At 70.2% G+C, this 114930-nt stretch carries 98 protein-coding genes, 1 tRNA gene and 6 pseudogenes (1 of these 105 only partly in view); 44 read left to right on the forward strand and 61 right to left on the reverse strand.

Annotated elements, in window-relative coordinates; all coding sequences use genetic code 11:
• A pseudogene (locus IPJ59_RS33520) lies at positions 1–654 on the forward strand (hypothetical protein); the annotation flags it as partial.
• Complete coding sequence (locus IPJ59_RS33525; protein WP_293275384.1) at positions 651–4097, forward strand: serine/threonine-protein kinase; 3447 nt, start codon at positions 651–653, stop codon at positions 4095–4097. The pseudogene IPJ59_RS33520 and the gene IPJ59_RS33525, both read left to right, overlap by 4 nt.
• Here IPJ59_RS33525 and IPJ59_RS33530 read toward each other — a convergent pair.
• The 9 genes and pseudogenes from IPJ59_RS33530 to IPJ59_RS33570 form a co-directional block, all read right to left on the reverse strand.
• Positions 4053–4544: a hypothetical protein gene (locus IPJ59_RS33530; RefSeq protein WP_293246226.1), complete on the reverse strand. Its 492-nt coding sequence runs from the start codon at positions 4542–4544 to the stop codon at positions 4053–4055. The genes IPJ59_RS33525 and IPJ59_RS33530 overlap by 45 nt on opposite strands.
• Positions 4545–4575: 31 nt before the next feature.
• Positions 4576–5367, reverse strand: a complete 792-nt coding sequence (locus tag IPJ59_RS33535; RefSeq protein ID WP_293275385.1) for a hypothetical protein — start codon at positions 5365–5367, stop codon at positions 4576–4578.
• A gap of 2219 nt (positions 5368–7586) precedes the next feature.
• Positions 7587–7685 (reverse strand): annotated as a pseudogene (locus tag IPJ59_RS38470) (FAD-dependent oxidoreductase); the annotation flags it as partial.
• Positions 7682–8095 (reverse strand): hypothetical protein, encoded by a 414-nt coding sequence (locus IPJ59_RS33545; RefSeq protein ID WP_293246230.1) that lies wholly within the window; start codon positions 8093–8095, stop codon positions 7682–7684. The pseudogene IPJ59_RS38470 and the gene IPJ59_RS33545, both read right to left, overlap by 4 nt.
• A 2-nt stretch (positions 8096–8097) precedes the next feature.
• Positions 8098–9144 carry a hypothetical protein gene (locus IPJ59_RS33550; protein WP_293246232.1) on the reverse strand — a complete coding sequence of 349 codons (1047 nt, stop codon included), beginning with the start codon at positions 9142–9144 and terminating at the stop codon, positions 8098–8100.
• Positions 9141–9440 (reverse strand): hypothetical protein, encoded by a 300-nt coding sequence (locus IPJ59_RS33555; RefSeq protein ID WP_293246234.1) that lies wholly within the window; start codon positions 9438–9440, stop codon positions 9141–9143. Before IPJ59_RS33555 ends, IPJ59_RS33550 begins: the two co-directional genes overlap by 4 nt.
• A complete protein-coding gene (locus IPJ59_RS33560) occupies positions 9437–9793 on the reverse strand; it encodes a hypothetical protein (RefSeq protein WP_293275388.1) in 357 nt (118 codons plus the stop codon). The genes IPJ59_RS33555 and IPJ59_RS33560 overlap by 4 nt, the downstream gene beginning before the upstream one ends.
• Before the next feature lie 14 nt (positions 9794–9807).
• Positions 9808–10671 (reverse strand): hypothetical protein, encoded by an 864-nt coding sequence (locus IPJ59_RS33565; RefSeq protein ID WP_293246238.1) that lies wholly within the window; start codon positions 10669–10671, stop codon positions 9808–9810.
• 29 nt (positions 10672–10700) lie between these two features.
• On the reverse strand, positions 10701–11768 hold the full coding sequence (locus IPJ59_RS33570; protein WP_293246241.1) for a polyprenyl synthetase family protein: 1068 nt from the start codon (positions 11766–11768) through the stop codon (positions 10701–10703).
• Between the two features lie 376 nt (positions 11769–12144).
• Here IPJ59_RS33570 and IPJ59_RS33575 point away from each other — a divergent pair, with 376 nt between their 5' ends.
• The 6 genes from IPJ59_RS33575 to IPJ59_RS33600 all read left to right on the forward strand — a co-directional run bounded on the left by IPJ59_RS33575 (position 12145) and on the right by IPJ59_RS33600 (position 16913).
• Positions 12145–12879, forward strand: a complete 735-nt coding sequence (locus tag IPJ59_RS33575; protein WP_293246244.1) for a hypothetical protein — start codon at positions 12145–12147, stop codon at positions 12877–12879.
• A gap of 255 nt (positions 12880–13134) precedes the next feature.
• Positions 13135–13647: a hypothetical protein gene (locus IPJ59_RS33580; RefSeq protein ID WP_293246247.1), complete on the forward strand. Its 513-nt coding sequence runs from the start codon at positions 13135–13137 to the stop codon at positions 13645–13647.
• A 22-nt stretch (positions 13648–13669) separates the two neighbouring features.
• Entirely contained in the window at positions 13670–14215 is a 546-nt protein-coding gene (locus IPJ59_RS33585; protein ID WP_293246250.1) for a hypothetical protein, read from the forward strand.
• A 68-nt stretch (positions 14216–14283) separates the two neighbouring features.
• Entirely contained in the window at positions 14284–15504 is a 1221-nt protein-coding gene (locus tag IPJ59_RS33590) for a hypothetical protein (protein WP_293275389.1), read from the forward strand.
• A 63-nt stretch (positions 15505–15567) separates the two neighbouring features.
• Entirely contained in the window at positions 15568–16491 is a 924-nt protein-coding gene (locus IPJ59_RS33595; RefSeq protein ID WP_293246256.1) for a hypothetical protein, read from the forward strand.
• Positions 16488–16913: a hypothetical protein gene (locus tag IPJ59_RS33600; RefSeq protein WP_293246259.1), complete on the forward strand. Its 426-nt coding sequence runs from the start codon at positions 16488–16490 to the stop codon at positions 16911–16913. The genes IPJ59_RS33595 and IPJ59_RS33600 overlap by 4 nt, the downstream gene beginning before the upstream one ends.
• A 184-nt stretch (positions 16914–17097) precedes the next feature.
• On the opposite strand, the pseudogene IPJ59_RS38475 reads toward IPJ59_RS33600, so the two are convergent.
• Positions 17098–17221, reverse strand: a pseudogene (locus IPJ59_RS38475) (tyrosine-type recombinase/integrase); the annotation flags it as partial.
• A 624-nt stretch (positions 17222–17845) separates the two neighbouring features.
• On the opposite strand from IPJ59_RS38475, the gene IPJ59_RS33605 reads away from it, so the two are divergent.
• Entirely contained in the window at positions 17846–21358 is a 3513-nt protein-coding gene (locus tag IPJ59_RS33605) for a WD40 repeat domain-containing serine/threonine protein kinase (protein WP_293275391.1), read from the forward strand.
• 100 nt (positions 21359–21458) lie between these two features.
• Here the strand turns inward: IPJ59_RS33605 and IPJ59_RS33610 are convergent, their stop codons facing one another.
• The 10 genes from IPJ59_RS33610 to IPJ59_RS33655 form a co-directional block, all read right to left on the reverse strand.
• The gene (locus tag IPJ59_RS33610; protein ID WP_293275393.1) at positions 21459–22238 is read right to left on the reverse strand and encodes a hypothetical protein; all 780 of its coding nucleotides are present in this window, start codon (positions 22236–22238) and stop codon (positions 21459–21461) included.
• Positions 22239–22575: 337 nt separating this feature from the next.
• Entirely contained in the window at positions 22576–23250 is a 675-nt protein-coding gene (locus IPJ59_RS33615; RefSeq protein ID WP_293275394.1) for an RNA polymerase sigma factor, read from the reverse strand.
• A 182-nt stretch (positions 23251–23432) separates the two neighbouring features.
• Complete coding sequence (locus IPJ59_RS33620) at positions 23433–23663, reverse strand: hypothetical protein (protein WP_293275396.1); 231 nt, start codon at positions 23661–23663, stop codon at positions 23433–23435.
• A gap of 26 nt (positions 23664–23689) precedes the next feature.
• Positions 23690–23893: a hypothetical protein gene (locus tag IPJ59_RS33625; RefSeq protein ID WP_293275398.1), complete on the reverse strand. Its 204-nt coding sequence runs from the start codon at positions 23891–23893 to the stop codon at positions 23690–23692.
• A gap of 3 nt (positions 23894–23896) precedes the next feature.
• Positions 23897–24022, reverse strand: a complete 126-nt coding sequence (locus IPJ59_RS33630; protein ID WP_293275400.1) for a hypothetical protein — start codon at positions 24020–24022, stop codon at positions 23897–23899.
• Positions 24019–24333 (reverse strand): hypothetical protein, encoded by a 315-nt coding sequence (locus IPJ59_RS33635; protein WP_293275402.1) that lies wholly within the window; start codon positions 24331–24333, stop codon positions 24019–24021. Before IPJ59_RS33635 ends, IPJ59_RS33630 begins: the two co-directional genes overlap by 4 nt.
• A gap of 64 nt (positions 24334–24397) precedes the next feature.
• Entirely contained in the window at positions 24398–24583 is a 186-nt protein-coding gene (locus IPJ59_RS33640; RefSeq protein WP_293275403.1) for a hypothetical protein, read from the reverse strand.
• A gap of 33 nt (positions 24584–24616) precedes the next feature.
• A complete protein-coding gene (locus IPJ59_RS33645) occupies positions 24617–25381 on the reverse strand; it encodes a hypothetical protein (protein WP_293275405.1) in 765 nt (254 codons plus the stop codon).
• A complete protein-coding gene (locus IPJ59_RS33650) occupies positions 25378–26013 on the reverse strand; it encodes a DUF1788 domain-containing protein (RefSeq protein WP_293275407.1) in 636 nt (211 codons plus the stop codon). Before IPJ59_RS33650 ends, IPJ59_RS33645 begins: the two co-directional genes overlap by 4 nt.
• Before the next feature lie 46 nt (positions 26014–26059).
• Positions 26060–26188, reverse strand: coding sequence for a hypothetical protein (locus tag IPJ59_RS33655; protein WP_293246286.1), 129 nt, complete (start codon positions 26186–26188; stop codon positions 26060–26062).
• 648 nt (positions 26189–26836) lie between these two features.
• On the opposite strand from IPJ59_RS33655, the gene IPJ59_RS33660 reads away from it, so the two are divergent.
• The 5 genes from IPJ59_RS33660 to IPJ59_RS33680 all read left to right on the forward strand — a co-directional run bounded on the left by IPJ59_RS33660 (position 26837) and on the right by IPJ59_RS33680 (position 38578).
• Positions 26837–32128: a trifunctional serine/threonine-protein kinase/ATP-binding protein/sensor histidine kinase gene (locus IPJ59_RS33660; RefSeq protein ID WP_293275409.1), complete on the forward strand. Its 5292-nt coding sequence runs from the start codon at positions 26837–26839 to the stop codon at positions 32126–32128.
• Positions 32125–33477, forward strand: coding sequence for an adenylate/guanylate cyclase domain-containing protein (locus tag IPJ59_RS33665; RefSeq protein WP_293275410.1), 1353 nt, complete (start codon positions 32125–32127; stop codon positions 33475–33477). Before IPJ59_RS33660 ends, IPJ59_RS33665 begins: the two co-directional genes overlap by 4 nt.
• Positions 33478–33714: 237 nt before the next feature.
• Positions 33715–34101, forward strand: a complete 387-nt coding sequence (locus IPJ59_RS33670) for a DoxX family protein (protein ID WP_293275412.1) — start codon at positions 33715–33717, stop codon at positions 34099–34101.
• A 402-nt stretch (positions 34102–34503) separates the two neighbouring features.
• Positions 34504–37515, forward strand: coding sequence for a serine/threonine-protein kinase (locus IPJ59_RS33675; protein ID WP_293275413.1), 3012 nt, complete (start codon positions 34504–34506; stop codon positions 37513–37515).
• Entirely contained in the window at positions 37496–38578 is a 1083-nt protein-coding gene (locus IPJ59_RS33680; RefSeq protein ID WP_293275415.1) for a hypothetical protein, read from the forward strand. Before IPJ59_RS33675 ends, IPJ59_RS33680 begins: the two co-directional genes overlap by 20 nt.
• A 66-nt stretch (positions 38579–38644) precedes the next feature.
• On the opposite strand, the gene IPJ59_RS33685 is transcribed toward IPJ59_RS33680, so the two are convergent.
• The 6 genes and pseudogenes from IPJ59_RS33685 to IPJ59_RS33700 all read right to left on the reverse strand — a co-directional run bounded on the left by IPJ59_RS33685 (position 38645) and on the right by IPJ59_RS33700 (position 43231).
• Positions 38645–39874 carry a hypothetical protein gene (locus IPJ59_RS33685; RefSeq protein WP_293275417.1) on the reverse strand — a complete coding sequence of 410 codons (1230 nt, stop codon included), beginning with the start codon at positions 39872–39874 and terminating at the stop codon, positions 38645–38647.
• Positions 39875–39991: 117 nt separating this feature from the next.
• Positions 39992–40345: a hypothetical protein gene (locus tag IPJ59_RS33690; RefSeq protein WP_293246309.1), complete on the reverse strand. Its 354-nt coding sequence runs from the start codon at positions 40343–40345 to the stop codon at positions 39992–39994.
• A 469-nt stretch (positions 40346–40814) separates the two neighbouring features.
• A pseudogene (locus tag IPJ59_RS38480) lies at positions 40815–41042 on the reverse strand (transposase); the annotation flags it as partial.
• 37 nt (positions 41043–41079) lie between these two features.
• Positions 41080–41235: pseudogene (locus IPJ59_RS38485) on the reverse strand (tyrosine-type recombinase/integrase); the annotation flags it as partial.
• Between the two features lie 213 nt (positions 41236–41448).
• Positions 41449–41745: a fibro-slime domain-containing protein gene (locus IPJ59_RS33695; RefSeq protein ID WP_293275418.1), complete on the reverse strand. Its 297-nt coding sequence runs from the start codon at positions 41743–41745 to the stop codon at positions 41449–41451.
• A gap of 781 nt (positions 41746–42526) precedes the next feature.
• Positions 42527–43231, reverse strand: coding sequence for a hypothetical protein (locus tag IPJ59_RS33700; protein WP_293246313.1), 705 nt, complete (start codon positions 43229–43231; stop codon positions 42527–42529).
• Between the two features lie 165 nt (positions 43232–43396).
• Between IPJ59_RS33700 and IPJ59_RS33705 the strand changes: the two genes are divergently transcribed.
• Both IPJ59_RS33705 and IPJ59_RS33710 read left to right on the forward strand, forming a co-directional pair.
• Positions 43397–44812: a hypothetical protein gene (locus tag IPJ59_RS33705; protein ID WP_293246316.1), complete on the forward strand. Its 1416-nt coding sequence runs from the start codon at positions 43397–43399 to the stop codon at positions 44810–44812.
• A 4-nt stretch (positions 44813–44816) separates the two neighbouring features.
• Positions 44817–45185 (forward strand): hypothetical protein, encoded by a 369-nt coding sequence (locus IPJ59_RS33710; protein ID WP_293275419.1) that lies wholly within the window; start codon positions 44817–44819, stop codon positions 45183–45185.
• Between the two features lie 209 nt (positions 45186–45394).
• On the opposite strand, the gene IPJ59_RS33715 is transcribed toward IPJ59_RS33710, so the two are convergent.
• From IPJ59_RS33715 to IPJ59_RS33730, 4 genes are all read right to left on the reverse strand, one after another.
• A complete protein-coding gene (locus IPJ59_RS33715; protein WP_293275420.1) occupies positions 45395–46459 on the reverse strand; it encodes a virulence RhuM family protein in 1065 nt (354 codons plus the stop codon).
• On the reverse strand, positions 46456–46644 hold the full coding sequence (locus tag IPJ59_RS33720; RefSeq protein ID WP_293246322.1) for a hypothetical protein: 189 nt from the start codon (positions 46642–46644) through the stop codon (positions 46456–46458). Before IPJ59_RS33720 ends, IPJ59_RS33715 begins: the two co-directional genes overlap by 4 nt.
• A 46-nt stretch (positions 46645–46690) precedes the next feature.
• A complete protein-coding gene (locus IPJ59_RS33725) occupies positions 46691–46894 on the reverse strand; it encodes a hypothetical protein (protein ID WP_293246325.1) in 204 nt (67 codons plus the stop codon).
• 131 nt (positions 46895–47025) lie between these two features.
• Positions 47026–47160: a hypothetical protein gene (locus tag IPJ59_RS33730; protein ID WP_293246327.1), complete on the reverse strand. Its 135-nt coding sequence runs from the start codon at positions 47158–47160 to the stop codon at positions 47026–47028.
• A gap of 430 nt (positions 47161–47590) precedes the next feature.
• On the opposite strand from IPJ59_RS33730, the gene IPJ59_RS33735 reads away from it, so the two are divergent.
• From IPJ59_RS33735 to IPJ59_RS33745, 3 genes are all read left to right on the forward strand, one after another.
• Complete coding sequence (locus IPJ59_RS33735) at positions 47591–49015, forward strand: hypothetical protein (RefSeq protein ID WP_293246329.1); 1425 nt, start codon at positions 47591–47593, stop codon at positions 49013–49015.
• Between the two features lie 61 nt (positions 49016–49076).
• A complete protein-coding gene (locus IPJ59_RS33740) occupies positions 49077–50363 on the forward strand; it encodes a receptor L domain-containing protein (RefSeq protein WP_293246332.1) in 1287 nt (428 codons plus the stop codon).
• A 19-nt stretch (positions 50364–50382) separates the two neighbouring features.
• On the forward strand, positions 50383–51396 hold the full coding sequence (locus IPJ59_RS33745; RefSeq protein ID WP_293246335.1) for a hypothetical protein: 1014 nt from the start codon (positions 50383–50385) through the stop codon (positions 51394–51396).
• 113 nt (positions 51397–51509) lie between these two features.
• On the opposite strand, the gene IPJ59_RS33750 is transcribed toward IPJ59_RS33745, so the two are convergent.
• The 5 genes from IPJ59_RS33750 to IPJ59_RS33770 all read right to left on the reverse strand — a co-directional run bounded on the left by IPJ59_RS33750 (position 51510) and on the right by IPJ59_RS33770 (position 57285).
• A complete protein-coding gene (locus IPJ59_RS33750) occupies positions 51510–52487 on the reverse strand; it encodes a hypothetical protein (protein WP_293275421.1) in 978 nt (325 codons plus the stop codon).
• 147 nt (positions 52488–52634) lie between these two features.
• Complete coding sequence (locus IPJ59_RS33755) at positions 52635–53594, reverse strand: site-specific integrase (RefSeq protein ID WP_293275422.1); 960 nt, start codon at positions 53592–53594, stop codon at positions 52635–52637.
• Positions 53595–53756: 162 nt separating this feature from the next.
• A complete protein-coding gene (locus tag IPJ59_RS33760; RefSeq protein WP_293275423.1) occupies positions 53757–54830 on the reverse strand; it encodes a fibro-slime domain-containing protein in 1074 nt (357 codons plus the stop codon).
• 185 nt (positions 54831–55015) lie between these two features.
• Entirely contained in the window at positions 55016–56293 is a 1278-nt protein-coding gene (locus tag IPJ59_RS33765) for a DUF4785 domain-containing protein (protein WP_293275424.1), read from the reverse strand.
• A gap of 119 nt (positions 56294–56412) precedes the next feature.
• Positions 56413–57285 (reverse strand): hypothetical protein, encoded by an 873-nt coding sequence (locus tag IPJ59_RS33770; protein ID WP_293275425.1) that lies wholly within the window; start codon positions 57283–57285, stop codon positions 56413–56415.
• 146 nt (positions 57286–57431) lie between these two features.
• Here IPJ59_RS33770 and rnhA point away from each other — a divergent pair, with 146 nt between their 5' ends.
• Positions 57432–57908 carry a ribonuclease HI gene (rnhA, locus tag IPJ59_RS33775; RefSeq protein ID WP_293246353.1) on the forward strand — a complete coding sequence of 159 codons (477 nt, stop codon included), beginning with the start codon at positions 57432–57434 and terminating at the stop codon, positions 57906–57908.
• 33 nt (positions 57909–57941) lie between these two features.
• On the opposite strand, the gene IPJ59_RS33780 is transcribed toward rnhA, so the two are convergent.
• From IPJ59_RS33780 to IPJ59_RS33795, 4 genes are all read right to left on the reverse strand, one after another.
• Complete coding sequence (locus tag IPJ59_RS33780; protein WP_293275426.1) at positions 57942–58865, reverse strand: hypothetical protein; 924 nt, start codon at positions 58863–58865, stop codon at positions 57942–57944.
• Positions 58862–59479 carry a hypothetical protein gene (locus IPJ59_RS33785; protein WP_293275427.1) on the reverse strand — a complete coding sequence of 206 codons (618 nt, stop codon included), beginning with the start codon at positions 59477–59479 and terminating at the stop codon, positions 58862–58864. Before IPJ59_RS33785 ends, IPJ59_RS33780 begins: the two co-directional genes overlap by 4 nt.
• Positions 59476–60918, reverse strand: a complete 1443-nt coding sequence (locus tag IPJ59_RS33790; protein ID WP_293246362.1) for a sigma 54-interacting transcriptional regulator — start codon at positions 60916–60918, stop codon at positions 59476–59478. Before IPJ59_RS33790 ends, IPJ59_RS33785 begins: the two co-directional genes overlap by 4 nt.
• Positions 60919–61020: 102 nt before the next feature.
• Positions 61021–61719 carry a hypothetical protein gene (locus IPJ59_RS33795; RefSeq protein WP_293246364.1) on the reverse strand — a complete coding sequence of 233 codons (699 nt, stop codon included), beginning with the start codon at positions 61717–61719 and terminating at the stop codon, positions 61021–61023.
• Between the two features lie 231 nt (positions 61720–61950).
• On the opposite strand from IPJ59_RS33795, the gene IPJ59_RS33800 reads away from it, so the two are divergent.
• Positions 61951–62265 carry a hypothetical protein gene (locus IPJ59_RS33800; RefSeq protein ID WP_293246366.1) on the forward strand — a complete coding sequence of 105 codons (315 nt, stop codon included), beginning with the start codon at positions 61951–61953 and terminating at the stop codon, positions 62263–62265.
• Between the two features lie 163 nt (positions 62266–62428).
• On the opposite strand, the gene IPJ59_RS33805 is transcribed toward IPJ59_RS33800, so the two are convergent.
• From IPJ59_RS33805 to IPJ59_RS33840, 8 genes are all read right to left on the reverse strand, one after another.
• Positions 62429–63436 (reverse strand): hypothetical protein, encoded by a 1008-nt coding sequence (locus tag IPJ59_RS33805; RefSeq protein ID WP_293275428.1) that lies wholly within the window; start codon positions 63434–63436, stop codon positions 62429–62431.
• Between the two features lie 123 nt (positions 63437–63559).
• Positions 63560–64462, reverse strand: coding sequence for a twin-arginine translocase subunit TatC (gene tatC / locus IPJ59_RS33810; protein WP_293246370.1), 903 nt, complete (start codon positions 64460–64462; stop codon positions 63560–63562).
• On the reverse strand, positions 64459–65013 hold the full coding sequence (locus IPJ59_RS33815) for a hypothetical protein (RefSeq protein ID WP_293246372.1): 555 nt from the start codon (positions 65011–65013) through the stop codon (positions 64459–64461). Before IPJ59_RS33815 ends, tatC begins: the two co-directional genes overlap by 4 nt.
• A gap of 125 nt (positions 65014–65138) precedes the next feature.
• The gene (locus IPJ59_RS33820) at positions 65139–67142 is read right to left on the reverse strand and encodes a methyl-accepting chemotaxis protein (protein WP_293275429.1); all 2004 of its coding nucleotides are present in this window, start codon (positions 67140–67142) and stop codon (positions 65139–65141) included.
• Between the two features lie 117 nt (positions 67143–67259).
• Positions 67260–68303 carry a hypothetical protein gene (locus tag IPJ59_RS33825; RefSeq protein ID WP_293246377.1) on the reverse strand — a complete coding sequence of 348 codons (1044 nt, stop codon included), beginning with the start codon at positions 68301–68303 and terminating at the stop codon, positions 67260–67262.
• Entirely contained in the window at positions 68300–68815 is a 516-nt protein-coding gene (gene tadA, locus IPJ59_RS33830; RefSeq protein ID WP_293275430.1) for a tRNA adenosine(34) deaminase TadA, read from the reverse strand. Before tadA ends, IPJ59_RS33825 begins: the two co-directional genes overlap by 4 nt.
• Positions 68816–68908: 93 nt before the next feature.
• The gene (locus IPJ59_RS33835) at positions 68909–70033 is read right to left on the reverse strand and encodes an NAD-dependent epimerase/dehydratase family protein (RefSeq protein ID WP_293246383.1); all 1125 of its coding nucleotides are present in this window, start codon (positions 70031–70033) and stop codon (positions 68909–68911) included.
• A 92-nt stretch (positions 70034–70125) separates the two neighbouring features.
• Positions 70126–70878, reverse strand: a complete 753-nt coding sequence (locus IPJ59_RS33840) for an SDR family NAD(P)-dependent oxidoreductase (protein WP_293275431.1) — start codon at positions 70876–70878, stop codon at positions 70126–70128.
• A 148-nt stretch (positions 70879–71026) separates the two neighbouring features.
• Between IPJ59_RS33840 and IPJ59_RS33845 the strand changes: the two genes are divergently transcribed.
• Positions 71027–72937 carry a mucoidy inhibitor MuiA family protein gene (locus IPJ59_RS33845; protein ID WP_293275432.1) on the forward strand — a complete coding sequence of 637 codons (1911 nt, stop codon included), beginning with the start codon at positions 71027–71029 and terminating at the stop codon, positions 72935–72937.
• 30 nt (positions 72938–72967) lie between these two features.
• Here IPJ59_RS33845 and IPJ59_RS33850 read toward each other — a convergent pair whose 3' ends face one another.
• Together IPJ59_RS33850 and IPJ59_RS33855 are read right to left on the reverse strand one after the other, a co-directional pair.
• Positions 72968–73693, reverse strand: a complete 726-nt coding sequence (locus IPJ59_RS33850) for a hypothetical protein (RefSeq protein ID WP_293275433.1) — start codon at positions 73691–73693, stop codon at positions 72968–72970.
• A 132-nt stretch (positions 73694–73825) separates the two neighbouring features.
• Entirely contained in the window at positions 73826–75418 is a 1593-nt protein-coding gene (locus tag IPJ59_RS33855; protein WP_293246395.1) for an FAD-binding oxidoreductase, read from the reverse strand.
• Between the two features lie 159 nt (positions 75419–75577).
• Between IPJ59_RS33855 and IPJ59_RS33860 the strand changes: the two genes are divergently transcribed.
• From IPJ59_RS33860 to IPJ59_RS33870, 3 genes are all read left to right on the forward strand, one after another.
• On the forward strand, positions 75578–76033 hold the full coding sequence (locus IPJ59_RS33860) for a MarR family winged helix-turn-helix transcriptional regulator (protein WP_293246398.1): 456 nt from the start codon (positions 75578–75580) through the stop codon (positions 76031–76033).
• On the forward strand, positions 76026–78659 hold the full coding sequence (locus IPJ59_RS33865; protein WP_293275434.1) for a PEP/pyruvate-binding domain-containing protein: 2634 nt from the start codon (positions 76026–76028) through the stop codon (positions 78657–78659). Before IPJ59_RS33860 ends, IPJ59_RS33865 begins: the two co-directional genes overlap by 8 nt.
• A 113-nt stretch (positions 78660–78772) precedes the next feature.
• Complete coding sequence (locus IPJ59_RS33870; RefSeq protein WP_293246404.1) at positions 78773–79660, forward strand: hypothetical protein; 888 nt, start codon at positions 78773–78775, stop codon at positions 79658–79660.
• Between the two features lie 18 nt (positions 79661–79678).
• Here the strand turns inward: IPJ59_RS33870 and IPJ59_RS33875 are convergent, their stop codons facing one another.
• Complete coding sequence (locus IPJ59_RS33875) at positions 79679–80353, reverse strand: peptidoglycan recognition protein family protein (protein ID WP_293246406.1); 675 nt, start codon at positions 80351–80353, stop codon at positions 79679–79681.
• Between the two features lie 119 nt (positions 80354–80472).
• On the opposite strand from IPJ59_RS33875, the gene IPJ59_RS33880 reads away from it, so the two are divergent.
• From IPJ59_RS33880 to IPJ59_RS33900, 5 genes are all read left to right on the forward strand, one after another.
• Positions 80473–81921: a M16 family metallopeptidase gene (locus IPJ59_RS33880; RefSeq protein WP_293275435.1), complete on the forward strand. Its 1449-nt coding sequence runs from the start codon at positions 80473–80475 to the stop codon at positions 81919–81921.
• A gap of 8 nt (positions 81922–81929) precedes the next feature.
• Positions 81930–83447 carry a M16 family metallopeptidase gene (locus IPJ59_RS33885; protein WP_293275436.1) on the forward strand — a complete coding sequence of 506 codons (1518 nt, stop codon included), beginning with the start codon at positions 81930–81932 and terminating at the stop codon, positions 83445–83447.
• 132 nt (positions 83448–83579) lie between these two features.
• The gene (locus IPJ59_RS33890; protein ID WP_293275437.1) at positions 83580–84455 is read left to right on the forward strand and encodes a DMT family transporter; all 876 of its coding nucleotides are present in this window, start codon (positions 83580–83582) and stop codon (positions 84453–84455) included.
• Positions 84456–84629: 174 nt separating this feature from the next.
• Positions 84630–86768 carry a hypothetical protein gene (locus tag IPJ59_RS33895; protein WP_293275438.1) on the forward strand — a complete coding sequence of 713 codons (2139 nt, stop codon included), beginning with the start codon at positions 84630–84632 and terminating at the stop codon, positions 86766–86768.
• Between the two features lie 13 nt (positions 86769–86781).
• Complete coding sequence (locus IPJ59_RS33900) at positions 86782–87645, forward strand: bile acid:sodium symporter (protein WP_293246416.1); 864 nt, start codon at positions 86782–86784, stop codon at positions 87643–87645.
• 41 nt (positions 87646–87686) lie between these two features.
• Here the strand turns inward: IPJ59_RS33900 and IPJ59_RS33905 are convergent, their stop codons facing one another.
• From IPJ59_RS33905 to IPJ59_RS33915, 3 genes are all read right to left on the reverse strand, one after another.
• Positions 87687–88304, reverse strand: coding sequence for a glutathione S-transferase family protein (locus tag IPJ59_RS33905; RefSeq protein ID WP_293275439.1), 618 nt, complete (start codon positions 88302–88304; stop codon positions 87687–87689).
• A 103-nt stretch (positions 88305–88407) separates the two neighbouring features.
• Complete coding sequence (locus tag IPJ59_RS33910; RefSeq protein WP_293246422.1) at positions 88408–88836, reverse strand: ExbD/TolR family protein; 429 nt, start codon at positions 88834–88836, stop codon at positions 88408–88410.
• Positions 88833–89501: a MotA/TolQ/ExbB proton channel family protein gene (locus IPJ59_RS33915; protein WP_293246425.1), complete on the reverse strand. Its 669-nt coding sequence runs from the start codon at positions 89499–89501 to the stop codon at positions 88833–88835. The genes IPJ59_RS33910 and IPJ59_RS33915 overlap by 4 nt, the downstream gene beginning before the upstream one ends.
• Positions 89502–89685: 184 nt before the next feature.
• Here IPJ59_RS33915 and IPJ59_RS33920 point away from each other — a divergent pair.
• The 4 genes from IPJ59_RS33920 (at position 89686) to IPJ59_RS33935 (ending at position 93691) form a co-directional block, all read left to right on the forward strand.
• Positions 89686–89758, forward strand: a tRNA-Ala gene (locus IPJ59_RS33920).
• 163 nt (positions 89759–89921) lie between these two features.
• A complete protein-coding gene (locus tag IPJ59_RS33925; RefSeq protein WP_293275440.1) occupies positions 89922–90923 on the forward strand; it encodes a 3-oxoacyl-ACP synthase III family protein in 1002 nt (333 codons plus the stop codon).
• A gap of 120 nt (positions 90924–91043) precedes the next feature.
• Entirely contained in the window at positions 91044–92306 is a 1263-nt protein-coding gene (locus IPJ59_RS33930; protein ID WP_293246431.1) for a DUF4388 domain-containing protein, read from the forward strand.
• A complete protein-coding gene (locus IPJ59_RS33935) occupies positions 92303–93691 on the forward strand; it encodes an APC family permease (RefSeq protein ID WP_293246434.1) in 1389 nt (462 codons plus the stop codon). The genes IPJ59_RS33930 and IPJ59_RS33935 overlap by 4 nt, the downstream gene beginning before the upstream one ends.
• Positions 93692–93695: 4 nt before the next feature.
• Here the strand turns inward: IPJ59_RS33935 and IPJ59_RS33940 are convergent, their stop codons facing one another.
• The gene (locus IPJ59_RS33940) at positions 93696–94652 is read right to left on the reverse strand and encodes a formylglycine-generating enzyme family protein (protein WP_293246437.1); all 957 of its coding nucleotides are present in this window, start codon (positions 94650–94652) and stop codon (positions 93696–93698) included.
• 173 nt (positions 94653–94825) lie between these two features.
• Between IPJ59_RS33940 and IPJ59_RS33945 the strand changes: the two genes are divergently transcribed.
• Entirely contained in the window at positions 94826–96289 is a 1464-nt protein-coding gene (locus IPJ59_RS33945; RefSeq protein ID WP_293246440.1) for a rhodanese-like domain-containing protein, read from the forward strand.
• Between the two features lie 26 nt (positions 96290–96315).
• Here the strand turns inward: IPJ59_RS33945 and IPJ59_RS33950 are convergent, their stop codons facing one another.
• The gene (locus tag IPJ59_RS33950; RefSeq protein ID WP_293275441.1) at positions 96316–97506 is read right to left on the reverse strand and encodes an RCC1 domain-containing protein; all 1191 of its coding nucleotides are present in this window, start codon (positions 97504–97506) and stop codon (positions 96316–96318) included.
• Positions 97507–97667: 161 nt separating this feature from the next.
• On the opposite strand from IPJ59_RS33950, the gene IPJ59_RS33955 reads away from it, so the two are divergent.
• Positions 97668–97988: a DUF2325 domain-containing protein gene (locus IPJ59_RS33955; RefSeq protein ID WP_293246446.1), complete on the forward strand. Its 321-nt coding sequence runs from the start codon at positions 97668–97670 to the stop codon at positions 97986–97988.
• 50 nt (positions 97989–98038) lie between these two features.
• On the opposite strand, the gene IPJ59_RS33960 is transcribed toward IPJ59_RS33955, so the two are convergent.
• From IPJ59_RS33960 to IPJ59_RS33975, 4 genes and pseudogenes are all read right to left on the reverse strand, one after another.
• Entirely contained in the window at positions 98039–100498 is a 2460-nt protein-coding gene (locus IPJ59_RS33960; RefSeq protein ID WP_293275442.1) for an FG-GAP repeat domain-containing protein, read from the reverse strand.
• Between the two features lie 143 nt (positions 100499–100641).
• Positions 100642–101319, reverse strand: coding sequence for a protein kinase (locus IPJ59_RS33965; protein WP_293275443.1), 678 nt, complete (start codon positions 101317–101319; stop codon positions 100642–100644).
• A 107-nt stretch (positions 101320–101426) separates the two neighbouring features.
• Positions 101427–101927, reverse strand: a pseudogene (locus IPJ59_RS33970) (serine/threonine-protein kinase); the annotation flags it as partial.
• 58 nt (positions 101928–101985) lie between these two features.
• Positions 101986–104895, reverse strand: a complete 2910-nt coding sequence (locus tag IPJ59_RS33975; RefSeq protein ID WP_293275444.1) for a serine/threonine-protein kinase — start codon at positions 104893–104895, stop codon at positions 101986–101988.
• An 82-nt stretch (positions 104896–104977) separates the two neighbouring features.
• Between IPJ59_RS33975 and IPJ59_RS33980 the strand changes: the two genes are divergently transcribed.
• On the forward strand, positions 104978–106198 hold the full coding sequence (locus IPJ59_RS33980; RefSeq protein ID WP_293275445.1) for an MFS transporter: 1221 nt from the start codon (positions 104978–104980) through the stop codon (positions 106196–106198).
• 114 nt (positions 106199–106312) lie between these two features.
• Here the strand turns inward: IPJ59_RS33980 and IPJ59_RS33985 are convergent, their stop codons facing one another.
• Entirely contained in the window at positions 106313–106690 is a 378-nt protein-coding gene (locus tag IPJ59_RS33985) for a globin domain-containing protein (protein ID WP_293275446.1), read from the reverse strand.
• Between the two features lie 272 nt (positions 106691–106962).
• On the opposite strand from IPJ59_RS33985, the gene IPJ59_RS33990 reads away from it, so the two are divergent.
• The 3 genes from IPJ59_RS33990 to IPJ59_RS34000 all read left to right on the forward strand — a co-directional run bounded on the left by IPJ59_RS33990 (position 106963) and on the right by IPJ59_RS34000 (position 110542).
• Positions 106963–107889 carry a serine/threonine-protein kinase gene (locus IPJ59_RS33990; RefSeq protein ID WP_293246460.1) on the forward strand — a complete coding sequence of 309 codons (927 nt, stop codon included), beginning with the start codon at positions 106963–106965 and terminating at the stop codon, positions 107887–107889.
• A 5-nt stretch (positions 107890–107894) separates the two neighbouring features.
• Positions 107895–109130, forward strand: coding sequence for a PKD domain-containing protein (locus tag IPJ59_RS33995; RefSeq protein WP_293246463.1), 1236 nt, complete (start codon positions 107895–107897; stop codon positions 109128–109130).
• A 92-nt stretch (positions 109131–109222) separates the two neighbouring features.
• Positions 109223–110542 (forward strand): serpin family protein, encoded by a 1320-nt coding sequence (locus tag IPJ59_RS34000; RefSeq protein ID WP_293246465.1) that lies wholly within the window; start codon positions 109223–109225, stop codon positions 110540–110542.
• Positions 110543–110595: 53 nt separating this feature from the next.
• On the opposite strand, the gene IPJ59_RS34005 is transcribed toward IPJ59_RS34000, so the two are convergent.
• A complete protein-coding gene (locus IPJ59_RS34005; protein WP_293246468.1) occupies positions 110596–111096 on the reverse strand; it encodes a DUF2141 domain-containing protein in 501 nt (166 codons plus the stop codon).
• A 202-nt stretch (positions 111097–111298) separates the two neighbouring features.
• Between IPJ59_RS34005 and IPJ59_RS34010 the strand changes: the two genes are divergently transcribed.
• The 4 genes from IPJ59_RS34010 to IPJ59_RS34025 form a co-directional block, all read left to right on the forward strand.
• On the forward strand, positions 111299–112216 hold the full coding sequence (locus tag IPJ59_RS34010; protein WP_293246471.1) for a MerR family transcriptional regulator: 918 nt from the start codon (positions 111299–111301) through the stop codon (positions 112214–112216).
• Between the two features lie 384 nt (positions 112217–112600).
• The gene (locus IPJ59_RS38490; RefSeq protein WP_366524757.1) at positions 112601–112996 is read left to right on the forward strand and encodes a fasciclin domain-containing protein; all 396 of its coding nucleotides are present in this window, start codon (positions 112601–112603) and stop codon (positions 112994–112996) included.
• 147 nt (positions 112997–113143) lie between these two features.
• Positions 113144–114271: a hypothetical protein gene (locus tag IPJ59_RS34020; RefSeq protein WP_293246477.1), complete on the forward strand. Its 1128-nt coding sequence runs from the start codon at positions 113144–113146 to the stop codon at positions 114269–114271.
• 371 nt (positions 114272–114642) lie between these two features.
• Positions 114643–114930 carry the beginning of a golvesin C-terminal-like domain-containing protein gene (locus tag IPJ59_RS34025; RefSeq protein WP_293275447.1) on the forward strand. Its footprint extends 2091 nt past the window's final position, so 288 of the gene's 2379 nt are visible here — the first part of the coding sequence; the start codon lies at positions 114643–114645; its stop codon lies off the right edge, out of view.

A 114930-nucleotide genomic window follows, 5' to 3' on the forward strand; every position in this document is an offset into this window, starting at 1 on the left:
GTTCGCGAGCACCTCAACGGTGCCGAGGCGCCGCACGACCTCGGTCAGCAGATGACCTGCGACCGCATCTCCGTCGGCGATCTACCCGCGTGGCTGTGCGGCCCGGGCCAGCTGCTGGCGCCCGGCCGGGCGTTCGCCTGCCAGAGCGAGCGCGCCCGCTTCATCGCCACCCGGCTCGGCGACGACGTGTCGTGGATGGCGACCTGCGTGTTCGGCGAGTCGCTCGCCGAGGGGTTCGTCGGCGCACCCACGCCGGTGACGGAGCTGCTCCGCCACCATGACCAAGAAAAAATTCGGCCCTTCCGCCTGCACGACCGACCGCTCGCGGGTCGCTGGGTCCGCGGCGGCATCGGCCTGCTCGGCGAGTCAGCGCACCCGATGACCCCGGAGCTCGGGCAGGGCGCCTGCCTCACGCTCGAGGACGCGGTCGTGCTCGGCGACAGTATCAAGCAGCTCGGCGTACGCCCGGGGCTCGCCGCGTACGAGCGGACCCGCCGCGCGCGCGTCGACTGGATCACCAGCCTCGCGCACCAGATGGCGGTCACCTCGCTGCCGAAGTCGCGGCCTCTCGCGGCGCTGCGCGACCGGCTGCTCCCGCGGGTCGCGCCGCCGTTCTCCCGCGTCGTGTTCGACCGGCTCGTCGCCTGGCCATGAGCGTCGTCCTCGTCGAACGATTCGAACTCGGGGACTCGCTCGGCCGCGGCGCCTCCGGCGTCGTCCACATGGCGACCGACCGTCACCTGCGCCGCCCGGTGGCCCTAAAGATGTTCCCCGCGCGCGACCCGGCGGAGCTCGCCACCCTCAAGGCCGAGTTTCGCATCCGCAAGGGCCTCGACCACCCGAACCTCGTCACCCTCTACGAGCTGTTCGTCCACGACGACGGCGGGTTCTTCACGATGGAGGTTATCGAGGGCAGGCGACCGTTCGGCGCGGCGTTCCACGCGGCCGTCGCCGCCGGCGACGAGGTCACCGCGCGCAGCCTGCTGACCCAGCTCGTCCACGGCGTCGCGGCCACCCACGACGCGGGCATCGTCCACCGCGACCTCAAGCCCGGCAACCTGCTGGTCGACAGCCGCGGCCGCGTCGTCGTCCTCGACTTCGGGCTGGCGATGTCGACGAGGCAGCCCGACCACGCGACGTCCGGCACGCTCGAGTACATGGCCCCCGAGGCGCTGTGGGGCCAGACCACGCTCGCGTCGGACTGGTTTAGCGTCGGCGCGCTGCTCTACGAGGCGATCGCCGGGCGCCTGCCGTGGCCCCGCGACGACGTCCACCAGCGGTTCACCCGCGTCCGCGCCGACGTCGAGCTCGCCCCGCGCGTGTGGCCGTGGCTCGCCGCCGCGGTCCACGACCTCCTGGCCGTCGAGGCCGCGGCGCGCCCGACCGACGCCGCCCTGCGGACCAGCTTCCCGGGCGCGGGGGCCCGCCCGCCCGCGCCGCTCGCGGTCCCCTTCGTCGGTCGCACCGCCGAGCTCGCTGCCCTGCGCGACGCGCTGGTCCGCGTCCACGCGGGCGCCGGCTGCCTCGTGACCCTGAGCGGCCCGTCGGGCGCCGGCAAGTCGCGCCTCGTCGAGTGCTTCCTCGGCGAGCTGCAAGGCCGCGGCGACGTCGCGGTGCTGCGCGGCTCGTGCCACTACACCGAACATCTCCCGCTGGCCGCGCTCGACCCGCTGGTCGACGAGCTCGCGCGCCTGCTCCGCTCGCCCGCGCTCGACGCGACGCGGAGCAGCGCGCCTGCGGTCGGCGCGGCGGCCCGACTGTTTCCGGTGCTCGCCGACGACGCCGCCGCGCTGTCCGAGGCGCCTACCCTGCTGCCGACCGAGCTGCGCCGCCAGGCGATCTTCGACCTGCGCCGCCTCTTGCGCTGGCTCGGCTCGCAGGTCGCGCTGGTCCTGACGATCGACGACGCCCAGTGGGGCGACCGCGAGAGCAGCGAGATCCTGCGCGAGCTGCTCGCCGAAGCCGACGGCGCCCGCGCCCTCGTCCTCCTCGTCTACCGCGACGGCGAGGAGCGCGGCGCCCTCGCCGAGGCCCTGCGCGACTGGACCCTCGCCAGCCGCGTCGACCTCGCCCTCGGCCCGCTCGCCGACGCCGAGATCGCCAGCCTGCTTCACCATACCGGCGGCGTCGACGAGGCCACCGCCCTCGACATGGCCCGCCGCGCCCACGGCTCGCCATTCGTCGGCCGCGAGCTCGTCCAGGCGCTCCGCACGTTCGGCCCGCGCCTCGACGCCAGCGACCCGGCCGCGCTGCTGCACGCCCGCCTCGCCAGCCTGACCCCCGATGAACGCCGCCTCGCCCAGCTCACCGCCCTCGCCGGCCGTCCCCTACCCCGCGCCGTTGCCCTCGCCGCCGCCGGTCTGGCCGAGGACGGGTTCCTCACCGCCCTCGCGCTCGAGCGCAGCAGCGTCCTCGCCGGCTTCCCCGGCGACGAGCATCGACTCGGCGTGTACCACCACCAGCTCCGCGGAGCCCTGCTCGCCGCGCTCGCGCCCGCCGAGACGTCCGCGCTCCACGGCGACCTCGCCGACGCGATCGAGCAGGCCCCGCGCGCCGACCTCGAGCTGCTGCTCGGCCACCTGCTCGGCGCCGGTCGCAACGCCCGCGCCATCGACGTCGCCGTCGACGCCGCCCAGCAGGCCCGCGCCCGCCTGGCCTTCGACCGTGCCGCGATCCTGCTGCAGAAGGGCCTCGACGCCGGCGCCGCCGGCCCGCGCCGCGTCGAGCTCTACCGGCTCCAGGGCCAATCATGGCGCGACGCCGGCATCGGGGCCCGCGCCGCCGAGTCGTTCCGTGAGGCAGCCTCACTGGCTGACCCAAAGGACAGCAGCGACCTCGCCGACGTCCTGTGGGCCGAGGCCGCCGAGGAGATGGTCCGCCACGGCCGCACAGAGGAGGGCGAGCTGGTGTTCCGCCGCCTCCTGCGCCGCCGCAAGATCTCCCTGCCTCGTCGACCCGCCGCCGCCATGCTCATCGGCCTCGCCCGCCGCGTCCGCCTGTGGTGGCGCGGCCTCCACACACCGATCACCGACGCCAGCAGCCTCGCCCCCGCCGCCCAGGCCCGCCAGGAGCTGATGTGGAAGGCCGCCAACAGCCTGTCCCTGTCGCGCTTCCCGTTCTCGTTCTGCCTGCTCGGCCAGCTCGTGCTCGAGGCCCTCGAGCACGGCAACCGCCTCCAGCTCGTGCGCACCCTCGGCAGCGAGGCCGCCTTCTCCGCGGCCCTCGGCGGCCGCCTGTCCCGCCGCGCCGACACCCTCATGCGCCGCCTCGGCGAACTCGTCCGCCAAGGCGACCCCGCCGAAATGCACGCCGGTCAGCACAGCTTCCGCGCCCTCGTCGCGTGGAACCGCGGCCGCTGGCGCGAGGTCGTCGCCGACTGCGACGCCTTCTGCGCCCTCGTCCGCCGCGAGCTGCCCGGCCGCGCCTGGGACCTCGCGGTCATGGAGGTCCACGCCTGTTCCGCCCTGTTCCACCTCGGCGACACCGCCGCCCTGTCCGCCCGCGTCCCCGCCGCCCTCGCCGCCGCCCAGGACCGCGGCGACCGCTTCGCCGTCAACCACCTCCGCCTCGGCGACGCCGGCAGCTACCTGCTGCTCCGCGACGAACCGACCCAGGCCCGCCGCGCGCTCGCCGAGGCCGAGGCCGACCTGTCCCTCGGGCCATCCATCGAGACGTACTACTACACGCTGCTCAAGCTGCGCACCGAGCTCCACGAGGCCCATTACGCCGACGCCTGGGCCGCCATCGAGCGCCTGTGGCCCGCCCTGACCGCCGGCCAGATCTTCGCCGTCGAGGTGGCCCGCTGCCTCCTCCACCACCTCCGCGGCCGCACCCTCGTCGGCCTGCTCGCCGAACACCCGACCCCCAAGCTCCGCAAACGCCACGAACAAGCGCTCGGCCGCAGCCTCGCCACCCTCCGCAAAGCCACCATCGCCGCCGGCCCAGCCCTCGCCGCCGACCTCCACGCGAGCCGCGTCGCCCTCACCGGCGACCGCGAACAGACCCAAAAAGCCCGCACCGCGGCCGCCGCCCTGCTCACACGCGCCGAGCTGTCACTCCTGCCCGCCCCCCATGAATCCACCGCCGCCCTTGGCTAGCGCCTCGTTCAAGCGAACTTTGTTCACGTCCCGATCCAACACGAGCACATCGCCAGCGGCCGCCCCGGCCTCGATGGGTGGCCCGACACCGAGGCCAACAACGGCCACATTCTCGAGGGCCTGCAGCGTGTTGCGCACGACGTTGATCTTCGAGAGAAATTCGCCGAGGGTCGCCTCGTTCAGAATCGTCCTCCAATCCACCCCTGCCAGGAACACACTGATCTCGTCTTTATCGACCGGAATCGACGCATGACCGCGGGTGCACCGCCAGACCCGGTCTTCGCCAGCAAACACGAGAGGCTTCCCGCATCTCTCGCCCCCGTAGTCTTGCTGGCAGCTCCCGTGCCCCGAGGCGGACACCCACGCATAGCGAAACTCCGAGAGAGTCATCTCATGGCCATTGACCTTGATCTTCTCGCCTTCTCCCAACTCGATATTTACCGGCATTTCATCCTCCCTTTGTGGTTTCAGGCACCCATCAAACACCACCAACAATCTGCAAACGAATGAGACGCAGCAGCTCGCCGCCGAGCCCTCCGGCCTCCTCCAGGACGCTGATGAGCGCGCCCATCACGCTCTGTCCTCGCGCTCCATCCCCGCGATCCAGCAGGGCCAGCGCCTGCGGCTCGACCACGAGGATGTCCATCCAATGCGGCAGGCCCCGGGCCAGCAGCTCGGCGTCGATCCGGTGTAGCAGCTGGAGTTCGTCGGGCTCACGCTCCTCGGGATCGAAGATGGGGCACAACTGACCGGTATTCGGACCCGAAGCGGCGCGCCCGTGCCGAATGATCGCGTTCACCGCGTGCCTGGCCGATTCGTTGGCCGCCTCCATCGTCACCAGCCGCGTCCTGGTCTGGAGATATGTCCCCGCGAACACGAAGTGCCTCATATGCACCCCGTAGGCCCCTGGCCGCTCCGGGAAGGCGCCCACCCGATCCGCTGAATTGACCAGGAACGGCGTCCGGTTGGAGCTCAACGTCCCGCCAGGCCCCTCGAAGAGGAGGTTCTTGTCGATCGCGTAGAATTGCGGGGGCGGAGGTGCGCCATCCGAAGATCGTTGCAGCGACTTCGTGATCTGATCCCACACCTCCTTGGCGATCTCATCCGCCGTGCTCCCCCACGCGGTCTTGTTGTTATGACCACGCTCGTCGAACGCGCCGATCACCACCGATATAACGCCGGTGTAACCATCGAGTTGGTCGGGGCGGTCGAGGCGGAACTGCGACTGTGACACCGAGCTCAGCCGCCACGGAGAATTGGGGTAGTACACGTGCCCACGCAGCGGCGCATAATCCGTGTTGAGGAAGAATTGGATCCCGGAGAAGTGCTCGAACGGGTCCTCCGAACCACCGGCGTCCTGATACTTGAACCCGCTCGGCAGCAGCGCCTTGACCCCGTGAAACGGCGACTTCTCTCGAAGTCTGCGAGCAGATCGGGCCGATCAATCTCGAGGCGGACGCGCAGCGCCCGGCCGAGCTTCGCCGTCACGTCCACCGAAGTGGCGATCACGACATAGTCGTAGTCCGCGGCGATCGCGTTGCGGTCGATCACCGTCTCGCCGTCACAGCCTGCCCCCGCTACGTTGATGAGCTCGATACCCCGCTGATCCTTGATGAACCGAAACTCATCGATCTTCGCGCACACGAACTCCACGCCGCGCTCGTGCTCGAGGTAGCGCTTCCACGGGTCGAGCCAGGACTCCGACGTCGGCGCGTTGAGCGTGCCGTCGCGATAGCCCGAGCTCCGGACCTGATCGAGCAGCAATTGCAGCAACACCGTCCCCGTCGTGCGAGCGTCGGCCCGGCTAGCCTGCAAGCCCACCAGCGCCTGCGGCCAGTGGTCGAGCAATCGCTGATACTCCAGACCCCCGAGGTGAGACTCTGTGAACTGCGACCAGGTCTGAGCCTCGTAGCTGTCGCGCCTCGCGGCGCACGATGTCGCATAACGCACGACCTTGAGCTGACCGAGGATGATATCCCGAAGCGGCACGTCCGCGTGCTCCTGGAACGTATCGAGCATCTTGAGCAGCCCGCGAAGCGAGTATTGAAGCGCTCGATCGGACGGATCGGCCCCTCCGCACCGCTGTCGAGGGCGTGGAGGTCGACGGACCGCAGGTTGTCGAACACCGTCAGCGCCGTCGGCTCCCAATTTTCGCGAAACCCGCGCGTCGGGAAATCGCGGGAAATGTCGAGTGCGAACCCGGTCATGAACGTGTCCCGCTTGCCAGGCACGAGCTGGGGGATCCGCTTCATCGTGTCGAAGGTATGATGATAGAACGACGGGAAGAATCGGTACCCGTGTTCGCCAGGGAGCAGGCGATCGAGCAGCCGGATCTCGACGTACTGCTGTGTCGACGCCGGGCGGGCAGCCTCGGTCGCATGCAGCGCTCCGAGCCCAGCCACACGCACGTGGATACACCGACTTGTCACGGGCCTTGAGATCGAAGGCCACCAGACCGGCACTCTCCCACACAAGGTCCCCGCACACCCGCTTCAACACCTCGGCGACCGCCTCGGCTCGCCGAAGCGCCAGGTCGTCGACATCCGTGAAGGGGTCCGCGATCTTGTCTTTGACCTCACGCGCCGCGATGACGCCGCCGATCACGAGATACTCGTCCGTCGTGACCCGTGCGAGCAGCTCCTTGAGGCGCTTCGCTATTTCCGCGATCCTCCACTCCGCGAACTTTGAGATCTGGACCGACCCCTCTGTGAAGGACAGCATTGGCCAGCGTCCCTCCCACTGGGAAAGTTCATGCTCTACATCCTTCGGCCGCGGAGACTCCCAGGACACCTCGGAGATCGTCGCTCCACTCGCCGAACTCAACCGGAGTTTTACGTGACGCTCCTTCGCCTCCGTGATCACTATGGGATTCACGAACGCCTGGACGATGTTGACGTGAAAGACCCGACCATTCGTAGCTCGCGGGACACGCACACACACACTGGTCCGCGACCCGTCCTCCGGAAGCGAGGCCTCCAGGCCGCGGCGATGACACGCGGTGAGCAGCTCGAGGAGGATCTGGTGTCCACGTTGCGCTGCGAGCCCGACCGACTCGCCTACAAATGCCACGCACTGGATCTCCAGCGTGGCGTCCGCCTCCTCCGTCAAGAGGAGATCGCTTAGCCGCTTCGCTAGGCGTCCTATCCGCATCTCCGCGAACGCGGTGAGCTCACCGTCGTCGAGCTGAAAGCGGACTCTCGCATCACCAGCCTCCGAAGCCAAGCATTCGCGGTCACGCTGCTCGAACACAGGCGACCACCAGTCCTCGGGTTTCGCCAGGTTGACCGACGCCGCCAGATCCAGCCGCTGGAACGGAGGTCGCACTTCCTCCACAGGACTCCACGCCTTCGGGATGCGATACCACTGGGTCGCGGCGAGCCCACCGACCAGCGGCTGGCGAGCGCTGGCCGCGACGCCCGCGAAGGCCGGGTCGTCCGCCGCGCGAGTCTTGTACCCGACATTCGCCCGGCGAAGGGCGTCGTGCTCGCCCTCGAAGACCCAGACTTGAAATCCGCGCTCGGCCAGTTCGTGCGCGGCGGTGAGGCCCGAAACTCCGCCTCCGATGACAGCGACTCGAAATCCAGTCATGACACCCTCACTGGTCGGTGATACGACGAAAGAATCCCCGGCAACGACGGCGCCCGGACGGCGCCTTGGACGAACAGGTGCAGCGCTCGCTCGAGGGCCAGGAGGTCCGCGAGCCCGCCGCGCAGCTCGAGCTCATCGGCCCAGAGGGCCTCGAGGATCGTGCGACGGCCCGCGAGGATCTCGCAGAGCGCCGCGTTCGAGGTGCGGGCAAACACCGTCGGGGCGTCCGCCTCGGCGACCACGCGGAGGGCCTCGCCCGCGCGGACGAGGGCGAGGTGTTCGTCGTCGACCGCGGCGGCGACCACGTGCCCTCCGAACGCCGCGGTCGACGCCTTGTAGAGGTCAGGGACCTCGGCGCGGACGGCGTCGAGGGCGGCGGTGAGGTGGCGATGGAAGTGGCCTTGCGTCACTGTCAGTCACCGAGAAATTCGAAGATGCTGGGGCAGCGGATCCGGACCGGCTCGCCGCGGATCTCCGCGTCGAGCGCGAAGCGCCCCGCGACCTCATTGATGATAGTTACCCCGAGGTCGTCGTCGTTGGGGATGATGACCTGCGCGACGTCCGACGGCGTGAATTCGACGTGCACCGAATCTTCGCCGTTGCGGGCCGATATCTCCATGCGGGCCGGGACGTCACAGGCTCCGCCGGGGCTGAGCAGGCTCATCACCGGCGGGACCTTGTGCAGGCGCGCGGCGCGGAGCAGGCCGTGGTGGCGCACCTCGATCTGGGCGTCGCGGAAGGCGCAGGCCGCGTGGGCGCCGCGCCACAGGAACAGCGTCTGCATGCGGGTGCGCGTGCGGCCGCGGTTGCTGAGGCGGGCGAACACGAAGCTCCACGGGTGGTTCGGGTCGATCGGTAGGCCGAAGCCCCACTCCCACGCGAAGTCGCGGCCCCACCCGAAGTGCCCCCAATTGTGATCGTGGTAGGCGGGGGCATCGTGCAGGTGATGCACGCGGCCATTGAGGGTGACGGTGCCGCTCGTCAGCAGCCGCGGGATCACGATCCAGTGGATCGGCGGGCCGTCGCCAACCGAGACGTTGTGGATCGGCGCGGGCGTGGTGATCGGGCGGAGCGTCAGCTCGGCGGCGATCGAGTGGTCCGCGAGGGCGACTCGCACGTGGTAACGACCGCCCTCGAAGCGCACCGAGCTGTCGCCGAAACGGGCCGCGACCTTGCCGCCCTCGACACGCAGCGCCTCACCGGCGATCTCCTCGACGCCGCCGCGCCAGCGGTCGGTGCGCGCCAGCACCGTCATCCGGCCCACGCTGCCCGCCGGGCCGCGGCGCGGGTCGTCGACCTCGCTGAAGTTGACGAGCAGGTCGAGCGAATCGCTGTACACGCAGAAGTGCATCCACTCTTTAAAACTGCCGCGGCCGCCGGCTCGGGCCGGCGAGCGGCGAAAATAGTCGATGCGGTCGATCAGCCGCTCGAGCGTCGCCTCGGTCGCTCCGTCGATCATCGCAGCAGACCCTTCAGCGGCCCGGAGGGCTCCTGTGGGTCGACCACCCGCAGCGGTGGCGGGACCGCCTCGACCGCGGTCTGCAGGCGCCGGGCGAACGCGATGAGGCCGAGCACGAACAGCGCGCCCTCGTCGACCTGCGCGGGCTCTGGCTTCGCGTCCGCGACTTCGTCGCGCGGCGGGGCGTACTGCGCCAACAATTCGTCGAGGGTCCGGTTCATCGACAGCAGCCCCAGCGTGATCTGCAGCAACATGTTGCGCCCGGGGAAGTCGTTCGGTCGGCGCTCGAGGATCATCCTTCACCTCCGAACAGCGGGCTGCCGAGGAACAGCGCCTCGGCCAGGCGCTCCATGCCGGCCTCCGAGGCCGCCTTGACGAACGCCTCGAGCACCGCGGTCGGCAGGACAGTGTCGGGATTATCCTCGAGCGCGCGCACCGTGAGCGCGTCCCACAGCACGCGCGAGCGGGTCATCAGCTCCGATCCGTCGAGCCGCGTCTGCCAGGCCAGGCCCTCCTCGGTCCGCGCGTACGCCCGGCCCTCCTGCACGAACGCGAGGAACAGCGCCTGCGCGGCCACCGGATGGAGCAGGATCGCCTGCTGCAGGCGCCGCAACGCCATGCCGAGCGGATCCTCGGGGTCGCGGAACACGACCGTCGTCGCCGTCACGACCCCTCCGGTTTGGGCGCGGCCGGCAAAGGTACGTGCAGCGCCACGGGCACGCGCGCGACACCTCCGCCCGCGAGCGCCAGCATCATCTCGCCGAGGTACGTCTGCGCCGTCGCCATCTCCTCTGGTGGCGTGCTCACGAGGCTGACCGCGACCTCACAACGCTCACCCCGCAGCAGCACGGCGCGGTCGGGTTTGCAGCGCAGGCCGAGGGTCTGGGCCCCGGTGCCGTCGGCGAGCACGAGCGAGACCTCTTGCGGCAGCGTGACCACCAACTCGCCGCTGCGGTGGTTCTCCAGGACCAGCGCGACCGCGGCGCCCGCGGTCGGGTCGAGGTGGACGATCGCCCCGCCCTTGCCGCCGGCGGTGACATGGACCCCGTCGGCGGACGACCCCGTCCCCGTGACGGTGCGCAGCGCGGCGAGCAGGCGGCGATTGGCGCGGGCGTTGAGGTTGAGCAGCTCGCGGAAGGTCTGGGCGCCGATGTTGACGAGGTCGTAGAGGAGGCCGGACTCGCCGGCGACCTGCTCGCGGTACTGCGTGGCCTTGTGCTTCAGCTCGAGCGCGTCGACGAGGCCGCTGATGATCGCGTCCTCGGCGTCTTTGCGGGCGCCCCGCTCGCGGCTCGCCACGGACGGGGCCACGCGCGGCCGCTCGCCGACCAGGCGAGGATCGAGCTCGAACCTGTCGATCGTCACCTCCCCGCCGCGCTCGACGACCTCCGAGATCACCAGGACCTCCCCGGCGACGTCGACCCGCGCGGGGAACTTGTGCTCGCGCACCCAGCTCGCAAGCGACTCGCGGAGCTGCTCCGTCGTCATCACACCACCCTGCAGCAGCTTCTCCAGCTGCCTCGACATCGACGTCTTGAGACTATCCATCGAATACCTTAGTGGTTACGGGTCACGAGATATTGCATGAGCCCCGCGAGAAAGTCGCGGTGAACCGAGGGCGCGAGGGCGCCGCGGAGCACCGAGAACAGCCGGGCGGCGCGGTCGGCCCGCTGCTGGGCGCGTCGCCTCGCATAATCCACGCACCCGTATTTGAACAGATGATCACGGAGGCGGGTGACCTCCTCCTCGGTCTTGACGTCGGGTCCGGTGTCGCCGTCGTCGACCGGCCGGCGCTTGCGCAGGACCGCGGCCGCGGCCGCACGGTCGGCCTCGTCGGCGGACCGCATCAGCGCGACGATCATCAGGGTGTGCTTGCCCTCCCACAGGTCGCCGGCGATCTCCTTGCCGTACGCCCGCTCGGCGGCGACGAGGTTGAGCACGTCGTCCTGGATCTGAAACGCCGTCCCCATCAGGCTGGCGAGCAGGCGAATGCGCGTCTGTTGCTGCGGGGTCGCGCCGGCGACGATCGCACCGGCCAGCATCGGCGCGAGGAACGAGTACCAGGTCGTCTTCTTGTGGACCATCCGGTAGTAATCGCGGTCCGCGAGCGACCAGGTGCCGCGGCGGATCCAGCCGAGCTCGATCGCCTGACCCTCCGCGGACTCGCGGGCCATCCGCGCGACCAGCTCGAGCAGACGCAGCGCCTTGCCCACCCCGAGCGTCCGCGTGTTGTCGAGCAACGGCCCCAGGCACAGCGCCAGCATCGCGTCGCCGACGTTGACCGCGATCGGCACGCCGTGCTGACGGTGCAGGGTCGGCCGGTCGCGCCGCAGCAGCGAGCCGTCCTCGACGTCGTCGTGGATCAGGAACGCGTTGTGGTACAGCTCGAACACGGCCGCGGTCGGCATCATCGCCTCGTGGCCGCCGCCCAGCGCCCGGCAGACCGCGAAGCACAGAGCCGGACGCAGGCCCTTCGCCTCGCGAAACGGGTAGTCCCGCATCAGCGCATACAGCTCGTCGTCGTGGCGGGTCCCGCGGGGGATGATGCGGTCGATCTCGGCGAGCGTCCAACCGCGCACCTCCTCGAGGTACGAGGACAGCTCCGCCGACGACAACCCATCCACCGCGGTGCTCAAACCTCCGCCCCCACGTCGACAATCACCCGGCGATGCTGCACGTCGGCCGATCTCCTGTCAAGGCGCCGATGCAGCGGCTTACCTGTCCGCGATTCTCGACAGGGAGTGTATTCCTCGACGGCCCTCGCCGATAAGGGGCGATCGCGAGCTCGTCGCCGACCCGGTCCGTACACGCCACTCACCCACGGTGTCCACGATCCTCGACAGGGGCCGCGATGCCTGCCTCGCGGCCTCGCGGCGACACCCGGCCGAATCGGTGCAGGCCTGGTCGAACCGTCCGTCCGAAAAAAGCTACAGGCCGTCGCGTGGCCACCGCCGACCGCTCGCGACACGCGCTGGTACACGGGTTGCAGATACCAAGGATATGAAGATTCGCCCACGTTGGTTCGATGCGACCCTGCTGCTCATCGCGCTCATCGCGCTCGGCGCCTGCGAGCGAGAGCGTATCTACAGCGACGACGGCGCGTATGACGGCGGTGACCTCGTCGACCCCGCGGACCCCAACGCGCTGTCGTCCGTGCTGGTCGTCCCGGGCGGGGTCCGCGGCTACGGCAGCCCGCCAGCGCAAGGCGGCCTCGACGCGCCGGTGATCACCGGCGGCGGCCAGGTCGGCGTCACCGCCGGCGGCCAGGCGATCATCGAGCTCGGGTTCTCCTCCACGAGCGGTTACCGCGACTGCTACGTCCAGGTGCAGGGCGCGAGCGAATACTTCCGCATCTCCGCCACCGATCCGACCACCTACGGGACCGTGCAGATCCCCGTCAATGTCCCCGACAACGTCGCCAGCGGCGGCTTCACCTTCTATAGCTGCATCGCCGGGACCAACGGCAGCGTCTCGAACCCGATCGCCACACCCGTGACGGTGACCCGCCCCGGCGACGACCCCGGGCCAGGCTCGAACCCCGACGGCGAATTCATCTGCAGCGACAGCGGCTCCACGCCCGGGTGCACGCTTGACTACTGCGTCGATACCTACGCCACCAATTGCTACTACGAGCTCAACGGCTCGCAATACCCGTGCGACTGCTATGACACCACACAGTGCGTCGAACAGGTGATCACCGCGATGGAGTCGATCCCCGCATGCGGCTCCTTCTAGCCGCGAACGACGTGAAAGGTCCGCCCCGTATCATGGTACCGCCGATGAACCAATCCCCGCGCCGCCGCATCGCCGCATCGCTGGCGCTCGTCCTCGTCGCCTTCGCGCCGAACGCCGCAGCCGCCCAGGCAGCGAGCCCTCAGACGGCACCCGCCTCCCCCGCCTCCCCCGCCTCCTCCGGTCGGACCGCCGTCCGCGGATTTCGATATCTTCGCCCCAGCGCCCGCCGCTCCGGCGCCCGCCGCTCCGGGGGGCATGGACGCGCTGAAGGGCAAGCAGGTCGGCCTGATCGTCGCAGGCCGCGAGGTGAGCGGGCTGGTCACCGCCGTCGACGGCGACTTCGTCACTCTGGTCGACAGGGACATGAAGCTCGTGATGGTCCCGAAGGCGCAGATCACCGAGATCCGCGCCGCCAGGGACAACGGAGCCGCCTCGCCTGCTCGCTCGTCGCGGCCCGCCAGGACCGAGATACCCCCGACCGGCGGCGGGCTGTACGCCGGCGGCATCCTGCTGACGATCTTCGGCGCCGCCTCGCTGGTCTCCGGCATGACCTTCGTCTTCATTACCCCGGAGGACCCGATCCTGTGGGCCACCCAGGCCCCGCCGGGCCTCGTCATGCTGACGGCCGGCATCCCCATGACGGTCGAGGGGGCCCGGCGCCGCAACCTGTATCGCCGGGCGCTCTACGAGCGCCTCGGTCGCCTGTCACCGACCGTCTCCCGCACCGCCGGCGGCGGCTGGACCGGTGGAATCACCCTGCGCTTTTGACCCCGCACCAGGAACATCGACCGTGAATCTGCCCATCACCATCATCTTCGGCGGAGCGACCGCGCTGACCCTCGCCGCGACCTCGCCGGCCCGCGCCGCAGCTCCACCGGACTCGCCACAGCCGGGCCTGTCGCCGACCGCCCGCAAGCTGCGCGCCGTCATGCGCCTGCGCCCCACCTCCGAGGGCCCCGCGAGCGCGTGCCAGAACCTCGACGCCGACCCTGAGCCGCGCAAGGGCATCGGCCTGATGATCACCGGCGGCGCGATCGCCAGCGTCGGCCTGCCACTCGCCATCCTCGGCATGATCCGGATGAGCTCCACCCCCGAGGTGTTCGACAGTCTAAACGGGTACCCGGATTGGGAGGCCACGTACGAGCTCTCCAGAGCTCACGCCCCGATGGCGTTCACCGGCCTGCTGTTCTCCGCCGTCGCCCTGCCGATGCTCGTCGTCGGCGGCGTTCGCCACATCCAGTGGCGCCGCTGGAAGCAGGAGCAGCTAGCGTTCACGCCGACCGTGACCCGCACCGCCCACGGCACCGTGACCCCCGGGTTCACCCTGCGCTTTTGAGATTCGTCAATTGCGACAGTTCACCCCGTATCACCGTTCGAAACACCATTATGAATCACCGTATCCTCTTGGCCGCACTCGCGGTCGCTATCGTGGACATCGCGTGTGGCGTCCGGTTCGACCCGTACACGATTTCACCCAATCTGGCTGCCACGCTCGAAAAGAATGTGTATGCCTGCCAATCTGACTCCTCGGGCGGTTTCGAGGACTGCTACAGGCGGAAACTCCTCTCTATTGATACGTCGACCAACCGGGAGACGTGCTATGTGATGATCCTCGCGACCAAACACCCCGCGCAGCGGTGGCTGACAAGCGAGGACTCCCCGACGTTCGACGCCTGCGTCACCAAGCGCGCCGCCGCGGCCGAAGCCGCCGCAGAGCCGACGTCGACCGCCACCGCGAACGACGCTCCCACAGCCGGGAAGACCGCGTTCGCGGCGCTCGAGACGGGCGCCGCGAACACGACCTGCCCGCGGGTGGCCGCCGCGGACCGCCTGCTCGAGAAGCTCGACGAGGGCACGCTCATGCAGGTGGTGGCGGACAGCCTGACGCGCACCGCCGGCTGGAAGGCGGCGGACGTCCAGCGCTTCCTCCTGCTCTCGGCGAGGTACGCGGAGACCTGCAATCAGGACGCGACGAACGCCGCGGTCCTCTACGATCACGTCGCGGCGGTCGGCCTCGACGAGGCGCTCGTCGAGCGCGCGGCCGCTGCGAAGGAGTGCGGGTTCCTCAAAATTCTGGCGACCCGCGACCTCTGGCCGTTCGCGCGGACGTTCGCGGGCGAGGTCGAGGCCGGGCGGTACGAGGAGGCCGAGGTCACCCGGGTCCTGTGGATCGAGACGCTGGACAGGTACCGAACCGGCTGCGCCGAGCGCCTCTCCAGCCGCGAGCGGATCGCCGCCGAGACCAAGATCCGCCGGCTCCACCGCATCATCGGCCTCGACGACCCGACCCTGATCGGCATGCGCAGCAAGATGATCGACGCGCTCAAGGCCGGCGCGACCGACAAGGTCCTCGCCCTCTCGAAGGCTATCTCCGAGCGCGAGCAGGTGCTCGACGGCGCCAACGCGTCCGAGTACCGGGCCAAGCTCGCGGCGATCGAGGGATCGCTCGCGGACCAGAAGAAGGCCGCCGGCACCCCCGCACCGGCCAAACCGGACGCGACCGCCGCCGCCGCGAGCAAGTCGAAGAACGTCGCCGAGACCGCCGCCAACGTCGCCGCCACCGCGAAGAGCGTCGCCGCCACCGTCGAGACGACGCAACAGATCCTCAGCATCTTCGGGATCTGACGCCGCCATCGCCATGCGCCACGCCCCCGGCGCTGCCTCACGAAGCTGAAAGGACGTAACTCCATGCATTCGAAGTCGTATCTGCCCATATTCACAACCATCCTGCTCGCGGCGCTCTCCGGCGCCTGCCGTTCGCAGAGCATGGGATACGTGGGAAAGGCGGCCAGCGCGCTCGGAGCCCACGCGAACACGCTGGCCGACACCGCCACGCTCTGCGAGCTGCGCAAGGATCCCGCGGAGTGCGAGCACGAGACCTTCGGGCCGCCGGTGGACGGGAAACCTGCCAATGTCTATGCGACCGACCACGCGATCGCCAAGTCCCTGACGACGCTCGCGGACTACGGCAAGGCCCTGGAGAAGCTCGCCGGCGTGAAGTCGACGGTGGGCGACCAGTTTGTCGCGGACGCCCTTGCCATCAACAGCGCCGCGAAATGGACAGACCTCGGGGACTCCGGCCCCGCCGCGATCAAGGAGGGCGTCAAACTCATCGACAGGCTCCTGACCTCCGGGCTGCAACGCCGGGAGTTCCGGGAGAACTACGACACGATCGCCGCGACGATGGACCAGCTCTCGGAGGCGTATATGGACCTGGCTCGCAACGAGCTCCGCCTGCAGTGCACCATCGAGAAACGACTATCAGAGAAGCTGCTTGATCTCGCGACCCCGTCGTGCGAGTCGACTTGCCGGAGTGCGAACGACCTTCTGAGCTCCCACGCCAGGGACCTGCGCGCGCGTCTGAAGGCCCGCCGGACCGCCATTCGTGCGGCCGCCGCGGGACTGGTTGTCTTCTTCGAGGCGCACCGGCAGCTCGGCCGACTCCTCGGAGGCGGGAAGACCGACCATGAATTGCTGACGCAGATCAAGCGTACGAGCAAGTCTGCCGGCGAGCGAGCGGACGAACAATTGCGAGCCGTCGAAGCGACCGTTTGTGCCGTCAACCCGACGACCGCCGCACCAATCGGAGCGGCCGAGAGAGGTGAGCCATGACCCCGAACCAGCGAATGATCACCATCGCAGACCTCGTGAGCGACGCCGCGACGCGGACGATCGGGAGGGCCCGCGCGAAACACATTGCCGGGAAGATGACGGCCGAACAATTCGACCAGGCTGTGGCGGGATACGACCGGGCGATCGAACACGCCGCACGCCTGACAACGGCCGCGCTGCACCAGACCGCCGTCGCTCTGTCGCCGCTCACCACGGCGCTGGAGGAGTCCGTCGAGCGTATCAAGCAGGCCGTCCAGCGGATCGACCGCACCTCGGACGTCCTCACGATCCTCGGCAAGCTCCTCGGCTTCGCGGCGGCGATCGTCCTGGCGGTCGCTGCGCCGGCGCTGATCCCGGGCGCCGTCGCGGCCGGGGTCACGCTCGCCACCACGATTCACGCGGTGGCCTCCGACGACGAGTGAGGGTGATCGGCAAGCAGGGCGTCGGTCGACCGCGACGGGTGAACGAGCACTGAGGGGCCGCCTCAGGAACGGTCTTCAGGCGGAAGGGCCTATTTTCCCGTGGCTTCTCCTGGTTTGCCGCGCCTGGCCCGTCGTCGTTGGTCGTGGCCCCGCGCCCGCGGGCGACCCGGGCCATGGCCTGGTCGAGGTTGGCGGCGTCCGTGTGCAGGTACTTCTCGGTCGTGGCGATGTTCGCGTGGCCCCAGGAGCGCCTGGACGTCTCGCAGAGAGGCGCCGTTGTTCAGCGCCTGCGTGGCGAAGGTGTGGCGCGGTCTCGGGCGGGCACAATTTCTGAAAAATTCGATCGGCTCGCTTCAGCAGGAACTCCCCGTCGGCAACTACCCGGAGGAGGCCCACGATGTCGAGCTCCCACCCTGCACCCTGGTTCATTCCCCGGCTGATCCGCGACCGCCAGCGGGCGTTCGGCGACGTCACGCTCCGCATGCCCGTCGAGCGCCCGTCCTCGCTACTCACCCGACCGAACCCGCCGTGCCGGCTCGCTGTGGTGAGTCTGCTCGTCGGTCTCTTCACGGCTCACCTCGCGCTCGCCCCCTCACCGGTCGCCGCGAGCCTCGCTCCGCAGCCGGAGCAGGCTGCCCCCGTCGTCCCGCGGTCCATGCCACCGCTCAAGTCCCCGCCGCCCAAGGCGTCACCGACGAGCCTCGTAGCCGTTCCACCGCGAGACGCTCCGCTTGCGCCGCCGCCACCCCAAGCATCGCCAGCGATCCCGAAGCGCGCCCCGCTCCGCCGCCCGCCGCTCGCCGTGCCACCGATGGCCACCCCGGATCCCCCGATCGTTCGCCTTGAGGATCTCGGCCTGCTCCCGATCCCCACGCGTCGCGTTTCCTCGCTCCCTGACAGGGGATCCCATGGCTGATACCCTCCTTTCCGTCATGAGCGACCAGGGGAGCGCAGGTGCGACCGAACCAGCGTTGCCCCGGCCGGGCCTCACCTTCGAGCTTGAGACCGCTCGTGCGCGCATCGCCGCCGAGCTGTTCGGCGTTGCTGTGTCGGCCCCACAGATCGGCCGCTTCCATGTGCTCGAGAAGCTCGGCGAGGGCGGCATGGGCGAGGTCTACGCAGCTTTCGACCCGGAGCTCGACCGGCGGGTCGCCATCAAGGTCCTGCACTCCGACCACGGGGAGTCGCAGGAGCGACGCGAACGGCTGATCCGCGAGGCCCAGGCGCTCGCGCGGGTGTCACACCCCAACGTCGTCCAGGTGTTCGAGGTCGGCCTCCACCGCGAGCACGTGTTCGTGGCGATGGAGTACGTGCGTGGCGAGAGCCTCGCACAATGGCTCGACCACCAGCCTGACCCACCCGACTGGCGCGTTGTCGTCGATCACTTCATCGCCGCCGGCCAGGGACTCGCCGCGGTGCACGCGGCTGGCCTCGTCCACCGCGACTTCAAGCCAGCGAACACGATCGTCGGCGCCGACGGCCGCACTCGCATCCTCGACTTCGGCCTGGTCCGCGCCACCGCGCTCGACGACTCGCGCGAGCTCCCATACCCGCACACCCCGGCGCGCCTCGAGCACAGCCTGACCGCGATGGGCTCGGTGGTCGGCACGCCAGGATACATGGCCCCGGAGGTGTTCCTCGGCCAGCGCGCCGACGCCCGGTCGGATCAATACAGCTTCTGCGTGGCCCTGTACGAGGGCCTGTACGGCGAGCGGCCGCACATAGGCGCGACGCTCGCGGCGCTGGCCAGCGCGAAGATCCTGGGCAACCTCCCGCGCCCGCCGAGCGGCACGAAGGTCCCCGCGTGGCTGCACGCCGCGGTGGTGCGGGGGCTCGCCCCGACGGCCGCACAGCGCTGGCCGTCGATGACAGAACTCATCGCCGAACTCGGCCGCGATCGCCGATCCGTCCTGCGTCGCTGGTCGGCCGCCCTGCTGACCCTCGTGCTACTCGGCGCGACCGGCGTGGCCGTGCAACAGGTCGTCGCGCACCAGCGCATCGCTGCCGACGAACGCGCGCGCGCCGAGACGGCCGAGCGCGAGGCCGCGGCGCAGGAGGAGGCGGCGCGGCGCAGTGCGTTCGAGCGAGCAGCCATGGCCGAGGCCGAGACGGCGGCGGAGGTGATGCGCCTGGCCAGCACCCGCGGCCATGAGCGCGACGCGCTGATCCTCGGGATCCAGGCGATGGCGCCGTACGGCCCCGACTTCGCGGCCGCGCCGCGTCTGGTCCTCGACGGCCTCGCCCAGGCCCTCCCGGCCATGATCCCCAGCTGGACGATCCCCGGCCGGGGCAGCAGCGTCGTCGGCCTCGCGCTGTCTCCGAACGGCCTAACCCTCGCGGCCGTCCACACCGGCGAGCTCACCTTGTGGCAGGCCTCCACCGGCCGATTGACGGCGTCCGGTCCATGGTCGGGGACCCATGCGGATCTGTCGTTTAGCCCCGACGGCTCCACCCTGCTGATCTCCGGCGACCGCTGCACCCTCCACGACGCGAACACCGCGACCCGGATCCACGAACTGCCGCCGTGCCTGCACGGCCGGTTCTCGCCCGACGGTCGCACGATCCACGCCATGTCGCGCGAGAAGTCGACGATCACGTCCTGGGACGCCGCGAGCGGCGCCGTGCGATGGACCACGCCCGCGGCGCCGGGACTCGAGGGTATCACGCTAGATCCGCCGGGCCGCACGCTCGCCGCCGGATTCGCGGACGGCTCGGTGCACCTCCTCGCCGCCGATGACGGCCGCCGATTCGCCACCCTCCGCGTCCCCGCCCCGCGCCCCGCGAGGCCCCCGGACATCCCCAAACGGACGACGCTGGTGTTCTCGCACGACGGCGCCCTGCTGGCTGCTGGCGCCTCCGGCGTCGAGCTGTTCGACGTGGCCAAGCGGCATCACCTCGGCACGCTCGTCCCGCCAGGCGACGACTGGTACATCAACCTCCTCTTCACGCGCGACGACAGGACCCTGCTCACCAGCGGGATGAGCGGGCTCCGGATCTTCGACACGCGGACGCGCGAGCTGACGACCCTCTCCCGGACCACGTCGCTGGTGTCACCGGCTTTGCTGACCGACGGGTACGTCCTCGCGGCCGACAACGACGGGAAGCTCAAGCGCTGGGCCCCGGAGGGCGACCTGGTCGACTACTTCGAGGCCGACTCGCCCAGCAAAAATTCGCTCCCGCTGTTCGTCTCGGCGGATCGCAGCCGGGCTGCCACCGGACGCGACGAGATTCGCCTGTGGAGCCTCCGTGACCCGCGACAGCTTGCCAGCTGGTGGCTCCCGGGCTCCCCCGCGAACGCGCTCGAGTCGGGCTCCCGGATGGTCGTGGCCCGCGATGACGAGCTGCACGTCCATGATCGCCAGACAGGGCATATCGTCGCCCGTATCGCCGACACCACTCCCGTCGCGCCGGACGGCGAGTTGCACGCCGTCTACGTCCTCGAGGACAGGTTGTGGAGCCGCCGCGGCGACTGGCTGCGCGTGCACGACCTCCGCGACGGTCGCCTGCTCCTGCGTCAGCTCCGGCGCTGGCCCACCACCCACTGGTCGTGGATCACCTCGGTCGGCGCGCCCCGGATCGTCCTGACGACCCCGGACGGCGCGTTCGAGATCGTCGATGTGGCGACCGGCGCGACCCGTTGCACGATCACCGGCGAGGGCGAACGCATGCGTCCCAGTCCCTGGCTCAGCAAGGTCGCGCTCAGCCGCGACGGCCGCCACCTCGCCGTGCCAGCCGGTGACCACGACGAGACGGCCCTCGTGACCGGTCTCCCCGGCGTGCTCCGCGTCTCCCTGTGGTCGACCGACGACTGCACGCCGCGCACGGTGATCACGCTGCCCCACGAGGGTCGCGCCCCGCCGCCGCTGCTCGAGCTGTCCTTCGCCGAGAACGGGTCGCTCGTGACACGCCTCGGCACCACGACCTTCGTCCACGACCCGGCCACGGGCCTGCAGCGGCTCCGTGTCGACGACGTGTGCTCCTTCGACGACGAGGGTGTGTCCGAGCTGTCACCCGACGGGACGACGCTGCTCACAATCTGCGGCGGTCACGCGGTGCTGTATCCGCTGGGCGGCGAGCCGCCGACCGAGATCGACGTGGCCATCGGCCACGACGAACGGTACTACACCAATCAGTACGCGGAGGGCCTCCGCCGCCACTTCTTCGCGGACAGCGGGCGCATCCTCCTGCCGGACCCCAGCGGCGACCTCCTCGTGTGGAACATCGCTACCGCGGCGCCCGACATCCGCCTGAGCACCCGCGGCTCGAGTCTGTTCCGCGCGACGGTCTCCGCCGACGGCGAGCACATCCAGCACCAGGACCACCGCAACCAGTTCACGACCTACGCCGTGACCCGGAGGTCGGTCATGACCGCCGCTTGCCAGGCCCTGGTGATGTCGGAGGTGGCCGACCAGGTGGCGACGGAATGTGCTGCCTTATCTCAGTAGCCCAGCGCTCGAGGTCCGACATCGTGCTCTCGACGAGCGCCGCCGAACGCGACAGCTCGGCCATCTTCGCCAACGACACCGTGTCTGCGGTCCCCGAGCATTACGACCCTCCGCTCGTGTCGTAAAACGAGCGGCAACCGCCGACGTCGACCTGGCCCTGGACCGACCAGCCCTCGCTCTTGAGCTCGAGCGCGAGCAGGCGATGCCCGGTGACATCGCAGAAGAATCCCGTCCAGGTATCCTCATTAATCGTGACCATGGCCGTGGTGTCGAGAACGTCGCCCGCGCCGCTGGTCAGCTGCGCGGGGACCTCGAACACCGCCGGCAGGACATCGTACGCGGGCGGGAGTACCAGCCGCAGCTGGAGTCCTTCCTCGCAGAGATCTCCGTCGCTGAACGCCGGGACGATCACGAGGTGGTCGTCCGCCTTGTAATGATGCACGAGCAAGGCGAAGGCGCCGGTGAAGGCCCCGAGCGGCGTCTCGCCAGCGACGCTTGCGTTGGTCTGTGCATCGACGGGGCAGCTCTCCGGCGTCGGCTCACAGAACATCCAGCTCTGCTCGTCACACGGTGTGAAGATCTCGCACGACGCGCAGGTGTCCGCCGCGCCGTCGCACTCCTCGTGCTCCGGTTGCACCACCCCATCGCCGCAGCTCGGGCCGAGAGACCGGCAGTCTGCGGCGCAGCCGCCATATCCGCCGTCGTTGACGCCATCGTCGCACGCTTCGCCGGCATCGACGTTCCCGTCGCCGCACAAGGGCGCGACGCCGCCGGTCGTCATCGCGTCGGTCGTCACCTCGTCGGTCGTCACCGCGTCGGTCGTCGCCATCGTCGTCGCATCGGCGGTCGATGTGGGGACCACGGCCGAGGTCGAACTCACCGATTCATCCGAGGTCGTGACGGATGCGGTCGTGGCGTCGCCGTCCCTATCGGGTGCACCGTTGCAACCGATAGGGACACAGATACCCATCAACACGAGCACACCGGAGGCTGGCGAACGCATCCACTTATGTTATCATGACGCCCCACGCATTCGCAAGCCCGGTGCAGGCCGCGGTCGAGGACGCCGACCTGCATCCTCGACCGGTAGCGGCCGGCGTCTCCACGGTCGACCGTTCACCTGGACCGGCCCGCCCGCGCTCTCGTGACCTCGCGCTGGCCTCATCAGGGTGCGAGCAGCCACGCCGAGACAACCTACGCCGCAACCCTGCGGTCCGTCATGACCGCCGCTTGCCGGGCCCTGGTGATGTCGGAGGTGGCCGACCAGGTGGCGACGGAATGTGCTGCCTTATCTCGGTAGCCCAGCGCTCGAGGTCCGACATCGTGCTCTCGACGAGCGCCGCCGACCGCGACAGCTCGGCGATCTTCGCCGCGAGCAGCGCGCGCGCGCGGATCAGCCGCGCCCGCGCGGTGCCCGGCGGGACCTCGAGGATCTCCGCGAGCTCGCCGGTCGTCACTCCCTCCCAGTAGTGGAGCTCCAGCAGTACCTGGAAATCGATCGGGATCTGGCGCAGCGCCGCGAACAGCAGCCGGACCTCCTGACGATGCCCGAGCTCGGCCGTCGGCGACGGACGCAGGTCCGCGGCCGACACCTCGGTGAAGTCGAGGCGCTGTCGCTCTCGGTGCCGGGCGCGCAGGAACTGGCACAGCTGGCGGTACGCGATGGCGAACAGATACGAGCGAAAGCTCCCGTGGCCCGCGTAGCGCGGCAGCGACTCGATGCACCCGAGGAACGTCCGCTGGATCAGGTCGGCGCTGTCGCCCTCGATCTTGCCATGGAAGAACCGCGCGACCGCGACGTAATAGCGGTCGAAGAGGAGAAATCCCGCCGTCTGGTCGCCCCCCCGCCAGGCCGCGAGCAGCGCTTGATCGTCGCGAGGATCGTCCGGCATCGGCGGTGGAGCGTACGCTGCCACCGCCCGGTTCGCGCGTCAACACAGCGCGTCGCACCGCGGCCCGAAGGTTCCTCGGTGACCTCGGCGATCACCTCGTCCTTGCCGGCCAGACGGGCCTTGAGGCGCTCGTTCTCCGTGAAGCAGCTCCTGCTCCCTGCTGGTCTCGGCGCGCTTGCGGCTCAGCTCAGCATCGACGGCTCCCGCTTGTCGGCAACGTGCTCCATGCCCTCCTGCAACTTGATCGCCATCAGCGAGCAGATCACGTTCTCCGTCTCCGAAGCGCCCGGGCGGCAACCCACCCAGAACCCCGTGTGGCGCTCACTGACCGTGACCACGACAATCGAGACTCCCTCCTGGGCCATTCGGGTCTCGAATTCTTCGACGATGGATTCGATATTTTCGGTGTTCATGCTCTTCTCTGTCCTTCGTGATGTGACTATTTCCTGCGGGCGTACAGGCCGACGCCGACGCCCACCAACAACCCCACGCCGCCAGCGATCGCGGCGCAGACCAGCGCCCGGTTCTGGTCGGCAATCCCCATGCGATGCAGCTCGGCGCCCGCCTGGCGGAGCTGGTCGCTCAGGGTCGGCGTCTGGGCGCGGGCGAGCTCGAGGGTCTGCTCGGTGGTCAGGTTCGCCATGACTCACCGCCGCCTCTCCGGCCAGAACGCGGCCGCGAGCGCGAGCCCGAGGGCGCCGCTCACGATGAGCTTCTCCTCGAGGCTGACCCGCTCCATGTCGATGCTCTGGCCGCCGGCGGCCGAGCTCACCGTCCCCGCGCCACCAGGGCCCCCGGGTAGAGGCGGGCGGTCAGCGTCCACGGCTGGACCGTCACGACGAACACGTTCTCGGGGCTGCCGGCGATCCGCGAGACCTCGCGCCGCGCCGCGTCGAGCTCGGCGACGTACTCGAAGACGCACGAGACGAAGACGACGGCCGAGTCGTCGGCGACATCGGGGATCGGCCCCTTCGTGATGTCGGCCACGACGGTGACCGGGCACTTGGGGCAGCCGTTGAGATCGACGCACACGTCGCCGCAGCCGTAGGCCCGCATGAGGCGGGTGTGCGGGGCGCCGGTCAACGATCCCCCAACCGTCGCGTTGGCGCTGTCGCCGGAGATCGTCGAAGCGGCCGGCGTGGTCGAGCTATCGATCGAGGTCAGCCCTGACGGCGTCGAGGTCGATGTGATCTACCGCGGGGAGATCGTCGCCACGCTCCCGCCCACGGACTTCCCGTATCACTTCGAGGTCACGTCGCAGGCCAAGTGCGACGGCGAACGACGCGAAGATGTTGGCGTGCTCACTCCCCGCGAGCGGCAGCGAGGCCCACAAGGTGAAGCTCCCCGGCCAGACCCAGAGCCTGGTCTACAGCGTGGCGGTCCTCGCCGACGGCTTCGTCGCCGCGGGCGTCCTGGACAGCCAGATCGTGGTCTGGCGAGTCGGGCCCGACCTCCAGCTGCTGCCCGGCTGGCCGCGCGTGCTCGCTGACTGGACGGCGATCCCCGGCCTCGCGGCGCTCGAGTCCGCGGCGCTCGCAGTCGCGGTCGACGCCGACCAGAACATCATCGTCGCCGGCACCGCGCCCGCGACGACGATCACCCCCTCGGCCGTCACCGCCACACCCGCGGCTTCCTCCTCGGGCATGCCCTGGGCTTGGGCGATGCCGCCGACATCGAAGACGACGGCCATCGGATCGATCTTGGCCTTGAGGCCGGCCCAGGCGTCGCGCAGCTCCTGCTGGCGCGGGCTGAGGTCGCGGGCGAGGAGGGCGTCGGCCAGCGAGCGGCCGTCGGGGAGCTCGGCGCCGTCGAGGGCGAAGCCGAGGAGCTTGGCGAAGCTCGACTTGCCCGAGCCATAGAAGCCGGAGATCCAGCAGGTCGGCAGGTCCGGGCCGCCGGGGCGCTCGAGCTCGTCGGTGATCGCCCGCAGGAGCGCGACATAATGCTCGTGGATCCCCTCGGGGATCCGCTTCTTGCCGGGGTGACCTTCGGGATAGCCGCCAGTGATGATATATTCGGAGACCTCGACGGCGAGCTTCTGCGGGCTCTGCTCGTGGAAGTACACGACCGGCGGGATGTCCCGCGTAACGTCGGCGACGAACAGGTCACGAATGCGGGTCGCTGGTTTCATGGATAGATCCGGGGTCGATAGTCGCTGTCGGGATCGAGGACGCCCATGAACGAGAGCGCGGTCGGGCCGCGACGCTCGCCAGGATAGAGGAGGACGACGGGGACGTTGCGGGTGCGGCCGTCGAGGTGGCGCAGCAGCGCCGAGGAGCGGAAGAACAGATACACGGCGCCGGCGCGGCCGATCAGCGCGAGGGTGCGGTCGACCTGGTCGGGGTGGCGGTCGCTGTGCTCGTTGATGATGCGGGCACAGTCGGCGGCGAGGCCGTCCGGGCCTTCAATCAGGGGCATGATCTTCGACTTGAGGTAGGCGAGGCCGCGGTCCTTGTCGAGCTTGCTGGTGCGGCGCTCCATCTCGATCAGCTTCTTGACCCACTCGTCGCCGTGGGTGCGCACGCGCTCGAGGAACAGGCTCTGCAGGGATAAAGGGAGCACGAACCAGCCGCCCTGGTGCAGGTCCTCGGTGAGGTCGCGGACCTCGCGGCGCAGGGCGAACTCCTGCGAGGGGTCGTAGGAGACGATCGCAAAGCGGTAGTTCCGCATCGTGCTGATCTTCGGGCCGTCCGTGTGCAGCAGGGTGCCGGCGATCCGCAGCTCGCGCAGTAGGCGCGGGACTCCTCGAGGTCGAGCGAACACTTGAGCAGGCGCGTGTGCACCTGCGTGACCTCGGCGGGCCGCTCGCTCACTTGGCGCTCCGGTAATGCGGGAGCGGATAGGCGGGGGCGAGCGGGTGGAGGGCGGCGACCAGGCGGTGGACGAGCTCGGCGAGCGTGGGCGCGGACAAGATGCTGCGGGCGGGGTCTCCAGGCATGGCGGCTGCCCGTGCCTGCATGCAGGCGTCCACGTGACCTCCGGTGTATCAGCGGCGCGCGCGGGTTCAATCGGCGGACGGCGAAAGAGCGGAAGCGCGCCCGGTGGAGGCCGGCCTTTCAGCAGGCCGAGCGAGGTTATCCCTCGGAGGCTCTGCTGCGACGGTGGCGCCGGGTCGACCGCCAACTCTCAACCTGTACGAGGTCACGGATATCGGCACAGACCGCCAGGACCGCCTCAATGTCAGCGGTCTGCAGGGCGCTATGAACCGAGAAGCGTACGATCGCTCGGTTCTTGGCAGTCGCCGGAGGGCAAAACACAGCGCCAAAGATCCCACGTGAATCACGGAGCACCATCGTGAGTGACTCGCGCTTGGGCTGGAACTCGCGCACGTCACCCGACCATCGTGTTCGGCGGTCAGTATCGCCCAGCCTAGAACGTCACCGAACCTTGAGCTTGTGAGCCCCTGCGCTACATGCGACCCTGGGCTGGGATCTGGCGTGCAATCGGCTCCGATCGTTGGGCAGGGTCGCGGCAATCGCGGGGGTCCCGGTAATTCCCGGCCGACGGTCGTCTTGTGCCGTCATCGTTCAGGTGCTTGTCTGCATGATCGTCACGGCAATCGATCGGCGCTACCAGTGGAGCCTTCATGATCACGGTACCGGGCTACCTCGTCTCTCGTGTGCTCCGCGAGGGCCGCCGCACCATGCTGCTCCGCGCCACCCGCCTCGCCGACGGGGCCGCGGTCGTCCTCAAGGCGCTGCGCGGCGAACACCCGGGTACCCGCGACCTCGCCCGCCTACGGCACGAGCACGAGGTCCTGGCCCGATTCAACGACCCGTGCGTCATTCGCACCCACGGGCTGATCGAGCTCGGCACGCGCGCCGTCCTCGTCATGGAAGACTTCGTCGGGACGACCCTCGCCGAACGACTGCCGCCCGCCGGCCTTCCGCTCGCGGAGTTCCTCGTCATCGCCCCCCGCCTGGTCCGGGCGCTCACGGTCATTCACGAACGAGACGTAATCCACCACAATCTCAATCCCGGCAATATCCTCGTCGATGCCACCCTGCAGCGCGTCACCCTCGTCGACTTCAGTCTCGCCTCGGCGCTCGCCGAGGAACACAGTGAGCTCGCGGCCCGCGAGCTGTCGGGAGGCAGCCTGACCTATATATCGCCCGAGCAGACCGGGCGTATGAACCGACCGGTCGATTACCGCAGCGATATTTATGCGCTTGGCATCACCTTTTATCAGTTGCTCACGGGCGCTCCGCCCTTCACCTTCGCCGATCCGCTCGAGCTGGTCCACGCCCACATCGCCCGCCTGCCGGCGCCCGTGCACGAACGGCGCCCCGAGGTGCCGCCGGCCCTGTCGGCGCTGGTGCTACGCATGCTGGCCAAGAACGCCGAGGCCCGCTACCAGAGCAGCGCCGGGCTGCTCGCCGACCTCGAGCGCGTGCGCCGGGCGCTCGAGGGCCGCGGCCCCGTCGACTTCCCACTCGGCGAGCTCGATTTCAGCGATCGCTTCATCCTCCCCTCGAACCTGCACGGACGCGAGCCCGACGCTGCCGCACTGCTCGCCGCCTTCGCGCGCACCTGCGCTGGCGGTAATGAACTGGTGCTTCTCGCCGGCCCGCCCGGCATCGGCAAATCGGTGCTCGTCCGCGAGATCCACCGCCCGATGGTGCTCCACCGCGGCCACTTCTGTTCCGGCAAATTTGACCAACTAGGCCGCAATTCACCGTACTCCGCGCTGGCCCAGGCGCTGCGCGGGCTGATGCTACACATCCTCGGTGAGCAGGACGCCCGCCTCCTGGATTGGCGCGCCACCCTGTCCGTAGCACTCGCCCCGAACGCCCGGGTCCTGTTCGACACCGTGCCCGAGCTCGAGCGCCTGCTCGAACCTCAGCCGTCGGTCCCTGTCCTGCCCCCCACCGAATCCGCCAACCGCTTCCACACGGCCCTGCGCGCGCTGCTGCGGGCTCTGGCGGGCGAGCGCCACCCGGTGGCCATCTTCCTCGATGACCTACAATGGACCGACCCCGCCACCTGCAAGCTCGTCGAGGAGCTGGTCGGCGACGCCGAGCTCACCCACATCCTGTGGATCGGCGCATACCGAGACACGGAGGTCGACCTCGATCACCCGCTGGCCCGCGCTCTCAGGCGCCTCGACGAGCGCGGCGCGGCTGTGACTGTGCGGGCCCTGCCCCCGCTCGCGCCTGCCAGCGTCGCACGCATCATCGCCGACACCTTGCATTGCGGCCCCGACGACGCCGCAGCCCTCGCTGCGCTCATTCACGATCGCAGCGAGGGCAACCCGATGTTTGTCCGCACCTACCTGCAATCGCTGCACGACCAGGGCGTGCTGACCCTCGACCGCAGCTGCGGCGCCTGGACCTGGACCGCGGCAAGGCTCAGCCAGGCGGCCCTCCCCGACGACGTCGTCGACCTCGTCACCCGGAGGATCTCCGAGCTCCCGCCCCGCGCCCGCGACCTGCTGCGCGTCGCCGCATGCTGCGGTGGCCGCTTCGACCTCCACCTCGTCGCCCGAATCGAAGGCGCCGCCACCCCCGGAGTGCTCGCCGATCTGTGGCCCGCGGTCGACCGCGGCCTGCTCCGGCCGGTCGGCGACGACTACAAGTATGTCGCCGACGAGCGCCACGCGGCCGAGCTTGAGTTTGTGCACGACCGCATCCAACAGGTCGCCTACGCTCAGATCCTCGCCGACGAGCGACCGCGCCTTCACCTCACCGTCGGACGCACCCTCCTCGCTCTCAGCGACCACGCCCGCTCACAGTCCGAGGTATTCACGATCGCCGGCCACCTGAGCCGCGCTGGCGCCATGCTCGACGACCCCGGCGAGCGCCTCCGGGTCGCCGCCATCCACCTCCGCGCCGCCCGTCAGGCCAAGGCCGCCACGGCGTATCGCTCGGCCTGCGGCTACCTCAACGCCGGCATCGAGCTGCTCCCCGCCGACGTTTGGACGAGCGCCTATCCGCTAGCCTTCGCCCTCCATCGTGAGCTCGTCGAATGTGCGTACCTGGCCGGCGACCCCGAGGCCGCGATCGCCGTGTTCACCCCGCTGCTGGAACGCGCCTGCACCCGCCGCGAGAAGGCCGAGCTGCACGCCCTGCGGGCCGTCCTCGAGACCAACCGTGGCAAGCTGCGCGCCGCCCTCGCGGCTGGCCGTGCCGGCCTCGCCCTGTTCGCCGTCGAGCTCCCGGAGCTCGCCACGCCCGCCGATGTGGTCCTCGCATTCGAGGCGTACCAGGCCTTGCGGGCCGACCTGAGCGATGAAGCCCTACGCAGCTGGCCCGAGACCCGCGACGAGGACATCCGCGTCGAGATGCGGGTCATGGTCGCCATGAGCGCCGCCGCGTACTTCACCGACACCAACCTGGCGTCGCTGCTGCTGCTACGGATCGCCATCCATTCGCTGCGCCACGGGCTCAGCGAGGTATCGTCCTATGGCATGATCGGTGTCGGGCTGGTCCTGTCCGGCGGCTTCGGCCGCTACACCGACGGCGACGCGCACGGTCGGCTCGCCCACGACCTCAACGAGCGCTTCGCCAACGCCGAGCTGCGCCCGCGGATCGCCCTGTTCTGGGCGACGTTCATGATGGCCTGGACCCGCCCCTTCGCCGAAGTCCAGGCCACCCTCGCCGACGCAGCGGAGAGCGGCCTCCAGGTCGGCGATTTTATCTACGCCGTCTACTGCACGGTCACCACCGTGTTCCTCACCGTGCTCACGGGTGAACCCCTCGACCGCCTTCAGGAGCGTATCGAGGTCTCGCTGGCCCTCGTGCGCCGTCGCGAGCTTCTCGATCAGATCCTGGTGCTCGGCCACATGCGGTGCCTGTTCGCCGCCCTCGCCGACCCCGCCGCTACTCCTGTCAATACGGCCCCGCTACGGGCCGGCATGGACGACGCGCACGCCCCTCTGGCGATGTTCTACTCTCACTACTACGAGGCGCTGATCGCGTATCTCCACAACGACACGCAGGCTGCCCACGCAGCGCTCGTCGAGGCGCAGCCGCGGGTTACGGTCGCGTTCGGCAGCTCGATGGTCGCCGACTTCACCTTCCTCGAGTGTCTGATCCTCGCCCGCCGCCACGCCGACGCCGACGCCGACGAGCGTGCGGCGATCACCGAGAAGATTGAGAATAACCTCAACCGCCTCGCCGCTTGGGCCCTCAGCGCTCCCTGCAACTTCGCACACCGCGAGGCACTCGCCCGCGGCGAGTGGGCCCGGGCGCAGGGCGACGACGGCGGGGCTCTGCGCAACTACAACCAGGCCATCGATCTCGCCCGTGAGCACGGGGCGCCACACCTCGAGGCCATCGCCTGCGAATGTGCGCTCCGCTTCGCCGCCGCTCGCGCCTTCCCGATCCTGGTCCACGCGTATCTTCAAGCTGCGCTCGCCGCCTACCGCACCTGGGGCGCCCACGCCCAGGCGACCCGGCTCACCCGCGAATTCGCCGAAGCGACCCGGAGCACCGGTGCGCCCGACGCCGCCCATACCTCCGGGGCTGAGTCCGCGACCGGGTTGCACACGCTCGACCACGCCTCGCTGGTGAAGGCCCTCAATGCGCTCTCGGCCGAGATTCACCTCGACGCCCTGATCGGCCGCCTGCTGCACCTCGCGCTCGAGAATGCCGGGGCAGAGCGCGGCTGGCTGCTGCTCGACCGCGAGGGCACCTGGTACGTCGAGGCCTCGCTGGCGAGCGCCGCCCCGGAGACGCTCGATCGACCCTCGCTTCCGTGGACCGCTGTGCCGCTCCCAGCCGCGATCCTCCGCTACGCCGCACGTACCTGCGAGAGCGTCGTGCTCGACGACGCAGCCCGTGCCGGCCCATTCACTCACGACGAGTACGTGCAGGCCCACCGACCGTGCTCGCTCGCCTGTATCCCACTCGTCAACCAGGGCCGCATCCTCGGCCTCCTCTACCTCGAGAACAACCTCGCGGTCGGCGTGTTCACGGCGGCCCGCTGCCAGATCCTGCAATTCCTCGCCGCCCAGGCGGCTGTGTCGCTCGCCATCTCACTGCTGTACCGGCAGCTTGCCGACCACAACCGCAGCCTCGAGCTTCGCGTAGACGAGCGGACGGGCGCGCTTCAACAGGCGCTGGACCAACTGCGCCGCGCGCAGCGGCAGATGGTCGAGTCGGAGAAGCTCGCCGCGCTGGGCGGCCTAGTCGCGGGCATCGCCCACGAGATCAACACGCCGGTTGGCATCGGCGTGACCGCAGCCTCGGCCCTGGCCGACGCGACACACGAGATCCAGCGCGCCTACGCAGGCGGCCGAATGACGCGCGAGGACTTCGACCTCTATCTCGATCGGGCCCAGCGCGCGAGCCAGATCCTGCTGGCCAACCTCGGCCGCGCCGTCAACCTCATCCAGTCCTTCAAGCAGATCGCCGTCGATCAGTCGAGCGAGGCCCCGCGATCGTTCCTTGTCGGCGAATACCTCGAGCAGGTGGTGCTGAGTCTGCAGCCCGAGCGGCGGCGAGTCCCCCACCGCGTCGAGATCGTCGGCGACCCAACGTTGACCCTCCACAGCCACCCCGGCGCAATGGCCCAGATCATCACCAACCTGGTGATGAACTCGCTGCAGCACGCCTGGCGCGAGCCCGGCCCCGGACCCGGCACCATCCATATCGCCTTCGCATGCCACGATCGGTGCTTCGAGCTGCGCTACAGCGACGACGGCCAGGGCATCGCTGGTGAGCACCTCGGCCGGATCTTTGAGCCCTTCTTTACGACCCGCCGCGATCACGGCGGCAGCGGCCTCGGCCTCTACATCGTCTACAACATCACGACCCAGCGTCTGCAAGGGACCATCACCTGCGAGAGCGCCCCGGGGCAGGGAGCCTGCTTCAGATTGACGATGCCGGCGACCCAGGTCGACCCAGATTCGCCCACCCAGCAGAGGAGCACCGCATGAACCCCGCCACCCCCGAACCCCGCGGCACCGACCTCGTTTTCGCGGAGCGCCCTAACTCGCCCATCCGCAACGAAGCGGCCTGGATCATCCTCATCGTCGACGACGACCAGGGCGTCCACGACGTCACCCGCCTGGCCCTTGATGGCCTCGAATTCGACGGCCGCCGCCTCACCTTCGTCAGCGCCCAGTCGGGCCGCGAGGCGATCGAGCTGCTGCGTACGCGCCAGGACATCGCCCTGGTCCTGCTCGACGTTGTGATGGAGTCCGATCACGCTGGCCTGCGCGTCATCGAGGTCACCCGCGGCGAGATCGGCAACCCCGCGGTCCGCTTCGTCCTGCGCACCGGTCAGCCCGGTCACGCTCCCGAACGCCAGGTGATCACCGACTATGACATCAGCGACTACAAGACCAAGGGCGAGCTTACCGCTGGCAAGCTCTACACCACCGTCGTCGCCTCGCTGCGCACCTATCGCCACATTCGCGCCCTCGACCAGCACCGTGAGCGCGCCGAGGCGACCGCGACCGCGCTGCAGCGCTTCTTCCCTGGCGAATACCTCGCTCTGCTGCAGCGCGCCGGGATCACCGAAGTCTGCCTCGGCGACCAGATCCAGCGCGAGATGACCGTGATGTTCGTCGATGTACGGGGCTTTACCGGCATGTCCGAGACCATGAGCCCGGCCGAGTGCTTCCGCTTCATCAACCGCCTATTTGCCCACCTGTGCCCCATCGTCCGCGAGCAGCACGGCATTATCGACAAGTTCCTCGGTGACGGCTTCCTCGCTCTGTTCCCCCGCTCCGCCGACGACGCTCTGCAGGTCGCTCTCGCCCTCCAGCGCCGCATGCTCGCCTTTAACGCCGAGTACGGTGAAAACGTGCGCATCGGCATCGGCGTACACACCGGCGTGCTCATGCTCGGCACCGTCGGCGACGCGGCCCGCATGGAGGCGACCGTGCTGTCCGACGCGGTGAATCTCAGCGCCCGCCTCGAGGCCCTGACCAAACGCTACAGCGCTGGCGTGATCCTCAGCCAGCAGACCCTGCTTGCCACCGCCAACCCCGGGGCGTACGGCGTGCGCTCGATCGGCGAGGTCCACGTCCCCGGCAAACAGGCCGCGATCGCCATCTACGAGCTTATCGACGCCGACTCCGAGCAGCTGCGCAGCGCCAAGATGGCGACCGCAGCTGACTTCGCTGAGGCCGTCGCATGCTACCAAACCGGCGCTCACGGCGAGGCCTGCATGCTCCTGCAGCGGGTGCTGAACCGCTGCCCCGACGACGAGGCCGCCCGCCTCTATCTCCGCCTCGCCGCCGAGGCGCTGCTCGGCCGCGCTGGTCGTCGCGTGGGATGACACGCCGACCTCCCGCGGCTTCAACCGGTCGGCAGCGATTCTGTAGCGGCGAGGCTGCGCGACGGCCGAGACACAGGAAGGCCTTCCACTCAGCCGGTCCGCCGCTTATCGACGGCGAGGCACGCAACCGCACATGTCGAATCGAAGGCGCGGCCACGACAGCGGCCTTGCTGAGCCTGGTCGGGCATGCGACGATTCGGGCGCGGAAGCTGAGGCTTTCCGCGGAGGGTTGCCGCGATGTCGATGCTCAAGCGAGTGTTCTGCGTCCTCCTGACCGTGGTGATGCTCCTCGCGGGCGCCGCCCACTTCACCATGACCGCCACCTACGTGGCGATCATGCCAAGTTTCTTGCCCTTCCCGCTCGTCCTCGTCTACCTCAGCGGCGTACTCGAGATCGTTCTTGGGCTCGGGCTGCAGATCCCCGCCCTCCGCCGGCTCGCCGCGTGGGGCCTGGTCGCGCTGCTGATCGCGGTGCTCCCCGCGAACATCAACCAGGCAGTGCACAACCTCCAGCCGGAGGGCCTGCAGATGTCGCAGACCATGCTGTGGGTGCGCATCCCGATGCAACTGGTGTTCATCGCGTGGGCCTTTTGGCTGACACGACCCGAACGACAGGGCGGATGATCGTCAAGATCCCGTGCGCAGCATTCCCGCGTCGAAGCACCTTCATCCTCGCTGACCCCGTCGCGCCGGAAAGCGCCCGAGCCTCAAAACCGCAGCTGAAAGCCCCGGCCGCGAGGCTCGCCTTGTACACGCGCAGCGGATGCCGATGCCGGAGCCGGGCCCCGCCCACCACCGCCTATGGCAAATACGAGCAGTGTGGATCTCGGCCGCCGTCGCCGATGCGCAGCGAATCATCGCCAGAAACGAGCCCGGTCGAACGAACGCGCAACCGCAACAACCTTTTGTGGTTAGGCGCGCCTCAGGACGCGGCGGCTCATTGCACCGGGACCATCGAGGCTTCGACCACTGTGGTAGGGTGAAATCGTGGGGCTCGGCTGGATCACGTGCGCCCGCTGAGGATCCGTGGTCGACTCCACCGCCATCACCAACGACACGGCGCTGGCGGTCACCGCCGCCTCCATCACCAACGCCGCGGCGCTGGCGGCCACCGCCGCCTCCATCACCAACGACGTGGCGCTGGCGGCCACGGCCGCTGGCGGCGCTGGCCAGGCGACGCCGTCAACGGCGCAACCGTCAACGGATCTCGGGCGCGGTGCCCTCTTGGGCCGCTACGTGGTGCTGTCGAAGCTCGGGGCCGGCGGCATGGGCGTGGTCTATGCGGGCTACGACCCCGAGCTCGACCGCAAGGTGGCGCTCAAGCTCCTCCACCCGCGGCTCGCCGACGACGACCCATTCGTCGCCCGCGAGGCCCGCGCCCGCCTGGCACGGGAGGCCCAGGCGCTCGCAAAGCTCAACCACCCGCACATCGTCGCCATCCACGACGTCGGCGAGCACGAGCGGGCCGTGTGGCTGGCCATGGAGTACGTCGAGGGCGAGACGCTGTCGGCGTGGGTCAGCCGGCGACGACGGACGTGGCGCGAGCTTCTGGACGTCATGACCCCCGCTGCTCGCGGGCTGTCCGCTGCGCACGAGGCGGGCCTCGTCCACCGGGACATCAAGCCCGACAACATCATGGTCGGCGCCGACGGGCGCGTGCGCGTCATGGACCTCGGCCTGGCCCGCGCGCTCGACGATGCACCCGCCGCCCCCATCGTTGTCGTGAGCACCGCCGCCTGCGACCTCGCGGCCCTGGCGGCGCACGTGACCCGGGTGGGGGCGGTGATGGGCACGCCCGCGTACATGAGCCCGGAGCAGTTTCGCGGCGACGCCGTCGACGCCCGCACTGACGTGTTCTCATTCTGCGTCACGCTGTGGGAGGCGCTGATGGGCGAGCCCCCGTTCGCCGGCGATACGCTGGTGGACCTCCGGGCCAGCGTGCTCGCGGGCGCCGTCCGGCCAGTGCCACGCGACCCGCACGCTCGCCGCGTCCCCGGCTGGCTGCGGCGTGTGTGCTTGCAAGGACTCGCTACCCGACCCGAGCGCCGTTTCCCGTCGATGCAGGCCCTGCTCGCCGCGCTGTCCCGCAGCCGGACCCAGGCCCGGGCCCGCAAGTGGCTCGTGGGCGTCGCGGCCGTGGCGACCCTCGGCGCCTCGGCGGCCCTGGTTCAGCGCCACGATCACAACCAGCGCGTCGCGGCGTGCGAGGCCGTCGGCGCCAGCATCGTCGACGTGTGGAACGACGCGGCGCGGACCCGTGTACGCGAGGGTATCCTCGCTACGGGCCTCGCCTACGCGCCGGTGACCGCGGACAGAGTCCTGCCGATCCTCGACCGACAGGCCGAGGCCTGGCGCGAGCATCGAACCCGGGCCTGCTCGATGGCCGACCTCGAGGGGACGCTTGACGCGGAGCAGCTCGACCGCGCCGTCTGGTGCCTCGACGAGCGGCGGATGGCCCTCGCGGCGCTGGTGACCGAGCTGTCGCACGCCGACGCGATGGTCATGCGACAGGCAGGGACCGGGGCCGCCGGCCTGCGCTCCGTGTCGCCCTGCATCGACCCACAGGTGCTCGCGGCCCTGCCGTCGCCGCCGCCCCCGGACGCCCGTGCGAAGGCCGACGCTCTGCGCGCCACGCTCGCGCAGGCGCGTACAGCCCTGTGGACCGGCAAGTACCCCGAGGGCTTGAAGCAGCTGCGTGCCGCGCTCGCGGACGTCGAGGCGCTCGGCTGGCCGCCCCTGACCGCCGCGGCCCGGCAACTCGAGGGCGACCTGCTCGAGAGCACGGGCGCCTACGCCGAGGCCGAGGCCGTGAGCCTCATGGCCTACATGGCGGCGGCGAAGTTGCGCGCCTGGGGTGTGGCGGCCCGTGCCGCGATCACCCTCACGGCCATCATCGGGTACCGGCAGTCTCGCCATGCCGAGGGCAAGGTGTGGGGGGCGCACGCGGAGGTCGCTGTCCTGTTCGCCGGCGACGCCTTGGGCCTCGACGAGGCCCATCGCGTCAACACCCTCGGCCTCGTGAACTTCGCGGCGGGCAGTTACGCCGCGGCGAAGTCGCTGCACGAGCGAGCCCTGGCAATCCACGAGAAGACGCTGGGCCCCGAGCACCCCACCGTCGCTATCTCGCTCAACAACATCGCCAATGTCCTCTACGCCACGGGAGCGTACGCCGAGGCGAAGGCGCTGTACGAGCGCGTCTTGACGATCAAGGAGAAAGCGCTGGGCCCCGAACACCCCGACCTGGCCCTCTCCCTCTACAACCTCGCCCTCGTGCACGAGGCCAGGGGCGAGTACGCCGAGGCGAGGCCGCTCTACGAACGAACCCTGGTGATCTTCGAGGCGACGCTGGGCCCCGAACACCCCCACGTCGCCGCCGTCCTCGCTAGCCTCGCCGACGTTCACCGGACCACGGGCGCGCACGCCGAGGCGAAGGTGCTCCACGAGCGAGCCCTGGCCATCCGCGAGAAGGTGCTGGGCTCCGAACACCCCCTCGTCGCCAACTCGCTCAACGGCCTCGCCAGCGTTTACCTGGCCACGGGCGCGTACGCCGAGGCGAGGACGCTTTACGAGCGAGCCCTGGTCATCCGCGAGAAGGCGCTGGGCCCCGAGCACCCCGACGTGGCCACCTCCCTCGACGGCCTCGCCGATGTTCACCTGGCCACGGGCGCGTACGCCGAGACGAGGGTGCTGTACGAGCGAATCCTGGCCATTCAGGAGAAGACGCTGGGCCCCGAACACGCCAACGTCGCCGCGGTCCTCGGAGGCCTCGGCGCCGTCGCGCTCGCGCAGGACATGCCGGCCGCAGCCCTGCCGTACCTCGAGCGAGCTCTCACCATCTACGACGTCCACGAGGGCGTCCAGGAACGCGAGCTCGCGGTCCGCTTCAACCTCGCCAGGGCCCTCGTCCGCGCAGGCGGCGACCGAAGCCGTGCGCTCGCCGAGGCCCGCAAGGCCGCCGACGGCTACCGCGAGGCCGGTGCGGGCAAGGCGAAGGAACTCGCCGAGGTCGAGGCATTCCTTGCCGACCACGGGAGTTGACGGGCAGCGTGCCGGTCAGCAGTCGGTCCAGCGTGGCCCCGAGCCCGAACACATCGAAGCTGGGATTCGGATCGACGAGGCCAGCCTCCAGCGGCAGGTAGCCCGGGGTGCCCAGCGCCTTGCCCATGCTGGTCTGCCGGGGTCGCACCGCTCCGGTCGGGATCCGATAATTTTCGGCGATGCGAACGACGCGGCCCCCCTCTACTACTTCGACCACACCGCGGCGCGAATCGGCAGGATCTGCGCCCTTGATGGAGGCGCTGCGAAGCATATTCGTCCCCGCGCGGGCCTGTGCTGGCCGCGGCGTGCTTATGCTGAAAATGCACGCTACGCCGAGCGTCACCAGGAGAACGCCGTGATGAACCGGTCCTCGTCTCGTATCCATCATGGAATGATCATTGCTGTGTTCGTGGCCGCCTGCGACGTCGAGCCCATGCCCGAGGCGGCCGCCGTCTGCAACCAGCCTGCGTCCTTCGACGTGGATCCCCTCGGCGACCCGTCGATGTGTAGCAGCTATGAGCCCGAGACGGCGGGTGAGCCGATCGCGGTGACCTTCGTCAATGACAGCGACGAGGATATCATCCTGCGTGGGTGGGGCTGCGACGGATACTTCCAACTGATCAACGCGCTGTTCGGACGCATCACGCACGCGCCGGTGACCTGCCTCACCGAGCAGCCGCCCTGCGAGTGGATGCTGCGCGGCGAGGGCGGCTGCGTGGCGACCTGCCCGCAGGCGCCGGACATCCGCATCGCCCCCGGGCGCCGCTTCGAGACCACGTGGGCGCCCTTGGTGCTCGTCGAGGCCGAGCTTCCGCAGGCCTGCGCGGCGAGCCCCGACTTCTATGGCGCGTGCATGGCGGTGAAACGACCGGTCCCCGGCGGCGCACTGCTTACGGCCATGTTTGCGTCGGCGAGCCAATGCGGGGCGGCCTGCGCCTGTGAAGCCGGGGCCGAGGGCTGGTGCGAGGTGCAGGAGCTGGCCGATCTCGGTCCGTCGCAGCTCCACACGGTCAGCGCGCTCTACGATGGGGTCTGCGCCTCGGTGGAATTCTCGCTGCGTTGAGCGCCCGCCAGCAGGTGACCCGGCACAGCTGCGGCCGGTGGCGGGTCGTGAAGCACTGTTCTACTCTCAGTACTCATATGTGAAGCTGTCACCCTCGAAGCCGAGCAGGAAGAACTCGAACGGCGACGGGCCCGTCTGCTGCAGCGGCGTCAGGTCGAACTTGCGGATCTCCATGATGAAGGCCTTGCAGTTGTCGCCGTGGGCGTCGTGGTCGATCGCCAGGTTCGAGTACTGGGTGTCGAGGACGATCGAGTCGAAGCACAGGGTGAAGTCGTGGGGCTCGCAGCCGCCGCTGTAGCCGACTTCGACCACCAGCTCGTCGCCGACGATCTGCGCGGCGATGATATCGAAGGTGTCGCTCGGTTGGAGGTCGAAGCAGTTCGGCAGGAAGCCGTCGCCGACAGTCGTGTCGGCGGTCTCTCCGGCGCCCGTCGAGCCGGTCGTGGTCTCCGCGGTGGTGCCCGGCCCGGTCGTAGTCATCACACTTGTGGTCGCGTCGGTCGCGTCGGTCGCGTCGGTCGCGGTCGCGCTGGTCGAGGTCTCGAGCGGGCCGCTGGATGCTGTCACCTGCCCGTTCGCATCGTAGCGACGCAGCACGACCTCGTAGGTCTCCGGGTTTGGGAAAGCGTAGGACGCCAAGAAGGTGTCGCCGTCCCAGCCGGTGACGACAGCCGTGACATCCGTCTCGTTATCGGCGAAGCGGTCGCTCCAGACGAGCGAACCGTCGAGCGCGAAGCGGCCGACCCACACGGTCACGGTCTTTCCGTCCCAGGCGTGACCGGCGAGCACCGGTGCCCCGTCCGAGGCGAGGTCGTGGGCGCGGATGGACATGTCGGCGGGCGCCGCGAGCGTGGCCTCGGACAGTGCCTGCCCGCCCGTGTCGAGGCGGAAGACGCCGGGCGATTCGTCGAGCTCAAGCACGTGGATCACATCGCCGTCGGCGCCGATCTGACCATCGGCGATGAACTGTTGGCCCTCCGCGACCGGCGGCCGCTCCCGCTCCCGGCGCCACTCGAGCACCCCGTCCGAGGCGTAGCGGAGGACGACGAGCCGCTGGTCCTCTGTCGGCGGCTCGAAGTCCACGCCCTCGACATAGGTCACCGTCTCGGACACGAGGACGTGGACGAAGCCCGCATCGTCGACCGCGACGCTGAGCGGCTGACTCCCGTGCCCCGGGAGGCCGCCCTCGTACTCGGCGAATGGGCGGCGCTTCCCGTCGACGGCGAAGATCTCGAGGACGACGCGGCTCCCGACCTCGTGCGCGTAGACGGTCTCTCCTGCCGGTGTGGTCGCCATGGCCTGCGACCAGTTAGCGAGGGGCTCGCCGACCTGCGACCAACGCGAGCAGCGGGCTTCCAGGGTCCCCAGCACGAGACAGCGCTGCTCGTGTTCGAGTACCACCTGTCGCACGGATCAGTCGATCGGACAATCCTCGAAGTCGGATCCGTCCGGACACAGGCCGGTGCCCAGGGCCTCGTCGCATTCGCCGTCGAGGACCCACGGGCACTCGTCGAGGTGGGGCGGCGCGCCGAGGTTCCCGTCGATCTTGAGCTTCCCGGTGACCGCCCGTCCCGCGGCCCACGCCTCCGCGTCGAGCTGCGGGAGATCGTCGTGGTTGATCACCGTCAGGTGGTGAACCTTAGCGAGCGTGTCGAACCCCGCGAGCGTGTCGAGCTTGTCGTTGTCCCGCATGTACAACGTGTCCAGGGCGTCGAGCGGGACGACTCCCGCGAGCGTCGTGAGCGCGGCGTTCTCGGTCAGCTCCACGACCCCGGAGACGGCGACGCCCTCGAGCCCCGCGAGCGACGTGAGGCCGCTGCACCGCCGGAGGACCAGCTCGTCGAGCTGCGCCAGCGAGGTGAGCCCGGCCAGGCTCGTCAGCGACGAGTTATCAGAGACTGGGGGGCTGCCTGCTCTCGCCCTGCCCGGCCAAGTGGCCGTCGAGCTCGCCGGCTCCCTGGGCCCGAGACGTGCCGATGCGCGGCCATGAGATCTCCGCCCTCTGGCCCGAATTTGTCGCGAATTTGTCTCGATTCTGGCCTGTCTCGAGACAAACCCTCGTATTCTGCCTCGTAGGCCCATCTACTGGCACATATGCCCGACATCCTGAATGTCAACAAGATGACCGTTGTGAACGATGTTCAAACGGGAGCAGCGGTCTGTTTCTTCGTGATCTGAAACCGGGTCGGTTCCAGAGGTTCCAGATCGCGCCACTCAACTCGCCCCGGGGCGATGGTCAGCGGGCGCTTGGAGGGGTGATGAGGGGGTCGATATGGATCCATGCGCCGTCTTCTTGCCAGCGCTGGTGCCACCGCCAGCAGGTCGTGGAGGCGCCGTACTCCTTGGGGACCTGGTTCCAGGCGGCACGATGGTGGAGTACCCAGCGGATATCGTCGAGGCTCTTGCGGATGCTCGCGTGGGTTCGCGGGTGGTGACCGGAGAGGACGATCGGGGCGACCTTTGCCCACTGGGCGTTGGCGGGGCTGGCCGGTGTGTTCTTGAATTTCGCGGAGTAGGGCCATGACCTGCGAGGAGACGGGGACCGAACGCTGGCCGGTCTTGCTGTCGGGGAGGTTGAAGACGGCGTGCTGCCAGTCGATCATTGGCCACTTGAGGCTGATGATCTCGTCCTTGCGCAGGCCGGTGTGGGCGAGCAGCTAGGGCCCAGGCGCTCATCGGCTCCGTAGCCGCGGGTGGCGACGCGCATGCGTACACCTTGCTGGAGAACGGTCTCGAGGCTGCGGCGCTCGTCGGGGCTCAGGGAAGCGCTCGACCCGGTGCGAGGCGAAGCGCTTGGTGTTGCTGACCGGGTTGCGGATGTTGGCGAGCTCCCAGTCGCGGATGATGCGGGAGTAGGAGCTGCCGAGGCTTCACTGCGGCTGGGAGCAGATGGTGGTGTCGATGCGGAAGTTCGATTGGGTGGTGTGGCGCTCGGCGTGGAAGACGTCGAGGGTGTAGGTGAGGCCCATGGCCAGCCCGAGGTTGTCGAGCGCGACGCTGCCGGGGCTGTTGCCGTGGACGCCGCCGATGTCGATGACGAGCTTCTTGTTGATGAAGACCCACACGTCGTCGTCACCCGTGAAGGTGAAGGTCTCGCCGCCGGTGTAGGTGAATGCGGTGTGGATCTCGGTCGTGAAGTGGAAGTTGTGTCGCCGTAGAGGGCTCAATTCGGCCGGATTCGAAGACTTTGGTCCCAGGCATCGAAAATCGATCCAAAATCGATCCAAATTCTGGCCAGGCGACGGGATCGCGTGGCCGCGCATCCGGGGCAGGGAGGGCAGGGAATGGGGTTCTCGAGTTGGCTGCGGGGAGCGCGCGAGGACCATGGGCCCGTGTCGGCCGCCTGAGGGGGGGCGCGAGACGTGCTACGGTCCCGGTGTGGACGCCGCGGACATTCGTGCCTTCGTACAGCGGGACTGGCAGCTGGCGATTACAAGGCGCGCGCGTGGAGCCGGTCAGGGCCTGGCCCAGCGAGCTGGACAGGCGGGCGACCTCGAGTGGTGCGTGTGTGCCGTGCCCTGAGGTCCGTCCCGTGGCCTTGAGCGAGGCGCTCTGCCTCGACGCGCGCTGGTTCAGAGCAGGCCTTGTTCGGGTGGTGGTAGTTCGAGTGACCGGCGGCGTCGTAGGCGAACTCTCAAATAGCGCTCGAGTAACGCGACGAATAGATAGGGCCCGACCCCGGCGAGCATGGCGCTTGCCCACATGGGGGTCGATCCATTCACGAATATGCCGAGCATCATCAGCCACAGGAAGACGAAGACACCGGTTGGGGGTCCTGCGATTCTCCAGACATCACGTCGCTTCCAGAAGGCGGTCGTGGGCAAGAAGCCTAGCCGTTGCGGGCGATCGAGGTGGGCGACCTCGGTCTCAGGGGGGCGCGGTGCCAGCGCTGTCATGGTCGCCTCCGAGTGTACACCCTTCGTATTGGAAGGCACACAAATGCTCTCGTCACGAGATCGGGCAGTCGGGCTTGCACTCCTTGTTGCAGTCGATGCCGTCGAGGGCGTCGTCCGCGGTACCCGCCCCGACCACGCAGGCCGCACAACCAAACCCAAATCCACCCGCGCAGCATGCCGCGCCGGCGATCCACACGAGCGCCCTCAATCCCCACTTGGTCGCCCCGCACGCCGGATTACCGGCCATGGGGTCGGGGGGAAGCGTGCCCAGCCATCCAGAGACAGCCGTGTGCAGACGAGGATCGGTCAGGACGGCCCAGTAGACGAGCATCAGCTTCGGCGCATCGTGTGCGAGTTCTGCCTCCATGGTCGGCGACATCCAAACCCGATGGTCTTCGGCCCCGTAGACCTGGCGAATCTGCATATGCGAGACTCCCCGAATCGAGAAGTGCGCCTCGGCAATCGGGTTTTCGACGTGGTTCCACAGGTCGATCCGCAACTGACCGGGCGCACCGGACCCCCGGAGGCGAAACCGGGCCGTGATGGAGAGGTGGCCCGGCTCTACCTGCTGGGGTTCAATCGAAAGGATGCGAGGGCGTGCTCGCGCGAGCTTCTGAAGCTCGTTCGCGGCCTCGGCACTCGACAGATCGGGCGACGAAAACGGGTGCGGGGCCGGAACGGGGACATTTGCCTTGACTGGGAAGGATGCATCGATGAGAAACGTGGCAAGGGTGAGCGTAGCCGTGGACATGCTCATGGACTCGGCACGGGCACGACGACTGTTGCACTCGATGCACAGATTCCAGGCGGGGCCCTGGCGACCTCGCCCTCCGGGCGACTCGAGGTGGACCCCCGTCGCCTGGTGTCGCGGTTTCGTACTTGCAGGTGGGGGATTGCGCCCATCGCGTGGTAAGAAAGGGCGGTGAGCAGACGCCGAGAGAGGCTCATCCAGGGCAGCCAGAGCTTGCCGGTCGACGCCGCCTCGCGGGTGCTCCGCGGCGATGCCGACGGCACCATGGCGGTCCAGGATCAGCGCTCGCGGCTCCTCACGGCGGAGATCGTCGGCATGTTGGAGCGGGCAGGGCCCCTGGTCCGTGGCGCGAGCGAAGTGGTCGCGTGGCAGCTCAATGCGATCGCGGCGCAGGGTGAGACGTGCTTGAAGCGCGGAGAGGTCGGGGAGGCCGTCGTCGTCTTCTCAAGACTGGGCGCCGGCATATGCGCGGGCTACGAGCTGATCTGGGATGAGGAGAGCGAGGTCGGCATGGTGCTCGACCGGTGCGTCAAGGGACTCGAGGCTTGCCTCGACCGGGCCGCCACCAGCACACGTGGCGACATCCTCGGTGCGCTCCTCGACATCGCGGTGTGGGAGCGGACGAGCGGAGGCTATGGCGTCGGCGAACGAGCGGCCGAGCTTGTCCTCGCCCGGTCGACGGTCGACGAGCGGCGGGCGATCGCGGCGGCGGCCGCGTCTGTGCTGCAGCAGGCGGTGCTCCGCGCGCGCCAGCGCCTCGGGACCTTCGTGGTCCAGCTCGGTGGTGGCGCGGAGGTGGAGCGCGCGGCGCTGCTGCAGGAGAAAGGCGATCAGCATCGGCGGATCGCGCGACTACTCGCGCTGCACGAGCCGAAGGAGGCAGCCCAGGTCTTGACGGAGCTCGATGACCCGGGCGAACGGACTCGCTGCGCCGAGCTCTTCATTGAGCACGGCTACCCCGACGAGGGGCATAAGATCATGGAGGGGGCGGTCGCTACTCGCGGTACACCCGGTCGGCGACAGACGCTGACCTGGCTTTACGGACAGGCGACTGGCGAGGGCGACGACAAGGCCGCCGCGACGTGGGCCGAGGAGATTTTCCGTGAAGCGCCGAGCGTCGAGCACTGGGGGTTACTCCGCGCGTCGGCGAGAGGGACGCTCCGGCATCAGCTCCGCCGCGAGCTCCTCGAGGCGGGAGAACACGTGCTCCTCATCGAGATCCTTCTGTCGGAGAACAAGGCCCGCGAGGCGCTCTCCAAGTTTCGCGCGGTGAAGGCTCGCACGCCGCGCGTGCTCGCGGCGATGCAACGGATCGCCGATGGTGTCGCGGCGCGACGTCCCCGCGACGCAGCGCGGCTGTACGCGGAGATCGCCGACCATCACGGGATGGCGGACGAGCATGAGATCGCCGTCGAACTCGTCTTTCGCGGCTACCAGTTGTTCGCCGCCGCAGGCCACATGATCTTGGCGACCCGGCATCTCACGGATTTTTGTCGGCGTCATGCGGGCCGCGACGAGTTGATCGCACGGATCGAGAAGCATTCGTCTACGCCACGGATACAGCCGGGCGAGCAAGGACCGGTGTGAAGGCATGAGCCGCGATATGTTCAACGACCCTCGCAGTCACGAGGCCGACGACCTGGCCTTGGAGGCAGAATTACTCGGGCGCCGTGGGGAGCACGTCGGCGCACGCGAGTTGTATCGCCGGGCCGCGGCGCTCGAGGAGGCCCTTGCACGCGAGACACCGGTCTCCTCACCGCGGCAGCGAGGTGTGCTGGCGATCAGCGCGGTCTCGCTGTGGGGCGCGGCAGGGGCGCTGGAGCGGGCGATCAGCCTCGCCGACGAATTCCTGACCGACCATGCGTTGCCGGCGAGCGAACGAACCAGCCTGGCAAAGCTGGCGGAGGAGCTCCGCACGCGTGCCGCGCAAGAGCATACTCATGCCTCCGGGCCGAGCTGATGGAGGACGCGGCGGTCCGGGCCCAGCGGGCACACATGACTCAATGGAGGTGCTGGCGACGGTCGCTAGTCGGCGGCGGAGGAGGGTCTGCAAGTTCGTCGTCGTGCCATGGCTCCCGGGCGCGCACCGCGGGCAAGATCATATGGACCCCGAGATTGTCCCACGGGCACAGCCACGCGCACGTGCCTCAAGAATCGTGGGATGGGCCGTCATGAGGCGCCGCCTTTTGGCGGGGGGTTCTTGGCTCTCCTGGGCAGCTTCTTTGCGGTGGCTTCGAGCTGGCGGATGGCTTCGGCCTCACCCTCGGTCTCTTGTGTAGTGCGACGCCGCGCGGCGAACTTATCATACTCGTCCGCGGCCTTGCGATCGGCGCCGTCACGACTGACGCGCCCGGCATCGGGCAGGACGGCGCGGTCATTGAAGCGCAGGAAATCATCCAGCTTCGCCCTCCAATCGGCGAGGAAGACCTGTTTGCGCCGCCGGGCCTGATCCTCGGCGTAATCGAGGAACATCACCACGATGCGGTTGAGCTCCTCGACCTCCGACGCGCTGAGATAATTTTTGGCCACCGTGACATCGCCCTTGCGCACGGTGCCGCCCTTCCAGGAGGTCAGGCCCATGTTGGGCTGGGCGGCGTCAGCGCGAGCAGCAATGAGCTCCGGGGCGGTCATTCCGGTCGCAGCAAAGTGCAGTTTGTTCTGCACGATCTGGAACACGGACTGCGTCTCGACCTCCTCCGGCGCGTAATCGGCGGCCAAAGCGATAATATCCCGGACGCGCAGATACACCCGGCGCTCGCTGGCCCGGATGTCGCGGATTCGTTCCAACAATTCGTCGAAGTAGTCCGGTACGCCGGGCCCAGGCGGAGTCTTGAGCCGCTCGTCGTCCATGGTGAAGCCCTTCACCAGGTACTCCTCGAGGCGAGCGGTCGCCCACTGGCGGAACTGCGTGCCCCGCTGGCTGCGGACGCGAAATCCGACGGCGAGGATGGCCGGGAGACTGTAGTGATCGACCTCGCGCGCGACCGTGCGCACGCCCTCCTGACGAACTATTCGGAAACTCCGAATAGTTGCCTCGAGCTGGATCTCCCCCGCCTCATAGATGCTTTTGAGGTGCTCGCTGATTGTCGGCACGGTCACTTGAAACAGCTCTGCCATCAGCGCCTGGGTGAGCCAGATCGTGTCGTTCACCAGGCGGCATTGGATGCGCGTCTGCCCATCCTCGCTTTGGTAGAGGATCAGGCTGGACTGCAGTGGGGCTTCTGGTGTGGTCATTTTGTGAGTCCGCCGAGCGTGACAGGGCTCGGCTCGAGGCGCCGCCCCGGCGGGTCGCGGACGAGGGTGCCGTGGGCCTCGAGCAGGCGGTCGAGGTTGGCCTCGGACTGCTCGGGTACGATGTCGAGGTCTTGAGTGGTCGTGGGGGCGCCATGCAGCACGGCCGCGGCGCCACCGACGATCACAGACGCGATCTCTCGCCCGCACAGGACCCGAAGGAGGCCCTCGAGGTCAACGGTTGACCGACGCATGGCGCAGGCGCTCGAGGGTGCTGGTGGCCTGCGTACACGCTCGGAGGCGTTCGAGCGGCGTCAGACCGAGCGCCCAGCGCAAGAGGGTCCGGTCGATCTCGTGGGACGCCTCGACGAGCTCGGGATCCCGCAATGCGACGGCGTGCTCGACCTCGTTGGCGGTAAGTGCGGGCAGGGGAGGCATCGGCGCCACTCTAACAGCTCTTGCGGTGTCCACGTACGCGCGTGGCTGTCCCGAGGATGAGGTCACGGGCGTCGCTGGTGATGAGATCGGGCGGGGCGGGCACGATGTGCGGCGCCTCCACCCACCACGACTCACGCCGAGCAGCCGCCCTTCGGGTTCTGCGACTTGAGCACCTGCTCGTCAGCCTCGGTCACCACCGTCGCGGCGATCTCGCTACCGCGGAGCAGGCCGAGCAGGTCGCGGGCGGCCAGCTGCTCGCCCAGCACGAGCGACGAAGCCCGGTGTACGCCGCTGGCGAGCTCCCCGTCCGGCGTGACACGGCAGCGGCCTCGACCTGCTTCCCGCGCTCCCAGCCCGACGACGTCGCGTCCGACCCCGAGCCCCCAGTCCACCGATGGCGAGAGCTCGCGCCTTCGGCCGTGGTCTCGGCGGGCCCTGGTCGAGGTGCCGTGGCGAGGCCCGGGTTGGTTGCGTCGCCGAGGCTCGGTCTCCTCTGGCCGTCTTCGGAAACGGGTGGGCACGAGCGCGCAGAAAAAAGATCCGAACGTCTGCAACACCGAGTCACTTCGAGCCGAACACCGGGAGTAGCCCCACGAGACTCGGTCGGCCATTCCGACGCACACCCAAGATCACTTCTGGTCTCAGGTGGATGCGTTGGCGCCGATACGAGCGGTAGCGCGGGGCTCCCAACAAGTCATGCACACGCTCACCGAGAGTCTCTTCCGTCTGTCTCACTTCCTTCCCACCCGGGTCTGCCAGCCCGTTCTGATGGTCACCGCCATGGCCTGCGTTGGAGCCGCCTGCGGGGGCGTGGAAGGCGTGGGTGATGAAACGGGTGGTGATGCACAGTTGGGCTACATCCCCGGCTACGCCGTCGATTGTCTGCCCGATAGCCCGAAGGAGTCACTGGTGTGCATTCCGCAAGCGGATTGGGAGTGCCAGGCGCGCGGTAATTACATTCGGGAGTCGCTCTGCGCGAACTACTTCGGAGGTACGCCCAGCGAATACGATGGAAAACCCAAGATGGTCAAGGTTGACCCCGATAAGGGGGGAGCCGAGGAGCCGACGACGAGTATCTTCTGCGACAAGCTGCCGGAAGGAGTGATCTGGAATGACCAAGCGCATGCCTCCTGCACCGACTGCAACGTGTGTACCCTGCAGCTCCAGGGGCATAACAAGTGGAGCCTCAAGCAGGGCTACGGATGGGACGAATTTGCATGGTGCCCCGGCACCTTCGATGAGATCACTGATGAGATCTGCGTCGACGGCGGTCCCATGGAACTGCCGACGACGGGTGGGGACGATGATGGGGGAGGCATGGGCGGCACCGGCATTTGGAAGTGCTTGGGCTCGTGGACCATCTCGGGCACGATGAACGAGACCAACCTCCCCCAAACGTCGACCGAGATCTTCATGTCGCCCGAAGGCGTTCCCGATTGTGTGAATGCGACGGACGAGTCAGACGCCGAGGCCATGTGCACATCGCTTTGTGAGACGAAAAATGGAATCTATGAGCAGGAGGCCAACAACAGCGCCTCGAAGAACTGGGTCCCATTCAACTGCGAAGAACTTGACGAGTTCACGCCGATCGAGGCCACCGATCCCTCCGAATGCTCGGGAGGAGGACCGATGGCCTTGATGGACCCAGCTCCGTTTACGGCGAACGCGACCCTGAAGATCGGGGGGTCGACCACCAGGAGTGATGATCTGGGTGGCCTGATGGAATTCACGATCGAGGAGTGCCCTGTGACACGCCAATCATGCGACGTCTCCATCACGGAGATCCGTGCCGACGCCCGCACCGTGCATGGAGTCCACACCGATCGCTCGGGCGTCGCAGTGTCCTTCACGATCGCCGATCTTGAGGTTCGGATGCTCCAGCCGGTCCTCGGCCAGTGGGATCGGACGACGGGAATCGTCACGTTCCCTGACAAGGACCTGTTCGCCACGATCTCGACCGGCGATATCACACTCGATGGCGGGCCGCTGAGCTCCGGTCTCGCTCGGTCCTTGTTCGAGGTCGAGGGCGCGCATGGCACATGGGATGGCCGCCAGTTGACCCTCGAACTCCCGTGGCGGAAGGATGGCGTCTCGCTGTCGCTGCAAATCAACGCACGATGACAGCGCGCGGAGGCATCACACCTCTGGACCAGTACCGCGCGCTGTGCTACACATTCTTCCGATGCTGGCGCAGCAGACTTGTCGGCGGGCCATCTTCTTGACGCTCCTGTCGTCCGGGTGCGATGAAGACCCCGCAGGATGTGTCGGTGTCGCGGGCACTGCGGTCTGGGATGCATCCCCGGACCGACGACTCTGCGTCCTCGACGATCTCGTTGTGGAAGGTCGCACACCGGGAGAGCTCGGTGTGCTTGTGCGCGTCGAGGAGGTCGCCGGGTCGCTGGTGATCCACGACAACCCGGCGCTGAAGCAACTACCGGCCTGGCCATCCTTGGTCCGGATCGGCGGCTCGCTGTCGATCTCAGCGAACTCCGAGCTGGGCACCGTGCAGGGGTTTCCCGCCCTCACTGAACTGGGCAGAGGCCTCTATGTCGCCGAGAACCCGAAGCTCGCCACCTTTGAACTCGGTGGCGCGCTGACGGTTGCCGGCTCCGTGTTCTTCGCGCTCAACCCACGGCTCACGCGAATCGCGGGCCTGGCGACGCTCGAGGAGGTCGAGCATGATGTGTATATTGGTGACAACGCTGCACTCGAGGTCGTTGAAATGCTCGCCCTTGCCGAAGTGAGGGGCGATCTGCAGGTAGCGAACAACTTGAGTCTCCGCGAGGCGAAGTTTTCATCGCTCCGATCTGTGGCTGGCACTTGGTCAGTCGCACACAACTCTGCCTTGAAATCACTCACTGGTTTTGCCGCGCTGGAACGCGCCTGGCTGGTTAGCATCGACGATAACTCCGCCCTGACTGAGTTAGAATGGACGAGCACATTCGAAGTGGTGACGTCTCTAAACATTGTCGACAATGAGCGCCTCGAGCGCGTCACGGGCGGCCCAGCGGTCCATTTGGCACCGACCACCCAGGTGACCATCGCGGGCAACTCTGTGCTGGAAGACATCGTCGGCTTCACGGGAGTGAAGTCGTTGGACGGGCTCACCATCGAGGAGAACGCCGCGCTACTCGCGGTATCGGGCTGGTCGGGCTTGGCCAGCATCTCGGGCCGCGGACTTTCCATCGCGCGTAATCCCACGCTGACGGGCCCGGACGGGTGGTTTCCCGACCTTGCGGAGGCGAGCGCTTTGGCATTGTTTGGAAACGCGTCTCTTGAACCAATGACGGTGGACGCACTATTGGCTCATGTCGCGGTCGAGGGTGCTACACGGGTTGGCGACAACAAGGGCGAGAGTACCATCCTCGATCCATGCCCCTGGCCTCGGGATGGCATCTGCGACGCCGCGTCCGGCCGATATGGACCCGGGACGGCATTATGCCTCCTGGATTGGGAGGACTGTGCATAAAAATACCAAGGTCATCTTGATGCTGCCGATTCTCGCTGTGTGCGCGGTGCAGGAGGCTTGTGCAGGATCGCCCGATTCTGCTGGTGAACACGTCAAGTTCATTCTTGAGAATACGTCGCGGCAGCTGTGCGCAGGCAGTGTGCCATATTTGAACAGCTATGTGGAGCGCGTGTTCGGTTTCTTTGAGGAGCCTGTCCCAGACGCGTACATGGTGCCGGTGCACGTCGTAAACGAGTCTGCATGCCGACATGGCGCTTGTTACCGTTCCGGCGACGAGGAGGTGTTCATCGACGAACTGGATAGATCAGGTGTGCGCACGATCGGTGTACTTAGACACGAGTTGACTCATGCAGTGATCGACCACGTTTGGGGGCAGAGCGTACCATTCTTCGGGGAGGGTCTCGCCGAGGCCCTATCGCAAACCGCAGACTGGTCGCAGATTTCAATGCAGATCATTCCTGTGGGTAAAATGTTGGATAGTGAAACCGATAGCCTCGACTACACTGCAGCGGCCCGCTTCGTACGGTTTCTGATCGATGCCCGGGGGCTCGCGCGCTTCAAGCGGTTGTTCCAGGCCTCATCCGAGCGCACTCAGGATAGTATTCGCATGGCCTTCGTTGAGGTCTACGGCGAAGACTTCGACACTCTGGAGGCCGAGTTTCTCTCGGGTGCGCCAAGGTGTACATTCCAGGTTGATATTTGCGAGATGGATAATGCCGAGCCGGTCGGGTCCAGTTGGTCGTTGACCTTCGCGGCGTCCTGCGACGACCCCGATTTTTACGGTAGCATCGGTCGCGAGGGTGAGAATATAGCTACACAGCGGACGATCTTCGTCGAGTCTGCGGGGGTGTATCACCTGAGTGCTTCCTCACCGGTGCTTCTCGCCCGCTGTGGTGACTGTGACGAGCAGTTCATTCCGAGTCTCGTGTATGAGGGTAACGTTCAGCTCCAGGAGGGCCCCTATACCCTGGAGGTCACGATGACCAAAGATACCGTCGTGACGCTCGAGATCCTTCGGCAGACGGACCCGTAGGCCAGCAGCACCGGCAGCCTTCACCACCAGTGCACCGAAGCATGTCATCTCACCCACCAGCTCCCTTGGGTCTACGTTGTTCCATGAGGTCGAGCCCATTGCCGCCAGAGGGTTTACTGGATACGGTCAATGATCACATCTATCGGCGCGTTGTCGCCAGGAATGAGGGGCGCGCGAATGTTGAGGAGGTAGCGCCCGGGGCCGAGGTATTGGGTGACATCGTCCTGGGAGGAGAACAAGGAGATGGACGGCACTGGCGCCGGACTGCCGATGCTGCAGCCACGGAGGCCTGCGACCGGCTCCGTTGGCCCACCTGCACTGTCAAAATGGAAGCGATACATGCCCTCCGAGGCGAGCTCGATCGGGATGGGCAGCTCGCCGGTCACGACGCCGGAGTTCCGGAGCGGGCCGGTGACATCCTCGTCTTCGCAGGTTTGCGTGAGCGTCAGCTTGAGTTGGTCGCCGACAGCCCGGACGTCTCCTTCGCAGTAGGGGTCACTAAAGGCGGTCTGCTCACGGGAGGCGATGGCGGCGAGCGCGTCGGACCACGATTCGCCGAAGCTCGCCTCGTACGTGGCGCGGACCTCCGCGAGTTTCGCATCGCGTGGGACCTCCCGCCAGAACGCCTTGAAGGCGGCGATCCCATGGCGCTCGATCGTCATGCCGACGAAGCGAGCGGCGAGCGTGTATTGTTCGCCGGACAATGTACCCGCGTCCAGGAGACTCTCGATCGCCTGCGTGAACACCGCTGCGTCCTGAGGGGCGGCAACCCGAGGTTGGCTTGAGGCATAGCTAGCGAAGCCCTCAGTCAGTACGCGATGGGATGTGCCGAGCGTCAGCAAATGGGCGGCGTGGGCAAGCTCGTGGAGATATGCCAGGTAGATCGATTCGATCGCCGCGCCTCCAACCGTGGCCTGGGCGCAACCGGAAGCGTTGTCACTGCACGTGAGTGTGGAGTTGTCCTCCACCCACTCGTACTCGATTGAGAGAGGAGGGGGGTATGGTTCGCTCAGTAGGTCGAAAAGGAATTCGACTTGCTTGTCGGTCTCGCGCGCCAGTCCTCCACACGGGGCGAAGGGCTGGTCGCTCATGTAGCGCACATAGTGGGTCTCCAGGAAGGGACCCTCATCGGAAGTAGCCTCGCAGGCTGCACACCCGAGCGAGGCGAAGAGAATGCTGGCGCGCACGTGCCTCAAGGATCGTGGGATGGGTCGGTTGAGGCAACTGCGCGTCATGCGCTAATTGCGGCCCTGGGTCGTCTCAACCTTGACCGCCCCGAAGATGGTCGGGACCTCCATCCTGAGGTCGAGCGAGCCATCCACGAGCTGACCCACCACCGCGGTCGGGTTGCGCAGCCAGAAGGTCTCCGCCCCGTTGTCGAGCAGCGCGTGGGAGGTGCCCTTCAGCTGGGCGTCGATGCGGAGCAGGAGGCTGCCTGCCGGGAACGCGACCTGGCCGTCGGGCAGGGCGATTCCGAGCGTCGGCTTCCCGAGCTGGACGCGGAGTCCGGACACACTCTTGTCGACACGACCGAGCGCGCCGAGGTCAACGTTCAGGGGAAATGCTGAGTCGGTTTGCTCGAGATCCAGACGGCCGAGGTAGAACGGGCAGGCGTTCTCGCCGCACGCGGACGTCGAGTATTCGAGCGCGCCGCTCAGGGCCAAGGGACGACCCGACCCAATCGTCACGTCGAGCTGGAGGCCACTCACTTTGTCCGCAGCGCTATCATCATCGGCCATGGAGTTTGGCCCCTTCGACTGGAGGTTCTCGGCGACATCGGCGCTGAACATGAGCCCGCAGTCGGTGTTGAGATCGCAGGTGACCTGGCGGTCGGGCGACTGCACACCGTCGAGCCACAGGACCTCACCACCGTATTCGGGGCCGTAGAGGTTGGGGTCGCAGTTGGTCGAGAGCGGCTCTCCGTAGGTGGGCTCGGCCGACGCCCAGCCGTCGTTCTCGCACTCGTTGTTCGGCGTGCCCAAGGTCTTCGCGCAGGTCGCCGAGCAGGCGTCGAGGATCTTCGTCATGTTCGAACGCTGGCCGGTCTTGCTGTCGGGGAGGTTGAAGACGGCGTGCTGCCAGTCGATCATTGGCCACTTGAGGCTGATGATCTCGTCCTTGCGCAGGCCGGTGTGGGCGAGCAGCTGTAGGGCCCAGGCGCTCATCGGCTCGATGTAGCCGCGGGTGGCGACGCGCATGCGTACACCTTGCTGGAGAACGGTCTCGAGGCTGCGGCGCTCGTCGGGGCTCAGGAAGCGCTCGACCCGGTGCGAGGCGAAGCGCTTGGTGTTGCTGACCGGGTTGCGGATGTTGGCGAGCTCCCAGTCGCGGATGATGCGGGAGTAGGAGCTGCCGAGGCTTCACTGCGGCTGGGAGCAGATGGTGGTGTCGATGCGGAAGTTCGATTGGGTGGTGTGGCGCTCGGCGTGGAAGACGTCGAGGGTGTAGGTGAGGCCCATGGCCAGCCCGAGGTTGTCGAGGGCGACGCTGCCGGGGCTGTTGCCGTGGACACCGCCGATGTCGATGACGAGCTTCTTGTTGATGAAGACCCACACGTCGTCGTCACCCGTGAAGGTGAAGGTCTCGCCGCCGGTGTAGGTGAATGCGGTGTGGATCTCGGTCGTGAAGTGGAAGTTGTGGTTATTTCCCTGGTTCCCGAACAGCATGTTGTCGATCGGGAAGAAGTTGTTGTTCTGGTATGAATAGACGCCGGGCTGGATCTCTTGCAGGTCGAGGACGATCTGCGTGGATTGGTTGATGTCCTGGACGTTGTTGTACCATTGATTGAAGGTGGGGGCGTCGGTCAGCATCTTGGGGTTGCCGACCTGGTTGAAGACTGGCTTCTTGTCGACGCCGAGGTCGGGTTTGACGAGGTCCTTGACCACGCCGCAGCAGTAGGTCTCGAAGTCGGGGTGGCCGATCTTGAAGTCGCGGATCGTGGCCTTGAGCTGCAGGCCGCACTCGACGTTCTCCCCGGTGGTGCCGCTGGTGCTGTCGCCGCCGCTCGTGGAGCTGTCGGCGCCGCCGGTCGTGCCGTCCGTCGTCGAGGCGGAGAGCTGGCCGGTGCTGGTGCTGGCGGTGTCCGTGCCGGTGGTGCTCAGGTCGGTGGTGGCGCTGGAGTCCGTGTTGCTCGTCGCCGGGTTGCTGGTCGCGCTGGTGTCGGTGGTCGAGGCGGTGGCCGAGGCGGTGCCGGTGGTCACGCCGTTGGTGGCCTCCGTCTGGCCCTCGCTGACGCTGCCCTGGGTGGTGGGCTCGCTGTTGCTGTTGCTGTTGCTGACGCTGCCCTGGGTGGTGGGCTCGCTGTCGCTGTTGCTGGCGCTGGTGTCGGAGCCGCCGCTCGAGCCCTGGGTGGCGCTGGCAGATCCGCCGGTGTTGTCGCCGCAGCCGAGGCTGAGCGCGAGGCTCATGGGCAGCGCGCAACCAAGGAGCTTCATTGTATTTTTCACCATAGTTGCCCAGCTTACAGAGCTGGGGCCGGGGCGCAACGGGTGTTCTCACGGGGTCGCGCGGCGGCCTGTGAGCCGCTCACGCGTCCGGGTGAGACGTGGGGCGCTGGCGCGCTGACAAGGCTCTTGGGGCAGGTTGACGCGCGGGGTTGCGACCTGGTCCTTGGGACATGTCAGTGGTCGCTGCGATCGACGAGGGCGCGGGCCTGGCGGTGGAGCACGAACATGCGGCCCTGGTCGACGAGGCGCAGGTCGTGCAGCTCGAAGGGGCCGCGCATGCCGGAGGCGGCGATGGTGGCGGCGGCGAACGCGAGCGTGAGGTGGCGGCGGCCGGGGGTGAGGGGAGCGGCGGACTGGCCGACGGCGATCGGCTGGAGTTGGCCGTCGCGGTTGCGGCCGTGGAGCACGGCGGTGACGGCGTAGCGGCTGTCGCTGGCGACCTCGAGCTCGAGCTCGGCGCGCAGGCCGTCGCGGTGGTGGTCGACGTGGGCCAGGCCGGTGAGGCGGGCGGTGGGGACGCTGACGGCGACGGCCGTGGTTGCGCTGCGGCGGACGGGGCGGTCGGCGATCGTGGCCGCGAGCTCGACCTCGATGGTCCAGAGGCGCGCGTCGGGCTCAGCTTGCGCGGGCGCCTGGACCGGCAGGTCGACGCGGTAGCTGCCATCGGCCTGGGCAGTGAGGCGGCGGGTGAGGGCGCGGCCGTCGGGGTCGACGAGGCGGGCGCTCTGCTGCTCCGCGGCGACGGGGCGGCCGCGGTGGAGCAGGCGGGCCTCGACGCGCAGGGAGTCGCCGACGAACACGACGTCGCGGGCGGCCTGGATCAGGAGGACGAGGTCGCTGTCGCGCTCGAGGATGTCGAGGCGGACGGGGGCGTCGGCCTCGGCGCGGAGCAGGAACTTGCCGGTGCCGAGGTCGCGGTCGAGGGTGAAGGCGAGGTCGTCGGCGGGGCCGACGGGGTTCAGGCCGGCGCCGGGTCGGAGGGTGCGGCCGTCGGGGGTGGTGACGCGGATCTCGCGGGCGGCGGGGCTGAGCTTGAAGAAGGCGCCGGGGCTGGAGATCGCGAGCGTCACGCCGGAGCGGAGGGCGGCGGGATCGACGGTGCGCGCGTGGCCGGTGGAGGCGGCGCTGTGCGGGGCCGGGCGCGCGACGAGGTCGTCGCTGGCCTGGTCGATCGGCCAGGTGAAGTTCACCGGGCCGCCGACGGGCGCGGTCGAGGGCAGGCGGCTGACGACCACCGCGGCGGCGCGCAGGTCGTCGGCGGTGGCGGGCTCGAGGCGCAGCGGGGTCGCGCGGGCGAGCGTGGGTGAGGGGCTGGCGGCGGGCTCGAGGCGCAGCGGGGTCGCGTGGGCCAGCGAGCGTGACGGGCTGGCGGCGGCCTCTGGAGCGAGCGACGCGGCCAGCAGCAGGGCAATGGTGAGAGCTGTCTTGAAGGCCAGGTGCGTTGAATTCATGGCATGTGGCCGGGTAGCGTGGCGATTCATGGCGTCGTGGCGCGGGCGGGTCTGGTGGTGAGGCATGGCGGCTGCGCGGGGTGAGGCTGTCCCGGAGGACAGGTGGCTGGGATGGCGGGTCATGGCTTCACGTCCTCGCGGAGGAAGAGGTCGAGGTAGAAGCAATTGCGGCGGCTCTGGGCGTGGCTGAGGGGCTCCTGCTCGTAGGTGTATTCGATGTCGTGGAACCACTCGTGGCCGGCGCCGCCCTGGGAGGAGCAGTTGAGGAATCCATCGGAGCAGCTGTCCAGCCACCACTGGGTGGTCTCGAGGCCGACGCCGAGGCTGTAGCCGCCGCACCAGCTGTCATTATCGAAGGGGGAGGAGTCGACATCGGTGCCGACGACGGCCCACAGGTCGCGCGGGAGGGCGGGGCGGCCGGCGGTGCCGAGCAGCCAGTTGGCGTTGTAATAGGCCATGTTCTCGGTCTGCTGCATGATGACGGCCTCGGACTTGTAGCCGAGCAGCCAGCCGAGCGACTTCTCGAAGGTGGTGCCGGAGACGACGGCGTTGGCGAGCGGGGTGCCGAGGCTCGAGGGGGCGAGGGCGTCGACCCAGCGGATCGCCGAGATGACGGCGGGGTAGCGGCTGTCGTAGGTCGGATTGGAGAGGATCCATCGCAGCATGTTGCCGCCGTTGGAGTGGGTGATCACCAGCAGGTCGGTGATCTTCTTGGCCTTGATGAAGCTGCTGAGCTGGCCCGCGAGGCAGCCGGCGGCGGCCGGGTCCCACATGTACTTCTCGAAGTCGCAGTTGACGACTACGTAATTGGTGGTGTTCGGCAGGCCGAGCCGGACCGAGTCGACCATCGCGGCCGTCCAGTAGTCGACGAGGGCGTTGGTCTGCTTGCCGGTGCCGTGGACGAAGGCCACGCCAGTCACGGCTGCCTGGGCCGGCGATGGCGCGACCAGCAGGGCGAGCGCGAGGCCGATGGATGTACGTGTACAGGGCATGAGGTGCTGCTTTTTCTCCCATTGTCCTATAGGCCCCGGACCGCGCGTGCGTCAACCCGCTTACGCACAGGAAAGATTTGTATCGAGCATTACATATATTTCCCGATGCGCGCGTGGCGGTGTGGGGTATAAGCGCGGCGCTCAAAATGACGGAGGCGCGACACGACCATCCCCTCGATTGGGTGCGGCTCTACACGGACGGGGCGTGCAAGGGCAACCCGGGGCCTGGCGGCTGGGCGTACATCCTGCAGCACCCTGCGAGCGGCAAGGAGCGGCAGGACTCGGGGGGCGAGGCGCACACGACCAACAATCGCATGGAGCTGATGGGGGTGATCCGCGGGCTCGAGGTGATGCGTCTGCCGCTGACGGTCGACCTCTACTCGGACTCGCAGTACGTGCTCAAGGGGCTCGGGCAGTGGATGGCGGGCTGGAAGCGCGGCGGCTGGCGCACCGCCGATGGCAAGCCGGTGAAGAACCGCGAGCTGTGGGTGGCGCTCGACGAGCTGATGGTCCGGCACACGCTGCGCTTCCACTGGGTGCGCGGGCACTCGGGCCACCCGGAGAACGAGCGCTGCGATCGCATGGCGGTCGCCGCTCGCGACGCGGCGCGGCACGGCGGTTGAAGCTGGGAGCGCAGGGCTCCACGACGACCTCGACTACTTTGGCGTCGGGTCGGGCTCGGGGGCGGTCGCGCCGGTGGGCGAGGGCTGGGCGGTGGTCGAGCGGCCGGGTCCGCCGGGTTTGTTGGGCTTCCCGGGACCGCCGAGCGTGTGCGGTTGGCCGGGAGCGAAGGGGCTCCCGGCGCCGGTCGGCGTGGTCGGCAGGGCGCCGGTCGGCGTGGTCGGCGGCGGTGGCGGGCGCAGGGGGCCCTTGCCGGGGGCGGTGATGCGGTCCATCGCCGGCAGGTCGCGCTGGAAGATCACGGTGATCTCCTGCTTGTGGCGCTCGTCGATGCCCTTCTTGGCCGCCTCGAGGGTGACCTTGCCTGGCACGTAGCTGAACCACAGGGGCTGGCGGTCGAGCTCGAGCTTCTCGAGGGTGGCGACGATCGTGGCGAGCGCCTCGGGGGTGGGCGAGCTGAGGGTGATGCGACAGCGGATCGTGTGGCACTCGCTGTTGGCGACGGTGATCGCGGGGCCCTCGGGCAGCGCGAGCTGGCGGACGGCGGCGACGATCTGTCCGAGCAGCGCCTTGTGGGCGGTCTGCCAGGCCTCGAAGGTGGGCTCCTTCTTGAAGGGCTGGGGGGTGTAGTACTCGCGCAGCTGGGCGAGCAGGAACTCGGCGCGGGGGCGGGTGAAGGACTCGTAGGGGAGGTCGCGGGCGCCGCTGCGCGGGGCGGTGGGGGCGACCTTGCCGGCCTTGCGGTCCGCCTCCTTCTGCTTGCGCTCCGCGTCGCGCTTGGCCTTGTCGGCGAGCTTCTTCGCCTCCTCGACCTCGGCGGGGCTCGGCGGCGGGAGCTTGCCGGCGGGGACGTGGAGGGCGTAGTGGAGGGCGAAGGCGCCAGCGCCGAGGGCGACCGGGAGGAGCCAGGTGCGCAGGGCGATGAGGACGGCGGCGGAGCGGGGGCGAGCGGGGCTCATGGGATCGGGATGCGGACGTGCCAGGCGCCGTCCTCGTGCACGAGGGTGAGGGTGTAGGTCTCCTGCTGGGCTCCCAGCAGGCGGACGTGGGCGGTGGCGCCGTCGTTGTCGACCAGCTCGGTGTTAGCGAGCTCGAAGGTGGGCGACACGTCGACGATCTGCAGCATCTCGGCCGGCTCGATGCTGCGGCGGCCGCCGACCTGGTCGGAGGCCTGGGCGGCGGACTGCTCGAGCCGCGCGAGCGCGGCCTTCTCGAGCAGCGGCAGCACGGCCGTCATGTCGCCGCTGCGCACGGCGGCGGTGAAGGCCTGGGCGGCGCGCACGGGGTCGCTGCCCTGCTCGCTGCAGGCGCCCGAGAGCGCGGCCCAGGCGACCAGCAGGGCGGTGCGCAGGACCGGGTGCAGCTCGATGTGGACGCCGAAGGGCGGGCCAGACCGCGGGGCTGGGCGGCGTGGGGTGAGCTGGCCCGGGGGACAGGTTGCGATGGGTGCCGGCTGGCCCGGGGGACAGGTTGCCTGGTCTTTGGGACAGATTGCGAGGGTGGTCGGATCGGGTACCGGCGTGGGTGCCGGCTGGCCCGGGGGACAGGTTGCCTGGTCTTCGGGACAGGTCACGCGTCGTCCTCCTTCACGCGATGGAGGCCGAGGCGCTTGAGCAGCTCGCGGAGGTAGTAGCGGGTGATGCCGGCCTCGGCGGAGGCGCGCGAGAGGTTGCCGTCGTGGGCCTCGAGCAGGTGGGTGAAGTAGCGGGTCTCGAAGTCGTCGAGGAGGGCCTGCTTGGCCTCCTTGAACGGGATCGCGAAGAGGGTCGCGGGGTCGAGGCCGCCGGGGGTGACGGCGCCGGGGCTTACGGTGATGGCCGGGTCAGGGCTGTTGCGTTGGGCGGAGGCGGGGGCGCGGCCGAGGTGGAGGTCGCCGGGCTCGATGATGCCGGGGGCGGCGAGGTAGGTGGCGCGCTCGATGGTGTTCTTGAGCTCGCGGACGTTGCCGGGCCAGGGGTGGCGGAGGAGGGCCAGGCGGGCGGCGGGTCCGAGGGCGGGGGCGTGTTTGCCGTCGGGCAGTCGGCGGGCGGTGTCGGCGATGAATTTTTCGGCGAGGGCGAGGATGTCGTCGCCGCGGTCGCGCAGGGGCGGGAGCTCGACGGACATGACGGAGAGGCGGAAATAGAGGTCCTCGCGGAAGGCGCCGGAGGAGACCATGGTGCGGAGGTCGCGGTGGGTGGCGGCGACGATGCGCACGTCGACCTTGCGGACGGTGCTCTCGCCGATGCGCTGGACCTCGCGGCGGTCGAGGACGCGGAGCAGCTTGGGCTGGAGCTCGAGCGGGAGCTCGCCGATCTCGTCGAGGAAGAGGGTACCGCCGTGGGCCTCCTCGAAGCAGCCGGCGCGGTCGGTCATGGCGCCGGTGAAGGAGCCCTTCTTGTGGCCGAGGATCGCCGCCTCGGCGAGCTCGCGCGGGAGGGCGCCGCAGTCGAGGACGACGAAGGGGCCCTTGTGGCGCGGCGACTCGTCGTGGAGGGCGCGGGCCACCAGCTCCTTGCCCGCGCCGGTCTCACCGCCGACGAGCACGCTCATGTCGGTGTCGGCCACGCGCTCGAGCACGGCGTAGACCTCGCGCATGGCGGGGCTGCTGCCGAGCATGGCGCCGTAGTGGTCGCGGCCCGACAGCGGGACGTGGACCTCGTCCTCGGCGAGGAAGGCGATAGCGGTCTTGCCGAGCAGCATCGTCATGCCGGGCTCGATCCACGCCTCCTTGACGCGGACGCCGTGGACCACGCTGCCGTTGGTGCTGCCGAGGTCGCGCAGGAGCACGCCGCTGGGGCTGACCATCAGCTCGGCGTGCAGGCCGCTGATCGAGGTGTCGGTGAGGACGAGGTCGTTGACGGCGCTGCGGCCGATGGTGAGGCGGGCGCGGGCGGCCTGGATCTGGGCGCCCTGGTCGGGGCCGTCGGTGACCCGCAACATGACCCGTCGCAGCGAACGCGAGTGCTGCTGGGGCGGCGCGAAGGTGGTCGTCAGACTCGCTTCGCGGGGCTCGGGGGGCTTGAACGACACGGCGAGGAGGGACTGGCCCGGGGGCGCGAGTGGGGCCCGATCGAGGGGCGATCGAGGGTCGATCGATGGCCGATCGATGGCCAGTGGAAGTGGAGCGAGGCGCTAGTTGAGGAGTTTGTCGCGGGGCCGATCGCGCTGCGGCTGGACCACGCGCAGGTGCTTGGACCTGGGCCCGCGCGCGGCCACTTTGCCCGAACTCGGGGGGCTGCGCCAGCGCCAGGCCACGGCGAGCGCGACCAGGGTGGCGACCAGGATCGGGACGGCGTGCGGCCAGGCGCCGCGGAGGAGCGGGCCTGCGAGCATCAGCGCGGTGATGAGCCCGGCGAGGCCGCGGCTGGAGATCGGCAGGGCGCCGAACAGCTGGACCGGCTGGCTGCCGAACACGACGCCGAAGCCGACGACGGCGGCGAGGTCGGCCGGGAGGGTGCCGCCCGTGGGCCAGGTGAGCGCGCTGGGGACGGCGAGCCCGAGCAGGCCGAGGGCGAGGTAGCCGGCGAGGGCGGGGAGCAGGATGAACGTGAGATAGCGCTGCGTGCCCCAGCGGGCCTCGAGGTGGCCGCCGATGAACCACTGCAGGAGCAGCGTGCTGACGAGGCCGCCGAGCTGGCCCTCGGGGAACAGGACGATCGCGCTGAGGGGCTGCCAGAGGGCGAGGTCGGCGGCGAAGCGGGCGTTGAGGACGAGCTGGGTCGCGAGCGGGTGGTCGGCGAGCAGGGCGCTGGTGGCGGCGGCGATGACGAACAGCCAGAAGCCGCCGCGCTGGAAGCGGGGCAGGCCGGCGAGGATGGAGGGGCGAGCCACGGTCCGCGACTATAGCAGCGGGGGGGTGAGAGCACATCGTGGGCGGGTGATCGATTCGCCGACGAGTGGGGCAGCACATCGTGGGCGCGCGATCCACAAGTCGACGAGATGGCCGTGGGTGGGGGCAGCACATCGTGGAGGGCCGATCCAGTCGGCGGTTAATTGTTGGCGGGTACGGTGGCGCGGGCCGGTTATTTGCGATCGTCGCGGGCGATCCGCAGGCTGGTGGGCATGAGCAACGCCAACCGCCGCCAGCACCGCATGTTCGAGACCCTTCACACCGAGTATCACCTGCGCCTCGACGAGTGCGTGGGCGTGCGCGACAAGCACTCGGGCGAGTGGTACCGCGACCATCCGGCGCTGCGCTTGCGGGCGATCCAGGTGCCGTCGGTCGGGGCCGACTCGGAGTTCATCGGCCGGCGCTTGCAGTTCTGGGGCGAGTGCGACGATGTCACGACCTCGCCGGTGATCGGCGTGGACCGGCCGCAGCGCGCGTCGCTGCGGGGCTACATCAGTCTGGCCTGCGCGGGTGAGATCGCGGCCTGAGGCCGGGTCGCGACCGCGGCGAGGTGGTCGCGCGGCTCGCGGGGCGACCACTGCGACCGCGGCGAGGTGGTCGCGCGGCTCGCGGGGCGACCACTGCGACCGCGGCGAGGTGGTCGCGGGTTAGCGGCTCGCGGGGCGACCACGGTGAGGTGGTCGTGGCGGGTCAGCCGGCCTTCTCGGCGGGCTCGGGCTTCGCGGGCTTCGCGGGCTTCTTCTTGTCCGTGGCCGACGGGCCCTTGGTCGGGTCGGCGCCCGGCGGGGCGGTCAGCGACGAGGGCGTGGTGGGCGGCGTGGTGGTGGGCGGCGTGGTCGAGGGGACCGTGCTCGGCGGCGGGGTGGCGGCGGCGCTGTCCGTGGGCGGCGTCGCGGCGGTGTCGGCTGGGGGCGTGCCGGCGGTGTCGGCGGGCGGGGTGCCAGCGGTGGCGGCGGTCGGGTCCGCGGGCTTGAGGGCCGGCGGGTCCTCGTTCTTGTCGTAGCAGCACATGACGCCGCCGTTGCGCTCGGAGGTGACGGAGCCGCAGCCCTCGGCCTTGCCGAGCGAGATGCGGGTCTGGCCCTTCCACACGCCGTCGCGGCACTTGCCGAACTGGCAGTTGTCGCCGCAGCACACGGGCTCGGCGCAGTAGCCGGAGTCCATGCAGGGGAACACGGTCTCGGCGGTGGGGGTGGGCGGGCACAGCTCTTCGGACTGGCCGTGGCTGATGGCGGCGATGAACTTGCCGGGGCCCGCCTCCTTGTTGCAGGCCTTGAAGGTGGTGTGGGACTTGAGGTCGTCGTTCTTGCCGTTGGTGCCGCAGACGTGCCAGCCGGCGGCGCACACGTCCGAGGGGACGGTGCACACGCCGCCCTTGATGTCGTCGCCGCAGGCCTTGCCGGTGGGCTTGTCGCGCAGGCTCTTGGTGCCCTCCCAGGTGGCGAGGCAGCCGGCGACGCGGCGGTGGCGGGTGATGTCGGCGAAGCCCTCGCGCTGACCGTCGGCGCAGCCGATGACGGCGGCGTCGCCCTTCTCGCTCTCGATGAACTTGATGCCCTGGAGCGAGCGTGGGGGGTCCTTGGCGCCGGGCTCGTCGTAGCCGCCGACGTTGGGGCCGGGGCCGCAGACGCATCCGGCCTGCAGCAGGAGGCCGAGGCTGAAACTGAACGCCAAACACTTCGCGAGGGTCGGAGCCATAGAGGCCGCAAGGATAGGCAAAAGTTGGCCGCGGGCCTAGGGGTTCGACGCCGACCTGCCGAATTTGCGCGCCTCGCGGACCCCTTTGCGGACGAGATGGCCGCGGCCTGGCGACTGGGGTCGTCAGGGCGGGGGCTGTGCGTCGTCGTCTGGCGGGGGCCTGGGCCCTGCGTCGTCGGCGGGATCGGGCTCGTCTGCGCGGGCGAGCAGGGCGCGGGCCTTGGCCTTCGACTTGTCGATCAGGTAGGCGATGCCGACGCTGGCGAAGAACAGGCCGACCATCGGGAAGGCCATCATCAGCTGGCTGACGGGCTCGGGCGGGGTCAGGAAGGCGGCGATGATGAAGATCATCACCACGGAGATCTTCCAGAAGCGCAGCAGGCTGCGGTGGGTCAGCACCCCTGCGAAGGCGAGGAAGGCGATCAGCAGCGGGAACTCGAACACGACCCCGAAGGCGACCAGGATCTTGGTGGCGTCGCGGATGTATTCGTTGAGGGTGAGGTTGTAGACGACGGCGGTGGCGGCCCCGCTGGTGCTCTGCGTGTACGAGAGCAGCCACTGGATCGTCCACGGGAGGACGACGTAGTAGCAGAAGGCCGCGCCGAGCAAGAACATGAACACGCTGGTGGCGACGAAGGGGATGACGTAGCGCTTCTCGCGGGCGTAGAGCCCGGGCGCGATGAACATCCAGAACTGATAGAAGAGCACCGGCGTGGCCAGGAAGATGCCGCCCGCCATGGCCACGCGCATGTCGGTCATGAAGGCGTCCATCATCGCCAGGACCTGCAGCACGGGCTTGCCGGGCATGTTGGCGGCGACCCAGGCCTTGTGCAACGGGACGGCCAGGAACTCGCGCAGCTCGGTGGCGTAGATGAAGCAGAGGACGACCGAGACGGTGACGCCGAGAGCGGCCCGCGTGAGCCGGCTGCGCAGCTCGCCGAGGTGGTCCCAGAAGGACATCGGGGTGTCGCCCTCGGGGCCCTCGGCGAGGCCCTCGAGGCCGTTGTTGACAGTGGGGGCGCTCATGCGGCGTCGGAGCGGTCGCTGACCGGGCTGGGGTATCTGGGCGCGGGCGGGACCACGAGGCCGCTGCTCGTGGCGGTCGAGGCGGTGGGCACGGGCTTGCTGGCCTCGGGGACAGGTGCGGAGGCGGCGGGTGAGCTGGCCTCTGGGACAGGTGGCGATGGTTTGGCGGGCTCGTCGTCGAGGGGCTCGTTGGCGCTGACGCGGCCCTGGAGGGCGGCGGTCTCGCGGCGGGTCTCCTCGCGGTGGAGCTCGCTGAGCTTTTGTTGGGCCTTCATGGCTTCGGCGCGGGCGCGGCCGAGTTCGCGGCGGGCGAGCTCCTGGGCGGTGAGGAGCTCCTGCTTGGTGCCGTGGTAGGCGGCGCGGATCTCCTCGATGGGCTCGCGCAGCTCCTCGGCCTCCATCACCTGGGCGCGGAACTCCTCGGCGGTGCGACGGATGCTGCCGTAGACGCGGGCGAGGGTCTTCATCATGCCGGGCAGCTCGCGCGGCGAGAACAGCATCAGGATGACCAGCCCGACGACGACAAGCTCTGTGATGCCGAACCCGAACACTGCGCAGACCATAGCAGCGTCTCGCGGCGGCGGCGAGGGGGCGGGCGCGACCCCGGGAGGCCGCTACGGGCTGAGCAGCACTGCTGAGCTGAGGCCTGGCTCGGGTGGTGTCGCCCGCGGCGCGGCTAGCTCTTGTTCGTGCGGCCGGGCCTTGCGCCGCGGCGCGGGGCGGGGCTCAGGCCGACGCGGGCGGCGAGCTGCTCGATGAGGCTGCGCTGGTACTGCATGCCCTCGCGGACGGACTCGAGGCCGTCGAGGATCGTGTCGGCGCCCTGGGCCTGGGCGCGGTGGGCCTTGCTGAGCTGGGAGACCATCTCCGAGATGGTCTCGATGGCGCGGGTGATCTGGCGCGAGCCGCGGGTCTGCTCCTGCGTGGAGCGCTCGACGTGGCGGGTGATCGTCTTCATCTTCTCGGCCGAGCGCATGATCTGCTCGGCGCCGCGGGCCTGCTCGGAGGTGGCGGTGGCGACCTGCTGCACGGTGGTGGCGACGACGTTGATGGCGTCGGTGACCTGCTTGGAGCTCTTGGTCTGCTCGACGGCGACGCGGGCGATCTCACGGACCATCTGGGTGCTGCGGCGGGCGGAGTCGGAGATCCGCTTGAGCGCGTCCTCGGCCTGATGGCTGACGCGCACGCCGTCGTCGACGGACTTGCTCGAGCGCTGCACGGCCTCGATGGCGTTGCGGCTCTCGCGTTGCACGGCCTTGATGATGTCGACGATCTCCTTGGTGGAGGTGGCGCTGCGCTCGGCGAGGTCCTTGATCTCGTCGGCGACGACGGCGAAGCCCTTGCCGTGCTCGCCGGCCTGGGCGGCGATGATGGCGGCGTTGAGGGCGAGCAGGTTGGTCTGCTCCGAGACGTCGTCGATGACGCTGAGGATCTTGCCGATCGCGCTGATGCGCTCGCCGAGGCGGCCGATGACGGTCACGCCCTCGGCGGAGTGGGTCTTGATGTTGTTGATGACCTCGATGGTTTGGTTGATCGCGTCGACGCCGCCCTCGGCGGCCCACACGACCTCCTCGGACAGCTGGGCGGTCTCGTTGGCGTTGTTCTCGACCTGCTGGATCGAGCCGTCCATCTCGTTCATCGCGGCCGAGGTCTCCTCGGCGGTGCTGCTGAGGGCCTCGATGTTCTTGGCGACCTCCTTGACGGAGAAGGTCATCTCCTCGATCGAGGTGGCGGTCTCCTGGACGCTGGCGGCGAGGTTCAACATGCTGTCGGCGACCTCGTCGTTGGCGGCCGCCATCTCGAGGATCGAGCTGGCGCTCTCCTCGGCGTTGGAGGCCAGCAGCTCGACGTTGTCGGAGATGCCCTTGAGGCCGCCGTTGACGGTGGTGAGGGCCTGCGAGGTCTCCTCGATCGCCTGGGCCGAGGAGGTGAAGCCCTCGTTGAGCTCGTGCAGCAACGCGGTGGCCTCGTCGTCGAGGCCGCCGCTGGGGATGCCGCGGTCGATCATCGTCTGCAGCTGGGCCGCGTCGCGCAGGGCGCCGTCGCGCTGGCTGGTGACCTCGGCGAGGCGGGTCTGGACGCTGCGCAGCTCGACCTGGTCGCGCGCGTGGGCCTCGCGTACGCCCTCGACCTCGCTGGCGTGGCGGACCCGCTGCTCGGTGAGGCTGCGGCGCAGGTCCTCGAGCTCCTGGCGGTGCAGCTCGGCGTCGCTGTTGCCCTGTCGGCTGCCGCGCTCGTGCAGGGTGCGAAGCTCGAGCTCCTGGGCGCGCAGCTGCAGCTGCAGGCCGCGGTTGTCGGCGTCGAGGGTCTGGGCGCGGGTGGCGAGCTCCTGGGCCTGTTGTTGGGCGGCCTGGAGGTTCTGCTGGGTGGCGAGGAGCTGCTGCTGGGTGGCCTGGAGCTGGAGCTGGAGGTTCTGGGCCTGGGCGCCTTGGTCGGTGGCGGCGCGCTCGGCCTGGCGCGAGCGGCCCTCGGCCTCCTTGAGCGCGAGGCGGTCCTCGTCGGCGCGGCCGAGGGCGAGCTCGGCGCGTGAGGCGATGAGCCAGCCGGCGACGCCGGCGGCGACGCCCGCGACGGCGGCGGCCGTGGTCGCCGTGGGGGCCTGCAGCGCGAAGGCGGCGGCGATGGCGGCGAGGCCGAGCAGGAGGGGCACCCAGGGCGGCAGCGGGAGGCGGTGGTCCATCGTGCGGGCCGGGCGATTGTACGGGAGCGCCGACGCAAGCTCCAGATCGCGGGGCGAGCAAAGCCGCGCGAGATTGGCGGGTGAGCGCGGCGGGACGGGCGAGGACCCGAATGGGGCTCAGAGGAGGGGCAGCTGGGTGCCCTGGGCCTGGGCCTCGACGCGGGCGCCGAGGTCTTGCAGGAAGCGGCGGGCCTCGCCGGCCCATTCGGGGTCGCCGCGCAGGAGGATCTGCGGGCGCTCGCAGGTCTGCCAGAGGGCGAGGACGGCGGCGCGGTCGGCCCGACCGGGGCAGCGGGCGCAGGCGATCTCGATGCGGCGGGCGTCCGGGTGGGCGGCGTGCCAGGCCTCGACCTGGCGGCGCACGGCCTCGGGGGCGTCGACCAGGAGCACCGCGCCGGGCTCGCTCGCGGGCGCTGGGGTGCTGCGACCTGGCCTTTGCGACCTGTCCCTTGCGCCAGATGTGGTGCGGGCGCCGGAGCTCCAGAAGCCGGGGGCGGCGACGGCGTCGTGCGGCCACAGGCGGACGCGGGCGTCGGGGGCCCGGGTCGCGGCGGCGATCGTGCCCTCGAGGTGGGGCAGGAAGCGCGGGTGGGCGGTGAAGGGGACGCGCTGCAGGCAGCGTTCGGCGACCGTGCGGGCGTCGGCGGCGGTGGCGACGAGGATGACGACGCTGGCCGAGAGGGCGTGGAGGGTCTCGAGGGCGGCCGGGGTGAGGGGGCGGGGCGGGTCTGGTTGCGACCAGCCGGGTTCGGCGCGGAGGAGCAGCCACTCGCAGGGGGTGGCGGCGGCGAGTTCGCCGAGGGCCCAGGTGTAGAGGCAGGTCGGGCCGCCGCGGGGTTGCAGGCGGAGCGAGCTGCCGCCGAGGGGCAGGCCGGAGGGGAGGGTGCGCAGGAGGAGGCGGCCGACCCCGAACTCGCGGTCGTGTTCGACGAGGACGGCGCGGGCGAGGGCGGTGCGCTGGGCGGGCGCGAGGTTGGCGAGGGCGAGCGCGTAGATGAGGTCGCGGTGGGCGATCCACGGGCCGGGGACCAGGCGGGGGGCGGCGCCGATGTGCGACAGGAAGCAGGTGCGGCCGCGGGCGCAGAGGTCGAGGCTCAGGCGCTCGCGGGCGATGAGCTGCTGCACGAGGTGGAGCTCGGCCTCGCTGGTGTCGCTGGTCATGCGGGGCCCTCCGCGGCGGCTGTCCCTGGGGACAGGTGGCGGGGGCCGCGGCCGCGGGCGGCGCGGAAGAACTCGCTGAGGACGGCGCCGCAGGGTTCGGCGAGGACGCCGGGGCAGACCGCCATGCGGTGGTTCAGGCGGGGGTCGTCGCACAGCGAGAACAGGCTGCGAGCGGCGCCGGCCTTGGGGTCGGCGGCGCCGTAGACGAGGCGGGCGACGCGGGCGTTGACGAGGGCTCCGGCGCACATCGGGCAGGGCTCGAGGGTGACGTAGAGGGTGGCGCCGTCGACCCGCCAGCGGCCCTGGTGGCGGCAGGCCTCGCGGAGGGCGACGACCTCGGCGTGGCCGCTGGGGTCGGCCGCGGCCTCGCGGGTGTTGAAGCCGGCGCCGATGATGGTGCCGGCGTGGACGACGATGGCGCCGACCGGGACGTCGCCGCGGGTGGCGGCGGCGCGGGCGAGACGCAGGGCCTCGCGCATGTACACGAGGTCGAGGTCTGGCGCCGCGGACATGCGCGGGGAGCATCGCGCAATTGCGCGGGCCGGGCAACCGTTACTCAAGCTGTCCGAAAGGACAGGCGATCGACGGGCTTGTGATCGGGCGCTTCAGGGGTTGAGGAGGCGGTTCAGCGCCTCGGCGGCGGCGCGTGAGGCCGGCTGCGGGCGGGCGGCGTCGCCGAAGATCGCGGCGAGTCGGTCCTCCATCGGCTGCGATTCGTGGGCGCCGGGGCGGCCGTGGAAGCGCGACTGTTTGGCGAGCTGCCAGCGGACCACGCGGCCGAGCGGGCGCAGCAGCAGGGCGCCGACGCGGTTGCGGCGGGCCAGCTCGGCGAAGTAGTCGCTCAGCGTGTGGCGCTGGAAGCCGAGCTTCGCCTGCGACTCGCGGGTGTCCATCCAGTCCTCGAAGTACCAGGCGGCGTCGATCTCGGGGTGGGGCACGGCGAAGGCGGCGTCGTGGAAGGGCGCGAGGCCGAGGGTGTGTTGATAGCGGGGCATGAGCTCGCGCTGGCGCGTGCGGAACTCGTCGGCGCCGCCGATGTACAGGATGCGGCCGTCGACGTCGGCGTCGACGGCGTTGGCGAAGGCGAGGGCGGCGTCGCGGGGGTCGAGGCCGTGGCTGCGGCTGTCGCGGGGGAGCTCGAAGACCATGCGCATGGTCCTCGGGTCGCCACCGCCGGGGGTGAAGGGGAGGCAGGTGCCGATGCGGAGGACGACGTGGGGGAGCTGGCTCTGGCGCAGCAGGAGCTCGGCCTCGACCTTGTGGCCGGCGTAGGCGTCGGCCGGGGCGACGGGCGTGCTGGGCGTGAGCAGCGGGAGCTCGCGGGCGCCGTTGCGGGGGCCGTGCACCGTGTAGCTCGAGGCGAACACGATGCGTGGCGGCGTGGCGAGGGCGGAGGCGGCGGCGATCAGGTTGGCGACGGCGTCGACGTTGACGGCGCGCGCGAGGGCGGCGTTGAAGTAGGCCGGCGGCGGGATCACGGCGGCGAGGTGGACGATCGCGTCGGGCTTGTGGGTCGCGACCAGGTGATTGAGCTCGGCGGCGTCGCGCAGATCGGCCCAGGCGACGCGCAGGCGCGGGTTGGCGGCCAAATTCGCGGGCAGCTTCGCGGCGAGCTTGCGGGTCCGCGGGGTGGCGGCGTCGCTGGCGATGACCTCGAAGCCGCGGGTCAGCAGGGCGTCGCGCGTGTGGGCGCCGATGTTACCGAAGGCGCCGGTGAGCAGGACTCGCATCGGGGTCACGCTATCACCGTCGGCGGCCGGAGAGGAAGCGCGGGCGCTGGAACCGGGAAGGTCCGGCGCGAGCTCGGCAGCTGCGTGGCGCGTCAGCGGCCGGAGAGGAAGCGCAGGCGCTGGAACAGCGGCTCGGGGGTGTTGCGGACGATCGCCAGGATCGGGCGCCAGTACCACGGGAGGTAGACCTCGCGGCCACGACGGGTCTGGCGATCGATCGCGCGGACGATCGCCGGGGCGAGGCGGGTCGGGGTGGTGAACAGCGAGTTCTTGGCGTGGCCGGTGGTCATCGGCGTGTCGACCGGGCCGAGCTTGAGGGTGGTGACGACGATGCCGAGCGGGTAGAGGCGGCTGCGCAGGCCCTGGAGATAGATCGTCAGGGCGCCCTTGGCCGCGCCGTAGGTGTAGTTGCGCGGTCGGCCGCGGTCGCCGGCGACGGAGCTCATCACGGCGATCTGGCCCGAGCCCTGGCGCGCGAGCAGGTCGGCGAGCGGGATCAGCAGGGCGATCACGGAGAGCAGGTTGACGCGGAGCAGGCGCTCGGCCTCGCTGTAGTCGTGCTCGCTGCGGGCCTGGTCGCCGAGGTCGCCGTGGGCGACGAGGACGAGGTCGATCGCGCCGCCGAGCGCGGTGCGGGCGGCCTCGACGAGGGCCGCGGCGTGGTCGGTGTCAGTGAAGTCGGCGACCGCGGTGGTGAGCTCGTTGCTGTTGCAGGTGCTGGCGACGGCGGCGAGGCGGGCGGGATCGCGGCCGACGAGGTGCAGGCGATCGCCGCGGGCGGCGAAGCGGGCGATCACGGCGGCGGCGATCGCCGAGGTGGCTCCGAAGACGACGATCCGGCGCATGCGCGGCGCAGCATAGGCGAAGCTCCGCGGGGGCGACAGGCCACGCGTGTTGACCGCAGACCCTTTCCCGGGCTAAGCCGTTTCGCCGGTCGGCTGTGAGGGCGAGGCCGTGCTGGGCGGTGTCTCGCCGCGCAGGAAGGTGGAGACGATGATTGCGGAGCACCGGGGATCGATCGCTTGTCTCGGCATTGTGATGATGATCGCGGCGGGCTGTGCCCGTCCGGCGCAGGGTCCCACGAAGGCGCCCGAGGGCGCGCCGGGCGTCGCTCCGCCGGCGGCGCAGGACGTCGCGGACGCCGAGTCCGACGCGCATGCATTGCAATCGAAGGTGACGCGGGTGACGGTCTACTCCGATCGGGCCCGGGTGACGCGGCAGGCGACGGCGCAGGTGCCGGGCGAGCCGACGGTGTTCGCGTTCCGCAGCCTGCCGGGCTGGGTCGATGACGGCTCGGTGCAGGTCGCGGCGAGCGCGGGTCGCATCGTCGATGTGCGCGTCGATCGGCGCTTCCTGGCCAAGGCGACCGACGCGAGCTGGCGGCAGGTCGAGTCAGAGCACAAGGCGCTGGCGGACAAGCTGGCGGCGCAGAAGGACGAGCTGGCGGTGCTCGACGCCCAGAAGGCGCAGATCGAGGCGATCAAGGCGTTCTCGCTGGCGAAGATCACCCAGGACACGCTCATCGGCGACATCAGCGTCAAGAGCTACGGCGACGTGGTCCAGTTCATCAGCGATTCGCTGCGGGCGACCGCCAAGGCGCGCCGCGCGGTGCAGAGCCGGCTCGACGAGCTGAGCCCCGAATATGAGGCCAGCCTGCGCCGCGTCGAGGACGCCAAGGGTCTGATGGACCTCGAGGAGACGACCGTGCTGGTCACGCTGCAGGCGAGCAGCCCGACCCCGGCGAGCGTCGAGCTGACGTACATGTTGCCGGGGGTCACGTGGGAGCCGATGCACGAGCTGCGGGCGAGCACGACGGACGCGAAGAGCGTCGAGGTCATCTCCTTCGCGGCGGTCACCCAGACCAGCGGTGAGGACTGGGGCGGGGCAGAGCTGTCGTTCTCGACTCAGTCGACGACGCAGTCGGTGCGCATCCCGGAGCTCGAGGCGCTGACCCTCGGTGACACCCAGAGCGCGACGCGGATCTTGACCAGCCAGGTGTCGTCGTTCACGCGCGCGCAGGCGGCCTTCGAGGGCCAGAGTCAGCTGTGGAACAAGGTCCATCAGGGGGCCTCCGCGGAGCGGGCGCGCAGCAACTTCGAGCAGGTGTACCGCAGCAACATCGAATATCTGCAGGTCGTGCAGGGCCGGACGGTGTCGATCTTCGAGAGCCTCGAGAAGCGCGGGACGACGGCCCACTTCAAGGCCCAGAAGGCCCAGAGCGTGCGCGGCGACGGTCACCCGGTGCGCCTGCTGATCGGTCGCAGCGTGCTCGAGTCGGCGCAGAAGACGGTCGCGGCGCCGGAGCAGAGCCTGAACGCGGCGCACACCCTGGCGATGACCAACTCCACGGGGCAGCCGTTCCTGCCCGGCAAGGTCGCGCGCTACCAGGACGGGACATTCCTCGGCATGACGGACATCGACTTCATCGCCAAGGGCGAGCGCTTCTCGCTGTTCCTCAGCGTGGCCGACCACCTCAAGCTCTCGCGTCAGCTCGACCGCAAGCTGAGCAACCTGGTCCGCAAGACGCGGAGCCAGATGCAGGTGATGTTCATCGTCACGGTCGAGAACCTCTCGTCCGAGGAGACCTCATTCACGCTGGCCGACCGCATCCCGGTGTCCGAGAACAAGGACATCCATATCGACAAGGTCAGCATCACGCCGGTGACGAAGCCGGACTCGCAGGGGCTGCTGCACTGGGACCTGAGCTTGAAGCCGGGGGCGAAGCGAGAGTTTCGCATCGGCTATCAGGTCGAGTATCCGCCCGAGCTGGTGTTGGAGACCACGCGGCGGCGCATGAAAGCGGCGTCGCCGGCGAACCCGTCGGCCGCGTATCCCTCGCCTTCGCCGGCGCCGTCGAGGTCGAAGATCGAGGATCAGATCCTCGATCTCGAGGCCCAGTTCTGAGCTGACTGGATCAGGCTGGATCGGGCACGATCAGGCACTTGGTGTTCGGACGCGACCGCGTCGCGGGGGGCGCAGGAGGGCCGCCTGGGCCAGGCCGGCGCTCGCTCCCGCGGCCCCGCCGATGGCGCTCACGTAGGGGATCGCGGCGACCAGGGCGGGTGAGGTGACGGCGAGGCCGAGGTCGGCGACCAGGTAGCACAGGCCGTCGAGCACGAGCAGGGCGTACGGCTGGGCGACCAGGCCGCCGCGCAGCGGCAGGACCAGGCGCAGCAGCAGCGCGGCGCCGACGAACACGACGGCGTCGCAGGCGGTGCTCACTGCGATCACGACGGCCTTCGCGTCGGCTTGCGGGGCGACCTGGACGAGCACGAGGGCGAGGGCTCCGGCGGCGGCGAGGGCGAGGCCGCCGAGGATCGCGGTGCCGAGGGTGGTGAGCGGCGCGGTGAGGCCGCTGCGGCGGACGACCTGGATGAAGCCGACGATCGCCGCGGCGCCGAGGAGGTTGGCGAGCACGAGCAGGGCGAGGCCGAGGTGGAGGGCGGCCGGGCTCAGGCGGATCTGGCTGTGGGCGACGAGCACGAGGGCGAGGGCCAGGGCGCGGAGGATCCACGGTCGGCGCGGCGGGTCGCCGGCGGTGAAGCAGGCGGCGGCGAGGCAGGCGGCGATCACCGCGAGCAGCTCGGCGATCAGCGGATCGGCGAGGAGGCGCACGCTGACCAGCGCCGCGAGCAAGATCGCCAGGAGCCACCTCGGCATCGTCGCCGGCGATCTTGCCAGAACGCCGGATTCGCCGCTGCAGATCGTGGCGGGCGATCGTGACGCGGCCTAACGCGGTCAGGTCGCGGTCAGGTCGCGGTCAGGTCGCGGTCGGGGCGATCGTGGTGGCGGTCAGTCGGGTTCGCTGGCCTCGCGGGCGAGCACGGCGAACACGTCGACCTCGGGCTTGATCTTGTCGTAGAGATGGGGGAAGGCCTGGTCGGCGCCGTACTGGGCGCGGACCTTCTCGTAGAGGTCGAGGTTGAACATCTGGCCGAACTCCTCGCGGGTCATGAAGGTGTCGGCATACAGGAATGGATAGCCGCCGACCTCTCTCGTGAAGTCCTCCATTTTGCGCATGGCGTGGACCGTCTTGAAGGGCTTGCCGTGGAGGATCGGGAGCGGCACGCCGTAGACCCCGAGGTCGAAGTACATGCCGAAGTCGGTGCCGGGGACGCGGTCTTGCTCGCGGGGGGCGCGGAGCTGGCCCTGCAGCGGGCCGTGGTCGTAGATCCGGCTGGGGTAGAGCAGGACGGGGTACATCTCGAACAGGCGGTGCGAGGCGTCGATCGCCCGGCTCATCGCGCTCATCGGCAGGACGATGTCCTGGAACACCTGCTTGGTGAAGGTCATCTCGCGCACGGCGGGGGTGGTCGAGAACTTGATGAACTGGATCCGCGGCGGCATCAGCCAGCCGAGCAGCCAGCGAAACACCGGGTGGTTGCCGAACGAGATCATGTGCTGCACGACCCAGAAGATGCTGCGATTGTGGCGCATCAGATAGTGGCGCAGCGGCACGTACTCCTCGGATTCGCCGTCCTTCCACAGGAAGGTCTCGACGTGCTTGAAGAACCACGGCTTGTACCAGCGGCCGAGCGGGTTGATCTTGCGCCGGTCGGCGGGGGCGGTGGGGGCGTCGGCGAAGTCGCCGGTCATGATCACGGCGTGGTCCTTGGCGTAGACGGTGGCCTCGAGGAAATCGGGGGCGTCGGCGGCGACCGACAGCTCGCGCAGCTGGTCGCAGTATTGCTGCTGGGTGTGCACCGGGATGTAGCGCAGGTGCACGAAGGGCTTGACCGGCATGATCTTCAGCTCGAGGCTGACGAGCAGTCCGAGGGTGCCGTGCGACCAGGGCAGGGCGTGGAACAGCTCGGGGTGCTCGTCGCGGGTGACGCGGAGCAGGCTGCCGTCGGCGACCACGACCTCGTAGGCGACGACGGTCTCGTAGAGCAGGCCGACCTTGTGCGAGTGGGTGGTCATGCCGACGGCCATCGCCAGGCCGCCGATCGTGGCGTCCTCGATCTCGAGGGTCACCTGCAGCATGTGGCCGCGGGGGAGCAGGTAGCGGGTGACGCTGCCGACGGTGACGAAGGGCTCGACGCGCACGGTGCCGCGCTCGAGATCGACGCCGAGGACGTCGCGCAGGCCGCTCATCCGGATCTTGTGCCACTCATGCTTGGGTTCGAAGCGGGTGCTGAGGTTCTGCCAGGTGCGCCGGTCGGTGCACATCGGCCGCCGCGTCTCCGCGGGCTGGGCGTACCAGCGTCGGACCTGGCGCTGGATCTCCGCGACCCGCAGGCCGTGCTGCTCTGGCGCGGCGCCCCAGCGCTCGTAGTAGAAGTTGCGCAGGCGCATCACCGCGTCGAACAGGTAGCCGACGGGCAGCAGGCACAGGAGGATGACGCCGCGGAAGCGGGTCAGCAGGTCGAACACGAGTTGCTTCACGCGAGGGCTCCGGGGTAGGCCCCCGAAAATCGGGCCCGGGGCGCCGTGGTGTCAACCGGAAAACGTGGGGGTCAGTGCGCGGTCGGCGGGGTGGGGCCGGGGTCGGTCGGGTCGACTTGACAAGATGCTTGCGTCGTTGCAACTATTTCGTCCGAGCACATGAAACGGCCGATCACGCGAGAGCTGGAGCAGGGGATGCTGGCGGTGCGACGGGCGATGATGCGCGGGGTGATGCGCAGCGCGATCGACACCCTCGGGGTGGTCGACCTGACGCTGCTGCAGCTCGGCACCCTGCTGCTGCTGGAGGACGGGGAGGCGCGGACGGTGGGGGCGCTCGGCGAGCAGATCGGCCGCTCGCTGTCGGCGACGAGCCGGCTGGTGGACGCGCTGGTGAAGCGCGAGCTGCTGCGCCGCGAGGAGGACCCGGACGACCGACGGGTCCGGCGGGTCACGATCGCGGCGCGCGGGCGCAAGCTGCTGGTGACGATGGCCCGGCGCCGGGCCGAGGCGGAGATGCGGCTGATCGAGGCGCTGGCGCCCGAGGACCAGCGCACGGTGCTGCGCGGGCTCGAGCTGCTGGCCGAGGCGGCGAGGAAGCAGGTGGACGATGTCTGAGTCGATCGTGTCCCTGGCGGCGCTGCGCCGCGAACACCTGGCGCTGGCGGGCGGCAAGGCGGCCAACCTCGGCGAGCTCATCGCGGCCGGGCTGCCGGTGCCGCCGGGCTTCTGCCTGACCACGGCGGCGTATCACGAGGTCGCGGCCGACGCGGCGGTGCGGGCGGCGATCGCCGGGCTCGCGCAGGGCGGCGCGGCCGAGGCGGTGCGCGCGGCCTTGCTGGCGGCGCCGGTGCCCCCGGCGATCGCGGCGGCGCTGGCGGGCGCGTACATGCAATTGGGGGAGCAGGTGGTGGTCGCGGTGCGCTCGTCGGCGACGGCGGAGGACCTGCCGGACGCCAGCTTCGCGGGGCAGCAGGACACGATCCTCGGGGTCCGCGGCGAGGCGGGGTTGATCGCGGCGGTGCGGCGCTGCTGGTCGTCGCTGTTCAGCGACCGCGCGGTCGCCTACCGGGCCCAGCGAGGCATCGCGCCGGAGTCGGTGGAATTGGCGGTGGTCGTGCAGCGGCTGGTGCCGGCGAGCGTGGCCGGGGTGCTGTTCACGGCGGACCCGGTGCTCGGGCGGCGCGGGCGGGCGGTGATCGACGCGAGCCCGGGGCTCGGCGAGGCGGTGGTCTCGGGGGCGGTGAATCCGGACCACTTCGTGGTCGAGGGCGAGGTGGTGGTGGTCAGGCAGATCGGCGACAAGCGGCTGCGCATCGACGCCGACGCCGACGCCGACGACGGCGGCACGCGGCAGGTCGGGCTCGCGGCGAGCGACGAGGCCTGCGTGAGCGACGCGGAGCTGCACGAGCTGGTGGCGCTGGGGCGGCGCATCGAGGCGCATTACGGGGCGCCGCAGGACATCGAGTGGGCGCTCGACGGGGCGCGTCGTCCGGCGATCTTGCAGGCGCGGCCGATCACCACGCTGTATCCGCTGCCGGAGGGCGCCCCGGCGCCGCCAGCGTTATCGGTGTACTTCAACTTCAACGTGGCCCAGGGCGTGCTGCGACCGCTGACGCTGATGGGGATCCAGTGCTGGCGGCTGTTTATGGGCGGGGTGCTGCGCAAGCTCGGGTTCGCGGTGCCGGTCGAGGCCGGGCCCGGGTTCATCAAGGATGCCGGGCACCGCCTGGTCTTCGACCTCAGCGCGGCGCTGCGGCATCCGGTCGGGCGCAAGCTGGTCGTCCGCGTGTTCAGCAAGATGGAGGCGCGTAGCGCCGCGGTGATACGCACATTGCTGGAGGACCCGCGCCTCGCGGCCCAGCCCAGCTCGCGCTTTGCGACGGTGAAGGCGGTCGTGCGCGGGCTGTGGCGCACGCGGGCGCCGCTGCGTCTGCTCGCGGCGCTGTGGGATCCGGAGGCGGCGCGGCGGGGTGTGGCGACGCGGGTCACGGCGCTGCTGGCCGCTGGCGAGACGGCCGACGATCTGCGCCCCGCGGCCCGGCTGGCGGCGATCGAGCGCATGCTGGTGGCGGGCTTTCCGGGGCTGTTCGTATCGGTGATCCCGGTGATGGCGGCGGGCTTGCTGAGCCTGGAGATCGCGCGGCGTCTGATCGGCGAGCGGGCCACGGCGGCTGAGTTCGAGGCGACGCTGCGGGCCCTGCCGCACAACCCCACCACCGAGATGGACCTCGAGCTGTGGGCCATGTCGCAGCGGCTCGCGGCTGACCCCGAGGCGAGCGCTGCGCTGCGCACGGAGACGCCGGCGGCGCTGGCCCGTCGGTTCCACGCGGGCAGCCTGCCGGCGGCCTTGCGGGTCGAGCTGACGGGCTTTCTGGCGACGTACGGGGCCCGCGGTGTGGCGGAGATCGACGTCGGTGTGGCGCGCTGGGGCGAGGATCCGACGCACGTGTTCGGGGTGCTCGCCAACTATCTCGCGCACGCCGATCCGGCGCTGGCGGCGGACCTGCAGTTCGAGCGCGGGCGGGCGGCGGCGGAGGCCGCGATGATCGAGCTGACCGCGCGGGTGGGCTGGTGGCGGCGGCCGCTGCTGCGCCTCGCGTTCGGGCGCATGCGTGGGCTCGCGGGTGTGCGCGAGCTGCCCAAGTTTGCGATCGTCCGCCTGCTCGCGCGCAGCCGGGAGCACCTGCAGGCGATCGGCGCGACGCTGGTGGCGGCCGGGCGCATCGAGCGGGTCGAGGATGTGTTCATGCTTGACCTGCCCGGCGTGCGGGCGGGGCTCGGGGGTGCGGACCTGCGGGCGCAGGTGGCCGCGCGGCGGGCGGGCTACACCCGCGAGCTCGAGCGTCGCCACTCGCCGCGGGTGTTGCTGTCCGATGGGACAGACGCGGAGGCGCTGCTGGTGGCGGCTCAGCCGGAGGGCGGCCTGGCGGGCACACCAGCCTCGGCGGGGCGGGTGACCGGGGTGGCGCGGGTGATCCTCGATCCGGCGGGGGCGCGCATCGAGCCGGGGGAGATCCTCGTCGCGCCGTCGACCGACCCCGGCTGGACGCCGCTGTTTCTCACCGCCAGCGGGTTGGTGATGGAGATGGGCGGGGCGATGTCCCACGGGTCGGTGGTGGCCCGCGAATACGGGATCCCGGCGGTGGTGGGGGTGCCCCAGGCCACCACGCGGATCAGCACGGGCCAGCGGATCACGGTCGACGGCGCGGCCGGGACGATCACGATCGAGACCGATCGCTGATCGGTTAATGTCGACAGCGGCGACGACGCGATCGCCGATCGCATCGCCGCGGTCCGCTTCGACATCATGAATCTGATCGCGGCCGTGACCGGACTTTGCTAGGAAAGGGACCCATGCGCACTGCACGAACCATTCACCCCGCGAGCATCCTGGCGCTGCTGCTGGCCTGCGGCGACAGCGGGGCCGGCGACGGCGACAGCGGGACCGGCGAGGCCAGCGAGACGGGCGAGACGGGCGTGACCGGCGACACGGGCGAGCCGGCGGTGTGCGGCGACGGCATGGTCGCGGGCGCGGAGGTCTGCGACGACGGCCCGGACAACGGCATGGGCGGCAAGTGCAGGGCCGACTGTACGGGCCTGCGGGTGGCGACGGTGCGGGGCGACGCGATCCCCTTCGACGCCAGCCCGACCGGGCGGATCGCGGGCGCCACCGTGTCGATCCTCGAGTTCCCGGAGCTGCAGATGGTCACCGGCGCGGACGGCAAGTTCGAGTTCGCCGACCTGCCGGTCGGGGCCGACATCACCCTGGTGCTGGCACATCCGGACTATCACGCGATCCAGACCGGGACCCACGTGTTGCCCGACGAGGGCCTCGATCGCGTCACCTTTCAGGCGGTGACCCACGACATTTACAGCGCTCTGGCGGCGATCGTCGGGATCACGCCGGACGACAGTCAATATTGTCAGATGGTGACCACGGTGACCCGGGTCGGCAAATCCATCTACGACAGCGGCGCGCACGGCGAGGCCGACGTGACCGTGAGCCTCGACCCGCCGCTGCCGGCCGAGAATGGCCCGATCTACTTCAACGCGCAGGTGATCCCCCAGCCGTCGCTGACCCAGACGACCGAGGATGGCGGCGTCCTGTTCGCCCAGGTCCCGCCTGGCGACTATACGTGGACGGCGACCAAGGCCGGCGCGAGCTTTCGTCAGGTGCGCATGAAGTGTCGCGTCGGCTATCTGATCAATGCCTCGCCGCCGTGGGGGCTGCAGCGGCTGTGAAATGCTCCGTGCTCGCGCTCACAGGCCGGCGAGGAAGGCCTCGCGCGGGAACAGCTTGCCGGGGCACTGCGTCATCTTCTCGTCGACCACGCGGTGGGTGCTGACCCGCTCGCGGGGGATCTCGCACAGCTTCATCAGCGCCCGGGTGAGCTCGCTGAGGGCGCGCAGCATCTCGCCCGGCAGCGCCCGGGTCTCGAAGTTGCCGACCAGGCAGATGGCCAGCGAGTCGGGCGCGTTGTCCGGCTTGAACAGGTGCCACGCGGGCTCCTGGTGGCGCCAGCGGGCCGCCTCGATGCTGCCGATCGGGCGGCGGGCGCCGTCCTTCTTGCCGTTGTTGATGATGAAGTGATACTCGGCGCCGAGCGGGTCGCCGAAGTGGTTGCGATGATAGCGGTCGATCCCCGGGAGGGTCGCGTACTCGGCCGCCGTGTGGTGGACCACGATCCACTGCCAGCGGCGCAGCGCCGGCTCACCCGGGGCGCGCTCGCCGAGGCTGGCCAGCAGCGTAGCGTTGTCGGCCAGCAGCGTAGCGTTGTCGGCCAGCAGCGTAGCGTTGTCGGCCAGCAGCGTAGCGTTGTCGGCCAGCGGCTCTGCAGGCTCGGGCCTTCGGGCGGCCGCGGCGGGTGAGGACGCGGCCGTGAGGGCCAGGGCCCCGGAGCTCGCCAACCAACTCAGTGCCTGTCGCCGCTGCATCGTGCGGGCAACGCACATCCCGGGGGTCAGGGTTTCAGGTCGGGGCCGTGATCTTGCACCTTCAGCGGGCGCTTGCGGGCCTGGGGCGGCTGCGCGAGCATGCCCGCACAGGAGATACGATGGCCCGTCACGCCTTGCTGCTGCTGCTGCCCCTCGCGCTGGTCTTCGGCGCCGCTCCGGCCACGTCGGTGGCGGCGGCCGAACCGACGCTGAACATCGAGTATGAGCGCTACACCCTCGACAACGGGCTCGAGGTGATCCTCCACCGCGACCCGGCGGCGCCGCTGGTGGCGACCAACGTCTGGTACCACGTCGGCAGCGGCGACGAGACCCCGGGCAAGAGCGGCTTCGCCCACCTCTTCGAGCACATGATGTTCCAGGGGGCCAAGCACATCGGCAAGGACGTGCACTTCAAGATCTTGCAGGAGATCGGGGGGACGGGGGTCAACGGCACCACCAACAGCGATCGCACCAATTACTTCGAGGTCGTGCCGAGCCACCAGATCGAGGCGGCGCTGTGGCTGGAGAGCGACCGCATGGGTTATCTGCTCGACCTGCTCGACGAGGCCAGCCTCAAGAATCAGCAGGACGTGGTCCGCAACGAGCGGCGCCAGCGCTACGATAACGTGCCCTACGGGCGCGAGCGCTTCGTCGTCGCCGAGACCCTGTACCCCGAGGGCCACCCGTATCGCTTCATGACGATCGGGCGCCACGAGGACCTCGAGGCCGCCTCGGTGGAGGACGTCAAGGGCTTCTTTCGTCACTGGTATGTGCCGAGCAACGCGACGCTCACGCTGGCCGGCGACTTCGAGATCGCCGAGACCAAGCTGCTGGTCAACAAGTGGTTCGGCGCCTTCCCCCGGCTCGCCAAGCCGGTGCACCAGCAGGTCGCCACGCCCGAGCTCAGCGCCACGGTGCGCAAGCAGGTCGACGACGGCTTCGCCCGCCTGACCCGCATCCACTACGCGTGGCACAGCCCGGCGATGTTCACCGACGAGGAGATCGAGCTCGACGTGGTCTCGACGGTGCTGGGCGCGTACGGCTGGGGCCGCCTGCACCGCGCATTGGTGCTGGAGGAGCGCAGCGCCCAGAGCGTCAACGTGTACAACGCGGGGGCGCAGCACTCGAGCGTGTTCCACGTGGTGGTCGACCTCAAGCCCGGGCAGGACCCGGCGAAGGCCGAGGCGGTGATCGCCCGCGAGCTCGACAAGATCCGCAGCCAGCCGGTCACCGACGCCGAGATGCGGCGGGTGCTGATCGGCACCGAGTCGAGCTTCATCTGGGGCCTCGAGGACCTGATGGGCCGGGTCGAGCAGCTGCAGTCGTTCAATCACTACACCGGCGATCCTGGATATGCGCAGATCTATCTCCAGCGCCTGCGCGCGCTGACGCCGGCCAAGGTGCAGGCCACCGCGGCGCTGGTGCTCGGCAAGCCGCGCGCCGAGATCATCACGAAACCTGCACCCGGGACCACAGCTGGGCCCGCAGGGGGGCCCGCAGCTGTGGCCGCCCCGCCCGCAGGGGCGCCGCCGGCGATCGCCGCACCGAAGGCCGCCAAGAAGGGATGAGCACCGTCATGCACAAGTCACTCCTCAGCCTCGCCTTCCTGTTCGTCGCCTGCCGGCCCGCGCCGGTCCAGGCCCCGCCGCAAGATCTTTCGCCGCCGCCGGTCGTCACGGTGCCGACCGCCGAACCGGCGAAGTGGCCCGACGAGCCGTACCGGGCGCGGATCCCCGGGCCGCGCGCGATCGCCGAGCTCAAGCTGCCCGGCGTCGAGACCTTCAAGCTCGCCAACGGCCTCGAGGTCTACCTCGTGCAGCAGAACAAGCTGCCGACGGTGACGATGGCGTTCGACTTCGACTTCGGCGGCATCAGCGATCCGAAGGATCAGGTCGGCCTGCACGCGATCTGCATGGACCTGCTCGATGAGGGCACGCAGAAGTACGACACGGCGGCCTTCGAGGAGAAGCAGGCCGACCACGCCGCGAATGTGTCGTCGTCGGGCGGGGCCGAGACCTCGAGCATCAATGTTCGCTCGCTCAAGTCCGAGCTGGCGCCGACGCTCGACCTGATGGCCGAGATGTTGCTGACGCCGGGCATGCGCCAGGCCGACTTCGACCGCATCAAGGAGCGGCGCAAGGCCTCGCTGCTGCAGGCCAAGGCCAGCCCCGGCCCGATCGCGGGGCGAGTGTTCGGGGCCCTGCTGTGGGGCGACGGGCACCCCTATGGGCGCATCGAGACCGACGCGAGCATCGACGCGATCAAGCTGAAGGATTGCGCGAAGGTGATCGCCAAGATCAAGCCCGGCGGCGGACGATTGTGGGTCACCGGGATGATCAGCAAGGATGAGGTGACGCAGGCGATCGAGGGGCGGCTGCCGACCTGGAAGGGCAAGGCGCCGGCGCGGCCGAAGATCGCGGCCGCCAAGCCGCGCCTCGGCACCGTGTTCTTCGTGAACGTCAAGGACGCCGCGCAATCGTCGGTCTACGTCGGACATCCGGGCCCGCGCCGGCAGGACCCCGACTACGAGGCGACCGACCTGATGATGGAGATCCTCGGCGGGTCCTTCTCGAGCCGCATCAACATGAACCTGCGCGAGGACAAGGGCTACACCTACGGCGGTCGCGCGGGCATCGGCTACCGGCGCGAGGGCGGCAGCTTCGCCGCCAGCTCCTCGGTGCGGACCGACGTCACCGGCCCGGCGCTGCGCGAGGTGCTCAAGGAGATCGTGGGCATGCGCGCCGCGGACCCGACCGCGGAGGAGCTGCGCCGCGTGAAGGAGGGCGCCCTGCTGGCGCTACCGGCCGAGTTCGCCACGCCCTCCGACACCTTGTTCGCGTTCCAGCGGCTCAAGTTCTACGACCTGCCGCTCGACTGGTACAGCGGCCACCAGGGCCGCCTGCGCGCGGTCGACACGGCGGCGGTCCACCGGGCGGCGGAGCAGCACCTGCGGGCCAGCGACTTCGTGGTGCTGGTGGTCGGCGACGCCAGCAAGGTGCTGGGCGACCTCGACGTGATAGCGAAGGAGCAGCTGTTCGGGAAGGGCGGCCTGGTCGTGCTCGACGCCGACGGCAAGCCGGCGCAGAGGCCCTGACGGGCCTGACGGGGGCCAGATGGGGGCCAGATGGGGGCCCGACGGACGCCTGTCCAGAAGGACAGGTGAGTGACCAGGCGCACCGCGGGCCCGCATCGGGGCCCGCGCTCGCGACCGTTATACTCCGCGCCGATGACGGCGCTCGGCTACGTGCTCCTGTGCCTGATCTGGGGCTCGACCTGGCTGGCGATCAAGGTCGGGCTCGACGCTGGCATGCCGCCGCTGCTCGGGGTGGCGCTGCGCTTCTTCCTGGCGTCGCTGGTGCTGGTGCCGCTGGCCTGGTGGCGGGCGCGGGCGGCCTTCCGTGACCCGGTGGCGTGGCGCCTCGCGCTGCTGGTCGGCGTGGCCAGCTTCGGCTTCGGCTACGGCTGCACATACATCGGCGGGATGTATGTGCCCTCGGGGCTCGGCTCGCTGACCTTCGGGGTGTTCCCGTTCTGGGTCGCGGTGCTGGCCCACTTCATCCTCGGCGACCGCCTGAGCGCGGGCAAGCTGCTGGCGATCGCGGTCGGGCTCGGCGGGCTCGTCACGCTCTACAGCGGCAGCCTGCGCGAGCTCGGGCCGGACACACTATTCGGGGTGGCGATCATCACCAGCTCGGTGCTGGTCCAGGGCTTTAGCCAGGTCTATGTCAAGCGCGACGGGGCCAACGTGCCGGCGGCGTTCCTCAGCGGGATCGGCGAGTTGACGGGCAGCATCGTGCTGGTCGGGGTGGCCGGGCTGCGCGGGGAGTGGTCGCAGCCGTTTCCGCTGACCACGCCGGTGGTGGCTTCGATCGCTTACCTGGCGGTGTTCGGGTCGATCGTCACATTCTTGATCTACTATCATTTGCTCAAGCGCCTGAGCGCGACGCTGATGGCGATGGTGGCGTTGATTACGCCGCCGATCGCGGTGCTGCTGGGGATCGTGTTCAAGGGCGAGAAGCTCGGCGTGATCACGCTGACCGGCGGCGGGCTGGTGCTGCTCGGGGTGCTGCTGTTTCAGGTCGCGGAGCGGCGGGCGCGGTGACCTCACTCCGGTGCGCCGGCCTCGATCCAGGCGCGGAGTTTGGCGACCAGGCGGGGCGGCGGGTGTTCCTCGGCGATCGCTGCGGTTGTAACACCACGGCCCCGGGGCTGTATGGACGCGTGCATGGGCGGGGCCGCGCGTCCGGGGGTGGTGGCTTTGGGTGTACGATGGGCCATGCGCGCCGCGAAGTCGCTCGGTGGGTGGGGCCTGGGTGTGTGGTTCGCCGCCGCGACGGCGGTCGCTCCGGGGTGTCGGCGCGAGCAGACGCCGGTGGCCCCGGAGGTGGGCCCCGGGCTGGCGCTGCGGCCCCCGCAAGCGCGGCGGGCGGAGGGCGGGACGATCGCGGTGGCGGTGGCGAACTCGCCGGTGCAGCTGCTGCCGGACACGACGGTGGCGGTCGGGCAGGTGGCGGGTATCCGGGCACTGCTGGCGGTCGTCGATATCGACGCGATCGTCAGCAAATATCGCACTTACTACGATCAGGCGGCGCAGGCGGTGGTCGCGGGGGCGGGGTTTAATCTGCTCGACCCGGGGCAGTGGCGGGAGGTCGGCATCGACCCGGACGGGCCGATGGGCGCGGCGCTGCTCGATCCCCGCAGCGAGACCTACGCGGGCTTCATCACCATCTCGGACCGCGACAAGTTTCGCGCGCTGCTCGATCGGGTCGGCGGCTCGCGGCGGCTGCAGCCGGTGCTGGAGGACCGCGGGCTGGTGCTGAAGAGCGACCCGGACGACAGCTCGGCGCTGGTGCTGCGCGACGGCTTCGCGTTTTATGTGGTGACCGGGCGGGTGGCGCAGGCGCCCTACGATTTTGCCCGGCTGCTGGCGACGATCGATCCGGCGCGCGGGTTGACGGCGACCCCGCGCTATCAGCGGGCGGTGGCCGGGGGCGCGCCGGGGGCGACGCTCAGCGCATACGTCGATCTGTGGGCGATCGTGCAGGCCGAGCACGCGGCCCGCGAGGCCCGGCGCGTTGACCCCGAGCCGAGCTGGCCCGAGCAGGAGCTGCGGCGGGCGATCGAGAGTGGCGCGCCGGCGGAGGAGCAGAACCGGCTGCGCCAGCAGGCCGACGAGCAGCGCGCGTGGGACCAGCAGTACGCCGAGCGGCAGCAGCGGGAGTTCGCGGCGTGGAGCCGCTGGCTCGGGTCGGTCGAGCCGATCGTGTTCGAGTTCACGGGCGACCTGCGCGGGGTGACCGGCAAGATCCGGGCGCGGATGTCGGAGACGGCGCCGCTGCGGGCCGTGCTGCGCAACGCGGCCACGCCCTCGCCGGTGTTCGCGGCGCTCGGTGAGCGGCCGATCATGATGCTCGGCGGCAGCGTCGACGTCGCGGCGGCGCTGCTCAGCTTCGAGGAGCTGCTGCGGGCCGACGGTGAGGATCCGGAGAAGGGCTACGCCGAGCTGCGCGAGCGGGCCAAGATCGACTTCAAGGGCGAGGTGCTGCCGCTGCTCACCGGCAGCGCGGGCTTCGCCCTCACGATCAGCGAGGCGGGGCTGCGCGGCGAGACGAAGGAGTGGCAGGGCTTCGCGCTGGCGGTGGGCGTGAAGGACAACGCGGCCGCGCAGGCGCTGCTCGACCGGGCGGTGCTGAAGTTCGCCAAGGTCGCGGGTGCGCCGCTCGGGCGCGACGCGAAGTCGGGGGCGCACGCGCTGGCGATCGCCGGCTACCGGACGGTGTACGCGGCGGTGGTGGCGGGGCAGCTGGTGGTGACGACGGACGCGGGGGTGGTGCGTCGGGTGGCCACGGGCGCCGGGAGCACGCGATCGCTGGACGCGGCGGTGGTGCCGGTGATGACGGCGCGCGACGTGGCGGGGCAGGGTCTGGTCGACGTGATCTTGCCGACCTTCATGGTCAGCGCGGCGAGCTTCGACCCCTCGGAGTACGCGCTGGCGCAGCCCTACGGGCAGTTCCCGGAGGTCGAGCAGGCGAAGATCGACCGGGTGCCGCAGTCACGCGCGTACAAGGCCAAGCTGCGCGACTGGGAGGCGATCGGCGCCAAGATCTTGCGCGAGGATCTGGCCCGGCAGCGGCGGCAGATGCAGGTGGTCGTCGCGCTCAGCGAGTGCGTCGGGGTCATGGCGGGCAACCTGCGCGAGCAGTCGGACGGGCTCGAGCTGGCCGGTGGGCAGTACTTCGGGAAGGGGGGGCTGACCCGGGCGATCGACCTGGGCGTCGAGTACTTCACGGCCCAGCGGGGCATGGAGCGGACCTACGAGCTGTACAGCGAGCGATCCGCGGTGGAGGAGGAGCTGCGGAGGATCCGCGTCAGCGACGTCGCCACCGCGCTGCACCAGCCGACCCCGGTGCAGTAACATCCCGGGCTCGATGCTGACGTCGCTCCAGACGATCCTCCTCGCGGCCCTGCTGGTGGTGCTGATGGCCGGCATGGGCGCGAGCCTCACGGGTGAGAATTTTCGCGAGGTGCTCCGGCGCCCGCGCGGGCCGCTGATCGGGCTGCTGTCGCAGTACGGGTGGATGCCGCTGATCGCGTACGGTCTGTGTCGGGCGCTCGGCTTGCCCGACGACCTGGCGATCTCGCTGATCGTGGTCGGCTGCACGCCGGGCGGGACCACCTCCAACCTCTTCACCTACTTCGCGGGCGCCGACGTGGCGCTGAGCGTGTCGATGACGACGCTGTCGACGATCGCGGCGGTGGTGTTGATGCCGCTGACGCTCTACATCTACGCCAGCGGCTACGCGAGCGCGGCGCTGAAGATCCCCTACGGCAACATCACGACGACGTTGGCGTTGATGCTGGTGCCGCTCGGGATCGGGATGTTCGTGCGGGCGCGGGCGCCGGGGGCGGCGCGGGTGGTCGAGCGCATCGGCGGGCTCGCCGGGGTCGGGGTGCTGGCGCTGCTGATCGGCACCGGGCTCTACAACAACAGCGAGCTGCTGCGGGCGACCACTGGCACGATGTACGCGGCGGCGCTGGGGCTCGGGGTGCTGGGCTTCGGCTTCGGCTGGCTCGGGGCGCGCGCGGCGGGCTTGCCTTCGCCGCAGCGGCGGGCGGTCGCGTTCGAGACGGGGATCCAGAACAGTCCGCTGGCGCTCGGGATCCTGATCGCCAGCTTCCCGGGTGAGCAGCAGGCGCGCATGTTGTGGCTGCCGCTGCTGTACGCGCTGCTGGTGTTGATCTCGGCGTCGGTGTTGACGCTGGGGTTTCGCCTGGCGCGGCGAGCCGGGTAGGCCGGCTCGCCATCGCCGATGCCACCGGCTCCGGTCGGGGCTCAGCTGGCGCTGTGCGGCGGGAGGCGCTTGCGGGTGCGGGCGATCCAGGCGGCGACGTTGGGGTAGGGGGTGGTGTCGATCTTGGCGAAGTCGAGGCCCCAGCCGAGCACGGACACGAGGTCGATGTCGGCGAGGGTGAGGCGGGGGCCGGTGACGAAGTCGCGGCCCTTGAGGTGGGCGTCGAGCATGCCGATCTGCTCGCCGAGCTCCTTGAGGGCGGCGGCGGCCTGGGCGGCGTTGTGCTGCTCCTTGGGGTGCCACTCGCTGGTGTTGTGCATGTAGCGGAACAGCGAGGCGCCGAGGGTGACCTGACCCCAGCACAGCCAGGTGAGGGCGGTGAGGTGTTCGGGCGAGCCGAGGGCGGGCCACAGGCCCTTTTCGACGCCGAAGCGCTCGCCGAGGGCGATCTGGATGGCGATCGACTCGAACATCGGCGTGCCGTCGAGGACGATCGTGGGGACCTTGCCGTTGGGGTTGAGGGCGAGGAACTCGGGCTTCTTCTGGTCGCCGGCGCGGAGGTCGACGCGCTTCTCCTCGTAGGGGATGCCGAGGGCGGTGAGCGTGTCGTGGACGCGCGAGGCGCTGGACTGCGGGGAGTAATAGAACGTGAGGGCCATGGGGGGTGCTCCACGGCCCTTCTACGCGAGATCGCGCGCGCTCGCCAGGGCGGCCAGCGGTGGCCAACGACGGCCAACGACGGCCAACGACGGCCAGCAACCGTCAGCGGCGGTGGAGGATGCCGAGCTTCTCGATGCCGCAGGCCTTGGCGACGTCCATCGCCTGCACGACCTTCTCGTGCTTGGTGTTCTGGTCGGCCTTGATGTTGACGGTGGTGGCGCCGAGCTCCTTGGCGGCCATGCAGAGGCGGGTCTCGAGCTCGGCCTGGTCGACGACCTTCTTATTGACCTCGAAGCGGCCGTCTTCGGAGATCTCGACGACGATGGCCTTGGTCTCGGTGGCGGGGTCGTTGGCGGTCGCCTTGGGCAGCTTGACCTTGAAGGCGGCGTCGTTGTTGAAGGTCGCGGTGAGCAGGAAGAAGATGAGCAGCTGGAAGGTGACGTCGATCAGCGGGGTGAGGTCGACGGCGGCGCCGTCGATCAGGGCGCGCTTGCGGTTGCCGAGGCCGCCGTGACCGCCGCGGAAGTTCATCGCGCGGGCTCCGGGCTGTGCTCGGCCCGCACGCGGCCGCGGCGGCTGTCCTCGAGCAGGTTGACGATGCCCATCGCGTCCTCCTCCATCTCGGCGATGATGCGGCCGGTGCGGCCCTGCAGGAAGCGGTAGAGGAGCAGGGTGGGGATGGCGACGATGAGGCCGTAGGCGGTGGTGATGAGGGCCTGCCAGATGCCCTGGGCGAAGGTGTCGGGGCCGACGTTGCCGGAGGCGAAGGCCTCGACGAACTGGCGGAACACCTGGATCATGCCGACGACGGTGCCGAGCAGGCCGAGCAGCGGGGAGATGGTGGCGACGGTGCCGACGATCTCGACGTTGCGGTCCATGTGCCCGACCTCGCGGGCTCCGACCTCCTCGACGGCCTCCTTGATCTCGGAGCGGTTGGTCGAGTGTTCGTAGGCGCGCAGGGCCGCGGCCATCACGAGGGCGATGCTCGAGCCGTTCTCCTCGCATAGCAGGAGCGCCTCGTTGGTCTTGCCCTTGGCGACCAGGGCCCGGATCCGGTCGACGAAGGCGCGTGGCAGCACCTTGGCCCGCTGGGTCGACCACAGCCGCTCGAAGAACACGCCGACCCCGACGATCGAGGCCGCCAAAATGGCCCACATGAGCGGGCCGCCTTGTTCGAACAGTTCCGCGAGGTCCATGGGGTGCCGAGGGCCCGCGCATCATGCTGCTCGCCCGCCCGCCCGCGCAAGGGGCCCCAGGGTTTCGCGCCCGGGCCCTGCAGTTCACGCTTGACGTCGCCTGGCGGCGCTGTTACACACGCGCCCCACCCAGCCACCTGGGGCGCCGACCCAGAGCGCGAAGCAAAGGCGCCCTGAAACTCACGGGGGTATAGCTCAGCTGGGAGAGCATCGCGCTGGCAGCGCGAAGGTCAGGGGTTCGATCCCCCTTGCCTCCACTTCGAGAAGGCGCAAACGGTTGAAGCGAGGGCCATGCCGGTCCTCGCTTCAGCTCTTTCGGGCCTCTGGGGTTTTCGAAGCGGGCCACTGGCTCGTGAGCGGACGGCGCGCAGGGAATTACACATCTTGTGGCGGGTCCGCGGCCCCGATACCTATTGGAGCATGGAGAGACGCGCCGCGATTTTGGGCACCGGTCACTACCTGCCGACGAAGGTGGTCACCAACGACGACCTGTCGCAGCTCATGCCGACCACGCACGAGTGGATCCACCAGCGCACGGGGATCCGCGAGCGCCGCTTCATCGAGGAGTCGGGGATCGGCGCCAGCGACCTGGCGATCCCGGCGGCGCGGATGGCGGTGGAGCAGGCCGGTCGCGACATGAAGGACGTCGACGCGGTGCTGTTCGCTACGCTGAGCCCGGACCACCAGTTCCCCGGCGCGGGCTGCCTGCTGATCCACAAGCTCGGCCTGCCCGGCGTGCCGGCGCTCGACGTGCGCAACCAGTGCTCGGGCTTCCTCTACAGCCTCTCGGTCGCCGACGCGTGGGTGCGCAGCGGCGTGTACAAGAACGTGCTGGTGGTCGGCGCCGAGGTGCACTCGACCGGGGTGGAGTTCAACGAGCGCGGGCGCGACGTGGCGGTGCTGTTCGGCGACGGTGCCGGGGCGGCGCTGGTCGGCGAGGCGACGCGGCCGGAGCAGGGCATCCTCTCGCTCGAGCTGCACGCCGACGGGGCGGGGGCCTACGACCTGTGGCTGGAGGCGCCGGCGAGCAAGTACGACCCGCGCCTGACCCACGAGATGCTGGACGCGGGCAAGCACTTCCCGGCGATGAACGGCAAGCAGGTGTTCCGCTGGGCGGCCGAGAAGATGCCCGAGGTGGCCCACTCGGTGGTGAAGAAGGCGGGCCTGACGATGGCGGAGATCGACATGCTGGTGCCGCACCAGGCCAACATGCGGATCAACCAGATGGTCGCGGCCAAGCTGGGGATCCCGGAGGAGAAGGTGGTGCACAACATCGAGGTGTACGGCAACACCACGGCGGCCACGATCCCGATCGGGCTGAGCGAGTCGTGGCGCAGCGGCAAGATCGGGCCCGGCTCGAAGGTGCTGATGGCGGCCTTCGGGGCCGGCTTCACCTGGGGCGGTGCGGTCGCGGTGCTGTAGCCACCGCGAGGGCTGCCCGCGGGAACGGCCGCGAGAACGCCAGCGGGAATGGTCGACCTGACCGCAACTTGCGGGGCCGGCCCGGGTGATGTTACGAGAGATCGTCGGGGTCCGGCGGTCATGAAACACGCGCAAGACGAGCTGGTCTGGGTCGACAGCAACGGAGTGGTCCACCCCCTCGGAGAGTCGGCGGGGGAGCAGATGAAGCGGCGCAAGGACGGCGCCTACCGCCTGCTGCCGACGCCGGACCACGTGATCTTCATGCGCTTCACCGGCCAGGACGGGCGGCGCGACGAGGAGGACGGGGCGGTGGTCCGGCTCGCGGGGGAGATCGTGGCGCCGGGCACGATGTGCGACGTCATCTCGCTGGTGGCCCAGGCCGGCTGGCGCGGCGAGCTGACGGTGCGAGACGGCGAGCACAACCGCAGCGTGTTCATCGAGGGCGGCAACGCGGTGTCGGCCCGCACCGACGTCGAGGACGAGCGCATCGGCCGGATCTTGTACCGCTTCGGCGTGATCGACGAGGTCCAGCATCGGGCGATCTACGACCGCCAGGCCCAGGGCAGCGGCGAGCGCTACGGCGAGGCCGGGGTCGAGCTCGGCCTGTTCACCCACAACCAGGTGTTCCACTACCTCGCCAAGCAGGTCGAGGAGGTGGTGCTGGCGACGATGACCGTGGCCGACGGCGCCTACGTGTTCCTCGACGGCTTCGACGAGGGCGCGCTGCGCTCGCGGCACAGCATCAGCCTCAACGGCCTGCTGATGGACGGTGTCACGCGCATGGACGAGATGCGCTACTTCCGGCAGCGGATCCCCTCGGCCGACTACGTGCCGGAGCGGGTCCCCGAGCGCGGCGAGCCGAACGCGGAGTTTCGCGGGCTGTGGCACGCGATCGACGGGCTGCAGAGCGTGAACGACCTCGGGCGCTCGCTCGGGCTCGGCGAGTTCGAGACGACCAAGCAGCTGTTTCAGCTGGTGCAGTCGAAGCACGTGGCGATGCAGCGCCCGCGCCTGCGCGGCGGGCCGCTCGAGGTGGTCGAGACGGCCAACGCGGTGCTGCGGGAGATCCACCAGCAGGCCGACACGGCCGGCAAGGGCACGGTGCTGCGGCAGAACCTCGCCAGCTTCGCCGACGGCACCTACGAGATGGTGTTCCGCGAGGCCGGGCCCTACGAGAAGGGCACCTTCCACAGCCAGCGCGTCGTCGACAACGCGCGCACGGTGGCGATGGGCGGCAACGTCGAGAAGTTCCTCAAGGAGCTGCTCTACGACTACGTCAGCTTCGCGCTGTTCACCGCGGGCGGGCTGGTGAAGCGGGTGAAGGACCAGGGCCTCGGCAAGCAGGTCGAGCCGCTCATGAGCCGGCTGCGGCCGCTGGGATGAGCGAGCTGGTCGAGCGCGCGGCCAGGAGCGGGGCGGCGCTGGTGCGCGGGCTCGGGCCGCTCGCGACCACCGCGCTGGTGGTCGGCAACATGATCGGCTCGGGGATCTACGTGGTGCCGGGGCAGCTCGCGGGGCTGGCCGGTCCGCTCGGGCTGGTGGCGTGGGCGATCAACACGGCGGGCTACCTGTGCCTGACGGCGGTGTTCGCCGACTTGGGCGGCGCCTACCCGGTGTCGGGCGGCCTGCAGGTGTTCGCGCGCAAGGCCTTCGGCGACTTCGCGGCGCTCGAGGTCGGCTACCTGTACTGGATGTGCGCGGTGATCGGGAACGCGGCGTTCCTGACCGGCTTCATCAGCTACCTGGCGGAGCTGTGGCCCGCGGCCGCGTCGCCGTGGATCGCGTTCGCGGTCAGCCAGGGCCTGCTGTGGAGCCTGACCCTGTTCAACGCGATCGGCGTGAAGGCGGGCGGGCTGGTCCAGACGATCACGGTGGTGTGCAAGGTGGTGCCGCTGCTGGTGCTGAGCGTCGCGCTGCTGCCTTACGCCTCGCTCGACAACCTCCAGCCCTTCGCGCCGCAGGGGCTCGGCTCGCTGCTGCCGGCGGTGTCGCTGGTGTCGTGGCTGTTCATCGGCATGGAGTCGGTGACGGTGCCGGCCGAGGAGATCCGCGGCGCGGGCCGGACGATCCGTCGCGCGGCGTACACGGGCTTCGCGGTGACCTGCGGCGTGTACCTGCTGGTGCTGCTCTCGCTGAACCTCGCGGTGCCGGCGAGCGAGCTGGCGGGCGCCGCGAGTCCGCTGGCCGCGGTGGCGCGCGCGCGGTTCGGCGAGGTCGGGGCGCTGGTCGTGACGATCGGGGCGCTGGTCTCGATCGCGGGGATCTTGAACGGCTGGCTGCTGGTGACCAGTCGCATGGCCTTCGCGACGGCGCGCGACGGCCTGGCGCCGCGTCGGCTGGCCCGCCTGCACCCGCGCACGGCGACGCCGGTGACGGCGCTGGTCGTGTCATCGGCGCTGACGGGCGCGCTGGTGCTGCTGTACTTCGGCGGCGGGCTGCTCGAGATCTACAGCTTCGTCGCGCTGCTCTCGACGGCGACGGCGTTGGTGGCGATCGGGGTCGCGTGCGCGGCGGAGATCGTGCTGCTGCGTCGCGAGCCCGAGCGCTTCACGCCGCGGCAGCGTCGGCGCGGGCCGATCACCGCCGGGCTCGGCCTCGTGGTCGTCGTGTTGATGATCGCCGGCGCCGGCCTCGAGGTCATCGCCCTCACGCTGCTCGCGGCGCTGCTGCCCCTCCCGTACTACCTCCTCGTGGTCCGCCGCAGCGCCCGGGTGATGCTGGCCCGCGCCGCGCAGGACTCGCCGTGGCGGGCCGCGTCGAAGCGCTGACGCGTCACAGGCTGCAGCAGCGGAAGCCGACGTAGTGGTACACGTCCTTGCGCGGCTTGGGGCTCTTGATGTAGCAGCCGAGGTCGGGCTCGAGGCTGTAGAGGGAGCCGCCGCGGCGCAGGCAAGTGTCGTCGGGGCCATCGCCGGTGCAGGTGTCGGTGAGCTCCCAGACGTTGCCGCTGAGATCGAAGAGGCCGGGGAGCGGGGCCTCGCAGCTGCTGAGGGTGCCGACCGGGACGAGGGCGTCCTTGTTGGGGTCGAAGTCGTGGACGTTGCAGGCGCTGGGGTCGTACTGAGTGCCGTAGGGGAAGGGGCGCGTGCCGGCCTTGGTGCAGGCGTGGTGCCACTGGTCGAACTCGGGCTTGAAGGCTTGCGCGACCGTTGTCGGCCCGCCGAGGATCGCCCCGCACAGGCGGTGGCCGGACCAGTGGCAGTAGGCCCTGGCGTCGCACCAGTCGACGTTGACGACCGGGAGCTGGCCGTCGGCGACGGGCCAGGTCGTCGGCTCGAAGCTGTCGTTCCACAGGCAGGCGAGGCCCTGCGACGCGGGGTCGACGTGGGCGTCGAGGAACTGCTGGTAGCTGGCGTTGCTCACCTCGTGCGCGTGGATCGAGAACTGGTCGAAGGCGATCATGGCGTTGTCAGACGGGCAGTCGCCGCAGTTCGGGGTGCCGCAGAGGTCGTCGCACAGGGCGTCGCCGGTGCTGGCGTCGCCGCTGCTGCCGGGGTCGCCGGGGTCGCTGGTGCTCGTGGTGCCTGGCGCTGGCTCGCTCGAGGAGCTGGCGATCGCGGCGCTGCTCGAGCCGCCGTCCTCGCTGCCCGATCCGGGCGGGTCGGCGCTGCTGGCCTCGCTCGCGCCTGCGCTGGTGCTGGTGTCGCTGGCGGAGCCGCTGGTGCTCGCGTCCTCGTTGACCTGAAACCATGGGTTCGGCATCGTGCAGCCGAGGCCTGCAGCGAGCACGCATCCTACCCATCGCACCATGCTCGCCACGCTAGCAAAGCCGCGGTACAGCCGGGTGTGAGGGAAGCGGCGGCCTGCCGATTGCCCGCGCTTTCACGCGGCGCGCGAGCGAACACGCGAGCGTGTGGTCGGTGTCCGATCGCCGCCTGGACACGTTATCTTCGCCCACCGCGATGACCGCCGACCTCAGCCACCCGGACGCTCCCCTCAACACCAACAGCCGCCTCGCCGCCGAGCAGATCTGGGCGATGCCGGTGCAGGAGCGCCTGGTCAAGCTCAACTGGCTCGGCAACATGTGGCGCTCTGACAGCGGCACCCCCTTCCTGGCGGCGGACTTCATCGGCCGGCTCGGTCGCAGCGTGTCGCTGGTCGACGTGCGCGACGCAGACGAGCTGACCGGGCCTCTGGGCCACATCCCGGGCAGCCACTGGCTGCCGCTGGCGCGCATCGCCGATCTCCCGGAGCAGCTGCCGGCGACGACGCCGGTGATCGTGCTGTCACGCAACGGCGGGCCGCGGGCCGCCGAGGCCGCGCGTCTGCTCGAGTGCGCCGGCATGCGCTTCGTCGCGGTGATGGACGGTGGGCTGCTGGCGTGGAAGAAGCTGGGCTTTGCGACCGTGCGCGACGAGGCGGTGCTGACCCGCGAGGTCGCGGCGCCGCGGGTACATGTCCCTTCGGACAGCCGAACCGGTCCGCCGGGGCCGCTGACGCGGGCGCAGATCGAGGCGCACATCGGCGACCCCCACAGCGTGCGCTGGGTGAAGATGGCGGCGCTGCTGTTGCACGGCAAGTCGTCGTGCGTCGACGGCCGCGATGACCACGGCGTGATCGGCACGCCGGGCGGCGACGCGGGCGAGTTCCTGCTGGCGCTGACCTCGATCGAGCGGGCGACCGGCAAGCAGTTCCCGGCCGAGTGCATGGAGGACGTGCTGCGCGGGTGCCTCGACACCTTCGGCCACTTCTATATCCATTCGGACGTCCAGGCCGGCAACGCGCTGATCAAGTCGATGCGGACCGACGAGCGCCTGGTGCCGCACCTGCCGGCGATCACCAGCACGCCGCAGGACTGGCGGCGCTTCATGAACGCCCCGCCGCCCGAGCTGTGGGACCCGGTCATCGACCACATGTTGATCCCCGGGCACCTCGGCTGCGGGCACCTGCGGCTGATGCTGCAGCACCCGGAGCGCTACCTCGTGCGGCGCCCGCTGGTCGAGGCGTTCATCCGCACCTACCTGCGCATGCGCTGGGGCGGCGCGCATGAGCTCGAGTTCGTGGTCCTCGGCGGCGGTCATCAGGAGGGCGCGGTGGTCAACATCCGCCTCGAGCAGGGGGTGTGGCCGTTCACCCGCGTGCCGTTGATCTCCCCGGCCTGCGGCGAGACGCAGATGTTCGTCAACCACCCGCAGGTCTCCGACTTCAACCGCGAGCAGGTCGCCCGCTTCTTCACCCTGCACCCGGACTTCTCGTCGATCGACGCCGACCACTTCGGCGTGCTGTTCAAGGACATGCGCCGGGTCGCAGCGATCCAGCTCGCCGCGACCCTCGGCGTGCTGGCCAAGGGGCTGCCGATCTTCGACGTGGTGTTCCTCAACGAGCGCGAGTTTCGCGTCAGCGAGGCCGGCGTGGTCGAGGGCTAGCGAGCTTCAGGTCGGCGCGGGCGAGGTCACAGGTGGCGCGGGCCGAGCGCGCGGTGCTCGTCGCTGCCCCAGCAGGTCACGTTGCCGCTGCGCTGCAGGGCGCAGCTGTGGGCTGTCCCGAGGGCCAGGTCGGTGACGTCGAGGATGCGCGGCACGGGCGTGGGTCGCGGGTGCGCGGAGGTGGTGCCGTCGCCGAGCTGGCCGGCCTTGTTGGCGCCCCAGCACGAGACCTTGCCGTCGCTGGCGCGGGCGCAGCTGTGGTCGTGGCCGAGGGCGAGCTCGGCGAGCTCGCCGAGGCCCTGGACGGCGACGGGGGTGCGCTGGGCGAAGCTGCCGGTGGTGCCGTCGCCGAGCTGGCCCTGACTGTTGGCGCCCCAGCAGACGACCGCGCCGCCGCGTCGACGGGCGCAGCTGTGGTTGCCGCCGGAGACGAGGTCGACGGCGTCGCCCAGGCCCTTGACGGCGACCGGCTTGATCTTGCTGCCGCTGACACCATCGCCGAGCTGGCCCTCGGTGTTGCGGCCCCAGCAGAGCACCGCGCCGGTCTGCCTGCGGGCGCACACATGGTTACTGCCGCTGGCGATCTGGACCACCTGCGTGAGCCCGGTGATCGCCAGCGGCGAGGCGCTGCGCTCGCTCACCGCGCTCAGCTGACCGTCGCCCGCGAGGCCCCAGCAGCTGACCGCTCCGCCGCGCCGCAGCGCGCACACGTGGCCGTCGCCGGCGGACAGCTGGGTCGCGTCGGCGACGCCCGACACGGCGACGGGGACCAGGCTGCGCGCGCCCGGCTTTGCGCCCTTGCCGTCGCCGAGCTGGCCGTCCTCGTTGTTGCCCCAGCACATCACCTGTCCGCTGTGCTTGCGGGCGCACGAGAACTGCAGGCCGAGCGCCAGCTCCGAGATGTCCGAAAGGCCAGCCACGGTGACGGCGCGCGGTTGGTCGACGCGGTCGCCGTCGCCGAGCTGACCGTCGCTGTTCTTCCCCCAGCAGGCGACCGCGCCCGACTTGCGCAGCCCGCAGGTGTGGCTGCCACGCGTGGCGATCGCGGTCAGCGGGTCGACCGGGGCGGCGGGCTTCGCGGGCGCGGGCGCGGGCGCGGGTGTCGGCGCGGGGGACGGCGCGACCGGCGGCGGCGGGCGAGGAGGTGGCTTGTAGCTGTCGTCACAGGCCACCAGCAGGGTGAGGCCTAGCAAGGAGATCCACCGCCCGGTGCGCATCGCGGGGCAGCTTACCCGATCGTCGCAGCAGGGGTTTGCCAGTTTGGCGCGGCCCAGCGACGCCGCGCTGACAGCCTGCCGCGAGGCGCTGTCAGATCGCGGGCCAGCGCCGCGTAGGCTGTTGACGTGGCCCTGGCCTGGGCCTTGCACAAGGACCGCACATGTCAAACGGCACAGAGAACGCGAAGGACGATGGCGAGCACACGGTGGTGGTCGTCGGTGGTCACGGCGGGATGTCGAGCCGCTACCGGGATGTCGCCAAGAAGCTCGGCTGGTCGGTCAAGCACTACGAGCAGCGGATCCCCCCGGGCTTGCGCCACAGCATCGGCAAGATCGGTCTCGTGGTGGTGATGGTCGGCATGGTCTCGCACGCGCTGCGCGACCAGGTGAAGGAGCTCGTGGCCGACGAGTCGCGGGTCAAGTATGTGCGCACCGCCAGCGTGTCGGCCCTGCGCGCGGCGATCGAGGAGCGCAACGGTTAGTCGCGCTCGCGGGTGTCGCTGTCGTGGCGGTGAAAGTGTTGGTGGCGTGATCAGCCGATCGGCTGGCAGTCCATGACCTCGATCGTGTCGGTGTTGTTGTTCTCGAAGCACTCGAGCGCGACCTGACCGCCCTGGCCGTCGTCGTCGACGACCACTGTGATGATGCCGTCGACGCCCTCGTCGAGCTCGCAGGAGACCTCGCGGCACTCCGAGACCGGCACGGGCTCCGAGGTGTAGGCGACGCAGAGGACCTTGCCGTCCTTCGGATCGCCGAGATAGAAGGTCGCCGGCAGGTTGGCGCCGACGGCCTTCTTGCCGCGGTTACACACGGTGCTCTTGAGCACGACCTTGGTCTGGCCGGCGACGCAGGTCTGGTCGTCGAGGGCGCCGGTGATGTCCGGCAGGGCGGTCCCGGGGGTGTCGCCCTGGCGGTTCTGGCGGTAGTTGTTGAGCTCGGGTTGCTTGAAGTTCGCGGCCCACTCGGAGGTCTTGGGGACGCCGCCGTCGTCGTCGATGTTCGTGATCGAGTAGGCGTGTTGGTTCCACATGGGGCGCGAGGAGGCCCAGCGGTCGAGCGCGTCGCGGAGGACGCGGAGGCCGGTGAGGCCGACGCCGGGCGGGTGGAGGGCGCGGCAGACCTTGCCGACGCCGGGGGTGTCGACGAGCGGGTCGGTGCAGGTGTTGCCGGGGAAGCACTGGCTGTCGTCCTCGCAGCGGCAGAAGCCGCTGTCGCAGACGTTGGGCGCCTCGCACTGGCTGCCGTCCTCGCAGCGGCTGCCGCGGTGGATCGGGTCGATCGCGGGGCAGACCACGCCGCAGTTGTTGTTCGAGCCGACCAGGATCTCGGTGTTCTGGTCGTTGTCGGGGTCGCCGACGACGGGGTTCTCGTACCAGGTGCAGGAGGTGCGGAAGGCCGAGTAGAGCACCTCGCCGGTGCTGCCCTGGTACACGCGCAGGAAGCACTCGTCGGCGTAGATCGCCTCGGCCTCGCCGTCGCCCTCGAAGTCGAAGATCGAGGAGCCGGTGTTGGCCGAGGAGGCGTCCTGCGAGGGTCGGGTCCAGCGCACGAAGGCCGAAGTGCAGCCGGGCGCCATCGGGTCCTTGCAGTCGAGATCGAAGACGGTGTACGCGGTGCCGCCGGCGGACGAGATCTCGGGGAAGCCGTCGTTGTCGAAGTCGCCGATGGTCGGCGGGCCGCCGCCTTGCTGGGCGGTGAAGATCTGCTGGCCGCTCAAAGTGTAGAGGCTGACGTCGGCGCCGTTGACGGTGACGATCTCGGCGACGCCGTCGAGGGTCTTGGCGTCGAAGCTGGCCGGGTCGACGCCGGGGGTGCCGAAGTCGGCGAAGCCGTAGTGGATCGCCACGGGCGCGCCGGTGTAGGCCATCTCCCAGGCGCCCATGCCGACGTTCCAGCGCCACACGGCGCCGGCAACCAGCTCGACCGCGCCGTCGCCGTCGAGGTCGCCCGCGACCGGGATGCGGCCGATGCCGCCGGGCTCGACGCCGGGGATGACCTGGCCGGGGTTCAGGCGCACGCCGGTGGCGCCGTCGTAGACGCCCGAGGCGGACAGGACCTCGGCGGTGCCGTCGTCGTCGAGGTCGTGCAGGGAGGGGCCGTCCCAGCGGGTCTCGCCGCTGATGCCGGTGTCGAGCGCGACCCACTTGGTGGTGTACTTGTTGGCGTTCGCGTCCCAGCCGAAGGCGATGACACCGGTGACGGCGCGGTGGGTGACGATCTCTGGCAGGCCGTCGTCGTCGAGGTCGCCGATCGCCGGGGTGCTGGCGGCGATGATGCGGTTCAGCGGGTCGTCGATGGTCTCCAGCTGGCTGCAGTCGGTGCCGTTGAGGATGCGCAGGACGCCGAAGTAGTTGGGGTCCTCGCCCCAGCCGGCCGGGCCGCCGCCGTCGGTGTAGTTGTAGGCGACGGCGATCATCTCGGCGGCGGCGCCCGAGTCGTTGGGGAGGTCGAAGATCAGCGGGGTGGTGAGGACATTGATGTGGCCGGGGTAGGGGTCGCCCATCGGCGGTGCGGTCCACTCGCACTGGACCGATGGTTCGAACAGGCCGATCGTGATGTCGCCGATGCACTCGTCGTTGGCGTCGCCCTTGGGGCCGGTGCCGAAGGGGATGCACACGCCGCCGGTCTCGCCGTCGGGGAGGCAGCCCTCGGCGCAACAGTAGGTGTCGCCGCTGCAGTCGTCGTCGCTGCTGCAGCTGCCCTCGCCTGGCACACAGGTCCCGCCGGCGCACACGAGGCCCGGCGCGCAGCCGTCGCTGCTGCTGCAGGGGTCGCCCTCGCCTCCGGCGCCGCCGGTGGTGGGTTCGACCTGCGTGGTCGCGCCGCTGGTGGTGGGCGTCGGATCGGTGGTGGTGCTGCTGGTGCTGCTGGCGTCCGGGAGGGTGACGGTGACGGGGGTGGTGGAGCTGGTGTCGGTGTCGGCGCGGCCGGCATCGCCGCAGCCGGCGGCGAGGGCGAGGCAGAGCCACGGGGCGCGGTGAGGGCGGTGCATGCGAGCACGCTACGCGCTGGCGCTTCGCAAGGTCAAGCCGGGGCGGGTCAGGATGGGCTGGCGAGCACGCGACGCGCTGTGGCGTCGAGCCCGTGCGGGTCATGGCTGGTCGTTGTGACATGTCCTTGGGGACATGTGCACGATCAGCGCGGGGTCGCGGGTGGCGGCTGGAGCTCGTGGGTGAGGGCGTCGCGCTCGCGTTCGATGACGCGGTGGAGCTCGTGACCGGCGCCGAGGGCGTCGCGGGCGGCGTCGGCGAGGGCAGAGAGGAGCTCGAGCGCCTGCGTGGGGCGTCGGTCGCGGCGCAGGGCGCGGGCCAGCTCGAGCTGGCTGCTGAGGGCCTCGACGCGGGCGTCGGCGGCCGGTTGGGCGCAGCCGGCAGAGCCCTGGGCGCAGGCGTGGGCGGGCGTGGTGGACGGGGAGGACGGGGCTGGTGCGGCGTCGCTGCTCGGGCGGGCCAGCCACACGGAGAGGGCGAGCAGGCTGGCGAGCGCGGAGAGACCTGTCCCGAGGGCCAGGTAGTGGCGAGCGCCGCGGGGGACGGGGTCGCGGACGAGCTCGCGGAGCATCGCGTCCATGTCGGGGAAGCGGCGCTCGGGCGCGGCTGCCAGCCCGCGGTCGACGGCGCGGCGCAGGTGCGGCGGGACGGCGCGCGCGGCCGGGAGCTCGCGGGCGGCGCGGAGCACCTGCGGGCTCAGGGTCTGCCAGGTGCGGCCGGGGAACGGGCGACGGCCGTGCAGCGCCTCGAACAGGGCGACGCAGAAGCTGTACTGGTCGGAGCGGGCGTCGGCGGGGCGGCCGAGGTGGAGCTCCGGGGCCATGTAGGCCGGGGTGCCGCCCTGGGCCGGGTCGGAGGGCTGGGTGGTCTCGACTTGCTCGTCCTCGTCGGCGGTGTGGGCGGGCAGGCCGCTCCGGCCTCGCCGGTGGCGGCGGCGAGGCCGAAGTCGACGACGCGGGCGCGGCCGTCCTCGTCGATGATCACGTTCTCGGGCTTGAAGTCGCGGTGGACGATGCCCTCGCGGTGGGCGGCGGCGAGGCCCTGTCCGGCGGCGAGGAACACCGCGCGGATCTCTGGCCAGGTGCGAAGCTGTCCCGAGAGCCAGGTCCGCAGCGAGGCCCCGCGGATGAACTCCATGGCGATGAACAGGTTGCCGTCGACCTCGCCGACGTCGAACACGCGGGCGACGTTGGGGTGGGACAGGCGCGCCATCGTGGTCGCCTCGCGGCGCAGGCGGGCGACCGCGGCGTGGTCCTCGGTGCGGGTCAGGATCTTGAGCGCGACGCGGCGGTCGAGCTCGGGGTCGTGGGCCGCGTGCACCTCCCCGAAGCCGCCGCGGCCGACCAGGCCGAGCACGCGGTAGCGGCCGATCGTTCGCGTGCTGTCGTTCGCGTCGCGAACGGCTTCTGCGGTCGACTGCGGCGCAGACATGGGGCCATGGTACCACAGCGCGGGGGCCCGAGACCCGGACGCTGGGTCTGCCCCTGTGTCATGACCTGTCCTTTCGGACAGATCTTTGCTGCGGCGATCGCGGCCCACGGGGTGACCCGGGCCCGCGGTTCGCGGCTGTGTAATCACATGGCCTTTCGGACAGATTAAGGCTGCGCCGATCGCGGCCCCGGAGCGTAAATGGCGAGATCAGGCGCAGAGGCCGGCGCCAGCTGGCGGCCTCGGCGTGCTCCTTGACGAAGCCGGGTCCGGCGGCCGCGTAGTCGGTCTCGGCCTGGGCGGCGAGTTGCCGGGCGCGGGGCTTGTCGCGAGCGGAGCGCCAGAGGGCGCGTGAGAGGACCAGCGCCGCCTCGGCGCGCTCCTCGGGCTTGCCCGCGGCGCGCAGGACGAGGGCGCGGGTCGCCGGTGCGATGGCCGCGGCGGGGTTGTCGGCGGCGAGCTCGAGGGTCGCGAGGTCGACCTGTGGGAACGCGATGAGGATGTGGTCCGGGCCGAGCGCGCGCTCGAGGATCGCCTGGGCCCGGGCGTGCAGTGGGCGGGCCTCGGCGAGTCGTCCCTGGGCGACGAGGGCGTGGCCGAGGCCGCCGAGGGCCGAGGCGAGGTTCGGGTGGTCGGGGCCGAGGACCGCCTCGAAGATCTCGGCGGCGCGGCGGAAGCTGGCCTCGGCGCGCACGGGGTCGCCGGTGCGGGCGTACAGCTCGCCGAGGTTGGTGAGCGAGATGCCGACGCCGGGGTGGCGCTCGCCGAAGCTGGCCTCGCGGATGGCGATCGATCGCGCGTGGGCTCGCTCGGCGTCGGCGCTGCGGCCGAGCTTCTCGGCGACCGTGGCGAGGTTGTTGAGCGGCGGCGCGAGGTCGGGGTGGACGAGGCCGAGGTTCTGTTCGAACAGCGCGAGGGCCCGCTGGTAGTGCTGGTCGGCGCGCGGGTAGTCGCCGCGGTCGAAGAAGTTGGTGCCGACGTTGAGCTCGGCGCGGGCGACCCGGACGTCGTCGCCGCCGTGGAGCTGCGCGAGCATGGCGAGGGTCTGCGCGGCCAGCTCGCCGGCGCGTTCGAGCTCGCCCTTGGCGCGGAGCAGGGCGCTCTCGGCGGCCAGGAGGGCGACACGGGGTTGCCCGGTGAGGCCGACGCGCTCGACGATCGCCCGGGCGTGGCGCAGCCAGGCCAGGCCGTCGTCGGCGCGGGCCAGGCGGACGCCGAGGACGGTGGCCAGCGACGTCGCGATCTCGGCGCGCAGCGGGTCGCGGCCGGCCTGCTCGGCGAGGAAGAACGCGTCGCCGAGGGTCGCCGCGGCGCCCTTGAAGTCGCCCGCGGCCTCGTCGCACATGCCGGCCCGGTGCAGCGCCTCGGCGGTGAGGCCGAGCTCGCCGTGGGCCCGCGCGGCCTCGGCGATCCGGCGCGCCTCGGCGCTGGCCTCGGCGTAGCGGCCCGCGGCGAGCTGGGCGTTGGCGCGGGCGAGGCTCTGGCGCAGCGCCTCGGTCTCGCCGCGCGACGCCGGGTCGGCGAGCGTGTCGGTGTCGGCGTCAGCGCAGGCGGCTGGGCGCGGGAGGGTGGCGCTGGCCTGCACGGCCCGCTCGGCGACCCTGGCGTCGGCGGTGGCGAGGGTGCGGGTGAGGCCGTCGAGCTCGGCGCGCTGGCGCTGCAGACAGGCCATGCGCCGCTCGAAGGCCGCGGGCGCGAGGGTGCCGTGGACCTGCGCCGAGAGACATGTCTCGACGGACATGTCCTTCCAGGCCTGTGCGGCGGCGTCGAGGCGGGCGCGGGCGCGGGCCCAGGTGTCGGCGGCGTAGGGCAGGCCGGTGGCGAGCAGGGCCTGCTCGGCGGCGGCGCGGCGGGGCTCGTCCCAGACCTCGCCGAGCGCGTCGCCGGCGGCCTCGCAGGTGGCGCGGCGTTCGGCGAGGGCGACGGCGTGCTGGTCCTCTTGCAGCTGGCGCGAGGCGTAGCCGGCCGCGAGGGCGGCGAGGATCGCGAGCAGCAGGCCGGCGACGAGCAGGCGGCGGCGCAGGGTCACGCGCGGGTCGTGGGCGAGGGCGGCGAGCAGCGCCGGCATGTCGGGGTGGCGGCGGTCGGGGTCGCTGGCGAGGCCGCGGACCAGCACGCGACGCAGCCACGGCGGCACGGGCGAGCGCGGCGGCGGGGTGTGCATGCGGCCGGCGACCAGGTTCATGCGCAGCTCGCCGAGGGTCGCGCCGGGGAAGGGTCGCTCGCCGTAGAGCGCCTCGTAGAGCGCGGCGCAGAAGCTGAACTGGTCGGCGCGGGCGTCGGCGGTGCCGCCGAGGTGCTGCTCGGGGGCCATGTACGCGGGGGTGCCGACCAGGCGGCCGCCGGTGCGGTGCATGGTGGACAGGGTCCCGGGCGACAGCTCCTGCAGGCCGACGGCGAGGCGCATGTTGACCGAGGCCGAGGTGTCGGGGCCGGCGTTGCGGATGTTGCTGTCGCGCAAGGCGATCTCGTCACGGTGCTCGGCGAGGCCGAAGTCGACGACGCGGGCGCGGCCCTCGCGGTCGACGACGGTGTTGTCGGGCTTGAAGTCGCGGTGGACGATGCCGGCCTTGTGGGCGGCGGCGAGGCCGGCCCCGGCCTGCATGAACACCGCGAGGATCTCCCGCCAGGGCCGCGGGGTCCGCAGCCAGGTGCGCAGCGACTCGCCGCGGACGTACTCCATCGCCAGGAACACCTGGTCGTCGACCGTACCCACCTCGTACACGCCGACGACGTTCGGGTGCGACAGGCGGGCCATGGTCTGGGCCTCGTGCAGCAGGCGCTCGCGGGCCAGCGCGAGGTGCTCCGGATCGCCGCCGAGGTGGACCAGCTTGAGCGCGACCTTGCGGTCGAGCTCGGGGTCGTAGGCGGTGTAGACCACGCCCATGCCGCCGCGGCCGAGGGTCGAGAGCACCGTGAAGCGGCCGATCTGCGGCGGCAGCTCGGACGGTGGGACGCGGGCCTCCGACACGCGGCGATGCTACGTCTTTCGTCCGCGCGTCGGCGCGCGGCGGGGGCGAGACTTTGGCGGCGGCGCGGGCTATGGTCCGCGCGTGCGCCGGGCCGAGACCGCCAGCAAGCTCCTGCTGCTCGGCTCGCTCTATCTCGCGCAGGGGCTCCCGGACGGGTTCTTTCGTCAGGCCCTGCCGGTGATGCTGCGGGCCCAGGGCGTGTCGCTCGAGCACATCGGGCTCGCGTCGCTGCTGGCGCTGCCGTGGGGGCTCAAGTTCCTGTGGGCGCCGGTGGTCGACGCGATCGGCTCGCCCCGCTTCGGTCGCCGGCGCAGCTGGATCGTGCCGTTGCAGCTCACCGCGGTCGCGGTGTTCCTGCTGCTCTCGCAGGCCGAGCCGCAGCGCGGGCTCACGCCGCTGCTGGTCGGCGTCCTGCTGATCACCGCGTTGGCGGCGACCCAGGACATCGCCACCGACGGCCTCGCGGTCGCGCTGCTGCGGCCGGAGGAGCGCGGGCTCGGCAACGGCGTGCAGGTCGCGGGCTACCGCCTCGGCATGATCGTCAGCGGCGGCGTGCTCATCATCTTCCACGAGCAGATCGGCTGGGCCAACACCTTCTACGCGCTCGCGGCCGCCGGCGCGCTCAGCCTCGTGCCGGTGCTGTGCACCCGCGAGCCCGCCGCGCCGCCGCAGGCGCCCGCGAGCCTGCGCGTGTTTCGCGAGCTGCTGCGCCAGCCGGGCATGACCTCGTGGTTGCTGGTGATCGCCACCTACAAGTTCGGCGAGGCCTTCGGCGTGGCGATGCTCCGGCCCATGCTGATCGATCGCGGCCTCGAGCTCGCCGACCTCGGGTGGATCACCGGCACCGCCGGCTTCATCGCCAGCCTCGTCGGGGCGCTGCTCGGCGGGGCGCTGGTCAGCGCGTTCGGCCGCCATCGCATGCTGCTGGTCTGCGGCGTCGTGCAGGCGCTCGCGGTGGTCAGTTACGCCTCGCTCGCGCTGGGTCCCCTCGATCTCGGCCGCGTCTACCTGGTCTGCAGCTTCGAGCACTTCAGCAGCGGCCTCGCGACCGTGCCGCTGTTCACGATGATGATGGACGCGACCCGCCCGCACGCGGCCGGCACCGACTACACCGCGCAGGCCTGCGTGGTCGTGCTGGCCACGATCGTGGCGAGCACGCCGAGCGGCTACTCGGCGCACGCGCTCGGCTACCCCGGTCACTTCGCGCTGGCGGCGGGGCTGTGTCTGCTCGGCATGGTGCCGGCGCTGACCCACCGCGCCCGCGTCCGCCGCGGCGCGACCCAGATCGCCAGCCTGTCCTGAGGGCCAGCCTGTAGCGAGGGCGGCCTGTCCTGAGGGTCAGCCTGTAGCGAGGACGTCCTGTCCTGAGGGGCAGCCTGTCCTGAGGGGCAGCCTGTCCTGAGGGCCAGGTGGCGCTCAGCCGCGGTTGATCAGGAAGCTCGCCGTGTCGGCGAAGAAGGCGCGCAGGGTCGCGGCGCTATCGGGCTCGAGCGCCGCCTCGGCGAGCGCCGCGTCCATCAGCGCGACCCAGCGATCGCGGGCCGACGCGTCGATGGGGAAGGGCGCGTGGCGCATGCGCAGGCGCGGGTGGCCACGCCGGGCGATGTAGCGCTGGGGCCCGCCGAAGCGGCCGACCAGGAAGTCGCACAGGCGCTGCTCGGCGCCCGCGAGATCGTGCCGCGGATACATCGGTCCGAGCAGGTCGTCGCTCGGGATGCGGCGGTAGAAGGCGGCGACGAGGCGGGCGAAGCCTGCCTCACCGATGCGGCCGTAGACCTCGTCCTCGGGGACCATGGCGGCGAGGATGCCCCACTTCTGCGGCACTTCTGCGGCCCGGGATCACGGTCTGCGCGGAAACAAACGACGTTCCTGCCCGATTTGCCCGGTGCCTGGCCGGATGACCGCGGGCGACGATCGGCCGAGCGAGCGACACGCGGGCAAGCGATCGGCGGCGGGCCGGTCGACAGCTCGACGAAGTCCTGCTCGCCGCCGGATTCGCGGCCCGCGGGCGTGGCGTGGCGTGGTAGCCTGTGCCCTCGCCCCAGCAGGCGGGGACGCATCCGACGATGGGCACCCAGCAAGGACTGTCGCAAACAGCCGAGGAGCACACCCTCGAGGCAGGCACCTTGCTGGCGGTGCACTTCCGGGTGCTCGAGTGCGTCGGCCCGTGCAGCTTCGGCACGCTGTACGTCGGCGAGCACATAGCGATGGGCAGCCGCGTGGCGGTCCGGGTCCTGAGCTCGCAGTGGCGGACCTGGGTGCGCAGCGAGGACGATGTCGACCGCTTCCGCCGGGCCGTCCGCGACCCGAGCCAGACCTGTCACCCCAACATCGCCCAGGTGTTCGACGCCGGCCGCCTGCCCGACGGTCGGCTGTTCATGATCACGGAGTTCCTGGTCGGCCACAACCTCTACGAGGAGATCCAGCAGAACCAGTACCTGCCGGTCGTCCGCGCCTGCAGGATCCTCCGCGACGTCGGCCGCGCCGTGCGGGCCGCACATGAGATGGGCCTGGTCCACCGCGACCTCAAGTCCGACAACGTCATGCTCATCCCGCTGCCCGGCGGCGACGGCGAGGCCGTGCAGGTGCTCGACTTCGGGATCGCCGCGTGGGCCGAGGTCGAGGCCCGCAAGACCTCCCCCGGCGTGTTCGTCGCGACCCCCGAGTACATGGCGCCCGAGCAGGTCCAGGGCAAGCCCGCCACCCCGCTCTTCGACATCTATGCGCTCGGCGTGATGCTGTTCGAGGCGCTGGTCGGCGAGCCGCCCTTCGGCGGCAGCAACGGCGCCTTCATCCTCAAGTCCAAGGTCAGTCGCCCGGCGCCCTCGCTGGCGCAGAAGCTGCCCGGGATGCCGCGGCGCCTGGTCGAGCTGGCCGACGACTGCCTGCAGATGGACCCGAACCTGCGCCCGCAGTCGGCCCGCGAGTTCCTGGTGCGCATCGACGAGGTGCTGCGCACGCTCCAGCGCCTGTCCGGCCCCGCACCGACCTGACTCGCATGCGCGCGGCGGTCCTGCTCTGTCTGACCCTTGCGGCATGTCCTTCAGGACAGGTCACGTCGAGCGGTGAGTCCGGCGGGCAGACCCAGGCTGGGAGCACGCAGGACCCGTCCGCCACGCAGGAGTCCGGCGCGGCGACCACGGCGGCGCCAACCGGCGCGCCGGGCAACCTGCCGCCGCTGGCCCGGATGGGCGACGACCTCACGACCGACCAGGCGGCGCCGCTGCGGGTCCAGTTCGTCAGCATCTCGAGCGACCCCGACGGCAGCATCGTCAAGACGCAGTGGGACTTCGGCGACGGCGCGCAGGCCGAGGGTGAGAAGGTCGAGCACGTGTTCGAGGACGAGGGCAGCTTCAAGGTCACGCTCACCGTGACCGATGACGACGGCGCCAGCGACCAGATCTCGACCTCGATCAAGCCCGGCGGCTGCCCGACCTTCGAGCCGCCGGTGTGGCAGGGCGACCTCACGGCGAGCGAGCTGAGCGAGGCCTCGGGCCTGGCGCCGAGCCGCCGCTCACCCGGCGTCGTGTGGACGCACAACGACTCGGGCGCGCCGGTGCTGTTCACCAGCGACCTCAAGGGCGAGCCGCTCGGCGTCTACACCTTGCAGGGCGCCGACCTGCGGGACTGGGAGGACATGGCCCTCGGGCCAGGTCCGAAGCAGGGCCAGGACTACCTGTACGTCGGCGACATCGGCGACAACAACGAGGCCTACGCGTCGGTCACGGTGTACCGCGCCCCGGAGCCGCCGGTCGATCCGCGGGCCACCGGCGTGAAGGCCAGCATCGGCCCCGTCGAGGCCTTCGAGTTCACTTACCCCGGTGGCGTCGCCCACAACGCGGAGACGCTGATCGTCGACCCGGTGCAGGGCGACCTGTACATCGTCAGCAAGGCGGCGGGCGGCCACTCGCTGGTGTTCCGCGCCGCGGCGCCGCTGCAGTCTGGCGGCCTCGAGGAGGTCACGGCGCTCGACTTCGGCCCCGGGGGTCTGACCACCGGCGGCTCGGCGTCGGCGGCGGGCGACTGGGTGGTGGTGCGCACCTACTTCGCCGCGCGCATGTGGCACCGCCCGAAGGGCACGCCGCTGTGGCACGCCTTCGCGGGCACGGCCTGCGATGTCCCGGTGGCGATGGAGCTGCAAGGCGAGGCGATCGGCTTCGCCGCCGCGGGCCTCGACTACTTCACGACCTCCGAGGGCGCGTCGCCGCCGCTCTATCTCTACGTCCGCGGCTGAGCACGAGCGCGCGCCGCGGGGCTGCGCTGCACGGGCCCGTGCGCGCTGCTGGACGCGGAACTCCGGCAACATGTGCGACCAGGAGCTCTGTCATGTCGCAGCGAGTCCTTCGCATGATCCTCGTCGGTTCGGCGCTCGCGGCCTGCGACGCGCCGGCGGCCAAGCCGACGCCGCTGCCGACGAAGGCGGCCGTGCCGGTCGTGGTGCAGCCGACACCGCCGCCGCAGCCCGTGAAGGATGAGCCCGAGGCGACGCCGGAGGAGCCGCCGCCGCCGGTCACCCCCGCGGTCGCGGCCGCGGTCGCCACGAGCCTGAACCAGCTGAGCCTCGACCTCCACCGCGTCGTCGCTCGCCGACCCGGCAACGTGTTCACCTCGGGCATGAGCGTGTCGCTGGCCCTGGCGATGCTCCACGCCGGCAGCGGCGGCGCGACCCGCAAGCAGCTGGCGAAGGGCCTGCACCTCGGCAAGCTGGCCGAGGCCGACCTGCAGGCCGGCCTCGCCAACCTCCGCGCCGGCTTCGCCAAGGCGAAGGGCGGCGTGACGCTGGTGGTCGCCAACCGCCTGTTCGGCGAGCAGAGCCTCGCGTTCAAGCCGGCCTACCTCGAGCTCGGGCGCAAGGTCTTCGGCGCGCCGCTCGAGGCGCTGGACTTCATCAACAACGCCGGCGGCGGGACGGCTCGCATCAACGGCTGGGTCGGCGAGCAGACGCGCGGCAAGATCGCCAACCTGCTGCCGTCCGGATCGCTGGACGCGAGCGCGCGCCTCGTGCTCACCAACGCGGTGTATTTCAAGGGTGACTGGCAGGAGCCCTTCGAGCGGGGCGCGACCCGCCCGCAGAGCTTCTTCGCCGCCGCCGGCAAGCGCGAGGTGCCGATGATGCGCAGCAGCCAGCGCCTCCGCCTCGCCGCGCCGAAGGGCGCCAAGCTCCGCGTGCTCGAGCTGCCCTACGCGGGCGGCGAGTATGCGCTGGTGATCGTGCTCCCGCAGGCGAAGGATGGCCTCGCCGCGATCGAGAAGCGCCTGAGCCTCGCCGACCTACAGGCGTGGATCGACGGCGCCCGCGACACCCTCGTCGACGTGCAGCTGCCCCGCTTCACGCTCGAGCAGAGCGTCGACCTGAAGTCGGTGCTCGCGGAGCTCGACCTCGGCGACCTGTTCAAGCCCAGGCGCGCCGACCTGAGCGGCATGGCGGACGCGAAGCTCTCGCTGTCCGCCGCGTTTCACCGCGGCTTCGTCGCCGTCGACGAGCAGGGCAGCGAGGCCGCCGCGGCCTCGGCGATCACGGTCAAGATCGAGTCGGCGGTGGCGCCGGTGCCGTTCGTGGTCGACCGCCCGTTCCTGTTCCTGATCCGCGACACGCGAAGCGGCCTCATCGTGTTCCTCGGCCGGCTCGCCGATCCGCCGGCCTGAGGCTCACAGTTCGTCGGTGCCGCGGCCGGCGGCCCGATCCGGCGGCCTGAGGCTCACAGGTAGACCATCTTGATGTCCTGCACGGCCCCCGCGGCGCCCAGCTCGAAGCGGGCGTCGCGGTACTTCGGCGGCCCCATGCGGCCCTTCGCGTTGTTCGACATCCCGACGCCCTCCTTCGGCATGCCGATCCAGTTGGTGTCGAGCTGGTTGTTGCCGTTCTCGTCGTGCAGCACGGACACCGCGTACTCGCCGGGCGGCACGTCGCGCAGGTCGACGCTCGCGCGCCCGCCGGAGATCTTGGCGACCACCTGCTTCCACGCCTTGTTGGGCTCGCCCGGGAAGCCGTCGTCGCCGCGGAACACGGCGATCAGCGCCTGACCGGCGCCGCTGCGAAAGCCGGTCATGCGCAGCGCCAGCGTCCCGGGGCTCGCGGCGACCGACCCCGCCGCTTCGGCGTTCGCTTCGGCGCCGGCGTTCGCGTCGGCGCCGGCTTCGGCCGCGGCGTCGCTGCAGGCCAGGAGGAGGAGGGTGGAGAGGGTGAGGGTCAGTTTCATGGCCAGGGCTCCAGATGGTCCAAGCTTCGCCCAAGCTCATAGCAGACCTTTCGCGAAAGCTCTCCGCCTGCGCGCCTCGAGTCCGGGTCCCGGGCCCGTAGATTCGCCGACAAGGCCGCCTGGTGCCGCAGTTCGCTGGTTGCGGAGGCGAGCGTTCCCGGGTATAGAGGGTTTGCATAGGGTTGCCCCGAAAGCCCCATTCGTGACTGACAACGGTCGATATCGCATCCAGTCCGTCGCCGAAATGACCGGCGTCTCGGCGGCGACCTTGCGCGCGTGGGAGCGGCGCTACGGCATCCCCGCGCCGCGGCGCACGGCGGCGGCCTACCGCCTGTACACCGAGCAGGACGTCGAGCTGATCAAGCGGGTGCGCGAGCTGTGTGACAGCGGCATCGCCCCGTCGCAGGCGGCGCAGATGGTGCTCGCCAGCCAGGGCAGCCGCGAGGAGTTCACCCACCTCGAGGTCGACACCCACGAGCTGGCGACGCAGAAGATCATCCAGGCGGTCGAACGCTTCGACGCCGACATGCTCGAGGCGGCCGTCAAGCACGCGCTGTTCCTCGGCCCCGCGACTGCGCTGTTCGACAAGGTGTTCGGGCCGGCGCTGCTGCAGATCGGTCAGCGCTGGCACGAGGGATCGATCGGCGTGGGCCAGGAGCACCTCGCCGTCGAGGTCATCGGCAACGCCCTGCGCTACCTGCTGCGGCTCGGCCAGCCGGAGGCGCCGGAGAAGGTGGCGCTGCTCGCCTGCTTCGCCGACGAGGAGCACGTCGTCCCGCTCTACGGGGTGGCCCTGCGCTTCGCCGAGTGGGGCTTTCGCACGGTGATGCTCGGCGCCCGCACGCCGCCGCACGCGATCCGTCAGGCGGTCAGCGAGATCCACCCCGACCTGGTCGGTCTGTCGCTGACGATCGTGCCGCCGGCGTACCGCGCCCGTGAGCTCGTCGACGGCTACGCCGAGGCCTGCAACAAGACCCCGTGGCTGGTCGGCGGCGGCGGTGCAGCGCAGCTGCAGGAGCTCATCGAGGCGCGCGGCGGGCTGCTCGTCCCGGACAGTCGCAGCAAGCTGCGGGCCCTCGTCGAGCGACTCACCAGCGTGCGCCCCGGCGACGCAGGCTGAGTGCTGGTGTTGTTGGCCTGGGGGACCGATACCCCAGTTGCCCGCAAGGGGTGCGCGCAGTGGGTTTTCCTCCTGGGTTATTTCGCGTACAAACGCCGGGCCGGCGGCGTCCCCAGCGTTCGCCGGCAGCACGACGAAAGCACCATCATGAAGAAGTCCATGTCTCCCCTGTTCACCGCGGTCGTGGCGTTCGCCCTGGCCGCCTGCGCCGCCAAGCCCAGCCCGGACACCGCCCCGCCGACCGAGGCGCCGCCGACCGAGCCGGCCCCCGTCGAGGCAGCGCCCACGCCCGAGCCCGCGCCCGCGCCCGCCGAGCCGCCGGCCCCGCCCGCCCCGACCAAGGACGTCCTCGACACCGCCGCCGAGGCTGGCAAGTTCGCCACCCTGCTCAGCGCGATCGATGCTGCGGGCCTGAAGGACACGCTCAAGGGCCCCGGCCCGTTCACCGTGTTCGCGCCGACCGACGAGGCCTTCGCCAAGCTGCCGAAGGGTGAGCTCGACAAGCTGCTCAAGAACAAGAAGAAGCTCAGCGAGCTGCTCAGCTACCACGTCGTCTCGGGCGCCGCGGTGAAGGCCGCCGACATCGGCGCCACCCCCACGGCCAAGAGCGTCGCCGGTCCGGAGCTCGCCCTCACCGCGGCCGACGGCACCGTCAAGATCAACGACTCCGCCACCGTGGTGCAGGCCGACATCGCCGCCACCAACGGCGTCATCCACGTGATCGACACCGTGCTGAGCCTGCCCAAGCCGGGCAAGGCCGCCAAGAAGAAGGCCGACTAGGCCAGGAGATCGCCCGCGCCAGCCGAGAGCTCGCGCGGCCGATGCCGACCGATCCGGTCGAACCAGCGGCGAGGCCCCACATGGGACCTCGCCGGCTTTCTTTCTCGCGCGGTATTGCGCCGCGCGGAGATGCGCTATCGTGCCCGCGTGCGTGGCCTGTCCATCCTCTTCCCCGTCCTCGTGTTCGCCTGCGCCGACGGTGCCGGCGATGGCAGCAGCCTGAGCCAGGCCAGCGTGCCCACAACGTTGAGCGCGGGCGAGTCGGCGGCGACCGGCGTCGGCAGCTCGAGCGGCGAGCTTGCGAGCACGAGTGGCGCCGTCACCACCACCAGCGAGCCTGGCAGCACCGGGTCCGGCAGCACCACGGCGGTCGAGGGCACCGGCGAGTCGACCGGCAGCGACCCGGGCGGCAGCACCGGCGCGGCGCTGCCGAGCAAGAGCTGCAACTACGAGTCGACCACCTACGCCGCCGCGCCGCAGGAGCTCATGGTGGCCAAGGGCTCGCCGAAGCAGCTGCTGTTCACGGTGCCGGGCCTGCCGGATCCGGGCCTGGTGAGCGCGGCGACGCTGCGCTTCGTCAGCTACGACAGCGACCATCCCGGCGAGGAGGGCGTGATCGTGGTCAACGGCGGCGCGCCGATCGATCTGCCCGCCGAGCTCGCGTGGACCAACCTCGACCACGAGACCGCGGTCGTCATCACCGACCGCACGGTCGCCGGCGACAACACGATCGCCTTCGGGGCGGGCTCCGCCGAGGTCGGCACCTTTTATCGCATCAGCAAGGTCGCGCTCGAGCTCGAGGCCGCCGTCGCCGAGTGCCCGGCGCCGCCCGACATGCCGATGGGCCCGGCCAAGGCGGTGCAGCTCGACTTCAACGCCGCCACCTACGGCAAGCGCAACAACTGGGTGCTGCGCTGCGACTTCGGCGAGGGCTACGCCTTCACGGCCAAGGGCGACCAGGGCGCGCTCGACTGCGGCAAGCTCTACGACCCCGACGGCACGCGCAAGGGCACCGCGACCTTCGTGTTCAAGGACCTGGTCCCCGCGACCTACGAGATCACGATCGCCGCCCGCCACAGCGCCAACCGCAACCCCAAGGGCGCCCTCTTCGTCGTCGACGGCGAGGCCAAGCGCGTCGACCAGACCAAGGGCGACGCGATCACCGTCGACACCTGGGGCACCAAGCAGCTCGCGGGCACGATCGAGGTCGTGCTCGACAGCGCCATGGAGAGCGAGAGCGACAGCGTCACCTGGGTGCGCCTCGAGCCCCAATAGTCGATCACCGCCAATTGCTGCCAATCGCGGCCGATCACTACCAATCACCGTCGCGGCGGGGGTCGTGAGTAATGGGGCCACAGGCACCGGAAAATGCACAGGCGGGGAGCTGGAGCGCGGCATACCGCCGATCGCTCCGATATCGATAGACTCCCCGCGGCCGGCACCGGTTAGTGCCGGGCGGCGCCAAACCCGTCACGCCAGGCGTACGATTCTTGACCGCCTACGCCCGCTGCGAACGGATTTGCGCGCTGCCCCTGCGTGCTGCCCTGCGTGCTGCCCTGCGTACTGTCATTGCTGCCATTCATGGTGATCGTAGCGTCCGGCCCCGGGCTTGTGCCCGGGAGGGGGGTCCTCTATGGTGCGATGCAATGCTCCGTCTGCGCCCCCTGTATGTCCTGTCTGGCCTCGCGCTGCTGGCTCTCGGCTGTGAGGGCGGTTCCAACGGTCGCGACGAGGACGACAACGGGGGCGGCGACGGCATCGACATCCCGGACCCGGAGGACCCGCCGCCGCAGGACGCCGGCGACTATCTGAAGGGCATCGACGCCGAGTTCATGGCCGCGGCCGCGGAGTTTGATGTCCCGCCGGAGATCTTGAAGGCCGTCGGTTACACCGAGTCGCAGTGGCAGATGGTCGAGGGTCAGGAGGAGTTCGAG

Source organism: Nannocystis sp. (assembly GCF_016714285.1).
GTDB lineage: Bacteria > Myxococcota_A > Polyangia > Nannocystales > Nannocystaceae > Nannocystis.

Coding starts and splice junctions, on each gene's coding strand:
- IPJ59_RS33865 (WP_293275434.1), top strand. CDS start 76,026: ATGTCTGAGTCGATCGTGTCCCTGGCGGCGCTGCGCCGCGAACACCTG.
- IPJ59_RS33700 (WP_293246313.1), bottom strand. CDS start 43,231: ATGAGCATGTCCACGGCTACGCTCACCCTTGCCACGTTTCTCATCGAT.
- IPJ59_RS33925 (WP_293275440.1), top strand. CDS start 89,922: ATGGAGAGACGCGCCGCGATTTTGGGCACCGGTCACTACCTGCCGACG.
- IPJ59_RS33670 (WP_293275412.1), top strand. CDS start 33,715: ATGTCGATGCTCAAGCGAGTGTTCTGCGTCCTCCTGACCGTGGTGATG.
- IPJ59_RS33850 (WP_293275433.1), bottom strand. CDS start 73,693: ATGCCGAGGTGGCTCCTGGCGATCTTGCTCGCGGCGCTGGTCAGCGTG.
- IPJ59_RS33885 (WP_293275436.1), top strand. CDS start 81,930: ATGCACAAGTCACTCCTCAGCCTCGCCTTCCTGTTCGTCGCCTGCCGG.
- IPJ59_RS33840 (WP_293275431.1), bottom strand. CDS start 70,878: ATGCGCCGGATCGTCGTCTTCGGAGCCACCTCGGCGATCGCCGCCGCC.
- IPJ59_RS33910 (WP_293246422.1), bottom strand. CDS start 88,836: ATGAACTTCCGCGGCGGTCACGGCGGCCTCGGCAACCGCAAGCGCGCC.
- IPJ59_RS33655 (WP_293246286.1), bottom strand. CDS start 26,188: ATGCCTGGAGACCCCGCCCGCAGCATCTTGTCCGCGCCCACGCTCGCC.
- IPJ59_RS33600 (WP_293246259.1), top strand. CDS start 16,488: ATGACCCCGAACCAGCGAATGATCACCATCGCAGACCTCGTGAGCGAC.
- IPJ59_RS33820 (WP_293275429.1), bottom strand. CDS start 67,142: ATGGACCACCGCCTCCCGCTGCCGCCCTGGGTGCCCCTCCTGCTCGGC.
- IPJ59_RS33985 (WP_293275446.1), bottom strand. CDS start 106,690: ATGGTCCCCGAGGACGAGGTCTACGGCCGCATCGGTGAGGCAGGCTTC.
- IPJ59_RS33955 (WP_293246446.1), top strand. CDS start 97,668: ATGTCAAACGGCACAGAGAACGCGAAGGACGATGGCGAGCACACGGTG.
- tadA (WP_293275430.1), bottom strand. CDS start 68,815: ATGTCCGCGGCGCCAGACCTCGACCTCGTGTACATGCGCGAGGCCCTG.
- IPJ59_RS33550 (WP_293246232.1), bottom strand. CDS start 9,144: ATGATCGACGGAGCGACCGAGGCGACGCTCGAGCGGCTGATCGACCGC.
- IPJ59_RS33575 (WP_293246244.1), top strand. CDS start 12,145: ATGAAGATTCGCCCACGTTGGTTCGATGCGACCCTGCTGCTCATCGCG.
- IPJ59_RS33725 (WP_293246325.1), bottom strand. CDS start 46,894: ATGCCTCCCCTGCCCGCACTTACCGCCAACGAGGTCGAGCACGCCGTC.
- IPJ59_RS33800 (WP_293246366.1), top strand. CDS start 61,951: ATGAGCAACGCCAACCGCCGCCAGCACCGCATGTTCGAGACCCTTCAC.
- IPJ59_RS33870 (WP_293246404.1), top strand. CDS start 78,773: ATGCGCACTGCACGAACCATTCACCCCGCGAGCATCCTGGCGCTGCTG.
- IPJ59_RS33645 (WP_293275405.1), bottom strand. CDS start 25,381: ATGAAACCAGCGACCCGCATTCGTGACCTGTTCGTCGCCGACGTTACG.
- IPJ59_RS33895 (WP_293275438.1), top strand. CDS start 84,630: ATGCGCGCCGCGAAGTCGCTCGGTGGGTGGGGCCTGGGTGTGTGGTTC.
- IPJ59_RS33605 (WP_293275391.1), top strand. CDS start 17,846: ATGAGCGACCAGGGGAGCGCAGGTGCGACCGAACCAGCGTTGCCCCGG.
- IPJ59_RS33580 (WP_293246247.1), top strand. CDS start 13,135: ATGGACGCGCTGAAGGGCAAGCAGGTCGGCCTGATCGTCGCAGGCCGC.
- IPJ59_RS33890 (WP_293275437.1), top strand. CDS start 83,580: ATGACGGCGCTCGGCTACGTGCTCCTGTGCCTGATCTGGGGCTCGACC.
- IPJ59_RS33915 (WP_293246425.1), bottom strand. CDS start 89,501: ATGGACCTCGCGGAACTGTTCGAACAAGGCGGCCCGCTCATGTGGGCC.
- IPJ59_RS33905 (WP_293275439.1), bottom strand. CDS start 88,304: ATGGCCCTCACGTTCTATTACTCCCCGCAGTCCAGCGCCTCGCGCGTC.
- IPJ59_RS33990 (WP_293246460.1), top strand. CDS start 106,963: ATGGGCACCCAGCAAGGACTGTCGCAAACAGCCGAGGAGCACACCCTC.
- IPJ59_RS33880 (WP_293275435.1), top strand. CDS start 80,473: ATGGCCCGTCACGCCTTGCTGCTGCTGCTGCCCCTCGCGCTGGTCTTC.
- IPJ59_RS33735 (WP_293246329.1), top strand. CDS start 47,591: ATGCACACGCTCACCGAGAGTCTCTTCCGTCTGTCTCACTTCCTTCCC.
- IPJ59_RS33760 (WP_293275423.1), bottom strand. CDS start 54,830: ATGAAGCTCCTTGGTTGCGCGCTGCCCATGAGCCTCGCGCTCAGCCTC.
- IPJ59_RS33995 (WP_293246463.1), top strand. CDS start 107,895: ATGCGCGCGGCGGTCCTGCTCTGTCTGACCCTTGCGGCATGTCCTTCA.
- IPJ59_RS33625 (WP_293275398.1), bottom strand. CDS start 23,893: ATGGCGAACCTGACCACCGAGCAGACCCTCGAGCTCGCCCGCGCCCAG.
- IPJ59_RS33765 (WP_293275424.1), bottom strand. CDS start 56,293: ATGAATTCAACGCACCTGGCCTTCAAGACAGCTCTCACCATTGCCCTG.
- IPJ59_RS33530 (WP_293246226.1), bottom strand. CDS start 4,544: ATGCCGGTAAATATCGAGTTGGGAGAAGGCGAGAAGATCAAGGTCAAT.
- IPJ59_RS33620 (WP_293275396.1), bottom strand. CDS start 23,663: ATGAACACCGAAAATATCGAATCCATCGTCGAAGAATTCGAGACCCGA.
- IPJ59_RS33660 (WP_293275409.1), top strand. CDS start 26,837: ATGATCACGGTACCGGGCTACCTCGTCTCTCGTGTGCTCCGCGAGGGC.
- IPJ59_RS34000 (WP_293246465.1), top strand. CDS start 109,223: ATGTCGCAGCGAGTCCTTCGCATGATCCTCGTCGGTTCGGCGCTCGCG.
- IPJ59_RS33615 (WP_293275394.1), bottom strand. CDS start 23,250: ATGCCGGACGATCCTCGCGACGATCAAGCGCTGCTCGCGGCCTGGCGG.
- IPJ59_RS33945 (WP_293246440.1), top strand. CDS start 94,826: ATGACCGCCGACCTCAGCCACCCGGACGCTCCCCTCAACACCAACAGC.
- IPJ59_RS33965 (WP_293275443.1), bottom strand. CDS start 101,319: ATGGCCCCGGAGCTCCACCTCGGCCGCCCCGCCGACGCCCGCTCCGAC.
- IPJ59_RS33875 (WP_293246406.1), bottom strand. CDS start 80,353: ATGCAGCGGCGACAGGCACTGAGTTGGTTGGCGAGCTCCGGGGCCCTG.
- IPJ59_RS33685 (WP_293275417.1), bottom strand. CDS start 39,874: ATGGCGACCACACCGGCAGGAGAGACCGTCTACGCGCACGAGGTCGGG.
- IPJ59_RS33565 (WP_293246238.1), bottom strand. CDS start 10,671: ATGTCGAGGCAGCTGGAGAAGCTGCTGCAGGGTGGTGTGATGACGACG.
- IPJ59_RS33755 (WP_293275422.1), bottom strand. CDS start 53,594: ATGCGCGTCGCCACCCGCGGCTACATCGAGCCGATGAGCGCCTGGGCC.
- tatC (WP_293246370.1), bottom strand. CDS start 64,462: ATGAGCGCCCCCACTGTCAACAACGGCCTCGAGGGCCTCGCCGAGGGC.
- rnhA (WP_293246353.1), top strand. CDS start 57,432: ATGACGGAGGCGCGACACGACCATCCCCTCGATTGGGTGCGGCTCTAC.
- IPJ59_RS33845 (WP_293275432.1), top strand. CDS start 71,027: ATGATTGCGGAGCACCGGGGATCGATCGCTTGTCTCGGCATTGTGATG.
- IPJ59_RS33740 (WP_293246332.1), top strand. CDS start 49,077: ATGCTGGCGCAGCAGACTTGTCGGCGGGCCATCTTCTTGACGCTCCTG.
- IPJ59_RS33805 (WP_293275428.1), bottom strand. CDS start 63,436: ATGGCTCCGACCCTCGCGAAGTGTTTGGCGTTCAGTTTCAGCCTCGGC.
- IPJ59_RS33710 (WP_293275419.1), top strand. CDS start 44,817: ATGAGCCGCGATATGTTCAACGACCCTCGCAGTCACGAGGCCGACGAC.
- IPJ59_RS33950 (WP_293275441.1), bottom strand. CDS start 97,506: ATGCGCACCGGGCGGTGGATCTCCTTGCTAGGCCTCACCCTGCTGGTG.
- IPJ59_RS33555 (WP_293246234.1), bottom strand. CDS start 9,440: ATGATCCTCGAGCGCCGACCGAACGACTTCCCCGGGCGCAACATGTTG.
- IPJ59_RS33860 (WP_293246398.1), top strand. CDS start 75,578: ATGAAACGGCCGATCACGCGAGAGCTGGAGCAGGGGATGCTGGCGGTG.
- IPJ59_RS33825 (WP_293246377.1), bottom strand. CDS start 68,303: ATGACCAGCGACACCAGCGAGGCCGAGCTCCACCTCGTGCAGCAGCTC.
- IPJ59_RS33770 (WP_293275425.1), bottom strand. CDS start 57,285: ATGCCCTGTACACGTACATCCATCGGCCTCGCGCTCGCCCTGCTGGTC.
- IPJ59_RS33525 (WP_293275384.1), top strand. CDS start 651: ATGAGCGTCGTCCTCGTCGAACGATTCGAACTCGGGGACTCGCTCGGC.
- IPJ59_RS33715 (WP_293275420.1), bottom strand. CDS start 46,459: ATGACCACACCAGAAGCCCCACTGCAGTCCAGCCTGATCCTCTACCAA.
- IPJ59_RS34005 (WP_293246468.1), bottom strand. CDS start 111,096: ATGAAACTGACCCTCACCCTCTCCACCCTCCTCCTCCTGGCCTGCAGC.
- IPJ59_RS33780 (WP_293275426.1), bottom strand. CDS start 58,865: ATGAGCCCCGCTCGCCCCCGCTCCGCCGCCGTCCTCATCGCCCTGCGC.
- IPJ59_RS33750 (WP_293275421.1), bottom strand. CDS start 52,487: ATGAGCGACCAGCCCTTCGCCCCGTGTGGAGGACTGGCGCGCGAGACC.
- IPJ59_RS33960 (WP_293275442.1), bottom strand. CDS start 100,498: ATGCACCGCCCTCACCGCGCCCCGTGGCTCTGCCTCGCCCTCGCCGCC.
- IPJ59_RS33935 (WP_293246434.1), top strand. CDS start 92,303: ATGAGCGAGCTGGTCGAGCGCGCGGCCAGGAGCGGGGCGGCGCTGGTG.
- IPJ59_RS33745 (WP_293246335.1), top strand. CDS start 50,383: ATGCTGCCGATTCTCGCTGTGTGCGCGGTGCAGGAGGCTTGTGCAGGA.
- IPJ59_RS33835 (WP_293246383.1), bottom strand. CDS start 70,033: ATGCGAGTCCTGCTCACCGGCGCCTTCGGTAACATCGGCGCCCACACG.
- IPJ59_RS33930 (WP_293246431.1), top strand. CDS start 91,044: ATGAAACACGCGCAAGACGAGCTGGTCTGGGTCGACAGCAACGGAGTG.
- IPJ59_RS33900 (WP_293246416.1), top strand. CDS start 86,782: ATGCTGACGTCGCTCCAGACGATCCTCCTCGCGGCCCTGCTGGTGGTG.
- IPJ59_RS33595 (WP_293246256.1), top strand. CDS start 15,568: ATGCATTCGAAGTCGTATCTGCCCATATTCACAACCATCCTGCTCGCG.
- IPJ59_RS33665 (WP_293275410.1), top strand. CDS start 32,125: ATGAACCCCGCCACCCCCGAACCCCGCGGCACCGACCTCGTTTTCGCG.